The organism is Kribbella jejuensis (assembly GCF_006715085.1).
Classification (GTDB): domain Bacteria; phylum Actinomycetota; class Actinomycetes; order Propionibacteriales; family Kribbellaceae; genus Kribbella; species Kribbella jejuensis.
In genome coordinates, this window is record NZ_VFMM01000002.1 from 902,030 (window position 1) to 1,012,128 (window position 110,099).

At 68.8% G+C, this 110,099-nt stretch carries 127 protein-coding genes, 1 tRNA gene and 1 pseudogene (2 of these 129 running past the window's edge); 68 read left to right on the forward strand and 61 right to left on the reverse strand.

Translation table 11 applies throughout. The features are described 5' to 3' along the window. Both FB475_RS24250 and FB475_RS24255 read left to right on the forward strand, forming a co-directional pair. A protein-coding gene (locus FB475_RS24250) for a WD40 repeat domain-containing protein (protein ID WP_141858864.1) crosses the window boundary here: on the forward strand, positions 1-683 show its 3' portion. Its footprint begins 862 nt before the window's first position; the window shows 683 of its 1,545 coding nt (coding positions 863-1,545); its start codon lies beyond the left edge, outside the window; the stop codon is at positions 681-683. Between the two features lie 14 nt (positions 684-697). Next, on the forward strand, positions 698-1,459 hold the full coding sequence (locus FB475_RS24255; protein WP_141858865.1) for a sulfite exporter TauE/SafE family protein: 762 nt from the start codon (positions 698-700) through the stop codon (positions 1,457-1,459). Here the strand turns inward: FB475_RS24255 and FB475_RS24260 are convergent. Further along, positions 1,456-2,454, reverse strand: a complete 999-nt coding sequence (locus FB475_RS24260; protein WP_141858866.1) for a YdcF family protein — start codon at positions 2,452-2,454, stop codon at positions 1,456-1,458. The two genes, FB475_RS24255 and FB475_RS24260, sit on opposite strands and share 4 nt — an antisense overlap. A gap of 108 nt (positions 2,455-2,562) precedes the next feature. Between FB475_RS24260 and FB475_RS24265 the strand changes: the two genes are divergently transcribed. After that, positions 2,563-3,789 (forward strand): D-arabinono-1,4-lactone oxidase, encoded by a 1,227-nt coding sequence (locus FB475_RS24265; RefSeq protein ID WP_141858867.1) that lies wholly within the window; start codon positions 2,563-2,565, stop codon positions 3,787-3,789. Between the two features lie 7 nt (positions 3,790-3,796). Here the strand turns inward: FB475_RS24265 and FB475_RS24270 are convergent, their stop codons facing one another. Further along, the gene (locus tag FB475_RS24270; protein ID WP_141858868.1) at positions 3,797-4,258 is read right to left on the reverse strand and encodes a MarR family winged helix-turn-helix transcriptional regulator; all 462 of its coding nucleotides are present in this window, start codon (positions 4,256-4,258) and stop codon (positions 3,797-3,799) included. Continuing rightward, complete coding sequence (locus FB475_RS24275; RefSeq protein WP_238332463.1) at positions 4,255-5,544, reverse strand: nicotinate phosphoribosyltransferase; 1,290 nt, start codon at positions 5,542-5,544, stop codon at positions 4,255-4,257. The genes FB475_RS24270 and FB475_RS24275 overlap by 4 nt, the downstream gene beginning before the upstream one ends. 94 nt (positions 5,545-5,638) lie before the next feature. Here FB475_RS24275 and clpS point away from each other — a divergent pair, with 94 nt between their 5' ends. From clpS to FB475_RS24305, 6 genes are all read left to right on the forward strand, one after another. Then, entirely contained in the window at positions 5,639-5,926 is a 288-nt protein-coding gene (gene clpS, locus FB475_RS24280; RefSeq protein WP_141858870.1) for an ATP-dependent Clp protease adapter ClpS, read from the forward strand. Then, the gene (locus FB475_RS24285; protein WP_141858871.1) at positions 5,923-6,477 is read left to right on the forward strand and encodes a DUF2017 domain-containing protein; all 555 of its coding nucleotides are present in this window, start codon (positions 5,923-5,925) and stop codon (positions 6,475-6,477) included. The genes clpS and FB475_RS24285 overlap by 4 nt, the downstream gene beginning before the upstream one ends. Positions 6,478-6,493: 16 nt before the next feature. Beyond that, a complete protein-coding gene (locus tag FB475_RS24290; protein WP_141858872.1) occupies positions 6,494-7,471 on the forward strand; it encodes an aldo/keto reductase in 978 nt (325 codons plus the stop codon). A 71-nt stretch (positions 7,472-7,542) separates the two neighbouring features. After that, positions 7,543-8,001 (forward strand): M67 family metallopeptidase, encoded by a 459-nt coding sequence (locus tag FB475_RS24295; protein ID WP_141858873.1) that lies wholly within the window; start codon positions 7,543-7,545, stop codon positions 7,999-8,001. 1 nt (position 8,002) lies between these two features. Beyond that, on the forward strand, positions 8,003-8,296 hold the full coding sequence (locus FB475_RS24300) for a MoaD/ThiS family protein (RefSeq protein ID WP_141858874.1): 294 nt from the start codon (positions 8,003-8,005) through the stop codon (positions 8,294-8,296). Next, the gene (locus tag FB475_RS24305) at positions 8,296-9,243 is read left to right on the forward strand and encodes a PLP-dependent cysteine synthase family protein (RefSeq protein WP_141858875.1); all 948 of its coding nucleotides are present in this window, start codon (positions 8,296-8,298) and stop codon (positions 9,241-9,243) included. The genes FB475_RS24300 and FB475_RS24305 overlap by 1 nt, the downstream gene beginning before the upstream one ends. A 6-nt stretch (positions 9,244-9,249) precedes the next feature. Here the strand turns inward: FB475_RS24305 and FB475_RS24310 are convergent, their stop codons facing one another. Continuing rightward, the gene (locus tag FB475_RS24310) at positions 9,250-9,570 is read right to left on the reverse strand and encodes a hypothetical protein (protein ID WP_141858876.1); all 321 of its coding nucleotides are present in this window, start codon (positions 9,568-9,570) and stop codon (positions 9,250-9,252) included. 168 nt (positions 9,571-9,738) lie between these two features. Between FB475_RS24310 and murI the strand changes: the two genes are divergently transcribed. The 5 genes from murI (at position 9,739) to FB475_RS24335 (ending at position 14,007) form a co-directional block, all read left to right on the forward strand. After that, entirely contained in the window at positions 9,739-10,542 is an 804-nt protein-coding gene (gene murI / locus FB475_RS24315; protein WP_141858877.1) for a glutamate racemase, read from the forward strand. A gap of 84 nt (positions 10,543-10,626) precedes the next feature. Then, positions 10,627-11,373, forward strand: a complete 747-nt coding sequence (locus tag FB475_RS24320; protein ID WP_141858878.1) for an MBL fold metallo-hydrolase — start codon at positions 10,627-10,629, stop codon at positions 11,371-11,373. A gap of 35 nt (positions 11,374-11,408) precedes the next feature. Next, positions 11,409-11,972, forward strand: coding sequence for an alpha/beta fold hydrolase (locus tag FB475_RS24325; protein ID WP_141858879.1), 564 nt, complete (start codon positions 11,409-11,411; stop codon positions 11,970-11,972). Continuing rightward, positions 11,921-13,417: a DHA2 family efflux MFS transporter permease subunit gene (locus tag FB475_RS24330; protein WP_141858880.1), complete on the forward strand. Its 1,497-nt coding sequence runs from the start codon at positions 11,921-11,923 to the stop codon at positions 13,415-13,417. Before FB475_RS24325 ends, FB475_RS24330 begins: the two co-directional genes overlap by 52 nt. Next, positions 13,414-14,007, forward strand: coding sequence for an acyl-CoA-like ligand-binding transcription factor (locus FB475_RS24335; protein WP_141858881.1), 594 nt, complete (start codon positions 13,414-13,416; stop codon positions 14,005-14,007). The genes FB475_RS24330 and FB475_RS24335 overlap by 4 nt, the downstream gene beginning before the upstream one ends. On the opposite strand, the gene FB475_RS24340 is transcribed toward FB475_RS24335, so the two are convergent. Continuing rightward, positions 13,995-14,813 (reverse strand): SAM hydroxide adenosyltransferase, encoded by an 819-nt coding sequence (locus FB475_RS24340; protein ID WP_141858882.1) that lies wholly within the window; start codon positions 14,811-14,813, stop codon positions 13,995-13,997. The two genes, FB475_RS24335 and FB475_RS24340, sit on opposite strands and share 13 nt — an antisense overlap. A gap of 173 nt (positions 14,814-14,986) precedes the next feature. Then, on the reverse strand, positions 14,987-16,159 hold the full coding sequence (locus FB475_RS24345) for a Gfo/Idh/MocA family protein (RefSeq protein WP_141858883.1): 1,173 nt from the start codon (positions 16,157-16,159) through the stop codon (positions 14,987-14,989). Between the two features lie 146 nt (positions 16,160-16,305). Between FB475_RS24345 and FB475_RS24350 the strand changes: the two genes are divergently transcribed. The 4 genes from FB475_RS24350 to FB475_RS24365 are packed head-to-tail and all read left to right on the forward strand — an operon-like array spanning position 16,306 to position 19,091. Continuing rightward, the gene (locus FB475_RS24350) at positions 16,306-17,166 is read left to right on the forward strand and encodes an SGNH/GDSL hydrolase family protein (RefSeq protein ID WP_141858884.1); all 861 of its coding nucleotides are present in this window, start codon (positions 16,306-16,308) and stop codon (positions 17,164-17,166) included. Positions 17,167-17,176: 10 nt separating this feature from the next. Then, positions 17,177-17,893 (forward strand): ribonuclease PH, encoded by a 717-nt coding sequence (gene rph, locus FB475_RS24355; RefSeq protein WP_141858885.1) that lies wholly within the window; start codon positions 17,177-17,179, stop codon positions 17,891-17,893. Next, a complete protein-coding gene (gene rdgB, locus FB475_RS24360) occupies positions 17,890-18,495 on the forward strand; it encodes an RdgB/HAM1 family non-canonical purine NTP pyrophosphatase (protein WP_141858886.1) in 606 nt (201 codons plus the stop codon). Before rph ends, rdgB begins: the two co-directional genes overlap by 4 nt. Before the next feature lie 2 nt (positions 18,496-18,497). Then, positions 18,498-19,091 carry a hypothetical protein gene (locus tag FB475_RS24365; protein WP_141858887.1) on the forward strand — a complete coding sequence of 198 codons (594 nt, stop codon included), beginning with the start codon at positions 18,498-18,500 and terminating at the stop codon, positions 19,089-19,091. Here the strand turns inward: FB475_RS24365 and FB475_RS24370 are convergent. Both FB475_RS24370 and FB475_RS24375 read right to left on the reverse strand, forming a co-directional pair. Then, positions 19,078-19,644 (reverse strand): transcriptional regulator, encoded by a 567-nt coding sequence (locus FB475_RS24370; protein ID WP_141858888.1) that lies wholly within the window; start codon positions 19,642-19,644, stop codon positions 19,078-19,080. The genes FB475_RS24365 and FB475_RS24370 overlap by 14 nt on opposite strands. Continuing rightward, positions 19,644-20,021 (reverse strand): DNA-binding protein, encoded by a 378-nt coding sequence (locus tag FB475_RS24375; protein WP_141858889.1) that lies wholly within the window; start codon positions 20,019-20,021, stop codon positions 19,644-19,646. Before FB475_RS24375 ends, FB475_RS24370 begins: the two co-directional genes overlap by 1 nt. A 72-nt stretch (positions 20,022-20,093) precedes the next feature. Here FB475_RS24375 and FB475_RS24380 point away from each other — a divergent pair, with 72 nt between their 5' ends. Beyond that, on the forward strand, positions 20,094-21,392 hold the full coding sequence (locus FB475_RS24380; RefSeq protein WP_141858890.1) for a PEP/pyruvate-binding domain-containing protein: 1,299 nt from the start codon (positions 20,094-20,096) through the stop codon (positions 21,390-21,392). Here the strand turns inward: FB475_RS24380 and FB475_RS36900 are convergent. Beyond that, positions 21,370-21,537, reverse strand: a complete 168-nt coding sequence (locus tag FB475_RS36900; RefSeq protein ID WP_185759411.1) for a hypothetical protein — start codon at positions 21,535-21,537, stop codon at positions 21,370-21,372. The genes FB475_RS24380 and FB475_RS36900 overlap by 23 nt on opposite strands. 120 nt (positions 21,538-21,657) lie before the next feature. On the opposite strand from FB475_RS36900, the gene FB475_RS24385 reads away from it, so the two are divergent. Together FB475_RS24385 and FB475_RS24390 are read left to right on the forward strand one after the other, a co-directional pair. Beyond that, a complete protein-coding gene (locus FB475_RS24385) occupies positions 21,658-22,254 on the forward strand; it encodes a hypothetical protein (protein WP_141858891.1) in 597 nt (198 codons plus the stop codon). Positions 22,255-22,284: 30 nt separating this feature from the next. Then, positions 22,285-22,602, forward strand: coding sequence for a hypothetical protein (locus FB475_RS24390; RefSeq protein WP_141858892.1), 318 nt, complete (start codon positions 22,285-22,287; stop codon positions 22,600-22,602). Between the two features lie 35 nt (positions 22,603-22,637). On the opposite strand, the gene FB475_RS24395 is transcribed toward FB475_RS24390, so the two are convergent. The 8 genes and pseudogenes from FB475_RS24395 to bcp all read right to left on the reverse strand — a co-directional run bounded on the left by FB475_RS24395 (position 22,638) and on the right by bcp (position 28,331). Further along, a complete protein-coding gene (locus tag FB475_RS24395; protein WP_141858893.1) occupies positions 22,638-24,209 on the reverse strand; it encodes a DUF222 domain-containing protein in 1,572 nt (523 codons plus the stop codon). 8 nt (positions 24,210-24,217) lie between these two features. Then, a complete protein-coding gene (locus FB475_RS37770) occupies positions 24,218-24,856 on the reverse strand; it encodes an NAD(P)/FAD-dependent oxidoreductase (RefSeq protein WP_238332380.1) in 639 nt (212 codons plus the stop codon). Further along, a complete protein-coding gene (locus FB475_RS37775; protein ID WP_238332381.1) occupies positions 24,853-25,179 on the reverse strand; it encodes a lysine N(6)-hydroxylase/L-ornithine N(5)-oxygenase family protein in 327 nt (108 codons plus the stop codon). Before FB475_RS37775 ends, FB475_RS37770 begins: the two co-directional genes overlap by 4 nt. A gap of 90 nt (positions 25,180-25,269) precedes the next feature. Beyond that, positions 25,270-25,470, reverse strand: a complete 201-nt coding sequence (locus tag FB475_RS38420) for a hypothetical protein (protein WP_238332382.1) — start codon at positions 25,468-25,470, stop codon at positions 25,270-25,272. An 18-nt stretch (positions 25,471-25,488) separates the two neighbouring features. Next, a pseudogene (locus tag FB475_RS38425) lies at positions 25,489-25,587 on the reverse strand (NAD(P)-binding protein); the annotation flags it as partial. 164 nt (positions 25,588-25,751) lie between these two features. Continuing rightward, positions 25,752-25,832: transfer RNA gene (locus FB475_RS24405), tRNA-Leu, on the reverse strand. Positions 25,833-25,884: 52 nt separating this feature from the next. Further along, entirely contained in the window at positions 25,885-27,516 is a 1,632-nt protein-coding gene (locus FB475_RS24410) for a substrate-binding domain-containing protein (RefSeq protein WP_238332383.1), read from the reverse strand. A gap of 347 nt (positions 27,517-27,863) precedes the next feature. Next, positions 27,864-28,331, reverse strand: a complete 468-nt coding sequence (bcp, locus tag FB475_RS24415) for a thioredoxin-dependent thiol peroxidase (protein WP_141858895.1) — start codon at positions 28,329-28,331, stop codon at positions 27,864-27,866. 88 nt (positions 28,332-28,419) lie between these two features. Here bcp and FB475_RS24420 point away from each other — a divergent pair, with 88 nt between their 5' ends. The 3 genes from FB475_RS24420 to FB475_RS24430 all read left to right on the forward strand — a co-directional run bounded on the left by FB475_RS24420 (position 28,420) and on the right by FB475_RS24430 (position 30,153). After that, entirely contained in the window at positions 28,420-29,463 is a 1,044-nt protein-coding gene (locus FB475_RS24420; RefSeq protein ID WP_141858896.1) for a glucose 1-dehydrogenase, read from the forward strand. 91 nt (positions 29,464-29,554) lie between these two features. Beyond that, positions 29,555-29,818 (forward strand): DUF3618 domain-containing protein, encoded by a 264-nt coding sequence (locus FB475_RS24425; RefSeq protein WP_238332384.1) that lies wholly within the window; start codon positions 29,555-29,557, stop codon positions 29,816-29,818. Further along, positions 29,815-30,153, forward strand: a complete 339-nt coding sequence (locus FB475_RS24430) for a GroES family chaperonin (protein WP_185759412.1) — start codon at positions 29,815-29,817, stop codon at positions 30,151-30,153. The genes FB475_RS24425 and FB475_RS24430 overlap by 4 nt, the downstream gene beginning before the upstream one ends. Here FB475_RS24430 and FB475_RS24435 read toward each other — a convergent pair. Continuing rightward, positions 30,144-31,208, reverse strand: coding sequence for an FAD-dependent oxidoreductase (locus FB475_RS24435; protein WP_141858898.1), 1,065 nt, complete (start codon positions 31,206-31,208; stop codon positions 30,144-30,146). The two genes, FB475_RS24430 and FB475_RS24435, sit on opposite strands and share 10 nt — an antisense overlap. Before the next feature lie 83 nt (positions 31,209-31,291). Here FB475_RS24435 and dapC point away from each other — a divergent pair, with 83 nt between their 5' ends. The 3 genes from dapC (at position 31,292) to FB475_RS24450 (ending at position 34,500) form a co-directional block, all read left to right on the forward strand. Beyond that, positions 31,292-32,392: a succinyldiaminopimelate transaminase gene (gene dapC, locus FB475_RS24440; protein WP_185759466.1), complete on the forward strand. Its 1,101-nt coding sequence runs from the start codon at positions 31,292-31,294 to the stop codon at positions 32,390-32,392. Positions 32,393-32,560: 168 nt separating this feature from the next. Continuing rightward, positions 32,561-33,727: a M15 family metallopeptidase gene (locus FB475_RS24445; RefSeq protein WP_272952095.1), complete on the forward strand. Its 1,167-nt coding sequence runs from the start codon at positions 32,561-32,563 to the stop codon at positions 33,725-33,727. A 128-nt stretch (positions 33,728-33,855) separates the two neighbouring features. Continuing rightward, positions 33,856-34,500 (forward strand): hypothetical protein, encoded by a 645-nt coding sequence (locus tag FB475_RS24450; RefSeq protein ID WP_141858901.1) that lies wholly within the window; start codon positions 33,856-33,858, stop codon positions 34,498-34,500. Here FB475_RS24450 and FB475_RS24455 read toward each other — a convergent pair. Further along, a complete protein-coding gene (locus tag FB475_RS24455) occupies positions 34,490-35,476 on the reverse strand; it encodes an alpha/beta fold hydrolase (RefSeq protein WP_141858902.1) in 987 nt (328 codons plus the stop codon). The genes FB475_RS24450 and FB475_RS24455 overlap by 11 nt on opposite strands. Positions 35,477-35,615: 139 nt before the next feature. Between FB475_RS24455 and FB475_RS24460 the strand changes: the two genes are divergently transcribed. The 3 genes from FB475_RS24460 to FB475_RS24470 are packed head-to-tail and all read left to right on the forward strand — an operon-like array spanning position 35,616 to position 38,785. Continuing rightward, the gene (locus FB475_RS24460) at positions 35,616-36,770 is read left to right on the forward strand and encodes an amino acid deaminase/aldolase (protein ID WP_141858903.1); all 1,155 of its coding nucleotides are present in this window, start codon (positions 35,616-35,618) and stop codon (positions 36,768-36,770) included. Next, on the forward strand, positions 36,767-38,068 hold the full coding sequence (locus tag FB475_RS24465) for a D-arabinono-1,4-lactone oxidase (protein ID WP_141858904.1): 1,302 nt from the start codon (positions 36,767-36,769) through the stop codon (positions 38,066-38,068). The genes FB475_RS24460 and FB475_RS24465 overlap by 4 nt, the downstream gene beginning before the upstream one ends. A gap of 9 nt (positions 38,069-38,077) precedes the next feature. Next, entirely contained in the window at positions 38,078-38,785 is a 708-nt protein-coding gene (locus tag FB475_RS24470; RefSeq protein ID WP_141858905.1) for a PIG-L deacetylase family protein, read from the forward strand. Here FB475_RS24470 and FB475_RS24475 read toward each other — a convergent pair. The 4 genes from FB475_RS24475 to FB475_RS24490 form a co-directional block, all read right to left on the reverse strand. Then, complete coding sequence (locus tag FB475_RS24475; RefSeq protein ID WP_141858906.1) at positions 38,775-39,188, reverse strand: hypothetical protein; 414 nt, start codon at positions 39,186-39,188, stop codon at positions 38,775-38,777. The genes FB475_RS24470 and FB475_RS24475 overlap by 11 nt on opposite strands. A gap of 46 nt (positions 39,189-39,234) precedes the next feature. Continuing rightward, positions 39,235-40,164, reverse strand: a complete 930-nt coding sequence (locus FB475_RS24480; RefSeq protein WP_141858907.1) for an alpha/beta fold hydrolase — start codon at positions 40,162-40,164, stop codon at positions 39,235-39,237. A 28-nt stretch (positions 40,165-40,192) separates the two neighbouring features. Beyond that, positions 40,193-40,729 carry a DUF6817 domain-containing protein gene (locus FB475_RS24485; protein WP_141858908.1) on the reverse strand — a complete coding sequence of 179 codons (537 nt, stop codon included), beginning with the start codon at positions 40,727-40,729 and terminating at the stop codon, positions 40,193-40,195. 95 nt (positions 40,730-40,824) lie between these two features. Next, a complete protein-coding gene (locus FB475_RS24490; protein ID WP_185759413.1) occupies positions 40,825-41,724 on the reverse strand; it encodes a LysR family transcriptional regulator in 900 nt (299 codons plus the stop codon). 88 nt (positions 41,725-41,812) lie between these two features. Between FB475_RS24490 and FB475_RS24495 the strand changes: the two genes are divergently transcribed. Then, on the forward strand, positions 41,813-42,553 hold the full coding sequence (locus tag FB475_RS24495; protein WP_141858910.1) for an SDR family oxidoreductase: 741 nt from the start codon (positions 41,813-41,815) through the stop codon (positions 42,551-42,553). 32 nt (positions 42,554-42,585) lie between these two features. Next, entirely contained in the window at positions 42,586-43,599 is a 1,014-nt protein-coding gene (locus FB475_RS24500) for an alcohol dehydrogenase catalytic domain-containing protein (RefSeq protein ID WP_202878484.1), read from the forward strand. Between the two features lie 121 nt (positions 43,600-43,720). Here FB475_RS24500 and FB475_RS24505 read toward each other — a convergent pair whose 3' ends face one another. Next, complete coding sequence (locus FB475_RS24505) at positions 43,721-44,119, reverse strand: DUF6319 family protein (protein WP_141858911.1); 399 nt, start codon at positions 44,117-44,119, stop codon at positions 43,721-43,723. A gap of 39 nt (positions 44,120-44,158) precedes the next feature. Beyond that, positions 44,159-44,776 carry a TetR/AcrR family transcriptional regulator gene (locus tag FB475_RS24510; protein ID WP_141858912.1) on the reverse strand — a complete coding sequence of 206 codons (618 nt, stop codon included), beginning with the start codon at positions 44,774-44,776 and terminating at the stop codon, positions 44,159-44,161. Between the two features lie 70 nt (positions 44,777-44,846). Between FB475_RS24510 and FB475_RS24515 the strand changes: the two genes are divergently transcribed. Then, entirely contained in the window at positions 44,847-45,224 is a 378-nt protein-coding gene (locus tag FB475_RS24515) for a nuclear transport factor 2 family protein (RefSeq protein WP_202878485.1), read from the forward strand. Beyond that, positions 45,224-46,591, forward strand: a complete 1,368-nt coding sequence (locus FB475_RS24520) for an MFS transporter (protein WP_141858914.1) — start codon at positions 45,224-45,226, stop codon at positions 46,589-46,591. The genes FB475_RS24515 and FB475_RS24520 overlap by 1 nt, the downstream gene beginning before the upstream one ends. Here the strand turns inward: FB475_RS24520 and gndA are convergent. Further along, entirely contained in the window at positions 46,549-47,988 is a 1,440-nt protein-coding gene (gene gndA / locus FB475_RS24525; protein ID WP_141858915.1) for an NADP-dependent phosphogluconate dehydrogenase, read from the reverse strand. The genes FB475_RS24520 and gndA overlap by 43 nt on opposite strands. A 101-nt stretch (positions 47,989-48,089) precedes the next feature. Here gndA and FB475_RS24530 point away from each other — a divergent pair, with 101 nt between their 5' ends. Continuing rightward, positions 48,090-48,614 carry an isochorismatase family protein gene (locus FB475_RS24530; protein WP_141858916.1) on the forward strand — a complete coding sequence of 175 codons (525 nt, stop codon included), beginning with the start codon at positions 48,090-48,092 and terminating at the stop codon, positions 48,612-48,614. Here the strand turns inward: FB475_RS24530 and FB475_RS24535 are convergent. Next, a complete protein-coding gene (locus FB475_RS24535; protein ID WP_141858917.1) occupies positions 48,603-49,424 on the reverse strand; it encodes an NAD(P)H-binding protein in 822 nt (273 codons plus the stop codon). The genes FB475_RS24530 and FB475_RS24535 overlap by 12 nt on opposite strands. A 28-nt stretch (positions 49,425-49,452) precedes the next feature. Continuing rightward, a complete protein-coding gene (tyrS, locus tag FB475_RS24540; RefSeq protein WP_141858918.1) occupies positions 49,453-50,634 on the reverse strand; it encodes a tyrosine--tRNA ligase in 1,182 nt (393 codons plus the stop codon). A 213-nt stretch (positions 50,635-50,847) separates the two neighbouring features. Here tyrS and idi point away from each other — a divergent pair, with 213 nt between their 5' ends. Beyond that, entirely contained in the window at positions 50,848-51,405 is a 558-nt protein-coding gene (gene idi / locus FB475_RS24545; RefSeq protein ID WP_141858919.1) for an isopentenyl-diphosphate Delta-isomerase, read from the forward strand. On the opposite strand, the gene FB475_RS24550 is transcribed toward idi, so the two are convergent. Further along, complete coding sequence (locus tag FB475_RS24550) at positions 51,382-52,251, reverse strand: NAD(P)/FAD-dependent oxidoreductase (protein WP_185759414.1); 870 nt, start codon at positions 52,249-52,251, stop codon at positions 51,382-51,384. The two genes, idi and FB475_RS24550, sit on opposite strands and share 24 nt — an antisense overlap. An 80-nt stretch (positions 52,252-52,331) precedes the next feature. Here FB475_RS24550 and FB475_RS24555 point away from each other — a divergent pair, with 80 nt between their 5' ends. After that, entirely contained in the window at positions 52,332-53,240 is a 909-nt protein-coding gene (locus FB475_RS24555; protein ID WP_141858921.1) for a GNAT family N-acetyltransferase, read from the forward strand. Here the strand turns inward: FB475_RS24555 and FB475_RS24560 are convergent. The 6 genes from FB475_RS24560 to FB475_RS24585 form a co-directional block, all read right to left on the reverse strand. Further along, positions 53,205-54,194, reverse strand: coding sequence for a 2-dehydropantoate 2-reductase (locus FB475_RS24560; protein ID WP_141858922.1), 990 nt, complete (start codon positions 54,192-54,194; stop codon positions 53,205-53,207). The two genes, FB475_RS24555 and FB475_RS24560, sit on opposite strands and share 36 nt — an antisense overlap. Before the next feature lie 80 nt (positions 54,195-54,274). Further along, positions 54,275-55,234, reverse strand: a complete 960-nt coding sequence (locus tag FB475_RS24565; RefSeq protein ID WP_141858923.1) for an ABC transporter permease — start codon at positions 55,232-55,234, stop codon at positions 54,275-54,277. Between the two features lie 2 nt (positions 55,235-55,236). Next, positions 55,237-56,163 carry an ABC transporter permease gene (locus tag FB475_RS24570; protein ID WP_141858924.1) on the reverse strand — a complete coding sequence of 309 codons (927 nt, stop codon included), beginning with the start codon at positions 56,161-56,163 and terminating at the stop codon, positions 55,237-55,239. Continuing rightward, entirely contained in the window at positions 56,160-57,176 is a 1,017-nt protein-coding gene (locus FB475_RS24575; RefSeq protein ID WP_238332386.1) for an ABC transporter ATP-binding protein, read from the reverse strand. Before FB475_RS24575 ends, FB475_RS24570 begins: the two co-directional genes overlap by 4 nt. Next, positions 57,173-58,150 carry an ABC transporter ATP-binding protein gene (locus FB475_RS24580; RefSeq protein ID WP_141858925.1) on the reverse strand — a complete coding sequence of 326 codons (978 nt, stop codon included), beginning with the start codon at positions 58,148-58,150 and terminating at the stop codon, positions 57,173-57,175. Before FB475_RS24580 ends, FB475_RS24575 begins: the two co-directional genes overlap by 4 nt. A 4-nt stretch (positions 58,151-58,154) precedes the next feature. Further along, positions 58,155-59,948 (reverse strand): ABC transporter substrate-binding protein, encoded by a 1,794-nt coding sequence (locus FB475_RS24585; RefSeq protein WP_141858926.1) that lies wholly within the window; start codon positions 59,946-59,948, stop codon positions 58,155-58,157. Positions 59,949-60,114: 166 nt separating this feature from the next. Between FB475_RS24585 and FB475_RS24590 the strand changes: the two genes are divergently transcribed. The 8 genes from FB475_RS24590 to FB475_RS24625 all read left to right on the forward strand — a co-directional run bounded on the left by FB475_RS24590 (position 60,115) and on the right by FB475_RS24625 (position 67,785). Next, entirely contained in the window at positions 60,115-60,798 is a 684-nt protein-coding gene (locus FB475_RS24590) for a response regulator transcription factor (RefSeq protein WP_141858927.1), read from the forward strand. A 2-nt stretch (positions 60,799-60,800) separates the two neighbouring features. Continuing rightward, the gene (locus tag FB475_RS24595) at positions 60,801-62,210 is read left to right on the forward strand and encodes a HAMP domain-containing sensor histidine kinase (protein ID WP_141858928.1); all 1,410 of its coding nucleotides are present in this window, start codon (positions 60,801-60,803) and stop codon (positions 62,208-62,210) included. A gap of 116 nt (positions 62,211-62,326) precedes the next feature. After that, the gene (locus FB475_RS24600; protein ID WP_141858929.1) at positions 62,327-63,925 is read left to right on the forward strand and encodes an ABC-F family ATP-binding cassette domain-containing protein; all 1,599 of its coding nucleotides are present in this window, start codon (positions 62,327-62,329) and stop codon (positions 63,923-63,925) included. A 129-nt stretch (positions 63,926-64,054) separates the two neighbouring features. Next, on the forward strand, positions 64,055-64,537 hold the full coding sequence (locus FB475_RS24605; protein WP_141858930.1) for a hypothetical protein: 483 nt from the start codon (positions 64,055-64,057) through the stop codon (positions 64,535-64,537). A gap of 7 nt (positions 64,538-64,544) precedes the next feature. After that, positions 64,545-65,699 carry a sensor histidine kinase gene (locus tag FB475_RS24610; RefSeq protein WP_238332387.1) on the forward strand — a complete coding sequence of 385 codons (1,155 nt, stop codon included), beginning with the start codon at positions 64,545-64,547 and terminating at the stop codon, positions 65,697-65,699. Next, entirely contained in the window at positions 65,696-66,328 is a 633-nt protein-coding gene (locus FB475_RS24615) for a response regulator (RefSeq protein WP_141858931.1), read from the forward strand. Before FB475_RS24610 ends, FB475_RS24615 begins: the two co-directional genes overlap by 4 nt. 42 nt (positions 66,329-66,370) lie before the next feature. Beyond that, positions 66,371-66,772, forward strand: a complete 402-nt coding sequence (locus tag FB475_RS24620; RefSeq protein ID WP_141858932.1) for an ArsR/SmtB family transcription factor — start codon at positions 66,371-66,373, stop codon at positions 66,770-66,772. Further along, complete coding sequence (locus tag FB475_RS24625) at positions 66,769-67,785, forward strand: cation diffusion facilitator family transporter (protein WP_141858933.1); 1,017 nt, start codon at positions 66,769-66,771, stop codon at positions 67,783-67,785. Before FB475_RS24620 ends, FB475_RS24625 begins: the two co-directional genes overlap by 4 nt. On the opposite strand, the gene FB475_RS24630 is transcribed toward FB475_RS24625, so the two are convergent. Further along, complete coding sequence (locus FB475_RS24630; protein WP_141859739.1) at positions 67,739-68,251, reverse strand: GNAT family N-acetyltransferase; 513 nt, start codon at positions 68,249-68,251, stop codon at positions 67,739-67,741. The genes FB475_RS24625 and FB475_RS24630 overlap by 47 nt on opposite strands. A 75-nt stretch (positions 68,252-68,326) precedes the next feature. Here FB475_RS24630 and FB475_RS24635 point away from each other — a divergent pair, with 75 nt between their 5' ends. Then, on the forward strand, positions 68,327-68,602 hold the full coding sequence (locus FB475_RS24635; RefSeq protein WP_141858934.1) for a DUF1905 domain-containing protein: 276 nt from the start codon (positions 68,327-68,329) through the stop codon (positions 68,600-68,602). On the opposite strand, the gene FB475_RS24640 is transcribed toward FB475_RS24635, so the two are convergent. From FB475_RS24640 to FB475_RS24665, 6 genes are read right to left on the reverse strand one after another with little or no spacing between them, the layout of a single operon-like run. Further along, on the reverse strand, positions 68,571-70,772 hold the full coding sequence (locus FB475_RS24640) for a glycoside hydrolase family 31 protein (protein ID WP_141858935.1): 2,202 nt from the start codon (positions 70,770-70,772) through the stop codon (positions 68,571-68,573). The two genes, FB475_RS24635 and FB475_RS24640, sit on opposite strands and share 32 nt — an antisense overlap. 1 nt (position 70,773) lies before the next feature. Continuing rightward, positions 70,774-71,853: a glycoside hydrolase family 15 protein gene (locus tag FB475_RS24645; RefSeq protein WP_238332388.1), complete on the reverse strand. Its 1,080-nt coding sequence runs from the start codon at positions 71,851-71,853 to the stop codon at positions 70,774-70,776. Positions 71,854-71,870: 17 nt separating this feature from the next. Beyond that, positions 71,871-73,130 (reverse strand): ABC transporter substrate-binding protein, encoded by a 1,260-nt coding sequence (locus FB475_RS24650; RefSeq protein WP_141858937.1) that lies wholly within the window; start codon positions 73,128-73,130, stop codon positions 71,871-71,873. A 12-nt stretch (positions 73,131-73,142) separates the two neighbouring features. After that, on the reverse strand, positions 73,143-73,946 hold the full coding sequence (locus FB475_RS24655; protein ID WP_141858938.1) for a carbohydrate ABC transporter permease: 804 nt from the start codon (positions 73,944-73,946) through the stop codon (positions 73,143-73,145). After that, positions 73,939-74,877, reverse strand: a complete 939-nt coding sequence (locus tag FB475_RS24660) for a carbohydrate ABC transporter permease (RefSeq protein ID WP_238332389.1) — start codon at positions 74,875-74,877, stop codon at positions 73,939-73,941. Before FB475_RS24660 ends, FB475_RS24655 begins: the two co-directional genes overlap by 8 nt. Next, positions 74,874-76,073, reverse strand: a complete 1,200-nt coding sequence (locus tag FB475_RS24665; protein WP_238332390.1) for an ROK family transcriptional regulator — start codon at positions 76,071-76,073, stop codon at positions 74,874-74,876. The genes FB475_RS24660 and FB475_RS24665 overlap by 4 nt, the downstream gene beginning before the upstream one ends. A gap of 282 nt (positions 76,074-76,355) precedes the next feature. Between FB475_RS24665 and FB475_RS24670 the strand changes: the two genes are divergently transcribed. Further along, complete coding sequence (locus tag FB475_RS24670) at positions 76,356-76,655, forward strand: hypothetical protein (RefSeq protein WP_238332391.1); 300 nt, start codon at positions 76,356-76,358, stop codon at positions 76,653-76,655. 28 nt (positions 76,656-76,683) lie between these two features. After that, the gene (locus tag FB475_RS24675) at positions 76,684-77,805 is read left to right on the forward strand and encodes an epoxide hydrolase family protein (RefSeq protein WP_141858941.1); all 1,122 of its coding nucleotides are present in this window, start codon (positions 76,684-76,686) and stop codon (positions 77,803-77,805) included. On the opposite strand, the gene FB475_RS24680 is transcribed toward FB475_RS24675, so the two are convergent. Continuing rightward, entirely contained in the window at positions 77,795-78,745 is a 951-nt protein-coding gene (locus FB475_RS24680) for a quinone oxidoreductase family protein (protein ID WP_141858942.1), read from the reverse strand. The genes FB475_RS24675 and FB475_RS24680 overlap by 11 nt on opposite strands. Before the next feature lie 42 nt (positions 78,746-78,787). Between FB475_RS24680 and FB475_RS24685 the strand changes: the two genes are divergently transcribed. Continuing rightward, entirely contained in the window at positions 78,788-79,414 is a 627-nt protein-coding gene (locus FB475_RS24685) for a DUF2461 domain-containing protein (RefSeq protein WP_141858943.1), read from the forward strand. A 21-nt stretch (positions 79,415-79,435) separates the two neighbouring features. Here FB475_RS24685 and FB475_RS24690 read toward each other — a convergent pair whose 3' ends face one another. Then, on the reverse strand, positions 79,436-80,311 hold the full coding sequence (locus FB475_RS24690; RefSeq protein WP_141858944.1) for a helix-turn-helix domain-containing protein: 876 nt from the start codon (positions 80,309-80,311) through the stop codon (positions 79,436-79,438). A 444-nt stretch (positions 80,312-80,755) separates the two neighbouring features. Between FB475_RS24690 and FB475_RS24695 the strand changes: the two genes are divergently transcribed. Continuing rightward, a complete protein-coding gene (locus FB475_RS24695; protein ID WP_141858945.1) occupies positions 80,756-80,950 on the forward strand; it encodes a hypothetical protein in 195 nt (64 codons plus the stop codon). Beyond that, positions 80,947-81,165, forward strand: a complete 219-nt coding sequence (locus FB475_RS24700; protein ID WP_238332392.1) for a hypothetical protein — start codon at positions 80,947-80,949, stop codon at positions 81,163-81,165. The genes FB475_RS24695 and FB475_RS24700 overlap by 4 nt, the downstream gene beginning before the upstream one ends. Before the next feature lie 225 nt (positions 81,166-81,390). Here FB475_RS24700 and FB475_RS24705 read toward each other — a convergent pair whose 3' ends face one another. Continuing rightward, positions 81,391-81,624, reverse strand: coding sequence for a DUF397 domain-containing protein (locus FB475_RS24705; RefSeq protein ID WP_141858946.1), 234 nt, complete (start codon positions 81,622-81,624; stop codon positions 81,391-81,393). 281 nt (positions 81,625-81,905) lie between these two features. On the opposite strand from FB475_RS24705, the gene FB475_RS24710 reads away from it, so the two are divergent. From FB475_RS24710 to FB475_RS24720, 3 genes are all read left to right on the forward strand, one after another. After that, positions 81,906-82,727 carry a SigB/SigF/SigG family RNA polymerase sigma factor gene (locus FB475_RS24710; protein WP_238332393.1) on the forward strand — a complete coding sequence of 274 codons (822 nt, stop codon included), beginning with the start codon at positions 81,906-81,908 and terminating at the stop codon, positions 82,725-82,727. A 199-nt stretch (positions 82,728-82,926) separates the two neighbouring features. Continuing rightward, positions 82,927-83,679, forward strand: coding sequence for a hypothetical protein (locus FB475_RS24715; RefSeq protein WP_141858947.1), 753 nt, complete (start codon positions 82,927-82,929; stop codon positions 83,677-83,679). Between the two features lie 90 nt (positions 83,680-83,769). Continuing rightward, the gene (locus FB475_RS24720; protein WP_238332394.1) at positions 83,770-84,873 is read left to right on the forward strand and encodes an NAD(P)/FAD-dependent oxidoreductase; all 1,104 of its coding nucleotides are present in this window, start codon (positions 83,770-83,772) and stop codon (positions 84,871-84,873) included. Here FB475_RS24720 and FB475_RS38190 read toward each other — a convergent pair. Next, a complete protein-coding gene (locus FB475_RS38190; protein ID WP_272952096.1) occupies positions 84,817-85,656 on the reverse strand; it encodes a GbsR/MarR family transcriptional regulator in 840 nt (279 codons plus the stop codon). The genes FB475_RS24720 and FB475_RS38190 overlap by 57 nt on opposite strands. Before the next feature lie 153 nt (positions 85,657-85,809). Between FB475_RS38190 and FB475_RS24730 the strand changes: the two genes are divergently transcribed. The 5 genes from FB475_RS24730 to FB475_RS24750 all read left to right on the forward strand — a co-directional run bounded on the left by FB475_RS24730 (position 85,810) and on the right by FB475_RS24750 (position 89,934). Next, positions 85,810-86,658: an ABC transporter ATP-binding protein gene (locus FB475_RS24730; RefSeq protein WP_141858949.1), complete on the forward strand. Its 849-nt coding sequence runs from the start codon at positions 85,810-85,812 to the stop codon at positions 86,656-86,658. Beyond that, positions 86,655-87,479, forward strand: a complete 825-nt coding sequence (locus FB475_RS24735) for an ABC transporter permease (RefSeq protein WP_141858950.1) — start codon at positions 86,655-86,657, stop codon at positions 87,477-87,479. Before FB475_RS24730 ends, FB475_RS24735 begins: the two co-directional genes overlap by 4 nt. 7 nt (positions 87,480-87,486) lie before the next feature. Beyond that, positions 87,487-88,554, forward strand: a complete 1,068-nt coding sequence (locus FB475_RS24740) for a zinc-dependent alcohol dehydrogenase family protein (RefSeq protein WP_238332395.1) — start codon at positions 87,487-87,489, stop codon at positions 88,552-88,554. Positions 88,555-88,808: 254 nt separating this feature from the next. Next, positions 88,809-89,072 carry a hypothetical protein gene (locus FB475_RS24745; protein WP_185759415.1) on the forward strand — a complete coding sequence of 88 codons (264 nt, stop codon included), beginning with the start codon at positions 88,809-88,811 and terminating at the stop codon, positions 89,070-89,072. Between the two features lie 43 nt (positions 89,073-89,115). Then, on the forward strand, positions 89,116-89,934 hold the full coding sequence (locus FB475_RS24750; RefSeq protein ID WP_141858951.1) for a MerR family transcriptional regulator: 819 nt from the start codon (positions 89,116-89,118) through the stop codon (positions 89,932-89,934). Here FB475_RS24750 and FB475_RS24755 read toward each other — a convergent pair. Then, the gene (locus tag FB475_RS24755; RefSeq protein WP_141858952.1) at positions 89,918-91,429 is read right to left on the reverse strand and encodes an alpha-N-arabinofuranosidase; all 1,512 of its coding nucleotides are present in this window, start codon (positions 91,427-91,429) and stop codon (positions 89,918-89,920) included. The genes FB475_RS24750 and FB475_RS24755 overlap by 17 nt on opposite strands. A 31-nt stretch (positions 91,430-91,460) precedes the next feature. Here FB475_RS24755 and FB475_RS24760 point away from each other — a divergent pair, with 31 nt between their 5' ends. After that, positions 91,461-92,486 (forward strand): LacI family DNA-binding transcriptional regulator, encoded by a 1,026-nt coding sequence (locus FB475_RS24760; protein WP_202878486.1) that lies wholly within the window; start codon positions 91,461-91,463, stop codon positions 92,484-92,486. Positions 92,487-92,663: 177 nt separating this feature from the next. Here FB475_RS24760 and FB475_RS24765 read toward each other — a convergent pair whose 3' ends face one another. Further along, positions 92,664-93,641 (reverse strand): aldo/keto reductase, encoded by a 978-nt coding sequence (locus FB475_RS24765; RefSeq protein WP_141858953.1) that lies wholly within the window; start codon positions 93,639-93,641, stop codon positions 92,664-92,666. Between the two features lie 169 nt (positions 93,642-93,810). Between FB475_RS24765 and FB475_RS24770 the strand changes: the two genes are divergently transcribed. Genes FB475_RS24770 through FB475_RS24780 form a run of 3 tightly spaced genes read left to right on the forward strand, consistent with a single transcriptional unit; the run spans position 93,811 to position 96,720 of the window. Beyond that, complete coding sequence (locus tag FB475_RS24770; protein ID WP_141858954.1) at positions 93,811-94,995, forward strand: MFS transporter; 1,185 nt, start codon at positions 93,811-93,813, stop codon at positions 94,993-94,995. A gap of 19 nt (positions 94,996-95,014) precedes the next feature. Next, positions 95,015-95,491: a MarR family winged helix-turn-helix transcriptional regulator gene (locus FB475_RS24775; RefSeq protein WP_202878487.1), complete on the forward strand. Its 477-nt coding sequence runs from the start codon at positions 95,015-95,017 to the stop codon at positions 95,489-95,491. Beyond that, positions 95,488-96,720, forward strand: coding sequence for an MFS transporter (locus FB475_RS24780; RefSeq protein WP_141858955.1), 1,233 nt, complete (start codon positions 95,488-95,490; stop codon positions 96,718-96,720). Before FB475_RS24775 ends, FB475_RS24780 begins: the two co-directional genes overlap by 4 nt. On the opposite strand, the gene FB475_RS24785 is transcribed toward FB475_RS24780, so the two are convergent. The 5 genes from FB475_RS24785 to FB475_RS24805 form a co-directional block, all read right to left on the reverse strand. Further along, positions 96,682-97,620 carry a formylglycine-generating enzyme family protein gene (locus FB475_RS24785; protein WP_141858956.1) on the reverse strand — a complete coding sequence of 313 codons (939 nt, stop codon included), beginning with the start codon at positions 97,618-97,620 and terminating at the stop codon, positions 96,682-96,684. The genes FB475_RS24780 and FB475_RS24785 overlap by 39 nt on opposite strands. Positions 97,621-97,685: 65 nt before the next feature. Beyond that, positions 97,686-98,030 carry a type II toxin-antitoxin system PemK/MazF family toxin gene (locus tag FB475_RS24790; protein WP_141858957.1) on the reverse strand — a complete coding sequence of 115 codons (345 nt, stop codon included), beginning with the start codon at positions 98,028-98,030 and terminating at the stop codon, positions 97,686-97,688. Further along, the gene (locus FB475_RS24795) at positions 98,023-98,262 is read right to left on the reverse strand and encodes a hypothetical protein (protein WP_141858958.1); all 240 of its coding nucleotides are present in this window, start codon (positions 98,260-98,262) and stop codon (positions 98,023-98,025) included. Before FB475_RS24795 ends, FB475_RS24790 begins: the two co-directional genes overlap by 8 nt. Positions 98,263-98,318: 56 nt before the next feature. Further along, positions 98,319-99,182: an LLM class flavin-dependent oxidoreductase gene (locus tag FB475_RS24800; RefSeq protein ID WP_141858959.1), complete on the reverse strand. Its 864-nt coding sequence runs from the start codon at positions 99,180-99,182 to the stop codon at positions 98,319-98,321. A 2-nt stretch (positions 99,183-99,184) separates the two neighbouring features. After that, positions 99,185-99,613, reverse strand: coding sequence for a GNAT family N-acetyltransferase (locus tag FB475_RS24805; RefSeq protein WP_141858960.1), 429 nt, complete (start codon positions 99,611-99,613; stop codon positions 99,185-99,187). Between the two features lie 44 nt (positions 99,614-99,657). Between FB475_RS24805 and FB475_RS24810 the strand changes: the two genes are divergently transcribed. After that, on the forward strand, positions 99,658-100,278 hold the full coding sequence (locus FB475_RS24810) for an SGNH/GDSL hydrolase family protein (RefSeq protein WP_141858961.1): 621 nt from the start codon (positions 99,658-99,660) through the stop codon (positions 100,276-100,278). Here the strand turns inward: FB475_RS24810 and FB475_RS24815 are convergent. From FB475_RS24815 to FB475_RS24830, 4 genes are all read right to left on the reverse strand, one after another. Then, on the reverse strand, positions 100,271-100,978 hold the full coding sequence (locus FB475_RS24815; RefSeq protein ID WP_141858962.1) for a 2OG-Fe(II) oxygenase: 708 nt from the start codon (positions 100,976-100,978) through the stop codon (positions 100,271-100,273). The genes FB475_RS24810 and FB475_RS24815 overlap by 8 nt on opposite strands. Then, positions 100,975-101,826, reverse strand: a complete 852-nt coding sequence (locus FB475_RS24820) for a Gfo/Idh/MocA family protein (protein ID WP_141858963.1) — start codon at positions 101,824-101,826, stop codon at positions 100,975-100,977. The genes FB475_RS24815 and FB475_RS24820 overlap by 4 nt, the downstream gene beginning before the upstream one ends. Further along, positions 101,826-102,836 (reverse strand): Gfo/Idh/MocA family protein, encoded by a 1,011-nt coding sequence (locus FB475_RS24825; protein WP_141858964.1) that lies wholly within the window; start codon positions 102,834-102,836, stop codon positions 101,826-101,828. The genes FB475_RS24820 and FB475_RS24825 overlap by 1 nt, the downstream gene beginning before the upstream one ends. Positions 102,837-102,972: 136 nt before the next feature. Then, positions 102,973-103,491: a dihydrofolate reductase family protein gene (locus tag FB475_RS24830; protein ID WP_141858965.1), complete on the reverse strand. Its 519-nt coding sequence runs from the start codon at positions 103,489-103,491 to the stop codon at positions 102,973-102,975. Positions 103,492-103,566: 75 nt separating this feature from the next. Here FB475_RS24830 and FB475_RS24835 point away from each other — a divergent pair, with 75 nt between their 5' ends. From FB475_RS24835 to FB475_RS24845, 3 genes are read left to right on the forward strand one after another with little or no spacing between them, the layout of a single operon-like run. Beyond that, positions 103,567-104,427: a LysR family transcriptional regulator gene (locus tag FB475_RS24835; RefSeq protein ID WP_141858966.1), complete on the forward strand. Its 861-nt coding sequence runs from the start codon at positions 103,567-103,569 to the stop codon at positions 104,425-104,427. A gap of 34 nt (positions 104,428-104,461) precedes the next feature. Next, positions 104,462-105,211, forward strand: coding sequence for a hypothetical protein (locus FB475_RS24840; protein ID WP_141858967.1), 750 nt, complete (start codon positions 104,462-104,464; stop codon positions 105,209-105,211). A gap of 10 nt (positions 105,212-105,221) precedes the next feature. Further along, a complete protein-coding gene (locus tag FB475_RS24845) occupies positions 105,222-106,679 on the forward strand; it encodes a peptide MFS transporter (RefSeq protein ID WP_141858968.1) in 1,458 nt (485 codons plus the stop codon). Here FB475_RS24845 and FB475_RS24850 read toward each other — a convergent pair. Genes FB475_RS24850 through FB475_RS24860 form a run of 3 tightly spaced genes read right to left on the reverse strand, consistent with a single transcriptional unit; the run spans position 106,660 to position 108,649 of the window. Then, on the reverse strand, positions 106,660-107,544 hold the full coding sequence (locus FB475_RS24850) for an alpha/beta hydrolase (RefSeq protein ID WP_141858969.1): 885 nt from the start codon (positions 107,542-107,544) through the stop codon (positions 106,660-106,662). The genes FB475_RS24845 and FB475_RS24850 overlap by 20 nt on opposite strands. Next, the gene (locus tag FB475_RS24855; RefSeq protein WP_141858970.1) at positions 107,541-108,068 is read right to left on the reverse strand and encodes a hypothetical protein; all 528 of its coding nucleotides are present in this window, start codon (positions 108,066-108,068) and stop codon (positions 107,541-107,543) included. The genes FB475_RS24850 and FB475_RS24855 overlap by 4 nt, the downstream gene beginning before the upstream one ends. Positions 108,069-108,121: 53 nt before the next feature. Beyond that, positions 108,122-108,649 (reverse strand): CGNR zinc finger domain-containing protein, encoded by a 528-nt coding sequence (locus FB475_RS24860; RefSeq protein ID WP_141858971.1) that lies wholly within the window; start codon positions 108,647-108,649, stop codon positions 108,122-108,124. Between the two features lie 53 nt (positions 108,650-108,702). Between FB475_RS24860 and FB475_RS24865 the strand changes: the two genes are divergently transcribed. Beyond that, positions 108,703-109,620 carry a 2-dehydropantoate 2-reductase gene (locus FB475_RS24865; protein WP_141858972.1) on the forward strand — a complete coding sequence of 306 codons (918 nt, stop codon included), beginning with the start codon at positions 108,703-108,705 and terminating at the stop codon, positions 109,618-109,620. 78 nt (positions 109,621-109,698) lie between these two features. On the opposite strand, the gene FB475_RS24870 is transcribed toward FB475_RS24865, so the two are convergent. Then, positions 109,699-110,099, reverse strand: the 3' portion of a protein-coding gene (locus tag FB475_RS24870; RefSeq protein WP_141858973.1) for a hypothetical protein. It continues 214 nt past the right edge of the window; only the last 401 of its 615 coding nucleotides appear in the window; its start codon lies beyond the right edge, outside the window — the gene reads right to left on this strand; the stop codon is at positions 109,699-109,701.

Consider the following 110,099-nt stretch of genomic DNA (forward strand, 5'->3'; position numbering starts at 1 on the left):
CCAACGCCGGCTCCGGTGTCGGCTGCTACGACGGTGTGCTCGCCGCCGACGCCCGGACCGGGAAGCTGATCTGGCAGAGCCACTGCCTGGGCGCGACCGAGGCGATCAAGGCGATCGGCAACTGGCTGTACAAGGGCTCGCACGCCCACGACTGCAGCGCCGACGGCGAGTTCCACGACAAGACCGGTATGCACCACCTGCTCGTCTACAGCACGCTCACCGGCAAACTCGGCCCGTGGAACCCGAACACCGACGCCGGCGGTACGACACTGGTCGGCCCGCTGGCGTTCGCGTCCGGGGGCAACGACCTGTGGGCCGGCGGCGACTTCACCCAGGTGAACGGCGTACCGCAGGAAGGGCTGACCCGATTCACCAACGCACCGGGCGGCGCCGCACCGGCCCGGCCCGCGGCGCCGAAGGTGGCGAGCGCACGGCCGAACAAGGTGACGATCGCCTTCAGTCCCGTGCTAGACCGCGACAACATGACGCTCACATACTTCGTCTACCGCGGCAACACCCGGATCGGCACCTGGTCCCGTACGTCGAACTCGTGGACGAAACCGACCGTCACCTCGGTCACCGACGCCGGCCTGACCAGTGGCCAAAAGCTCTCGTACCACGTCGAGGTCAGCGACGGCCGCAACGTCTCCAAGGGCCCGCCAGCCACCGTCAAGGTCCGCTGACAGATAATCGTCGGGTGACGGGTCCCGAGCAGCTGGCGGTTGTGGGTGCGGGGCTCGGGGCGGGGATTCTGACGTCGACGGTCGGCGTCGCGTCGTTGCTGAGTTTCCCGGTGCTGATCGCGTTGGGGATCCCGCCGGTGGTCGCGAACGCGTCGAACACGCTCGGTCTGCTGCCCGGCGCTCTGAGCGGCGTGTTCGGTTACCGGCGCGAGATCCGCGAGGTGCCGCAGCGGCAGGTCATCGTCGTCGTACTGGTCTGCGCCATCGGAGCGATCGGTGGCGCCGCCCTGCTGCTGGCGCTCCCGTCGAAGGTTTTCGCGGCGGCGGCGCCCTGGTTGATCCTCTTCACCTGCCTGGTCGTCGGCGTTCAGCCGTGGATCTCCCGCTGGCTGCGCGCCCGCACCGATCACCCGCACGACCTCCGCCGATCGATGTCCCCGGCAACAATTCTCGGGACGACGTTGACCGGCGTGTACGGCGGGTACTTCGGTGCCGGTGCCGGCGTGATGATGATGGCTGTTCTCGGTCTCGGCCTGGACCTCGAGCTGCGGGTGGTCAACGGGCTGAAGACCCTGGCACTGCTGGCCGCCAACCTGGTCGCCGGCGTCATCTTCCTGTTCATCGCCGACCTCAACCTCCGAGCGGCCGCCCTACTCGCCGCCGGCTCGATCGTCGGCGGCTACGCCGGCGCCCATATCGGCCGCCGCCTCCCCGCGACGTTCCTGCGCATCCTCATCGTCCTGGCAGGCATCACAGCAGCGGTGCTGATGCTCTAGATGTGCTGCGCGACAGCGCCGATGGCGATCACCAGGCAGATGATCCCGTTGAGGTACGGATGGCTCGCCAGCACCGCGACGAACTCACGGATCGTTGCTGTCGGCCAGTAGTACGCGGCGGTGGGCGAGCCGACCACCTGGCCGTTGACCCGGGCCTTGCGGGCGGTCAGGGCGGCGCGGAACGCGTGGAAGTTGTTCGTGACGATCAAGCACCGGTACGACGGAAGCAACTCGACCATCAGGTCGCGGCTGAAGGTCAGGTTCTCCCAGGTGGTCGTGGACTTGTCCTCGCGGATGATCCGGTCGTTCGGTACGCCGCGCTCGACGAGGTACGCCGCCATCGCCTGCGACTCCGGTACGTCCTCTCCAGGCCCCTGGCCGCCCGACGTCACGATCCGCGGTGAGCGTCCGCGGCGAACAGCTCGCTCGTACACCTGCTTCGCCCGGTCGAGCCGGCTCGCCAGCAGCGGCGGCACGCGCGATCCGATCAGCCCCGCCCCGAGGACGACGACGAAGTCGACCTTCCGCGACGACCGGACCCGGCTGTAGACGAACGCGTACACCAGAAAGCACAGGAACAGGAATGACATGTAGGTGAGTACGCCGAGCAGCACCGACCGGACCGCGGCCAGCGGCTCCCATCCGATCTGCTGCACGAGCACGCTGAAGATCACGAACCCGATGATCCCGAGCCCGACCAGCAGCGAGAGCAGGTTTGAAAGCCGCCGGCGTTCGCGGCGCAGCATCGTGACGCCGTTGATCACCAGGAACACCGCGAGGACGCCGATCGCCACCGGGATCGCGATCACGATCACCCACACCAGCGCGACCGCGACCGGTCTGCTCACGGTCTCGACCGTGAAGATCACGCCGAGCCCCGCGAACATCAGCGCCAGGACCAGGAAGATCCCGTTCTTGAACATCCGCCGGTCGCGCAGGAAGCTGACGCCGAAGATCAGGAACCAGAAGGCGGCGATACCGAACGAGATGACCATCGGGCGCCATCAAACCATGCTCCGTCGCCCAGCCGGTGGAGGCTCGGGTGGTGGCCGGTGGATGGACGGCCTGAGGCCGATTCGGCGCCGGTGTGCGAGGCTGCGGGAATGACGACGAACTGGGCCGGAAACGTCGAGTTCGCGAGTGAGCTGCAGCGGCCACGCACGGTCGGGGAACTGCAGGAACTCGTGGCGCGATCCGAGAAGCTGCGCGTGCTCGGCACCGGGCATTCCTTCAACCGCATCGCCGATACGACCGGGACGCTGGCCAGCGTGCAGGACCTGCCGCAGCTGATCGAGGTCGGGCAGGGCGGCGTGACCGTGTCGGCCGGGACAAGGTACGGCGAGGTCACCGCCGCGCTGCAGGCGCACGGCCTCGCGCTGCACAACCTCGGGTCGCTGCCGCACATCTCGGTCGCCGGGGCCTGCGCGACCGGTACGCACGGTTCTGGCGACACGAACGGCCCGCTCGCGGACGCGGTCAGCGCGATCACGTTCGTGAACGCCGACGGCGAGCTGGTCACGCTGGCCCGCGACGACGCCGACTTCGCGGGGTCGGTCGTCTCGCTCGGCGCGCTCGGGGTGACGGTCAGCCTCACGCTCGACGTCCAGCCGTCGTACCAAATCAGCCAGGTCGTGTACGACGCGTTGCCGGTGGGCCGGCTGCAGTCGGACTTCGCGGACGTGATGGGCAGCGCGTACAGCGTGAGCGCGTTCACCGACTGGGTGGACCCGGACGTGATGGTGTGGCGCAAACGCCGCGAGCTGACCGAGCCCGACCAGGAGTGGCTCGGCGCGCGGCTCGCGGACGGTGCGCGGCACCCGATCAAGGTGATGCCGGCCGACTACGCGACCCAGCAGGGCGGCGTGCCCGGCCCGTGGAACGAGCGGCTCCCGCACTTCCGGCTCGAGTTCACGCCGAGCAACGGCGACGAGCTGCAGTCGGAGTTCTTCGTACCGCGGGAGCGGGCGGCCGAGGCGGTCGACGTACTGCGGACGCTCGGCAAGCGGTTCGCGCCGGTGATCCAGGTGTCCGAGGTCCGGACGATCGCCGCCGACGACCTGTGGCTGAGCCCGAGCCAGGGCCGCGACACGGTCGCCCTGCACTTCACCTGGATCCAGGACGAGGCAGCCGTCCGGCCGGTCGTCGCCGAGCTGGAGGAGGCGCTCGCCCCGCTGGACGCCCGCCCGCACTGGGGCAAGGTGTTCGCGGCCGACGCGGCCACGCTCGCGGAGCGCTACCCGAAGGTGAAGGACTTCATCGCGCTCGCGGCGAAGTACGACCCGGCCGGCAAGTTCCGCAACGAGTACCTGGACACGTTCCTGCCGCGCTAGAGCTGAGTTAGAGCTGATGCACGTCCTCGAGGGTCGAGGTGATCTTCCAGAGCAGGTTGCGGACGATCCGGCGGTCCTCGGGGGACAGGTTCGCGAGCGCGCGGCGGCCGGCCCGGTCGTAGACCTCCTGGACGGTGTGGGCGAGTTCGACGCCGCGGTCGGTCAGCTCGATGCCGACCTGCCGCGCGTCGGTCGCGCTCTTCACCCGCCGGACCAAGCCCGCCGCCTCCATCCGCTGGGTGGTCTTGGTCGCCGTCGGCACCTCGACGTCGAGCACCTTCGCGAGCCTTGCCACCGGCAACGATCCGTGGTGCAGCAGCTTCGCGAGCACGAGCTCCTGGCCGGTGTGCAGCTCGGTACCGGCCAGCTCCTCGGCCACCGCCTTCCGCGACGCCCGTTCGGCGAACCGCAGCGCGATCAGTACGTCGGCCTCGTCAGCCGGCGCATCGGGCGACCAGTCCTCGCTCACGTATGACTCCGCGGGAGGAACGGGTTGCGCGCGTCGTAGTCACCGACGTACTCGGTCGGGATCGCGGGTTCGCCGCGGCTCAGCTGGCTGGCGTAGCGAGGGAGCTCGTCGCGAACCTTTTGGTGATGGGCCTGCGACTCGGCGGGCGTCGTCCGGCCGATGATCTTGCCGCCCTCGACCAGCGGCTTCAGCAGCACCCGGTCGTCACCGTCGTCGACCGGCTGATCGCCGACGCCGATCAGTTCGAGTTCCGCGACTCCGTCCGGGGTCCTGCGGCGCAGCGCCCACTTTCGCCCGCCGATCGAGATCTTGTCCGGGCTCTTCTTCGCCACCGGTACCAGTGCGCCGCTCGCGTCCTCGCGGGCGACCAGCTTGTACACGAACCCGCAGGTCGGGTAGCCGGAGCCGGTGACCAGCGACGTACCGACGCCGTAGCCGTCGACGGGCGCGGGAGCGAGCGCGGCGATCTGGAACTCGTCCAGGTCGCTGGTGACGATGATCCGGGTCTTGCTCGCGCCCAGCGTGTCGAGCTGCTCGCGGACCTGCCCGGCCAGCGACGGCAGGTCGCCGGAGTCGAGTCGGACCGCGCCCAGTTCCGGGCCGGTCAGCTCGATCGCGGCGCGGACCGCCTCCGCGACGTCGTAGGTGTCGACGAGCAGCGTCGTACCCTTCCCGAGCGCGTCGACCTGGGAGCGAAACGCGTCCTGCTCGCGGTCGTGCAGCAGCGTGAACGAGTGCGCCGCCGTACCGGTGCTGGGGATGCCGTAGCGGCGGGCCGCCTCCAGGTTCGAGGTGGCGCCGAAGCCGGCGATGTACGCCGCCAGCGCCGAGGCGACCGCGGCCTCCTCGTGGGTCCGCCGGGAACCCATCTCGATACAGGGCCGCCCACCGGCCCACCAGGTCATCCGGGACGCCGCCGACGCGACCGCGGAATCGTGGTTCAGGATCGACAAGAAAACGGTTTCCAGCAGCACCGCCTCGGCGAACGACGACTCCACCACGAGCACCGGCGAGCCCGGGAAGAAGATCTCGCCGTCGGCGTAACCGGAGATGTCACCGGTGAACCGGTAGTCGGCCAGCCAGTCCCGGGTAGCCTGGTCGACGATGCCACGATCGGCCAGGAAGGCGATCGTCTGCTCGTCGAACCGGAACTGCTCGAGCGCGTCCAGCAGCCGGTTGACACCGGCGACCACGCCGTAGCGCCGGCCGTCGGGCAGCCGGCGGGCGAACAGCTCGAACACCGAGCGGCGCTCCGCCGTGCCGTCGGCCAGGGCGGCCTGCAGCATGGTCAGCTCGTAATGGTCGGTCAACAGGGCCGTCGAGTGGGTCACAGGTGCAGCCTATTGCGAGACGGGAACCGATGATGGAGAGAATGGACAGGTGAGCACCGCACCGAGCGAGCTGGAGAGCCCCGAGGTCGACGAGGCGATCGAGCTGAGCCCACCCTGGGTGACGATCGTCTGGAACGACCCGGTCAACCTGATGGACTACGTCACCTTCGTCTTCCAGACGTACTTCGGCTACTCCAAGCAGAAGGCGGAGAAGCTGATGATGCAGGTGCACTCCGAGGGCAAGTCGGCGGTGTCGAACGGCAACCGGGAAGCGATGGAACGCGACGTGGAAGCGATGCACTCCTACGGCCTGTGGGCCACCTGCGAGAAGTCGTGACGCGGTTCCGCAAGCGCCGTAAGACCGTCGTGGTCAGTTTCGCCGAGCACGAGGCCGACATCCTGGCGAACCTGCTCCGGAACCTGGTCGAGCTGCTGTACGACGGACTGCCGCCGCGCACCACCGCGTCCGCGGACCCGCTCGAGGCGCTGCTCAGCGACACCGACGGGCCGACCTCGCCGCCCGAGGACGTCGTACTGCAGCGCTTGCTGCCGGACGCGTACAAGCAGGACGACATGGCCTCGGCGGAGTTCCGCCGGTTCACCGAGCGGGGGCTGCGCGAGGGGAAGGTCTCCGACGCCAAGCGGGTGCTGTCCGCGCTGGAGGAGTCCGGCGCCGACGAGATCGCGCTGGAACCGGACGAGCAGCTGTCCTGGTTGCGCGCGCTGAACGACCTGCGGCTGGCGATCGGGACGCGCCTCGACATCAAGGACGAGGACGACTACGCCATCTGGGAGAAGCTCGACGAGGACGACCCGCGGCGGCTGACCTACGACCTGTACGACTGGCTCGGGTACCTGCAGTCCGCCCTCCTGCACAACATGCGCTGACCGTAGGGTTGGCCGCATGGAGATGCGGCGGCTCGGGCGGACCGGGCGGGATGTTGGTGTGGTCGGGCTCGGGGCATGGCAGCTCGGGGCGGACTGGGGTTCGGTGGACGAGAGCGACGCGCTCGCCGTACTGCGGGCTGCGATCGAGGGCGGCGTGACGTTCATCGACACCGCGGACGTGTACGGCGACGGGCGGTCGGAACGGCTCGTCGGCCAGGTACTCAAGTCGTACGACGGGCTGACCGTGGCGACCAAGATGGGTCGCCGAGTGGATCAGGTGCCGGAGAACTACACGGCAGAGAACTTCCGCGCCTGGAACGACCGCTCCCGGCAGAACCTCGGCGTGGACACGATCGACCTGGTGCAGCTGCACTGCCCGCCGACGCCGGTCTACTCCAACGACGCGGTCTTCGACGCGCTCGACGCGATGGTCGACGAGGGCCGGATCGCGGCGTACGGCGTCAGCGTCGAGACCTGCGCCGAGGCGCTGACCGCGATCGCCCGCCCGAACGTGGCGACGGTCCAGATCATCCTGAACGCCTTCCGTCTGAAGCCTCTCGACGAGGTCCTGCCCGCCGCGCGGGAAGCCGGCGTGGGCATCATCGCCCGCGTCCCGCTGGCCAGCGGCCTGCTGTCGGGCAAGTACGACGAACACACCACGTTCGGCCCCGACGACCACCGAACGTACAACCGTCACGGCGAGGCTTTCGACGTCGGCGAGACGTTCTCCGGCGTACCGTTCGAGACCGGCCTGGAAGCCGTCCGCCGCCTGATGCCCTGGCTCCCGGCCGGCACCACGATGGCCCAGTTCGCCCTCCGCTGGATCCTCGACCAGCCCGGCGTCTCGGTCGTGATCCCGGGCGCCCGCAATCCCCAGCAGGTGGCCGGCAACGTGTCCGCCGCCGACCTCGATCCGTTGACGCCTGACCGCCTGGACGCTGTCCGACAGACGTACGACGAGCTGATCAGGCCGGAGATCCACGACCGCTGGTAACGCACTGTCCGCATTGTGGACCGACTCCGTGGTTGGCGGGGCGGCGCGCCCCGCGCCCGTACCGTGGAGGCGTGCTGGTGATTGAGAAGGCGACGTACGACGCGATCGTGGCGCATGCCCGGAAGGACCATCCGGACGAGGCGTGCGGGGTCGTGGCGGGCCCTGAGGGTAGCGACCGGGCGACCCGGTTCGTCCCGATGCTGAACGCTGCCATGTCGCCGACGTTCTACGAGTTCGACTCGGGTGACCTGCTCCGGCTCTACAAGGAGATGGACGAGCGCGACGAGGAGCCGGTGGTGATCTACCACTCGCACACCGCCACCGAGGCGTACCCGTCGCGGACCGACATCAACCTCGCCCAGGAGCCGGGCGCGCACTACGTGCTGGTGTCGACGCGCGACGGCGCGCACGACCCGGCGTACGACGGGCCGGTCGAGTTCCGCTCGTACCGGATCGTCGGCGGCGAGGTCACGGAAGAAGAAGTACGCGTGGTGGGTTCCTATACAGAAACACTCGAAGGAGAAGACTGAGATGGCGATCGAGCTGCGCGTGCCGACGATCCTGCGCACCTACACCGGCGGCGCGAAGGCGGTCACCGGCGACGGTGCGGACCTGGCCGCGTTCATCGACGACGTGAACGGCAACCACCCGGGCCTGAAGGAGCGGATCGTCGAGGGCGACCCCGAAGAACTGCGCCGGTTCGTCAACGTCTACGTGAACGACGAGGACGTCCGGTTCACCGGCGGCCTGAAGACCGAGGTCAAGGACGGCGACGTCGTCGTCGTACTGCCCGCGGTCGCGGGTGGCTCGGTAAGCGTCGTCTGATGCGTTTCGACAGCCTGCTCGACTCGGTCGGCGGTACGCCGCTGGTCGGGCTGCCCAAGCTGTCGCCGTCGGCCGACGTCCGGCTCTGGGCGAAGCTCGAGGACCACAACCCGACCGGTTCGATCAAGGACCGGGCGGCGTTGCGGATGCTCCTCGACGCCGAGAAGGACGGCCGGCTGCGGCCCGGCAACACGATCCTCGAGCCGACGTCGGGCAACACCGGCATCTCGCTGGCGATGGCGGCCAAGCTCCGCGGCTACCGGATGGTCTGCGTGATGCCGGAGAACACCTCCGAGGAGCGCCGGCAGATCCTGCGGATGTGGGGCGTCGAGATCATCTCGTCGCCGGCCGCGGGTGGGTCCAACGAAGCGGTCCGGGTCGCCAAGCAGGTCGCGGAGGACCACCCGGACTGGGTGATGCTCTACCAGTACGGCAACCCGTCGAACGCGCGCGCCCACTACGACGGCACCGCGCGCGAGATCCTCGAGGACCTCCCCTCGGTGACGCACTTCGTTGCCGGGCTCGGCACCACCGGCACGCTGATGGGCGCCGGGCGGTTCTTCCGCGAGCACAAGCCGGACGTTCGCATTGTCGCCGCCGAACCGCGGTACGGCGAACTCGTCTACGGCCTGCGCAACCTCGACGAGGGCTTCGTCCCCGAGCTGTACGACGCGACGTTGATCGACGCGCGCTTCTCGGTCGGGCCGCGCGACGCGGTCCGCCGGGTGCGCGAACTGCTCGACAACGAGGGCATCTTCGCCGGCATCTCCACCGGCGCGATCCTGCACGCGGCACTCGGCCAGGCGGCCAAATGTGTCCGCGAAGGCGAGCCGGCCGACATCGCGTTCGTGGTCGCGGACGGTGGCTGGAAATACCTGTCCACCGGCGCCTACGAAGGCACGATCGACGAGGCGGAAGACCGTCTCGAAGGTCAATTGTGGGCTTAAGGCAACTTACGGTTCCTTGAACAGGACCCGGCGGCCGAGTCGGGGGTGGACGCCGCGTCCCTTGCAGCTGTTGCAGGGGCGCTGGGCGTAGCTGAAGAGGCTGCCGTGGTGCCGGCCGGCACCTTTGCACCTGTTGCACTTGGCATTCGGGTGCAGCGACAGCGAGACGACGTACAGTGCGACGATCGCCATCAGCAGCAACAGCAGCAGACCGGTCGGCCCGATGGACGACGCGATGCTCGCGGCTGTGCTGTTGTTCGGCTCCGGTTGCGGAGTTGGTGCGGGGGTGGCGACGAGCGCCACCGCGAGGTGATGCGTCAGCTCCATGGCATCACGAGGGGCGGTCCAGCAAACATCGCTCCAGAGTGGCCTGCATCACGCGAAAACGCAATTCCATAACGTAAAGATGTGGACAACCCCGGCGTGTCGTTGCCGTCGCTCAGGTAAGCCTCCACTTCGGATCTGCCCGCAGGCGGACCCGTATAAGCTCTTCCCGTGGCTGACGCACCGGTGGGGATCTTCGACTCAGGCTTCGGCGGACTCACGGTCGCCCGCGCGGTGCTCGACCAGTTGCCGCACGAACCGATCCTGTATCTCGGCGACACCGCCCGCCAGCCGTACGGTCCGAAGCCGATCGCCGAGGTCCGCGAGTACGCGCTGGAGTCCCTGGACCATCTCGTCGAGGCCGGCGTGAAGATGCTCGTGATCGCCTGCAACTCGGCGAGTGCCGCGATGCTGCGGGACGCCCGCGAGCGGTACGACGTACCTGTCGTCGAGGTGATCCTGCCGGCCGCCCGGCGGGCCGTCGCAGCGACCCGGAACCAGCGCGTCGGCGTGATCTGCACGCGGGCGACCGCGCAATCGCTTGCCTATGAGGACGGTTTCGCGGCCGCGCCGCAGGTCGAGCTGTTCACCCGCGCGTGCCCGAAGTTCGTCGACTTCGTCGAGTCGGGCGTGACGTCCGGTCCGGAGCTGCTCGAGGCCGCGCACGAATACCTGGACCCGCTGGTCGAGGCGGGCGTCGACACGTTGATCCTCGGCTGCACGCACTACCCGTTGCTCACCGGCGTGATCTCGTACGTGATGGGCGACAACGTCACGCTGGTCAGCAGCGCGGAGGAGTGCGCCAAGGACGTGTACTCCGTGCTCACCAAGGCCGACCTGTTGCGCCCCGACAACCTGCCGGCGCCGGAGCACCGCTTCGTCACCACCGGCAACCCGGCCGAGTTCGCCGCGATCGGCTCCCGCTTCCTGGGCCCGGCCCTGGCGAATGTGGACCAGTTCGCCTGGGTCCGCTGAACCTGTGACGCAGGTCGCACCGGACCGTTGTCCAGGGCACCGGTCGTCCTGCGCGGTGCTGGACTCGCCGGTAATGTTCGAAGTATGAAGCTCACCGTGATCGGTTGCTCCGGGTCGGTTCCCGGGCCGGACTCGGCCGCCTCGAGCTATCTGGTCACGGCCGACGGGTTCAACCTGGTGCTGGACCTCGGCAGTGGTGCGCTCGGTTCGCTCCAACGGCATCTCGCGGTGCCGGAGATCGGCGCGATCGGCCTGTCCCATCTGCATCCGGACCACTGCATGGATCTGTGCGGGCTGTACGTCGCGGCGCGGTACGCGCCCGGCGCGCCGATCCCGCGGATCCCCGTCTTCGGTCCGCCCGGGACGGCCGAGCGGATGGCGCTCGCGTACGACCTGCCGCTGGATCCCGGGATGGAGGAGGAGCTGGAATTCCATACCTGGCAGGACGTTCAGCAGATCGGGCCGTTCACGATCCGCACCGCGGCGATGATCCACCCGGTACCGGCGTACGCGATCCGCGTTGAGCACGGAAACACCTCGCTCGTCTACACCGGCGACACCGGCCCGAACGACGCGCTGATCCAGCTCGCCCGCGGCGCCGACGTACTGCTGTCCGAGGCCGCGCTCCCGGACAACGACCCGCACAATCCGGTCGACCTGCACCTGACCCCCTCCGACGCCGGCGAACACGCGAAGAAGGCCGGCGTGAAACGGCTCGTCATCACCCACGTCCCACCCTGGTACGACCGCGTCACCCAGGCCGAAAACGCCCGCCGCACTTTCCCCGGTCCCGTCGAAATCGCCACCCCCCATGCCGTTTACGACATCTGACGGCGTGCCGCTCCGGCCCGTCGGAGTTGCAGTCCATGGAACGGTCCGCGCAGGACATCGACGAGCTGCGCGCGCACTTCGGTCATGAGCGGATCGTCGTCCTCGGGCACTCGTTCGGCGCCTCGCTGGCGATGACGTACGCCGCGTCGTACGGCGATCACGTCGCCGGCGTCGTGTACCTCGATGGCGTCGGTGTCGGCGACTGGCGGACGGCGTACCACGAGGAACGGGCGCGCCGGATCACGCCCCACCAGGACGCCCGCCTGGAGGACCTGACGGGCCGGCCACGGACGCGGGCCGAGGAGATCGAGTTCCGTGCGCTGTCGTGGTTCACCGACCATGCGGACCGCGAGCGTGCGATGGAGTGGGCGTACGCGAGCGCTTCCGTCGACCTGCCGATCAACTTCGCGGCCAACCGTGCGCTGGGGGCCGTCGGGCGTGCGAGCGACGAGGAGTTGAAGGCGAGCGCGGCGACGATCCGCAGTAGACAAATCCTGATTCTGAGATCTACTCTCAAATTTGAGTTGATCTCAGAAAGGCGTTTGTCATGCTGGATCCACGGCGGTGGTGGGCTCTGGGGGCGATGTCGGTCAGCCTGATCGTGATCGGGCTGGATCTGACGGTGCTGAACGTCGCGTTGCCGACGCTGGCGACCGATCTGAAGGCGTCGACGAGTCAGCTGCAGTGGTTCGCGAACGCGTACACGCTGGTGCTCGCCTCGCTGCTGTTGCCGGCCGGGCTGCTCGGGGACCGGTTCGGGCCGAAGCGGCTGATGCTCGGCGCACTGGTGGTCTTCGGGCTGGCATCGGCTGCGTGTGCGTTCGCGCAGACGCCGGGGCAGTTGATCGCGGCCCGCGCCGCGCTGGGGATCGGATCGGCGTTCCTGATCCCGCTGTCGATGTCGCTGCTGAACATCCTGTTCGCGCCCGAGGAACGGCAGCGGGCGATGACGATCTGGCTGATGGCGAACTCGATCGGCATCCCGCTCGGCCCGGTGCTCGGCGGCTGGTTGCTCGATCACTACCGCTGGGGTTCGGTCTTCCTGATCAACCTGCCACTGGTCGCGATCGGACTCGTCGCCGTCGCGCTGCTGATCCCGAGGACGGCCGGCCACCGGTCGCGGCGGATCGACGGACCGGGGATCCTGCTGACCGCGGCCGGGCTGGTCGCGTTGACGTACGGGTTCATTGCGGCGGGGGAGCACGGATGGGGCTCGGCATGGACGCTTGGCGGGATCGCGGGCGGTCTGCTGTTCCTGGTCGCGTTCTGGGCGTGGGCCCGGCGTACGGCGGACCCGTTGATCGAGCTGTCCTTGTTCCGGTCGGCGGGGTTCACCTGGGGCACGGTGCTCGCGACGCTGGCGTCGTTCGCGCTGGTGGGATTGCTGTTCGTCCTGCCGCAACTGTTCCAGGCCGTGCAGGGCGCGGACGCGTTCCAGGCCGGGCTGCGGTTGCTGCCGATCATCGGCGGCATGCTGCTCGGCGCGAAGATCGCGGAGCGGCTGGTCGAGAAGGCCGGTACGCGCGTGTCGGTCGTGATCGGATTCGGGCTGATGCTCGCCGGGCTAGTACTCGGCGCGTTCACGAAGGTCGACGACGGGTACGGATTCACCGCGATCTGGGTCAGCTTGGTCGGAGTCAGCATCGGGTTCACGTTGCCGCCGATGAACGGGCTCGCGCTCGCGGCGCTACCGCTGGACCGGAGCGGTTCGGGGTCCGCGCTGATCCAGGCCTGCCGGCAGGTCGGCGGCACGCTCGGTGTCGCGATCCTCGGTACGGTGCTGAATGCGGCCTACCGCAGTCACCTCGACGTGACCGGACTCCCGCCGGCGGCTGCGCACGTCGCGCGGGACAGTGCCTCCGCCGCGATCGCACTCGGTTCGCCGGGGCTGGCCCGGTCCGCTCGCGCCGCGTTCGTCGACGGGATGGACGTCACGCTCTGGGCGTGCAGCGGGCTCGCGGTCGTGTCGATCGTGCTCGCGCTGGCATTCCTGCCACGCCGTACCGACGCGGTCCCGCGGGAAGCAGTCACAATCGACCTATGAGCGGTTTGCGCGAACGGAAGAAGGCGAAGACCCGGGCGGCGATCCAGGAGCACGCGCTGCGCCTGTTCCGGGACCAGGGGTACGCCGAGACGACGGTCCAGGAGATCGCCGCCGCCGCCGAGGTCTCGCCGGCCACCTTCTTCCGGTACTTCCCGACCAAGGAGGACACGATCGTCTTCGACCGCCTGGATCCGTTGATGATCGAGCTCTTCCGCGGTCAACCGGCCGGCCTGCACCCGACCGAGGCGCTGCGGGCCGCGATCCGGCAGAGCCTGGACGTGCTGAGCGAGGACGAATGGGCGCTGGAGTCGCAGCGGCAGCGGCTCGTGATGAGCGTGCCGGAGCTGCGGGCCCGGATGCTCGACCAGCTGTACAGCGGCATCGATCTGCTCGCCGAGCTCGCCGCCGAGCGCACCGGCCGCTCCGCCGACGACTTCGCGGTCCGCGCCTGGGCGGGCGCGGTCGTCGGCGTGGTGATGGCGACGTACCAGTTCCTGGCCCTGGACGCGCCGCTCGCGGAGTACCTGAAGACGATGGACCAGGCCTTCGACGAGTTGGCCAAGCTCTCGTTGGAGCCTCACGCCACTTGAGCGCTGACGGGTTCCAGTACCGTGTCGCCGGGCCGGAGCCCGAACGCGGCAGCCGCCGAGCCGCCGCGGATCACCAGTTCGGTGAAGTTGTTGCCGGAGCTGCCCGGCACCAGGCCAGGGGTGTTGCGGGGGACGGCGGTCAGGTGCGGGTAGCAGGTCACGTCCACGATCGTCGTACTGCCGTCATCGTTGCGCTGGGCAACGGGTAGCGAGCGGCCGGGGATCAGGTCGAGACGCCGGTCGAGCTTGCAGTTGCCGAAGTTGTCGACGTGCGCGACCACCGGCTCTGCGTCGACCGGTTGAGGTACGGCGGTCTCCGTGGACGGGACGCTGCGGCCGTCGGCGACCCATTTCGCCAGCAGGGGCAGGTACCACAGGCTGCGGAACTGCGTACCGGCGATCTTCTCGACGTCGGCCGGGTCGAACCCGGCGGCGGAGACCGCCTCGCGGATGTCGGTCACGTGGACGTTCTGGATGCCGAGCTCACGCCGTACCAGGGAAAGCACGCGGGCGTTGAAGGTGCTGGCTATCAGGTGCTTGCCGTACCAGAAGAAGCAGAACGGTACGCCGTTCGGCCAGACGCCGTCGCGCGGCGCGATGTTCACCAGCGTGATGGTCGGATGGCCTTCCTCGCCGAGCAGCGCCAGCGACTCCAGGCAATCGAGCAGGGTGAGCGCGGCGAACGATTCCGGATCGGGTCCGTCGGCCGCGACGATCGTCGGGGACTGGCCGAAGAGCGCGCCGATCCGGATGCTGAGTCTGGCGCGGGCGTTACCGTCGTGGCAGTCGGTGATGTACGTGATCATGTGGCACTCCAGGTGGTTGCAGCTGTCTCGGTCTCGAAAACGAAAGAGGCCCCCGACATCGGGGGCCTCTCGCTGCAAGCACATGTGCCTACGCCGCTGAAGTCCTCCCGCATCGAGGGCTCAGCATTCGCATCGCGGCGTACCTGGTCACGTCCAAGAGAGTAGCACTACCCTCAGCGTGTCTGCCCGTTGTCGAAGTACGCGACCAGGGCCGGGTCGAGCGCCGGGATGTCCTGCGGTACGCCGTTCGCGCGCAGCGACTGGGTCGCCGCGTAACCGGCCGCGACCGCGGCGCGGGCCGCGATCGGGGACGTCAGCGTCGCGCCGCCGTCGCGGACGAACTTCACGAACTCGGCCACCAGGTGCGGGTCGGCACCGCCGTGGTTCTCGGTGTCGCCCTCGATCTCGACGACCAGGTCGGCGTCCTCGCGGTACCCGGAGCGGCGGCTGTTCCACACCTTCACCACCCCGCCCGGCCCGTCACCGAAGTTCTCCAGCCGGCCGTGGGTGCCGATCACCGTGTAGTTGCGCCAGTAATCCGGCGTGTAGTGGCACTGCTCGTAGGTGAGGAAGACGCCGTTGTCGAGCAGCAGGTTCGCCATCGACAGGTCCTCGACATCCATCACCGGCGCCAGGCCCTTCTGCTCCAGCGGCGGCCAGTTGTCGTTCGACACGAAATCCTTGAAGCGCTGACCGGAGCGGTCCTGCCGGTCGGTGATCCCGCCGTACAGCGTGAGCGCACCCATCGCGTTGGTCCGGACCGTGTAGCCGCCGGCCAGCCAGTGCATCACATCGATGTCGTGGGCACCCTTCTGCAGCAGCAGACCGGTGGTCCGGCGGCGGTCGGCGTGCCAGTCCTTGAAGTAGAAGTCGCCGCCGTGGCCGACGAAGTGCCGGCACCAGATAGCCTTCACGTCGCCGATCGTGCCGTCCTGGATCAGCTTGCGCATCGTCAGGACGACGGGCATGTGGCGCATGTTGTGGCCGACGTACAGCCGGGCACCCGAGTCGTACGCGGCCTGCAGCACCCGGTCGCAGCCCTCGGTGGTGATCGCGAGCGGTTTCTCGACGAAGACGTTCACGCCGGCCTGGAGGAAGTCGATCGCCGGGTCCTCGTGCAGGTCGTCCGGCGTGGTCAGGAAGACGCCGTCCAACTTCTGGTCGAGCAGGTCGGTGTGGTCGGCGTACGCGGTCGCCTCCGGGTACTGCTCGAGGGCCGCGTCGCGCTGCGGTGCGGACGGATCGGCCAGGGCCACGACCGCGGAGCCCTCGCCGGGACGGTGCGCGTACTGCGCGATACGGCTGCGGGCGCCGAGGCCCACGACGCCAAACCGGAGATCAGTCATACCAGGCAACTCCTGCACATAGTTGTTTGCAACAGCGTAACTCCGAGCAATTCTGGCAATCAATCACCCATCCTCCAGGTGGAATTGGGTTGCCCGTCATCCGCCGCACATCGGGGTATCGCTCCGTGCCGTCACCATGGCGGAATGTGAGCCTCCACTACGTGGCACTGGGGGACTCGACCACCGTAGGGGTCGGGGACCCGCTGAACGGCAGCAGTACGACCGACCTGTCCGGTGCCGGAGCGCGCCCGGGCGAGGGGTGGCGGGGCTGGGCCTCGCTGCTCGCCGACTCCCTGGCCAGCTCCCACCGTGTGACGTTCTCCAACGTCGCGACCAGCGGCGCCACCGTGCCGATCGTCGCGACCGAACAGCTCCCGTTGACCGGCGAGGGCCCGATCGACCTCGCCTCGTTGATCGTCGGCGTCAACGACACGCTCCGGTCGACGTTCGATGCGGGCCGGATCCGCGAACACCTGCAGCTCTGCGCGGAGCAGTTGACGGCACGTGGCGCGGTGCTGCTGACCGTCCGATTCCACGACCACGGCAAGGTGTTCGGTTTGCCACGCTGGCTGCGGCGGCCGCTGTGGCAGCGGATCGAGCAGGTCAACGCCGCGTTCGACGAGGTGCACGCGCGGTACGGCGGGATCCGGCTGGACATGGCCGACTACCCCGAGGTGTACCGGCGGGACTTCTGGAGCATCGACCGGCTGCATCCGGGGGAGCGTGGGCACCGCAGGCTGGCCCGCGCGTTCGCCGACGAACTGGCGGTCCGGGGCGTGCCGATCGACGTACGTCCGGAGGTGGACTGCGCGTACCGATCGCCGAGCCGGTGGGCGGACACGGTCTGGCTGGTGCGTGAGGGCGTGCCCTGGGCCGGCCGCCGGGCCGGCGACCTGGTGCCGTGGGCGGCCCGCATGGCGCTCACCCAGTTCACGCCGCTGCGCCGGCCCTCCACGATCACCCTTCCGGCCTCGTCCAATGCGGAGGTCCAGCGCTTGGAGGCATAGGGTCTGATGCATGGCCCGTATCGATGGACGTACAGCTGACCAGCTCCGACCGGTGACCGTGACCAGGAACTGGCTCGACCACGCCGAGGGTTCGGTGCTGGTCGAGTTCGGGCGGACCCGGGTGCTGTGTGCGGCGAGCGTCACCGAGGGCGTGCCGCGCTGGCGCAAGGGCTCCGGCCTCGGCTGGGTCAGCGCGGAGTACTCGATGCTCCCGCGGGCCACCAACACCCGGTCGGACCGCGAGTCGGTGAAGGGCAAGATCGGTGGCCGTACCCACGAGATCTCCCGGCTGATCGGCCGGTCGCTGCGGGCCGTGATCGACTACAAGGCGCTCGGCGAGAACACCATCCTGCTCGACTGCGACGTACTGCAGGCCGACGGCGGCACCCGGACCGCCGCGATCACCGGCGCGTACGTCGCACTCGTGGACGCGGTGTCCTGGCTGCGCGAGCGGAAGCTGCTGAAGAGCGAGCCGCTGACCGGATCGGTGTCCGCGGTGTCGGTCGGGATCATCGACGGTACGCCGATGCTCGACCTCTGCTACGAAGAGGACGTCCGGGCCGAGACCGATATGAACCTGGTGATCACCGGCGACGGGAAGTTCATCGAGGTCCAGGGAACCGCCGAGGGTGCGCCGTTCGACCGCGCCGAGCTGGACAGCCTGCTTTCGTTGGGTATCTCGGGCTGTGCCGAGTTGGCCAAGCTGCAGCAGGAGGCGCTGGCGTGACCCGCGTACTGCTCGCGTCGAACAACAAGAAGAAGCTCGAGGAGCTGCGGCGGATCCTGACGCCGATCGTGCCCGGGATCGAGGTGCTCGGGCTCGGCGACGTACCGCCGTACCCGGAACCGGCCGAGACCGAGCCGACCTTCGAGGGGAATGCGCTGCTCAAGGCGCACGCCGCGCTGGAGGCGACCGGACTGCCGTCGATCGCCGACGACAGCGGCATCTGCGTCGACGCGCTGAACGGGATGCCGGGGGTGCTGTCGGCGCGCTGGTCGGGTCCGGCGAAGGACAACCACGCCAACAACCTGCTCTTGCTCGGTCAGTTGGAGGACGTGCCGGACGAGCGGCGCGGGGCGTCGTTCGTGGCGGCGGTAGCGTTCGTCCGGCCGGACGGGCCGGACGAGCTGGTCCTCGGGGAGATGCGCGGGTCGGTGATCCGGGAGCTGCGCGGCACCGGCGGATTCGGGTACGACGTACTGTTCCAGGCCGAGGGGTACGACCGGACGACGGCCGAGCTGTCGGTCGAGGAGAAGGACGCGATCAGCCACCGGGGCAAGGCGCTGCGCGCGCTGGCCCCGATCGTCGCGAAGGCGTTGGGGAGTTAGAGATGTTGTTCGCGGGTTCAGATCGCGACGGGGTCGCGTCCGGGAAGATCACCGTCGCCTATCGGCGGTGGGCCGAGCCGCGGGTCGTCGAGGGCCGTGTGTACCGGACGAACGCGGGGCGGATCGAGATCGACAGCATCCGGCAGGTGAATCCGGAGCTGATCGCCGACACCGACGCCGACCTGGCGCTGGCCGACCGGCAGAACGCCCGGGACGTCCGGCGGCGGCTGCGGGGCGACGAGTCGTTGCCGACGTTCCTGATCCGCTTCCATCTGGTCGAAGGGCCGGACCCGCGCGACGAGCTGGCCACCCAGACGTCACTGTCCGAGGCCGAGCTCGCCGACCTGCAGGAACGCCTGGACCGGTTCGACCAGCTCAGCAACCACGGGCCCTGGACCTTGCAGACCCTGCAGCTGATCGAGACCACACCGGCTGTCCGCGCTGCGGAGCTGGCCGCGTCGGTCGGGCGGGAGACCGCGCCGTTCAAGCTCGACGTACGGAAGTTGAAGAACCTTGGGCTGACCTACAGTCTTGAGGTCGGGTACCGGATCACGCCGCGGGGTGCGGCGTACCTGGACGCGACTAGGAGCGAGTGAGGCCGAGCGTCGCGATCAGGTCCTCGTGCAGCTCGAACCAGACGCGATGGCAGGAGTCGACGTCGCTCCGGTCCACCCATTTGTGCTCGAGCGCGTTCGAGAACCGCACGTCGTACCCCTTGAACCGGTGCGGCAGCTTGGCGTTGATCGGGCCGAGCGCCTTGGCCAGTGCTTTGAGCTCATGCAGTACGCCGGCGTCCCAGGCGGGATCGTCGTGATCGTTGGCCGCCAGCGGATCGTGGGCGGTCGGTTTCAGTTGCCAGTCGGTGCAGGCCTGCTGCAGAAGGGCATTCAGCGGCAGAAACTCGTCGTACACCTCCTGCACGATCTCTTGTCCGCCCTCTGACTTGAGCAGGCGCTCGTTCTCCGCGCGGCCTTCGTCCGTGAGTGACCAGCCGGACGTGCCGGCGAAACTGCTGTACGTCGTCCACCCGCGCGCCTCGGCCTGTCTCAGCGCGGCTTTCGTCTCCTCCGGGTTGAGGCTGAACCGCTTCGCGACCGCCGGGGTATCGGCGAACCCGAGCAGCCGCACCGCGTGCAGCACGAGCAACATCACGACACCCCGTCCTGCCGCGCCGCGAGCCGGTTGAACCGCTGCTGACAAGCCTGCGGCGAGCTGAACCCCATCGCCTCCGCCATCTCCGCCCAGGTCAGCCCCGAACTCCTTGCCATGAACAACAACCCCGCCTCGACCTCGTCCACCTCGGCACGTGCTGCCGGCAACAAAGCCAACGCCGCCAGCAGCTCCTCCGCGGTCAACTCGGAGGCTCGCCAGGCCGCGAACTGCGTGAAATCCACCGCCGACAAGGGAATCGGCGCCGGCCGCCACGGTCGTCGTGGCAACTGCTTCGCGCCCTTCGCCAGCAACCGTTCCCGAGCGTCCCGCTCCCGCTCCGCCTGCTCCTGATCCGCATCATGCTTTCGCCGCATCGTTCTACGGTCCACCATCAACAAACCGTTGTCAACGTTCTGTTGTCAACGTTTCGTTGATAAGCTGTCTCGATGCTGATCCCTTTGGTCGCAGCCACCTCGGCCACCTGCGGCCACAAAGCCTCCGCCTTGGCCGCCCTACTCCAGGCAGGCCTCCCGGTTCCCGACGGTGTCGTGATCCCGTTCTCGGCGGCTTCGGGTGCGCGGCCTGGTGGGGTCGAGGTGGATGAACTCCGGCGGTGGTTGGTGGAGATGGGCGACCCGGTGGTTGCTGTTCGGTCGTCGGCTTCGGACGAGGACGGCGGAGGAGTCTCGGCGGCAGGGCGGTACGACAGCTTTCTCGGCGTGCAGGGTCTCGATGCTGTCGTCGACGCCGTACGAGCGTGTCGGGCTTCGCTGTGGTCCGCGCGCGCGACCGCGTACCGCAAGGCACCTGGCGAACCCTCAATGGCGGTGATCGTCCAGCTGCAGGTCGACGCGGACGTATCCGGCGTGATGTTCACGCCGACGAGCCCCAGCGCCCCGACCCTGATCGAGTCTTCCTGGGGACTAGGCCCGACCGTCGTAGAAGGCCGCCAAACCCCCGACCGCTACCAGGTCCTGGGCGACACCGTCACCAGCACCATCGCCGACAAGCCCACGTCGCTGACGGTCACCGGCCCAACCCCGGTCCCCACCGCCAAACGCCGCACCCCAACCCTCACCACCGCAACCGCCCACCACCTCGCCGCCTTGGCCCACCAAACAGCCACCCTCTTCGGCACCCCCCAAGACATCGAATGGGCCATCGCCGACACCAAAACCTGGCTCCTACAATCCCGCCCCATCACAGCCCACCCCCCAACCCCCACCAAACCACCGAACGTGCACGCCGTGACCTCTTCCACCCCGACCGCACCACCCACCTGCCCCGCACCCCCGCAACCACCCACCGTCCCAGCGGCCGCCACGCTGACGAAGCCCCCGCAAACGCCCACCGGCCCCTGGGCGGCCGGCACGCTCACCGAGCCCCCGCAGGCACCCACCGGCTCCCGCGCCGCCGTGCTCACCGGCATCTCCGCCAGCCAGGGCACCGCGACCGGCCCGGCTCGGATCGTCCGTGGTCCGGCCGACTTCCTCGACGTCCACCCAGGCGACATCCTCGTCTGCCCCCACACGGACCCGGCCTGGACTCCACTCCTGGCCATCGCAGCCGGCGTCATCACCGAGTCCGGCGGCGTCCTCTCGCACGCCGCCATCGTCGCCCGCGAACAATCCATCCCAGCCGTAGTAGCCGTCCCGCAAGCCACCACCCGAATCCCCGCCGGCGCCCACATCACCCTCAACGGCACCACCGGCGCCGTACACGTCAAGCGCGCCGAACAAACCTGAGATACACCGCGAGAAACACCAGCACGATCCCCACGTTCACGAACAACCGCGGCCAGAACTCGTGCCGAAAGAACAACAGATCGACAGCGACCACGACCCCCACCATCGCAGCCACCAAGAGACCGGCACCAGCCTGTCTTCCCATACCTCCGAGCGTACTCCGCTCAAACGCGTGCGGATTTCGGTCTAGGCAGCAAGCACTACTTAGCGTTACTGTCGTGCGTGGATCCCGAGGGGGGCTCGGGGACCGGGGGAGGGAATCACCATGTCTCAGCAGTATCCGCAGTACACGAACGGTCCGGGTCAGCAGTTCCAGCCCGGCCAAGGGCCCGGTCCGAGTCCGCAGTTCAATGCGCCATTCGATCCGCAGTACCCGCAGCCGCAACCGCCGCCGAGGAAGCCGCGGCGCTGGGTGCCGTGGGTTGTTGCTGCCGGCACCTTCCTGCTCGGACTGATTATCGGTACGGCAGGCCACAACGACAATGGATCACCGTCCGCCAGTGCCGGAGCGCCGCAACCGACCGTCACGAAGACGGTCCCCGGACCGGCCGGAGCCACCGTCGCCGGGCCGACTGTCACGCAGACCGTGCCCGGGCCGGTCAGGACCGTGACGGCACCGCCGCCCGGTCCGAAGGCGGCGATCACCGAGGATGGCGTGTTCCTGGTCGGCACCGATATCAAGCCAGGCACCTACCGCAACGGCAACGAAGGCGACTGCTACTGGGCCCGACTCAACAGCACCAACGGCGACTTCGACGCCATCATCGCGAACGGCAACGGCGGCAACCAGGTGATCACCATCAAGAAGACCGACAAAGCCTTCGAAACCCGCCGCTGCGGCTCCTGGACAAAGATCAGCTGACGGTACCTCGAGCCGAGTGAGGGGAGAACAATGTCGAGTTCGATGGCAGCAGGCGCCCGGGTCGCGCTGGCGATCGGGGTGATCAAGTGGGTGTTGATCGCAGTGGCGATCATTGCGGCCGGTATGGCCATCTTGCTTCCACTCCTGGATCCCACGACCGACTACACCCTTGCGGTGGGAATCGCATCCGCTGTCGGATGCCTGGTGTGGATCCTGTTCATCTGGGTGCTGTTCGGCTGGTTCGAGCACACCCTGACCGCGCTGGTCACCATCGCACGGAACACCACACCACAGTTTCCCGTGACGTACGACGTACCACCGGCGTCGTACGACCAGCCGCGAAGCTGACGGCGGTGACCACAGCGACACTCATCGCGGCCACTTCATGATCCGGCCGGTGGTTGGGGTCTGCCGCCATCGGTTCGGCGGTGTGGGCATGGGTGCGTGCCGGTGTGGTCGACGTGGAAGCGGAATCCGTGGGGGCTGGTCCATTCGATCGCTCCGCCGGGCAGGCGTCTGTTACGCCATCCGCCGAAGGTCTTGGCGCGATGGTGGAGTCGTCCTTGCGGTATGAGGTTGTCGACGCTGGTCTGCCTCGGTCGATCTGGTGGACCGGGCTGGGCGTGGTCGTACGGCGTGATGTGGTCCTGATCCATCGAGGCGGTGGCCTCCGCCCCGCTGTACGGGAACATGTCGACGGGATGCCGGAGCCGTACACGTTCGCGGATCCGATCCGGGATCTCGTAGCTGTGGACGCTGACCTGGTCCTGGAGGTCGATGACCGGTTTGACAACGACCTGCTCGTGGCCGAGGAGCTCGGTCAACTGGCTGGCGAGCAGGGGGCCGAGTTCCTCGACTCGAAGCACGCCGGTGCCCGTGGCGAGGGTCTTGTCGGTCAGGTGCACGTACAGCGTGTGCCGCCCGCGCCGCCCTGAACCCGTGCCGGATCCGTTGCTGTAGGCATCTTGCTTGATGGCGGCCAGCCTCGCCTGCAGTGTGGCTGCCAGTGCGAGACGAGTGAACCGCTCGCCGTCATGCTCCTCGCCCGCATCCTCAGACACGGCACCTTGCTCCGGGTCCGGCATTGGTCGCATCGGATCGGCGGCCTGAGTTGGTCCTACCGGTTCGGCGGTGGGGTGTGCCGGTTGGGACTGTTGCCTGCGGGCCTCGTGTCGGGCGAGGTAACGGGCTACTTCGAGGAGGTTGTGAGCGGCTTCGGGGTCTGCGATCCAGCCGATCGCCTTGGCACGGCGCTGATTCAGGGAGTCGGTGTCGCCGAGGAGGTTCAACGCGCGGGCGAGTTCGTCGATGGTGGCATCGAACCGGATCACGTCGCCGGTCGCCGCTCGGACCCAGATCCGCTTTGTGCCGTGATCGTCACTCGGGTCGGAGTGGGTGACGAACACACCGCGCTGCTTGGCCGCAGCCTCAGCGTCGGCCTGTGCCTTCTCGGGATCGGCCTGCCACACCGCGGCGGTGACGATCTTCTTCAACGCGCCCTGGGTCACGGTGTTCACGATGCCGGCGACGCGGCGGTCGACGATGGCGGCCGCCTCGGGCGACAGTGACAGGCAGGCACGGGCGATACTGCGTGCCTTCCAGGACAACGCCGAGCCGTTGAGGACCGCGGCCCACACGCGCGGCAAGCGGTGGCGCAGCGCAAGGGCTTCGCCGATGAGCGACGAGGCTGCGCCACTGGACATACCGAGCACGGCACCGAGCTCGATCGGGGCGAACTCAGCCACGCCGGGACAGCCTTCACCGCCGTACACCTGCAGACGTTCGTAGCCGGGCAGCGGTCCGCCGTGGTCCGATTCGACCACCGCGTTCCGGTCGGCGAACGCCAACGCGGCGCGTAGGACGCCGACCGCGGCACGTTCTTGCTCCTGGACGTACTCGGCCGCCACGGCGAGCAGTGCCGTGGTGTCGAGGTCATCCAAGTCGCAATCGAACATGTGCTCGATTATAGTGTGACGAAATGGTCACGGGCAAATCGGAGATGAGCCCAGATCCCTTGAAGACAAGAGGAATCGGCGTACGGTTGGTCAGCCGCAGCAGCTGGACGGTTTTGATCGTGTCGTGCTCGATGACGGTCGGCAGTCCGCCTGTGAGCCCGGCCGCCAGGCCTCGGTCTGCGGAGATTTCGACGGCTTGCGGGGTCGGTTCCGCAGCCGGCGCCGGTTTCGTGCGCGTTGTCGCCGGGATCACCGAGCGCCGACAGGGCCGATCCGCCGGAGACGAGGTTGGACGAGCAGATGGCGGTCTGGGGAAGGTTGAGTTGGACGGTTCGCGCGGCTTCCCAGTTGCCGGCCAGGGCTGCGACGACGGAGCGGCTTGTTCGGGTCGATGAGCGGTGCGAGGGCGCGGGTGGATCCAAGGAGTACCGCGGGTGGGCGCTGATCGAGCGAATCGGGTCCAGGTCGAGGCGCAGTTCGGAGACAATCTCGTGGTCGGGACGGAAGCCGGTGGAGTTGACCACGGTGTCGGCGATGACGGTTCGCTCGTCGGACGTGAGTAGGACGCGGCCGTTGGTCATGCCAATGGATTCGATCGGGAAGGAGCTGATCAGTTCGACGCGCGCCGACTGTACGAGATCCTTCAACCGTGAGCCGAGCGCGCCGAGGGCCGGCCTTTCCTCGGCGTCACCGCCTCCGTAGGTGCGGGCCAGTTGGTACCGCGCACCACCCACACGATCTCGGTACCGGGGTTCCTCATCGGCGAGCGGCCGAGGTCGAGCAGCGTTGTCGCGGCGGAGTGGCCGGCGCCGATGACCGCCGTAGGGCGGCCCGCATAGCGTCCCCGGTCCGTGCCGAATACGTCGGCCAGCGCGTGTGCGACACCGTCCGCGGCGAGTTCGTTGCGCGCGGGGATGCCGGAATCACCGAGGACGTTCGGCTTGCGCGACGTACCGGAGGCGTCGATCACTGCGGACGCCAGCAGCTCGGTCCCGTTGGCGAGCCGAATGAGGAACGCCGCGTTCCCGCGGCCCGCAGTACGGCGGCGGTCGAACCCGAACTACGTCACCGCGGCGACGACGTGCGCCTGGTACCGGATGCGGTCGTTCAATTGCGGGGTCTTGGTCAGTGGCGACAGGTCGGAGTCGATGAGTTCGCCGGTCGGGAGTCCGGCGAGGTCGGGTTCGGTCCAGCTGGTCCGTTCGAGCAGCCGGCGGCCCGCAGTGTCGATGTCGTAGCGCCACGGGCTGAACAGCCGCACGTGCCGCCATTCCTCGATTGCGGCCGCGACAGTCGGCCCGGATTCGAGTACGGCGAAGTCCAGCCCTCGGTCCGCGAGGTGTGCGGCTGCCGCGAGGCCGACCGGGCCCGCGCCGATGACGACGACCGGCGCCGCTGTGCTGCCGCCCTCGACGAGAGGCGGGAGCCGCTGAAGGCGCGGCGGTGGTTCAAGGCACTCGCCGAACCGAACCGGCTGCGGCTCTTCTCGATGATCACCTCGACCGGCGACTGCGCCGGACCGCCGGCAACTAGTGAAAGTTGTGCCAGAGGCGGGAGTTGAACCCGCACGCCCGGGGGCGCCGGCACCTAAAGCCGGTGTGTCTGCCGTTCCACCACTCTGGCTGAGGAGGGCGGTGCCTCCCCTAGGAAGTACATCTTAGGGGAGGCGCGTCGGTCAGCGGTTCTGGAGGGCGTCGATGAAGACGCTCTTCAGGTCGGTCGGGTTCTTGGCGACGTACGCCTGGCCGCCGGTGGCCTGGGCGAGGGCGCTGAGTTCGTCGGCGTTCGTGTCGGGGCCGATGCCGAGCGCGATGATGCGGACCGGACGTGCCGGGTCCTGCTGCGCCTGGAGGGTCTGGACGGCCTGGGCGAGGGTGGGGCTGCCGGGGTCGTCGTTCTTGCCGTCCGTGAACAGCAGGATGGTGTTCACAGCGTTCGACTTGTACTGCCTGCGGACCGCCTGCATCGCGGCGATCGCGGTGTCGTACAGGCCGGTGCCGCCGCCGACGATCGGCTTCTGGGCGCTCAACTGGCCGACGATCTTCGCGCGCTGGTTCTTCGACAGCGGGGCGATCGGCACCAGCGGCCGGTAGTCGGCGTCGTCGGTCCCGATCTTGGTCGAGAACGTCCACAGCCCCATCTCGGCGTTGTCCGGGAACAGGTTCAGGCCGCTCGCGGCGGCTTCCACAGTGAGCTGCCAGCGGGTCTTGGTGCCGACCTTCTCCGCCATCGAGCCGGATACGTCGATGACCGCCAGCGAGTGCGCGGACAGCGACAGCCGGGTCCAGTTCTGCAGGGCGGTGTTGATGGCGTCGTTCGTCGGCTTGGTCAGCTGGGTGATGTTGCCGACGCCGCGGCCGCCGCTCAGCGGGCTGAGCTGGGTGTCCCGGAAGCCGGCGTCGTCCCGGGCCTGCGATGCGGTGTCGGTGAGCAGTTCGGAAGCCAGCGCCTGCGCGGCGTTGGTCGCCTGCTCGGCGTCCGACTTCGCGGTGACGACGATCGGGTAGTCCAGGAACAGCGTGCCGGTGGCCGGCTGGATCGCCCTGAGCTGCGCCTCCGGGTGCGCTTCCTGGTACTTCACGAAACTCTGCTCGGACGCCGGTACGACCATCTTGCTGCCGTCCTGGTCCGCCCGGCCGAACAGGGCGTTGACATCCGTGTACGGCTTGGCCAGCGACCCGAGGTGCTGCGCGAGCGGTACGACGACCTGCGACACCTGGTTGTCCGACGCCGAGGTCTTCTGCCGCTCCATCTGCAGGGCGAGCAGCGTGAGCGCGCCGGGGGAGGTGTTCAGCGGATCGAGCAGTGCCGGTTCGGTGGCGCCGAGGACGCGCAGCCAGGCGGAGGTGTCGGCGAAGTTCTCGTTCCGGCTGACCAGGACCAGTGGTGACGTGGCGACCGAGGCGACCGCGACGGTCGGCACAGTCTGCCCGTCGTCGGCCTGGGCCACCCACAGCGAAGAGTCCGGCACCCAGAGGTCGGGGCGGTTGTCGCTGCCGTGCGCCACGTCCCGCGCGACCTGCGCGGACGGTGCCGAGCTGATGGTGACCTGGTAGCAAGGGTTGCCGTCCTTGCCGCCCTTGGCAGCCAGCGACTTGGCGGCGGCCTCGAGTGGGCCCTGCATCTCGGGAGTGGTGGACAGGCTGACCTGGACGGGGTCGGAGCAGCCCTTGCTGCCACCGAGGAACCCGTCGGCCCCGGACTGCGATCCGAACGAGCGGACCACGAACACGGCGCCCAGCGTGACTACCAAGATCCCGACCGCGGTGATGTACACCGAGCGACGGTTGTTGTTACTTCGCGTCACCGCAGAGGAATGTTTTCCCATCGCGGCAGGTCCCTCCCTCCCAGATGCTGCCAGAGGCTGACTGCGCGCGCAGATTACCCGGTTTCCGCACGTCACGGCGAAGACCGGGAACGGTCGTGACACACCCGTCGCTGAACCGGAACCGTCTCCGGAGTACGGCTCTTTCGCAGGAATGCTTAAAAAGTCACCCTGCGTGCCCGGTCCGCTCCGGTCCGGTGAGATGTTGCTGTGATCCAAATCACAGCGCCACTTTGCTCAAACGACCGTTCCATGGACCAGAGCCATGAAACGGTCGAAGGTTTCCCTCCGGTAACCCCTGAAAGGAGGTGCCTTTTCACAGCCGACAACTACAGTCCCAGGTCGCGGCGAAGCTTGGCGACGTGGCCGGTGGCCTTCACGTTGTACTGCGCGACCGCGACCTTCCCGTCCGGGTCGACGACGAACGTGGACCGGATCACGCCGGTCACCTTCTTGCCGTACATGGTCTTCTCGCCGAACGCGCCGTACGCCGTCAGCACCTCCTTGTCCGGGTCGCTGAGCAGCGGGAACGTCACGCCGTCGCGCTCGCGGAACTTCGCCAGCTTGGCCGGCTTGTCCGGGGAGATGCCGAGCACCGTGTACCCGGCGGCCTGCAGCGAGTCCAGCGAGTCGCGGAAGTCGCAGGCCTGCTTGGTGCAGCCGGGCGTCATCGCGGCCGGGTAGAAGTAGACGATCACGTTCTTGCCGCGGAGGTCGGCCAGCGCCACGTCGTTGCCATCGGCATCGGGCAGGGTGAAGTCGGGTGCGGTGTCACCGACGGACAGACGATCGGACATGAAGGACCCTCCACGAATCGATGGAACTGCCGCAATCGTACGGGCAACCCGTTCGAACCAGTGGAGCTGATCCGGTTAGCCTGAGCCGATGCGGGCCATGACAGTCACGCCGGGCAAGCCCGACTCGGCGGTAGTAGGCAACGTGCCGGAGCCCTCGGTCGCCGACGGGTCGATCCTCGTGGAGGGCTTGTTCACAGGGATCTGCGGGACGGACATCGAGTTGGTCTCGGGAGCGTTCGACAGCGGTCGTCGCGGTTCTGACACCCTCGTCATCGGGCACGAGTCGCTCGGACGCGTGCTGGAAGCCCCTGCCGGCTCGGGCTTCGCAGGCGGAGACCTGGTGGCCGGGGTGGTACGACGGCCCGACCCCGTGCCCTGCCCGGCGTGTGCCCGTGGCGAGTGGGACTTCTGCCGCAACGGCCGGTACACCGAGCGCGGCATCAAGGAGATCGACGGGTACGGCGCTGAGCGCTGGCGGGTCGACCCGTACTTCGCCGTACCCGTGCCGCCCGCTCTGGGTGAGCTCGGCGTACTCGTGGAGCCGGCCAGCATCCTCACGAAGGCGTGGGAGCAGGTGGACCGCGTCGGTGCACGTTCCTGGTACGCGCCCCAGCATGTGCTCGTGACGGGTGCCGGTCCGATCGGTCTACTGGCCGCACTGATCGCACGGCAGCGCGGGTACGACGTACACGTCCTGGACCGGGTCGACGACGGGCCGAAGCCGGAGCTCGTACGGGAGCTCGGCGCGACCTACCTGACGGACCTGCGCCGGTTGGACGTCGTACCCGACGTGGTGATCGAGGCGACCGGTGTCGGGCAGTTGGTGTACGACTGCGCGTCGCTCCTGCCGCCCGCAGGTGTCATGTGCCTGGCGGGGATCCACCCCGGCCCGGCGACTGTCGACGTACAGCTGGACGCCCTGGTACGCCAGCTGGTGGTGCGGAACGCCGCACTGGTTGGCACGGTCAACGCCGGTAAGAGGCACTACGCGGACGCCGTGGACGTGCTGATGACGGCGGACCGGGCGTGGCTGGCGCGGCTCATTACCAGGGCCGTGCCGCTGTCCGAATGGCCTGCCGCGCTGGAGCGGAAACCGGAAGACATCAAGGTGGTCGTGGACTTGCGGGGTTGACCTGCGAGGATGGTGGGGACCAGGGGCAGGCCGGGGCATGCCCTGCAGATGTGCCCCGAAGATTTGCCCCGCCGACGGAAGGGAGCCGACAGTGTCGGACACGAAGGCTCGGACCGCCGAGCAGATCGAGGCGGATATCGCCGCCACCCGGTTGCGGCTGGCCTCCACTGTGGACGAGCTGGTCGACCGGGCGAACCCGAAGAACGTGCTCGAGCGCCAGGTCGAGCAGGCCAAGTCGCAGGTGTTCGACGAGCACGGTCAGCTGCGGACCCAGAAGATCGCCGCGGTCGCCGGTGCGGTCGTGGGCGTGATCGGCGTGCTGCTGGTGATCCGCCGGCTGGTGGGTCGCCGGTGACGCCACGCAAGCGGCTGTCCGACGACAAGCTCCCGATCCGGATGCTGCACGACCGGGTCCTGGTGTCCCTCGAGCAGGAGGGCGAGCGCAAGTCGTCGGCCGGCATCCTGATCCCCGCCACCGCCCAGATGGGCCGCCGCCTGGCCTGGGCGAAGGTGGTCGCGATCGGCGCCAACGTCCGGACCGTCGAGGTCGACGACCGGGTGCTGTTCGACCCGGAGGACCGTGCCGAGGTCGAGGTCCGCGGCGACGACTACATCCTGCTCCGCGAGCGGGACCTGCACGCGGTGGCCGCCGGCCGCCTCGAGGACGGGCAGACCGGCCTCTACCTCTGAAACCTGAACCGGTCCGGGGCGCCGGCCGCGCCGGTGACCAGGTCGCGGACGAACGCCCCGACCAGCGGGACGAACTTGAAGCCCTGCCCGGAGAACCCGGCGGCGACCGTGATCGGCCCGGCGCGGTCGATGACGAAGTCGGCCGTCGGTGTGTTGTCGTACAGGCAGCTGATCGCGGTGGATCGGGTCGGGTCGAGCCCTGGGTACCACTCCTCGACGTACCGCAGCAGGCTGGCGTCCCGCGTAGGCTCCGGCTGGAAGTCACGCGTGTCGGGGTCCACCACGGGCCCCGTCCCGTGCAGCCCGACCTTGACGCCGGACCCCGGTTCGTAGAGCCCGTAGCTGGTCGGACCGTGGTGTACGAAGCTCGGCCACACGAGCTCGTCCGACAGCGGTGCGAAGAACCGCGGCTGCTCCTGTGTCACGGTGAACGGCGGCAACGACACCAGCCCGTCCACCAGCTTCGGTGTCCACGGCCCAGCCGCCACCACTACGTGCTGAGCCCGGACAGCACCGCCCGGTACGTCGAGCTCGACCAGACCGTCACGGGTCCGAAGAGCGCGCACCGGCGACTGCACGCGGAACTCGACGCCGGCGCCACCTGCAACGACCTGTAGGGCGTGCACGGCACGGTCGGCGTACAAGCGACCGGACCGCGGCTGGAAGAGCACCGGCGTCTCGAACCGGAAGCCCGGCCACCGTTCAGCCGCCTCAGCAGCCGGCAGCACCGACCCTGTTGCCGCATGCAACGTCCGGAAAACGTCGACCGCTGTGTCACTCATCCCGTGGTCGATCCCACCGGTCTCCTCGAGCAAGGTCCCGCCGGACTCGTCCTCGAGTTGTCGCCACAACGGCCGCGCCCGCTCGGTCAGCGCAGCGATCTCCGCGTCGTCCACAGCAGCCCGGTAGAGCCGGGTGGCGCCGTGCGAGCCGCCGCGCTCGTGGCCGAGCGTGAACTGCTCCAGTACGACGACCTCACGCCCCGCGGCGGCCAGCGCCCACGCGGCCGCCGAGCCCATCGCCCCGGCCCCCACCACTGCAACGTCGTACGTCATCCAGCCCCCTTCTCTGGCGCTGATCGTACTGATGTGGACAGCGGATCTCAGCCGCTGAGCAGGTGGGGGAGAATGGCCGGGTGATCTTCGAGACCTCCAGCCGGTTGCCAGACTTCCCGTGGGACAAGCTCGCCCCGTTCAAGCAGAAGGCGGCCGAGCATCCCGACGGCATCGTCGACCTGTCCGTCGGCAGTCCGGTCGACCCGGTCCCCGACCTGGTCAAGAAGGCACTGGCCGAGGCCGCGAACGCCCCGGAGTACCCGACCACCATCGGCACGTCGGCAGCGCGGCAGGCCGCGGTGGACTGGATGGAGCGGCGGCTCGGCGTGACCGGCGTCGACCCGAAGACCGGCGTACTGCCCGTGATCGGCACCAAGGAGTTGATCATGCTGCTGCCGACGCTGCTCGGCGTCGGCGCGGGCGACACGGTGCTGATCCCGGACCTCGCCTACCCGACGTACGAGGCGGGCGCGGCGCTCGCCCGGGCGACCAGCGTGCCGGTGCCGGACCCGACGGCGTACGACGGACCGGTGCGGATCGCGTACCTGAACTCGCCGCGCAACCCGTCCGGTGAGATCACTCCGGTGGCCGACCTGCGGCGTGCAGTCGAGTGGGCGCGGGCGAACGACGTACTCCTGGTCAGCGACGAGTGCTACACCGAGTTCGGCTGGGACGAGAAGCCGGTGTCCGTGCTACACCCGGACGTGTCCGGCGGAAGCCACGACAACCTGCTCGCGGTGCACTCGCTGTCCAAGCGCTCCAATCTGGCCGGGTACCGCGGTGGCTTCGTCGCAGGTGACCCGACGGTCGTGCACGAGCTCCTCGCGGTGCGCAAGCACGCCGGCCTGATGGTGCCGTCCCCGATCCAGGCGGCAATGGCCGCGGCGTTCGCGGACGACGTGCACGTCGACGAGCAGCGTGCGCGCTACCTGCGTCGCCATGCGGTACTGCGGGACGCGCTGACCGCTGCGGGCTGGGAGATCACCCTGTCGAACGGCGGGTTGTACCTGTGGGCGTCGCATCCGTCGTACGACGCGTACGGTTCGGTCGGCGCTCTGGCGGACCGGGGGATCCTGGTCGCGCCCGGCGCGTTCTACGGCACCGCCGGCGAGCGGCACGTCCGGGTGGCGCTGACCGGGACCGACGAGCGCATCGACGCCGCGGCGAAACGCCTGCACGAATAGAAACTTCGCAGCTGCCTGTGACCTCTCCCGGGTGTGACTGCCTCTTAAAGGGGTAGTTGATGTCCAGGGAGGGGAGGGCGTATGCGGCTGCATCTGCTCGGGGTCGTGGCGGTACTGCTGGCGGGGGTCACACCGACACCCTCGCCAACACCTTCTCCAACTCCCGCTGTGGTGACCCCTACCCCTCCCCCCACCCCGACGCTCGCCTGGTCGATCTCCCTCGATCAGCCGGCCGCGTCCTGGGAGGACAAGCCGACCGTGTTCACCGGCAAGATCAGCCGGCCGATCACCGGCTCGTACATCACGCTCTGGCAGCGCGTGCCCGGCGCCTGGGTGCTCCGCGGCTCCACCAGGACCACGACCGGCGGCGCCTACAAGTTCAGCTACGTCTCGCCGTCCACCGGCACCTGGGCGTTCCGCACGATGATCGGGGTCAAGGCCGAGACCGCGCTCGCGATCTCCGACTACCGGACCGTGCCGATCCAGGACCGCAAGATCGTCGTCAACACCCCGGCCGCCTGGTACGCGACCCTGACCGGCGTCTCGGTCTCCGGCAAGATGGTGCCGGCCGAGCCGGGCAAGGAACTCGCGCTGCAGCAGTACCTCGGCAGCGGCAAATGGGGCCTGCTCAACGTCACCACGATGGATGCCGCAGGCAACTTCCGGTTCCGGATCCCCGACGACCTGCCGACAACGAAGACCGTACGGGTGCTGACCCGCGGCGTCGCCCAGGCCGCGATGGAGTACTCCGCGAACGCGACGATCGTGATCAAGGCGGCCCTCAATCCCAAGGTGTACGCCGTCTCCGCCGCCATGGTGCCGCACACGTACCGAGCCGGCTGCCCGGTAGCGCCCGCCTCCCTGCGCCTGCTGCAGCTGAACTACTGGGGCTTCGACGGCCGCGTGCATCGCGGCGAGCTGATCCTCCGCGACGCCGCGGTGGCGAAGATGATCACGGTCTGGACGTCGACGTTCGCGTCCAGGTTCCCGATCCGGCAGATGCGCCGGGTGGACGTGTACGGCGGCAGCGACGTGAAGTCGATGGCCGCGGACAACACCTCCGCGTTCAACTGCCGCCGCGTCACCGGCGACCCGTACTCGTTGTCGCCGCACTCGTACGGGTGGGCGATCGACATCAACACCGTCGAGAACCCGTACCTGGCCGCGAACGGTGTCTGGTACCCGTCGAACGGGCTGGCGTACCGCAACCGCTCGCTGGTGCGGCCGGGCATGCTGTTCGCGAGCAGTGTCGCCACGAAGGCACTGGTGGCGCAGGGCTACTTCTGGGGCGCACGCTGGGCGAAGCCCGACTACCAGCACTTCGAGCCCAAGTGAAAGGCGTAGCAGTCGTGTGCGCGCTGGCCGCAGTCCTGGCAGGCTGCAGCTCCAAGTCCGCGGCCGACCAACCGCCCCCGACCCCCACACCGCCCACTTCAGTGATTCCCAGCACCGTCAGCGGCACGGTGCCCGTGCCCACCAACACGCTGCCCACGAGTGAGTCGACAAACGCAGCCATCCCACCCCAGGTCCCCGAGCAAGCAACGGCCCCACCGCCGGCCGACGCCGGTCCACTGACCGCCCGCAACCTCCCCGCGCCGGACAAGCTCGGACCGGGCTGGAAGACCTACACCGACCCAGGCGGCGCAGAGGCCGGTTTCATCGGCAACAACACCTGGACCCGCCGCCGCGACCCGCACCAGGCGTCGTACGAAGCCCTGCCATCAGGCTGCTCCGGCCAACCAGTCAAAGGTGCCCTGCCAGTCCCCGCCTACGCCCTGACCGGGACCTACCGCACCAGAGACGCCCTACCCGCCACAGCTCTGTTGCTCCGCTTCAAAGACGCCGCCAAAGCCCAGGCCTACTACGCCGGCTACCAAACCCGCATGCAAGCGTGCGGCACCGACGGCGACCTGGCTGTCAAACAGCTCTGGGCCACCACCAAAGCAGCCACCGCAGTACGTTCGTACGCCTCAGCGGAGTCCTATGTCGACGTCTCAGTGGTGAAGGGCGCGACAGTCGCCCTCCTCGCGACGACCTCGGCAACCCCGCAGCAACAGTCCGCCTGGGCCCACACCGCGGCAACAGCCCTGGAGGAGGTCATCGACTGACGTCCACCACAGCCTGCGCGAACTCCCGCGGTGCCTCCTGCGGCACGTTGTGCCCCACGTCGAACGTCCGGTGCTGATACCGCCCGACGAAGTGATCCCGGTACGACGACCCGTCGCCCGCCGGCGTGAACGGGTCGTACCGGCCGTCGATCGTGATCGTCGGCACCGCGATCTTCGGCGTCTTCTGCAGCACCTCCTCCAACGCCGCGTACTCGGGCTCCGCCGGGATCAGGCTCTGCCGCCAGCGGTAGTTGCCGATCACGATCGCCTCGTAGTCCGGGTTGTCGAACGCCGCGGCGGTCCGGGCGTACGTCGCCGCGCTGTACTTCCACGTCGGCGAGTTGAACTTCCAGATGAACTCGCCGATCTCCTTCTTGTACTGGTGCAGCCCCAGCACCCCGCGCTCGGTCGCGAAGTAGTACTGGTACCACCAGGCGTTCTCGGCCGCGGGCGGCAACGGCTTCTTGTTGAACTCCAGGTTCGTGATCAGGTACCCGGTGACGGAGACGAGCGCCCGCACGCGCTCAGGCCACAGCGCCGCGATGATGTCGGCAGTACGCGAGCCCCAGTCGTAGCCGGCCAGTACCGCGCGCTCGATGTGCAGCGCGTCCATCAGCGCGAGGATGTCGAGCGCGAACGCCGCCTGGTCCACATTGCGCGGCGTCGAGGCCGACCGGAACGTCGTACTGCCGTGACCGCGGAAGTAGGGCACCACGACCCGGTAGCCGCGGCGCGCGAGTAGAGGGGCGACCTGCTCGTAGCTGTGGATGTCGTACGGGAAACCGTGCAGCAGCAGGACCGGGATGCCGTGTGACGGGCCGAGCTCGACGTACCCGACGTTGAGAACGCCCGCATCGATCTGCCGGACCGGGCCGAACGGAAGCTTCGCCGTGGCGGCCGCCGCGCCGGTGAGGAACGGGGTGGTGAGGGCGGCGGCGCCGGTCGTCTTGAGGAGCGTTCGGCGGCTGATGTTCATGAGAGACCTTTCGTCGGTGGGTTCGCGATCAGCCTCGCCCGGGGGCACCCCGGGTCGCGCCCGTCAGACTCCCTGGTGGCAGGACCCCGGGGGACATATGTGTATTACCTTTCAGTATTTTGTGTCCTACACTCCGGTTATGGGTGATTTCGACCGGTATGCCCGGCTCACCGCGGGGCTCGACGCGCCGTACGCGGTGATCGATCTCGCCGCGTTCCGCCGGAACGCCGACGACCTGGTCCGGCGCGCCGCCGGTACGCCGATCCGGATCGCCTCGAAGTCGGTCCGTTGCCGCCCGCTGATCGCCGCCGCGCTCGAACGGCCCGGGTTCCACGGCGTGATGAGCTACGCGCTGCCCGAGGCGCTCTGGCTGGCCCGGAACGGAACCGACGACATCCTGCTCGGCTACCCGACCACGCACCGCACGGCGCTCCGCGAACTGTCCGAGGACCCCGAGGCGGCGTCCCGGATCACGCTGATGATCGACTCGCCGGAACACCTCGGATTCATCCGGGCCGCCGCGACCGGCCCGGCCCGGATCCAGGTCTGCCTCGACGTCGACGCCTCGCTGCGGATCTTCGGCCAGCACCTCGGCGTCCGACGGTCCCCGCTGCGGACCCCCGCCGAGGTCGCGACGCTCGCCCGGACCGTCGCCGCGGACGACAGGTTCGAACTGACCGGCGTGATGTTCTACGAGGCACAGATCGCCGGCCTGCCCGACACCTCACCCGCCGTCCGCTGGGTCAAGCGCCGCTCGGCGGCCGAGCTCGCGGACCGCCGCGGCGCGGTCGTCGACGCGGTGAAGCAGGTTGCACCGCTGCGGATCGTGAACAGCGGCGGCACCGGCAGCCTCGAGGTCAGCAGCGCGGACCCGGTCGTCACCGAGGTCACCGCGGGCTCCGGCCTCTACGGCCCGACCCTGTTCGACAAGTACGACGTCTTCCAGCCGGAGCACGCGATGGCGTACGCGCTGGACGTCGTACGGCGGCCCGCGCCGCGGATCGCCACGCTGTTCGGCGGCGGGTACGTCGCCTCCGGTCCGGCGAAGAAGTCGCGGCTTCCGTCGCCGGCTCACCCGCAAGGGCTCACGCTGCTCGGCACCGAAGGCGCCGGCGAGGTGCAGACTCCGGTACAAGGACGATCGGCCGAGCGGCTGGAAATCGGCGCCAGGGTGTGGATGCGGTACGCCAAGGCAGGCGAGATGCTGGAGCGGTTCGACGTCCTGTACGCCGTCGACGGCGAGGACGTCCATGAGCTCAGGACGTACCGGGGCGAAGGGAAGAACTTCGGATGAGCACCTGGCGGAACTGGTCCGGCACCGAATCGGCGACCGGCGTCGAAGCCCTGCGACCAGGCTCCGTCGACGAGCTCGCCGCGGCGGTGAAGACTGCCGCCGAGCAGGGCAAGAAGCTCAAGCCGGTCGGCTCCGGCCACTCGTTCACCGGCTGCTCGGTCCCGACCGAAGCGATGATCCAACTCGACGGACTCTCCTCGATCATCCACGCGGACCGCGAGTCCGGGCGGGTGACGGTCGGCGCCGGTACGGGCCTGCGGAAGCTGAACGCGGGCCTCGCGGCGTTCGACCTGGCGATGGCGAACCTCGGCGACATCGACAAGCAGACGATCTCCGGCGCGATCTCCACCGGCACCCACGGCACCGGCGCGAAGCTCGGCGGTCTGGCCACCCAGATCGTCGGGCTCGACCTGGTCACGGCGGACGGCTCGGTCCTGCACTGTTCCGCCGAGGAGAATCCGGACGTGTTCGCCGCGGCCCGGATCTCGGTCGGCGCGCTCGGCGTGATCAGCTCGCTCACCCTGCAATGCGTACCGGCGTTCCTGCTCCGCGCGCAGGAGATGCCGATGCCGCTCGGCGAGGTCCTGGACGACTTCGATGAGTTTGCCGATGGCAACGATCACTTCGAGTTCTACTGGTTCCCGCACACCGGCCTGGCACTCACCAAGCGGAACAACCGGGTCGGCGCGGGCGTGCCGGCGGCTCCGGTCGGCCGGGTTCGTGGCTGGATCGACGACGAGCTGCTGTCGAACAAGGTGTTCGAGCTGACCAACCGGCTCGGAGTACGCCGGCCCGCGCTGGTGCCGCGGATCAACCAGCTCGCCTCGCGCGCGTTGTCGGCCCGCCATTACGTCGATGCGTCGTACAAGGTGTTCTGCTCCGAGCGCAACGTGGTGTTCCGCGAGTCGGAGTACGCCGTACCGCGCGAGCACGTGGTGGACGTTGTTCGCCGCCTGAGGCAGTGGATCGATGCTTCGAATGAGCGGATCCCGTTCCCGATCGAGGTCCGGGTGGCCGCGGCGGACGACATCTGGCTGTCGACCGCGTTCGGCCGAGAGACCGCGTACGTCGCGATCCACCAGTACCACCGGCTGCCGCACGACCCGTACTTCCGCGCCTTCGAGAACATCGTCGCCGACTACGACGGCCGTCCGCACTGGGGCAAGCTGCACACCCTTACCGCCGACGACCTGCGCACCCGGTACCCGCGGTTCGACGACTTCCTCGCGGTCCGGGACCGCCTCGATCCGCAACGAACGTTCGAAAACCCCTACACCCGCCAGGTCTTCGGCAGCTAGCGTGCGGGCATGGGACTCGAACCGCTGACCGAGGATTGGCACAAGGCGCTCGCGATCGTCGCGCACCCGGACGACCTGGAATGGGGATCCGCGGCGGCGATCGCCCGCTGGACCGGGCAGGGCAAGCAGGTCGTCTACTGCCTGCTGACCTCCGGCGAAGCCGGTATCGACGGTGTCGACCCGGCCGAGTGCGGCCCGCTCCGGGAGGCCGAGCAGATCGAGTCGTCCCGGATCGTCGGCGTCTCGGCGGTCGAGTTCCTCGGCCAGCCCGACGGCACGATCGAGTACGGCGTACCGCTGCGCCGCGTGATCACGGCCGCGATCCGCCGGCACCAGCCGGAGATCGTGATCACGAACAACTTCCGCGACACCTGGGACGGCGACGTCGTGCTCAACCAGGCCGACCACATCAACACCGGCCGCGCGACGCTGGACGCCGTCCGGGACGCCGCGAACCGGTGGATCTTCCCGGACGCCGGTGAGCAGTGGGCCGGGGTCCGCCAGGTCTGGGCGGCCGGCTCACCGAACTCGCGGCACGGCGTGGACACGACCGAGACCTTCGAGCTCGGGTTGCGCTCCCTCGAGGCGCACCGCGCCTACATCGACGGGCTGAACCGGGAGTTCGATCCGGAGGAGTTCCTCGAGGGCGCCGCCCGTCCGGCCGGCACGCTGCTCGGAACGAAGTACGGCGCCCGGTTCGAGGTCTTCAGTCTGTGAGCGGCCGGTAGGCCTGCAGGTGTGGCGGGGTCGGCTTCGGGCGGCGTGGCTCGCGGTCGCCCGCGGTGCCCGGGCCGGGCGGGTTGTTCGGGCCGGCCCAGGACCGGACCAGCGCGCGGCCGCCTTTGCGCGTCAGCCGGTGCAGGTCGATCTGCATCACCTGACGGGCCGGGATGCCGAGCTGGGCCAGGCTGCGGTTGGCCATCTCACAGGCCGCGTCGTGCTTGCGCGGCGACAGCTTCTGCTGCATGACGATCGCGATCGAACCGTCCGGCAGGTCCTCGACCCGCTGGAACCGCATCCCCTTGTCCAGCGACCAGGAATGCAGGGCCAGGTCGATGTAGTCGGCGTTGGAGAGTCGCCGATCGGGCTTCGCGCGCGCAACCACTTCGTATCGGGCCATGTACCGATCATCCGTCGAGGTTCGGCGGAATTCCAGGAATCTGCGATCAGCGAAGTGCGTCGATCGCGGCCGCGACCGCCGCCGGGCTCGAGATCAGCGTCAGGTGGTTGGCGTTCGGGATCAGCGTCGGCGCAGGTGCGCCGATCCGGGTGGCGGTCGCGGTCGCGTCGCCGCCGTCGGTGTCGAGAGCGCCGAAAACGACCCTTTTCGGCAGCTTGAGGTCCTTCAGCTCGGACAGCCGGTCCGGTGTCACCGCGGGGATGCCGTGCGCGGTCATCTGCCAGATCGCCTTCTCGGCGCCTGGCTGCCGGAACGGGCGGGTCCACGCGTCGACATCCATCTGCGGGCAGTCGGGCGAGCAGGCGCTGTTGTAGATCTTCTTCAGCAGCCACCCCTGGTCGAGCACCAGCCGGAACAGCGACGTCCGGTACGGCGGGATGACCAGCCAGCGCGGCGGACCGGCGTTCCCGCCCGGCAGCGGCAGCCCGTCGCCGTCGAGGAACATGATCCCGCCCATTCGGCCCGGCGCCTCCAGTGTCGCCTCGGCCGCCACGCCGGCGCCGAGCGAGTGCCCGACCAGGATCGGCCGCGGCTCACCGGGACCGCCGAGGTGCATCGCGTCCAGGAAGCCGAGCAGCTGCGCCGCGAGATGCTCGATCGTGTACGGCGCCTTGCGTTCGGAGTACCCGTAGCCGGTGATGTCGTACGCGTACACGCGGTGGTTCTTCGCCAGCAGCGGGACCAGCCGCGACGACGTGTCGACGGATTCCGCGGCGCCGTGCACGAGAACGACGGGTGTGCCCGACGTGCCCCAGGTGTCGTAGCGGGTGTTGATGCCGCCGGCGTCGACGTACTTCAGACCGGGTGGCGGGGTCGCGGTCGCGTTGGTGGCGAGGTTGTAGCCGAACGAGGCCGCGGTCACGATCAGCCAGAGCCCGAGGAGTCCCACGAACCCGCGCCACAGGAACCGTTTCACGACTCCTAGTTTTGCAGCCCTCTGGTTTCTACAGCCCGACGATCCGGCCGGCTTCGGTGAGGACCGCGGGGGAGGCGAGTGACTGCCAGCGGGGGAGTTGTTCCTGGAGGAACGGGCGCAGCTGCACGGCCCGCTCCGCGTCGTTGTCGAGGACGTCGAGCTCGTTCACGATCGTCAGGTCGACGAAGTCGCGCAGTTCGGCGGCGCCGAGCTCCTCCGACGTGCCGGTGAACCGGTCGGTGACCGTGCGGTGCTCGGCGAGGTCACGCCAGGTCGTCTCCCGGTCGCACGCGCCGTACCGGTAGACGATCGCCTCGGTGTCGGTGCCGATCACGGACTCCAGCACCGGACGCTCGGTCTGCCAGTCGAACAGGTGGGTCGGGAAGCCGTCCGTGCCGTACGCCGCGTGCGCGAGCCCGGCCAGTACCAGCGTGTCGGAGGCGCCGAGCGAACCGAGGCGCTTGGCGACCCGGTGCAGGTGGACGTACAGGCTGCCGCCCGCATGGTCGATCTCGTCGGCGCCGCGGACCAGCAGCAGCGAACCCAGGTCCTCGAAAGTGCTCATCTGACCCCTTCTCACCAGGAGCGGCCAAACCCGCAGGTCACCCACGGTAAGGCCTGGCCCTAGCCGCTGCCCACCACTTCGGCGTGCCGTTCCGGTCACACCGCGGTGAGGGTCCGGCGGGTCTCCTCGACGAGCAGCGGCAGCATCGGGTGCACGGTGTGCTTCGGCCAGATCAGCGCCAGTACGTTCGGCTCCGCGTCCACCAGCGGGAGCCAGGTCAGCCGCGGGTGCGCGAAGTAGGTGACGGTGGACGCCGGGGCGATCCAGCAGCCGTGGCCGGCCGCCACCAGATGCAGGCATTCCTCCGGTGTCCGCGCCTGCGGACCGAAGTGCGCGCGGGTTCCGTCCGGGCGCGGGTCGATGAACCAGAAGTCGACCACGGCCGGCGGCATCCCGTCGCGTGGTCCGACCACCGGTACATCGGCCAGATCCGCGATGGACAGGGACGTCCGCGACTCCAACCGATGACCTGGCGGCAGCGCGACCCAGCGGTCCTCGGGTAGCAGCGGGTGGATCGTGAACCGCGGGTCGTCGCCGATCGGCAGCCACAGGAACGCGGCATCCGCCCGGCCCGAGATCAACGCGTCGATCTCGTCCGGCAGCGTGTGCGATGAGATCGGTCGCAGCTCCAGGTCCGGCGCCCTCTCCCGGAGCGCGGCCTCGACCGCGGGCATGAAGTGCGCCGTGCTCTGGGCCTTGAACGCGATCCGCAACGGATCCGGCCGCCCGGTCGCGGCCAGCCGCGCCTCGGCGACCATCGTCCGCGCCGACGACAGCAGCGCCGCACCCTGCTTGAGGACCACTTGGCCGGCCGCGGTCAGTTCGATACCGGTCGGGCGGCGTTCGAGCAGCGGCGCACCGACGACCCGCTCGAGCTGGCGGATCTGCCCACTGACCGCCTGCTGGGTCAGGTTCAGGGTGCGGGCGGCGCGGGTCATGCTGCCCTCCGCGGCGACGGCGTCGAGCGCCTGCAGCAGCCGCAAGCTCAGATCCACAGCTCTCATCGTGCCACAACGATCGGTTGTGCCCTCGCCAGCAAATCTCTGTTTCCGCTCGGCACCCGGCGCGCAGGACGATCGAGGCATGGCAGAAACCAGAACCGCGCTCGTCACCGGTTCGTCGAAGGGTCTGGGCCGGGCGATCCTGCTCCGGCTCGCCGCCGCGGGAACGAACGTCGTCGTCAACTACTCGCGCGACAAGGCCGCCGCCGACGAGGTGCTGGACGCCGCGAAGGCGTTCGGGGTCCGGGCGATCGCGGTCGCGGCCGACGTCTCCGAGGTCGACGGCATCCAGCGCTTGTACGACGCGACGTTCGAGGAGTTCGGCCGGCTCGACATCGTGGTCGCGAACGCCGGGATGGAGAAGGTGAACGTCCCGGTCGCGGACGTCACCGAGGAGGACTTCGACCTGCTGTTCCGGGTCAACACCAAGGGCCCGTACTTCGTCCTGCGCGAGGCGGCTCGGCGGATCGCCGACGGCGGCCGGATCATTACGATCTCGTCGAACACCACGACGGTTCCGCAGTTGGGCGTCGGGTTGTACGGCACCAGCAAGGTCGCGACCGGGTACCTCGCGCGGGTGCTGGCGCTCGAACTCGGGCCGCGCGGGATCACCGTGAACACGATCGTCCCGGGCCCGATCGACGGTGCGGGGATCTTCACCGATCCGGCCAACGACGCGTACAAGCAGAGCTTGGTCGCGATGGTGCCGATCGGCCGGTTGGGGACGACCGAGGACGTCGCGGGGATCGCGGCCTTCCTCGCGAGCGACGCCGCCGGGCTGATCACCGGGCAGCAGATCGTCGCCGACGGCGGCATGCACTGAACTTTTCGTTGTTCCGAGTGCGAGGGAGAACTATGTCTGGAACCATGCGTGCGGCCCAGGTACAGCAGGCGGGCGGCCCGTTCGTCGTCACCGACGTCCCGATCCCGGAGCCGGGCGCCGGGCAGATCCGCGTCAAGGTTCATGCCTGCGGGATCTGTGGCGGCGACGCGATTCCGCGGAACGCGTTGTTCGGTACGAGGCTGCCGCGGATCCCGGGGCACGAGATCGCCGGTGTCGTGGACGCGGTCGGCGACGGCGTGACGGTCTGGGAGGTCGGCCAGCGGGTCGGTGTCGGCTGGTCCGGTGGCGTCGACTTCACCTGCGAGTTCTGCCGGCGCGGTGATTTCACCAACTGTGTGAACCGGACGATCGTCGGGACGTCGTACGACGGTGGGTACGCCGAGTACATGGTGGCTCCGCAGGACGCGGTGGCGAGGATCCCGGAGGGGCTCAGCTTCGAGGAGGCGGCGCCGTTGATGTGTGGCGGGATCACCGCGTTCAACGCGTTGCGGCACGCCCATGCCGGTCCTGGTGACACGGTCGCGGTGCAGGGCGTCGGTGGGGTCGGGCATCTGGCGATCCAGTTCGCCGACAAGTTCGGCTTCCGGACCGTGGCGATCAACCGCGGGCGGGACAAGGAGAAGCTCGCCCGGCAACTCGGGGCGGACGAGTACATCGACAGCACCGAAGGTGACGCCGGCGAGGCGTTGAAAGAGCTCGGTGGTGCGGCCGTGATCCTGGCGACCGTGTCCCGCGCCGAACTGCAGAGCGACCTGGTCAAGGGCCTGCGGCCGAACGGTCAGCTGATCGTGCTCGAAGGCGGCGACCCGATCCAGGTCACCGGCCACGCCCTCGCCGACGGCCGGCTCTCGGTGTCCGGGTGGTATTCCGGGGTGGCCCAGGACTCCGAGGACACACTGAACTTCGCCGTGCTGAAGAACATCCGGCCGATCATCGAGACCTACCCCCTCGAACAAGCCGAAGAAGCGTGGCAACACCAGCCCAAGGCGAATCTGCGCGTCGTCCTCAAAACCCAACCCGAATAAGTGTTTCCAGGACCCGTCCGCAACCACCTCACACGGTTGCGGACGGGTCCTGCATTTCCTACCCCGTGGTCATCAGGGAAGGTGACCACCACGGGGAGCCTCTGTCGGGAGTGGCTCGAGGTCAGTCCAGGTCGGCGAGGGCCCTCTTGGCGGCTTCCAGCTCGGCCTCGAGGGCGGCGACCTTGGCGGCCTGCTGGGCGCGGGCCTCCTCGATCACCTCGTCGATCGGGGTGGACAGGTCCTCGTGCAGCTCCTTGGCGGCGCGGGACACCGCGGCCGCGGCGACGGCCAGGTCGCGGGCCAGGTACGTCGTGCCCTGCTTGAGCTCGGCGCGCCACTCGCCGTCGGCCGTCCCGGTGACGGTCAGCGTCAGCTCGAGGGTCTTGGTCTTCTTGCCGGCCGCCTTCTTCGCCGGAGCCTTCTTCGGCTTGGGTGCCTCCGGGACGTCGGCGACCTGGGGCACGTCGGGAGTGTCGGTGAGGCCGGACGGCGCTTCTACTGCAAAGGTGTCTACAGTCATCGTTGCGGCGATCTCCTTCTGACTGATGCGGGACCGCTATTAGAACATATGTTCGACTGATACGCCAACCAGCTTGCGCAGGAAGCGATCGACCTGCTCCTCCAGCGGCGGCAACGAGGCCTCGGGCTCGTTGATCCGGATCGACACCGCCCCGTGCACCGCCGAGCGCAGATCGAGCGCCACCGCCGCCGCGTCGTCGGCCGGCGCGAGCCCGGCGTCCATGCACGCCTGCACCGCGGCGATCGCGCGCACCGACAACTCCTCCTTGAAGACCAGCTCCATCCGCCGGTTGAGCGTGCTCTCGTGCAGCACCTTGTAGAGCCCGGCGTAGTCACGCGTCCAGCTCCCGAGGAACAGCAGTCGCGCGCGTAGCCGCCGTACCGGATTGTCGCCGGCGTTGTCCTCGGCCTGATCCAGATTGCGCAGCAGGTCGGCGGTGCTCTGCTCGAGCGCCGCGAACACCAGTTCGTCCCGGTCGGCGAAGTGGATGTACACCGAGGTTGCCGCGATCCCGACCTCGCGGGCGACCGCGCGCAACGACAGCGCCTCGTCGTCGCCGAGCTCGTTCAGCATCCGCACGGCCGCGTCGATGATCTCCCGGCGCAGCAGCTCACCCTGCCCACGCCGGTTCCGGCTCCGCGTCGTCGCTCCGTCCATACCGCCGATTGTATTGCAACGCACGTTGCCTTACAGTCGTAGCACTACAGCTGTTCACTTAAGGATGATGATGAGCGAACGCAACAAGCAGACGGTCCTCGACTTCTACGAGCTGGGCCTGAACCAGAAGGACTTCCACGCGGCCGCCAAGCTGATCGGCGATCGCTACGTGCAGCACAACCCGCGGATCGCCGACGGCATCGAGGGCTTCGAGGCGTTCATCGCCACGCTCCGCGCGGACTTCCCGGACCTGAAAGCCGAGGTCAAGCAGCTGTTCGCCGACGGCGACCACGTGATCGCCCACGTCTACGGCGTGCGGGTTCCGGGCCAGCCGGGGACCGCGATCGTCGACATCTTCCGGCTGGACGAGGCCGGCCGGATCGTCGAGCACTGGGACGTGATGCAGCCGGTGCCGGAGACGTCCGCCAACTCCAACGGGATGTTCTGATGACCGCTACCGAGGAACACCTCGACATCCGGCGGTGGTGGGCGTTGGGGGCGGTGGCGGCCGCGCAGTTGATGGTCGGGATCGATCTGACGATCGTGAACATCGCGTTGCCGTCGATGCAGCGGGACCTGGGCATGTCGGATCCGGCCCGGCAGTGGGTGATCACGCTGTTCGCACTCGGGTACGGCGGTTTCCTGCTGCTCGGCGGGCGGATGAGTGACCTGATCGGGCGCCGGCGGGCGCTCCTGATCGGGCTGACCGGTTTCGCCCTGGCCTCGGCACTCGGTGGGGCCGCGACCGGACCGTGGATGCTGCTGACGGGGCGGGGGCTGCAGGGCGTCTTCGGTGCACTGCTGACCCCAGCCGTCCTCGCGACGCTCGCCGCGTCGTTCCCGCTACCCGCCGAGCGCGGCAAGGCGTTCGGGATCTACGGCGCCGCGATGGGCAGCGCGTCCGGCATCGGCGTCCTGGCCGGCGGTGTGCTCACGCAGTACCTGGACTGGCGGTGGTCGATGTTCGTGAACCTCCCCATCGCCGCACTGGCTGCCGCAGGCATCCTGTACGCCGTCCGCCCGGCTCAGCGCACCAGCGGGGTGCGGGTGGATGTACTGGGAGCGCTACTGGCGACCGGGGGCCTGATGGCGGTCGTGTTGGGGTTCGCCCGCGCCGAGTCGGACGGCTGGGGCGCGCCGGTCACGTACGCGTCGCTAGGCGCAGGCGTCGTGCTCCTGGCAGCGTTCTTGACTGTGCAGGCTCGGATGCGTAACCCCCTGTTGCCGCTGAGAGTCCTGCGCGACCCTAGGCGCGGCGGCTCGTACCTGGCTGTGTTCAGCCTGGCGATCGGCATCTTCGCCGCCTTGTTCTTCCTGACGTTCTACCTGCAGACCGTCCGCCACTACTCGCCGATCCGGACCGGGCTGAGCTTCCTGCCGTTCACAGTCGGCCTGATGGTCGGCGTCCGCGCTGTGAGCCGATTGCTCGCCAAAGCCCAGGTGAGAGTGCTCATCTGTCCGGGACTGCTCACTGTCGCGGCAGGGCTCGCCCTGCTCGGTGTCGTGCGGCCGGACAGCAGCTACTGGCTGCACGTGATGCCAGTGTTCCTGCTTGTCGGTCTTGGGGCGGGCTGGGTGCTGGTGACAGCGAACAGCACAGCTACCCTCGGCGCCGGCCAGGACAGTGCGGTGGCCGGCGCCATGGTGATGACCTCGCAACAGGTAGGTGCATCACTGGGCACTGCGTTGCTCAGCACCGTTGCGGCCGGCCACGGGTTCGACGTGGCCAGCCGCGGAGCCGCGGGCTTCCTGTGTGTTGCTGCGGTCGTTGTCTACTGGGTGCTCTCGGAGCGGTCGCCCGACCACTCCAGGTGATAGCTGCCCTCGCGGTCGACGCGCTTGTACGTGTGCGCGCCGAACAGGTCGCGCAGACCCTGGATCAGCGCGGCCGGCAGGCGCTCCGCCCGAAGACCGTCGTAGTACGAGAGGGCAGCTGAGAACCCAGGAGCCGGTACGCCGACAGTCGCGGCGGTCGCGACGACCCGGCGCCACGCCTCCTGGCCGCTGCCGACCGCGTCCCGGAAGTAGTCGTCGACCAGCAGCGACGGCAGGTCCGGGTTGCGGTCGTACGCCTCCTTGATCCGGTCCAGGAACCGGGCCCGGATGATGCAGCCGCCGCGCCAGATGGTCGCCATCGCGCCGAGGTCGATGTTCCAGTCGTACTCGTCGCTGGCGGCCCGGATCGCGTCGAAGCCCTGCGCGTACGCGACCAGCTTCGACGAGTACAGCGCGTGCCGCACGTCGTCGATGAACTGGTCCCGGTCGACCTCGGCCTTCACGTCGCCCGGCCCGGGCAGCACGCCGGCGGCCGCTTCCCGCCGTACGACGTCACCCGACAGCGACCGCGCGAACACGGCCTCGGCCATCCCGCTGACCGGGATGCCGAGGTCGAGCGCGGACTGGACCGTCCAGCGGCCGGTGCCCTTCTGCTCGGCCTGGTCGAGGACGACGTCCACGAACGGGCCGCCCGTGGTCGGGTCGGTCTGGCTGAGCACCTCGGCGGTGATCTCGATCAGGAACGACTCCAGGTCGCCGGTGTTCCAGTCCCGGAACACGTCCGCGAGCTCGGCCGGGGACAGCCCAAGCACGTGCCGGAGCAGGTCGTACGCCTCCGCGATCAGTTGCATGTCGGCGTACTCGATGCCGTTGTGCAGCATCTTCACGAAGTGGCCGGCGCCGTCCGGGCCGACGTGCACGCAGCACGGCTCGCCGTTCACGTGCGCGGAGATCTTGGTCAGCATCGGCTCGAGCGCCGCGTACGACTCGGAGGAGCCGCCGGGCATGATGCTCGGGCCGTTCAGTGCGCCCTCCTCGCCGCCGGAGACGCCGGAGCCGACGAAGTGCAGCCCCTTCTCCTTCAGCGCGGCCTCGCGGCGCCGGGTGTCCAGGAAGTGCGCGTTGCCGGCGTCGACGACGATGTCGCCCTCGTCCAGCAGCGGCACCAGTTCGTCGATGACGGCGTCGGTCGGCTCGCCGGCCTTCACCATGATGATGATCTTGCGCGGCTGCTCCAGCGACTCGACGAACCCGGCCAGGTCGGTGGACGGGACGAACTCGCCCTCGGAACCGAACTCCGCGACCAGCGAGTCGGTCCGCGCCTGGGAACGGTTGTGCAGGGCGACCCGGAACCCGTTGCGCGCGAGGTTCCGGGCCAGGTTGCGGCCCATCACCGCAAGGCCGGTGACACCGATCTGGGCTTTGTCAGCGCTCATCGAATCTCCTGCAAGTCTGAAGTTGTGTGCGGGGTCCAGTCTGCCTGAGGCCTTCTCGACACGATCGACCGGTGTTGACCCCTGGACCTTAAGCTCACCTCGTGAATCCTTTGGAAGGACGCCGTACCGCCCTCGTCCTGATCGACCTGATGTCCCGGATCGTCGCGTTGCAGACCGCTCCGTCGAGTGGTCCCGACGTCCTGGAACGATCCGTGGCAGCCGCGGCAGCCACCCGGGCCGCGGGCGGCCTCGTGGTCAACGTCCGGGTGGAACGCCCGGGCGTCGACGTACAACCCGAAGGCAGCGGCTTCGCGCGCGGCGCCGAGCCGCAGCCCGGTGACCTGGAGATCGTCAAGCGGACGATCGGCGCCTTCGGCCGGACGGAACTCGACGCCGAGCTCCGGTCCCGCGGCATCGCGAACGTCGTCCTGGCCGGTATCGCGACGAACTTCGGCGTCGAGTCTACCGGCCGCGCAGCCTCGGACCTCGGCTACGAAACCTTCTTCCTCACCGACGCGATGACGGGCCTCGACGGCGACGCGCACTCGTTCGCGACGACGTACGTCTTCCCACGAGTAGGCACCGTGTGCACCACCGCCGACTACCTGGAGGCGCTAGCCGAATAAGGCACGGTTCTCCTGGACCCAGGTCTGCAGGGTGCGGGCCGGCCGGCCGGTGACGTCGGCGACTGTGGTGTTCACCGACGTCTCGTCGATGGTGCCGTCGCCGAAGAAGGACTCGATCGCGGCGGCGTACGGCTCCGGCATCGACGCGTACAGCGCGGCGTGGGTCTCCGCGCGGCTCATCGGGTACGCCGTGAGCTTCCGCCCGAGCGCCTCCGCGAGGATCGCGACCTGCTCGACCGGCGTCAGCGCCACCGGCCCGGTGAGTCGCAGTACCTCGCTGTCCTGCTCGCCCTGGAGCGCCCGAACGGCGACGTCCGCGATGTCGCGCGGGTGGATCGTCGACACCGCTACGTCGGGAAACTGGACGCGTACCTCGTCGCCGGCCCGGAGCTGGTCGCGCCACCGCAGCGTGTTCGACATGAACGAGTTCGGCCGCAGGAAGGTCCACGCCAGACCGGACGCCCGAACCGCTTCCTCGGTGGCGTGGTGGTACGCCGCGACCGCGTTCGTCGGCTCGCCGTCGAGCGAACTGCTGGACAGTACGACGACCTTCCGCACGCCGGCCCGGACCGCGTTGGCGAGCAGTTCGTCCAGCCGGTCGTAACCGCTCAGCAGGAAGATCCCGCTGACGCCCGCCAACGCGTCGACGAACGTGTCCGGCCGGTTGAGATCGCCGTACGCCGGCTCGATCCCGGCAGGTAGCTCGGTCGCGGCCCGGACCAGCGCCCGACCCGGGATGCCTTGTTCCGCCAGTGATTGCACCACCGCGCCGCCGGCGTTCCCGGTCGCGCCGGTAATCAGGATCGTCACCGCTCAACCCTGACATACCAGAGGCGCACTAGACGCGCACTCGGTGCCAGGTCCGCGCGCCCGACTTCAGCACGACCCCACCGCCCACCGAGATCACAGCGGCCGGATCCTCCACCCGTACGCCGTCGACCGCCACCGCACCTTGCCGCAGCAGCCGCCGCAACTCCGAATTGCTCGCGGAAGGATGCGCGACCCGCAACAACTCGAGCACGACCATTCGCTCCTGCCCGACGACGAGCTCCGGCAGCTCCGCCGGCCCGGTCCGCTCCGTGAAGGTACGCCGGAACGCCTCCAGCTCCGCCTTCGCCGTCCCCGCGCCGTGGTACCGCGTGACCACCGCCGCAGCGAGCCGCAACTTCGCATCCCGTGCCGCCGGACCGGTCGCGGCCGCGAGCGCGGCCACTGTCTCGAGTGGCAGTTCCGTGTACACCCGCGCGTACGCCTCGACCAGCGAGTCCGGAATGCTCATCAGCTTGCCGAACTTGTCCCGCGGGCTGTCGGTCAGCCCGATGTAGTTGTTCAGCGACTTCGACTGTTTCGCCCGGCCGTCGATCCCCGGCGTGATCGTGGTCGTGATCACGGCCTGCGGCGGCGCTCCGAGCCGCTGCTGGAAGTGCCGGCCGAGCTGCTCGTTGAACAGCTGGTCCGAACCCACAATGGTCAGATCGCTCTGCATCGCGAAGCTGTCGTAGCCCTGCAACACCGGGTACACCAGCTCGTGGAGGGCGATCTCGCGCCCGGCCGCGACCCGATCACGGAACATGTCGCGCGCCATCAGTTGCGCGTGCGTGACCTGTGCGAACAGGCTGAGCAGCTCCGCGACCGGCATCGCGTCGTACCACTCGGAGTTCCGCCGTACCTCGAACACCTCAGGGTCGGTCCGCAAGACCAGCGACACCTGCGACAGGAACGAGGCCGCGTTCGCGTCGATCTGCGCGGGGGACAGGACCGGCCGGGTCTCCGAGCGCCCGGTCGGGTCGCCGACCCGGGTGGTCAGGTCGCCGAGCAGGAACACCACCCGGTGCCCGAGGTCCTGCAGTTGGCGCATCATCCACAGGTTGACCGCGTGCCCGAGATGCAGGTCCGGCGCCGTGCAGTCCACGCCGTACTTGATCCGCAACGGCCGGCCGGACTCCAGTCGTTCGCGCAGATCCTCCGCACCGACGATCAGCTCGGTGGTCCGTCGCAATCGGTCGATCACAGCATTCATCGGGTTCCTCTCAGGGCGAGGCACCCGGTACCAGTGCCTCCGGCAAACGGAAAGAGGCAGGAACCGGACGGGTTCCTGCCTCGGAGGCTCTGGGTGCAGCGACGACTAGCGGACGGCTCCTCCCAGAGCCGGTCGATACGTCACGCGCTGCTTGATCACACCGTGAGGCTAGCAGGCACCCGGCAGCGACGGAACCGGATTAGGCTCGACCCTGTGATCGACGAGCGGGTGGTACTGGTGGACGACAGCGGGCGCGCGATCGGGACCGAGGCGAAGGCCACGGTGCACCATGTGGCGACGCCGCTGCACCTGGCGTTCTCCAGCTACGTCGTCGACGCGGACGGGCGGGTGCTGCTGACCCAGCGCGCCCTCGACAAGGTCACCTGGCCCGGCGTCTGGACCAATAGTTGCTGCGGGCACCCACTTCCGGGCGAGCCGGTCGAGCAGGCGGTACGCCGAAGGCTCGCCGACGAACTGGGCATCGTCGTCGACGCGGTCGACCTGGTGCTCCCGGAGTTCCGGTACCGCGCGGAGATGCCGACCGGCATCGTCGAGAACGAGCTCTGCCCGGTCTACCGGGCCTGGTGGACCGGCGACCCGACGCCGAACCCGGCCGAGGTCGCCGACTACCGCTGGGCGACCTGGGCCGAGGTGCACGATCAGCCCGGCCTCTCGCCGTGGTGCGTCCTGCAACTGGACGAGCTCCCCGCCGAGCCGGTCGACTGGCCGATCGCGGACCCGGCCCGGCTACCAGCCGCCGCCCAAATCTGACTCCAGCAGATCCCCGTGCACGGCCACAGCCACGGTGGACGCATGCCCGGCCGCCCCGATCGCGAGCAGCGTCGGCGCGGCCGTCGTACCGACCGCGTACACCCCAGGAACCGTCGTACGCCCGCCCTCGTCCACCACGACCGCACCATCGGTCACCTGGCATCCGAGCCGCTCGGCCAGATCGCTCTGCTGGTGCTGCCGCACCACCACGAACACCCGCCACGCCGCCAACGACTCGCCGCCGACGAACCGCACCCCTGAGGCAACGGCGGCGACTCGCTCGGTTCGCACCTTGACGCCGGCCACCGTGAGCCGATCCAGTTGCGTACCGGTCAGCGCATCGCCGTCCGTGCACAGCACCACGTCGTCGCTCCACCGGCTCAACAACAACGCCCGCGCCACCGACCGATCCGGCGCGCCCCGCAACCCCAACTGCACGAGCGGCTGATCCCGCACCTCCCACCCGTGGCAGTGCGGGCACGCCACCACCGACTGCCCCCACCCGTCGGCAACACCAGGTACGTCGGGCAACTCGTCCCACAGCCCCGTCGCCAGTACGACGGCCCGCACGCGAACCCCGTCCACCACGAACCCGTCGTCCTCGAAGCTCACGTCCTCGACGCGGTGGTCCCGCACCTCGACGCCGTACTCCGCCACCTGCTGCCGCCCACGAGCGAGCAACTCGTCCGGCGACACCTCGAGCGCACCCAGGTAGTTGTGGACATGCGACGCCGCCCGGTTCCGCGCCCGTCCGTCGTCGAACAGCAGTACCTGCCGGCGCGCCCGCCCCAACGTCAGCGCCGCCTGCAGCCCAGCCACACTTCCACCGATCACCGCGACATCCATGCCGCCATCATACGAGACCACTGGTCTCATATTTTGAAATTGATTGGCCGTCGCAGATCCCGGAACTGCCTAATGACTGGGTGATCCGGATCAGGCCCGTCGAGACCGTGGCCGACTACGAGGCCTGGCGCCAGGTCCGCCTCGCCGTCCTGCCGTACGAGCGCGCGCCGAGCGTCGCCGAACTCCGGAAGGCCGAAACGCCGCAGCGGCTGCTGGTGCTGGCCGAGCTCGACGGCGAAGTCGTCGCGCACGGAAACTCCGACCGCTCGAACGAGGCCGACCGGGCCTCGGTGATCGCCCGGGTCCGCCCCGAGGCCCGCCGCCGGGGCGTCGGCACCGCGCTGCTCCGGGTGCTCACCGAGCATGCCGAGCAGCAGGGCTTCACGATCGCCGGCTGTTCGATCGACGACGACGGTTCGCTCGCGTTCGCGAAGCGGTTCGGGTTCACCGAGTTCCTCCGCCAGGTGGAACAGGTCCGCCGGATCGCCGACGAGCCCTGGCCGGTCGTGCCGCCCGAGTACGAGGTGATCCCGGTCGCGGACCGCCCCGAGCTGTGGGCCGTGGCCTACGAGCAGGTCGCGATCCCGACGCTGCCCGATCTCGACACGACGTCGCCGATGCAGGTGACGCCGGAGGAGTGGGCGACCGAGTGGATCAACGACCCGACGTCGATGTTCCTGGCGGTGGTCGGCGACGAGGTGATCGGCGTCGCGGGGCTGTGGCTCGACACCGACAAGCCCGAGCGTGCTGAGGTCGGCTACACCGCTGTCCGTCCGGACTGGCGCGGCAAGGGTGTGGCGTCGACGCTCAAGCGGACGAGCATGGCGTGGGCGGCCGAGCACGGCATCACCGAGATCTACACGTGGACCCAAGAGGGCAACGAGAACATGCGGCAGCTGAACGAGCACCTCGGTTTCACGTACCGGACGGTGAGCGTCAACGTCCGCGCGAACCTACCGCTGCAGTTCCCGGAGCAGCTCGGCTCCTGACCAGGAGCGCCGATCGGTCTCGGCCGCCCGGATCAGGTCCACCAGCTTACGGTTGACCGGTGCGTCGCGGCCGAGCGACTCAGCCAGCCGGACGACCTCGCCGTTCAGGTAGTCGATCTCGGTCGGCCGTCCCGCCTCCAGGTCCTCCCACATCGAGGTCCGGGCGTGCGGGTCGACCGCCAGCACCTTGCCCGCGAGACGGCGGAACAGGAAGTCGGGCAACCGCAGTACCGAAGGAAAGCGGTGCATCGGTACGGCGAGCAGCTGCGCCGGACGGATCCCGGCCGCGTCGAGCAGCCCGAGTGCCTCGGCCTGTGCGGCGGCCAGGCAGCGCCGGTACGCGCGCTGGGACAGCTCGTCCCGCAGCGGTAGATCGGACAGCGCGTTGATCGGGTTGTTCAGGTTCAGCAGGAGTTTCGACCACTGCACCGGCACGATGTCGTCGTGCTGTGTCAGCGGCAGACCCGCCTGCTCGAAGGCACCGACGTACGGCGCCAGCGCGGCATCCTGTTGTACGTCGAGCTTTCCCGCAGTGCCCTGGTGGAACGCGCCGCCGCCGCGGTTGAGCACGTTGAACGGGACCATCCCGGTCACCACGACCTGCTCGGTCAGCCGCTCCCGGAGTACGTCGGCGTTCCGAAGACCGTTCTGGAAGCTCACCACGACCGCACCCGGCTTGAGCACCGACGCCAGCTCGTCGGCCGCGACCGCCGTCGCTGCCGACTTCACCGTCACCAGGATGAGGTCCGCGCCGGCGGCCCCGGTCGGTGTCGTCTCGAACCGGACGTCGTCCACCCGGAGGTCCGCGCCGAGATAGTCGGTCAGCCGCAGCCCGTGCGCCGCCACCTCGGAGGCCGTCCGGGCGCGGCCGACGAACGTCACCGGCGTACCCGTAGCTGCCAGCCGGCCGCCGACGTAGCAGCCGACCCCACCCGCACCGTAGACGGCGATCATGAGGACAAACGTACCGAAGGACGGGAAGCATCCCGTCCTTCGGCCAACCAGAGGGAAACCCGACCAAGGACCCCTGGAAGTCAGTGCAGCCGTACGCGGGGATCGAGGACGGCGTACGCGATGTCGACCAGGATGTTCGCCACCACCACCGCCGCCGAGGCGAACAGGACGATGCCGATGATCACCGGCAGGTCCTGCTGGTTGATCGCGACGACCGCGGTCTGCCCCAGCCCCGGCAGGCTGAACACGGTCTCGGTCACCACCACACCTCCGATCAGCTGACCGAGGTCGATACCGAACTGCGTCACGACCGGCGTCAGCGCACTGCGCAGGCCGTGCACGTAGATCACCCGGCCTTCGCGAATACCCTTCGACCGGGCGGTCCGGATGTAGTCCTCACCGAGTACGTCGAGCATCGAACCGCGGGTCAACCGGGTATACGTTGCCGCCAGCAACAACGCCAGCGCGACCCAGGGCAGCACCAGATGCTGGAACCACGCCCCGACACCCGCGGTGAGCGGCGAGTACCCACCGGCCGGGAACCAGTTGAAGCCTGCCAGCGTGAGCCGGAAGTACAGGAAGTACAACAGCAGCAGGCCGAGCAGGAACGACGGGAACGAGTAGAAGAACAGCGAGAACAACGTCAGCCCACGGTCCGCGAATGACCGCGGGTGGGTCGCCGAGACGACGCCGTTGAAGACGCCGAGCAGCAACCAGAGGACGGCCGCGCCGAGCGACAGCGACACCGTGATCGGCAACGCCTGCCCGATGATCGTTGTCACCGGCACCTGGTGGTAGTAGTCGTACCCGAGGTTCCCCTTCAGCGCGTTGCCGAGGAAGTGCAGATACTGTTTCCAGACCGGCAGATCCAGGCCCAGCCGGTGCTTGATCAACGCGATCGTCTCCGGCGTACCCTGCCGGCCCGCGAGCGTCTGTGCGACGTTGCTCGGCGCGACGAAGAACAGCAGGAACACCGAGATGCTGATCAGCCACAGCACGAGCAGCCCGTGGCCGATCCGTCGTAACAGGAACATACCCATGATCAGGTCCGATCCGCGCGGGGGTCGAAGGCGTCCCGGACCCCGTCACCGAACAGGTTGAAGGCGAGCGTGGTGATCAACAGCGCCAGACCCGGGAACAGGATGAACCACCAGGCGGTCGTGTAGTAGTTCTGCGACTCGCTGATCATCCCGCCCCAGTCGGCCGTTGGCGGCGGCAGGCCGAGCCCGAGGAACGACAGTGTCGCCTGGGTGACGATCACGACCGGGATCAGCAACGTGGTGTAGACGATCACCGGCGCGATCACGTTCGGCAGCACGTCGACGTACATGATCCGGCCGTCGCCGGCGCCGAGCGAACGGGCTGCCTCGACGTACTCGCGCTCGCGGATCGACAGCACCTGACCGCGGACGATCCGGGCCACCGAGGCCCAGCTGAAGAACCCGATCACCAGCACCGTGACGGTCAGGCTCGGGCCGGTCACCGACACCAGCGCGATCGCGACGAGCAGGAACGGCACCGACAGCACGACGTCGATCAGCCGGGCCAGGATCGTGTCGACGATCCCGCCGAGGAACCCCGCGGCCAGCCCCAGGACGACGCCGATCGCGACCGTGATCGCGGTCGCGATCACGCCGACGAGCAGCGAGATCCGGGCGCCGTACGCGATCCGGACCAGGATGTCCCGGCCGAGGTCGTCGGTCCCGAGCCAGAACGTGCCGTTCGGTCCGCGCGGCAACCCGTCCGGGGTGAGCCCGATGTCGCGGTACTGCTCGTTCGGCGGATGCCCGGTGATCGAGGCGAACAGCGGTGCCAGGATCGCCATCAGCACGATCAGCAGGATCACGACGAGCGAGATCATCGCGACCTTGTCCCGGCGCAGCCGCCGCATCGCGAGCGAGAACGGGCTGCGGCCTTCGATGACCTTGGGCTCGTCGACGACGTCGACGAGCTCGATGGCAGTGGTCATGATGCCTTCAAGTCAGGAACTGCGGTGGACAGGTCCTCGCCCACCGTCAACGGGTAGAAACAGGCGGTGCGGTGCGCGGGCGTGTCGTCCAGCACCGGTTCCAGCGGCGGTTCTTCGGCTGCGCAGTCGAGTCGCGCCTTCGGGCACCGCGTGTGGAACCTGCACCCCTCCGGCGGGTTCGTCGCGGCCGGGATGTCGCCACCGAGGATGATCTGTTCGCGGCTGTCGGCGGTGTCCGGGTCGGCCACCGGCAGCGCGGACAACAACGCCCGGGTGTACGGATGCCGGGTCATCCCGAACAACTGGTCGGTCGGCGCCAGTTCGACGATCTTGCCCAGGTACATCACCGCGATCCGGTCGCTGACATGCCGGACCACGGACAGGTCGTGGGTGATGAAGACGTAGGTCAGGTTCAGCTCCTGCTGCAGATCCGACAGCAGGTTGATGATCTGCGCCTGAATCGAGACGTCCAGCGCCGACACCGGCTCGTCGCAGATCACCAGCTTCGGCCGCAGCGCGAGCGCCCGGGCCACCCCGATCCGTTGCCGCTGGCCACCGGAGAACTCGGCCGGGAACCTGTTGTAGTGCTCGGGGTTCAGCCCGACCAGCTCCATCAGTTCCTGCACCTTCTTCTTCCGTTCGTTGCCCGAGGCAATGTTGTGGATGGCGAACGGGTCACCGATGATCGAGCCGACCCGGCGGCGCGGGTTGAGCGAGCCATACGGGTCCTGGAAGATCACCTGGACGTCGCGGCGCAACGGCCGCATCGCCTTGCGGGACAGCTTGGTGATCTCCTGGCCCTCGAACCACACCGAGCCCGACGTCACGTCGTACAGATGGGCCATACACCGTGCCAGCGTGGACTTCCCGCAGCCGGTCTCGCCGACCAGCCCGAGGGTCTCGCCTCTGTGCACCTCGAGCGAGACACCGGCAACGGCCTGCACCACCTCCTTCGAATGAGTAGGGAATTCCTTACGGACGTCGTCGACCTTGAGCAGTACTTCGTCGTTCACGATGCGACCGCCTCGTTCACGTTGTGGGGGAGCCAGCAGGCGGACTGGTGGCGCGGATCGCCGCCCACGTTGAGCAGCGGTGGTGTCTCCGAGCACTTCTCGAACACGTGGGGGCAGCGGGTCGCGAACGGACAGCCCTTCGGCAGGTTGATCAGGCTGGGCGGCGTCCCCGGGATCGGGGTCAGCCGGTCGCCGCTGCGCGCGGGCAGCGAGGCCAGCAGACCTTGCGTGTACGGGTGGTGGTTGCGGTAGAAGATGTCCCGGCGCGGAGCGCGTTCCATCACGGCGCCGGCGTACATCACCACCACCTCGTCGGCCATCTCGGCCACCACCCCGAGATCGTGGGTGATCAGGATGATCGCGGTACCGAACTGCTCCTGCAGCCGGCGCATCACGTTCAGCACCTGGGCCTGCACGGTCACGTCGAGCGCGGTCGTCGGCTCGTCCGCGATCAGCAGCGCCGGGTCCAGCGCCATCGCCATCGCGATCATCACCCGTTGCCGCATCCCGCCGGAGAACTGGTGCGGATAGTCGTCGATCCGCTCCGCCGCCCGGGGGATGCCGACCAGCGTGAGCAGTTCGGCGGCCCGCTTCCGGGCCGCCTGCTTGCTGATCTCCAGGTCGTGCGCACGGATCATCTCGACGATCTGCCAGCCGATCCGGTACTGCGGGTGCAGGCTCGACAACGGGTCCTGGAAGATCATCCCGATCCGGGCGCCGCGCAGCCCGCGCAGCGTCCGTTCGTCCGCGGTGATCAGGTCGGTGCCGTCGAAGAACGCCGTACCGGACACCTTGGCGCCGCGGGTGAGCCCGGTGATGGTCTGGGTGGAGACGCTCTTCCCGGATCCGGACTCGCCCACCACGGCGAGCGTCTGGCCGGCTTCCACGTCGTACGACAACCCCCGGACGGCATGGACGGTGCCGTCCGGAGTGTCGAAGGAGACCCTGAGGTCCCTTACTTCCAGCAGTGCCATGAGGTCAGCCCTGCTTGTCCTTGTCGAGCCACACGTTCGTCGGATCGAAGTTCTGCATCGCCGGTACGTAGTTCGCGTTGTGCACCTGCGCTGCGTGGTAGTTCGGGTTCTTCGGGTTGGTGAGCGGGAAGAACGGCGCGTCGGTCATCACCTGCGCGTCGGCCTTCGCCCACAGATCGGCCGCTTGGTCCTGACTGGTCGCACTGGCCGCCTGGTTGATCAGGGCGTTGGTGGCCGGGTTGTTGTACAGGCCGAAGTTGCTGCCGATCGGCGGGAACGACGGCTCACCGGAGAACAGCGGGTTGAAGAACGACAGGGCCGCGTTGCCGTACCAGTCGGCGCCCCAGCCGGCCAGCGACAGGTCCCAGACGCCACGGTGCGCGACGCTCGGCACCTGGAGGTACTTCACGTAGAAGTCCGCGTTCGGCGACGGTACGCCGGTGACCGTGACGCCGGCCTTCGACAGGTCCTGCTGGATCGTCTGGAAGGTCTTGCTGCTGCCCTCGGAGGCGTTGCGGTACAGGAACTTCAGCGTCAGGTGCGGGAAGCCCGCCTCGGCGAGCAACTGCTTGGCCTTGTCGACGTTGTACGGATACGGGTCGTTCTTCTTCGAGCCGACGATGTTGTCCGGCAGTACCTGCGTCAGCGGCGGGTTGATCGTCGGGCCACCGAGCACCTGCAGGATGTGGTCGCGGTTGATCGCGTAGCTGAGCGCCTGCCGCACCTTCACGTTGGCGAGCGCCTTGTTGTTGTTCGGCGACACCGTGTTGAAGATGACGTACGGGTTGCTGGACGCGGTCAGGCCGAGGTTCAGCTTCGGGTCCTTCTTGGCGATCAGCGCCGGCAGCTGGGACGGCGGCGGTCCGGCGTCGAACTCCATGTCCGCGGTCGGGGTGCCGGTCTGCAGCTGCTGCTGGATCGAGTCCTGGCTGACCGTCTCGTTCACCACGATCTTGTCGACGTACGCCTTGCGGACCGGGTCGGAGGCAGCGTCCCAGGCCGGGTTGCGCGAGTACGTGATCGACTTCGTCGGTACCCACGAGTCGACCTTGTACGGGCCGTCGGACGGGAAGTGGTTACCGAGCTCGGTGCTGGCCGGGAGGTAGTTGAGCGACTCGACCGGCGCCGGCGAGAAGGCCGGCAGCGTCAGCATGTCGACGAAGTACGTGGCCGGCTTGGTGAGGTGGAACACGACCGTGCCGGCGTCCTGGGCGACCACGCCCGGCAGCGGCGTCTTGTCGATGTACGCCTTGATCCCGGCGACCGTCTTCGGCGCCTTGCCGAAGCCGTCGCAGAACGTCTGGTACCCCTCGATCAGGCTCGCGAAGTCCGGAATACCGCCGAACGGCTGGACCGGGTTGCAGGTCCGCTTCACGCCGAGGACCATGTCGGCCGCGGTCACCGGCCGGGCCGGCGAGGTGTTCCACTTCGCGCCCGGGCGGATCTTGATCGTGTAGGTCTTCCCGTCGGCGCTGATCCCGCCGTTGGCAGCGGTCGGGGTGTCCGTGGCCAGGTCGGCCACCGGCTTGGTGTTGTCGCTACCCGGATCGGCCGGATAGGTGAACAGCTGGCGGCTCCACATCCGCAGGTTCAGGTACCCGATCGAGTAATAGCTGACGTTGGGGTCCATGTAGTCGACGTCGCCGGTCCCGAGCATGTTCAGGGTGCCGCCGGTGACCGGGCTGCCGGCGTTGTTGCCGCTGGATCCGGACGGGTTGTTCCCGCCATTGCTGCAAGCCGCGAGCGCGATGCTCGCCACGGCGGCAAGGGATAGTGCCGCCAGCCGTCTTCTGGCCATTGGTCCTCCTCCGGGACTCGTTACGGCCGAAGCTAGGACCTCCGGAGCGGGCCGGATCCACGGTCACCGAACCGTCAAACAGATGTCACCCACGCCCCGCGCGAACATGTCGGATTCATGACAACCGTTACCGGCGCTTCCGTGCGGAGTGCGCGACACTGGACCCGTGGCACACAGCCTGTTGCTGGTCGACGACGAACCGCGGATCCGGCGGGTACTGCGGCTTGCGCTCGAGGACGAGGGGTACGAGGTCGCCGAGGCGGCCAACGGGTACGACGCCCTCGCCGCGCTGCGCCGGCAGCCGCCGGACGTGGTGCTGCTGGACCTGATGCTGCCGGACCGGGACGGTTTCGCGGTCTGCCGGGAGATCCGCCGCGCCAGCGACGTACCGGTGATCATGGTGACCGCCCGGACCGACAGCCACGACGTGGTCGCCGGGTTGGAGGCCGGCGCCGACGACTACGTGACGAAGCCGCTTGTTGCCAAGGAGTTGTCGGCCCGGATCCGCGCGCTGCTGCGCCGGGTCGAGCCAGGGAACGCCCGGCAAGCCGCGCTGCTCGAGGTCGGCGACCTGCGGATCGACGTACCGGGGGCCGAGGTGACCCGGGACGGCCAGACGCTGCCGCTGACCCGCACCGAGTTCAAGCTGCTCGCCGAACTGGCCGGTGCCGAGGGCAAGGTGCTGAGCCGCGAGCAGTTGCTGTCCAAGGTCTGGGGCTACGGGTACTTCGGTGACAGCCGGATCGTCGACGTGCACGTCCGCCGGCTGCGGCTCAAGATCGAACGCGACCCGGCCAGCCCGAAGCACCTTGTCACCGCCCGCGGCCTGGGCTACCGACTGGTGAGCTGACCTTGCTGGGACGAGTCACCCTCCGCGGCCGGGTGATGCTGGCCTACGGACTGCTGGCCTTCGGTCTGTCCGCCGTACTGGCGATGGTCACCTGGGGCGTGGTCTCGCAGTACCTGACCGAACAGCGCGAGCAGTCCGCGAAGTTCGTCACCGAGGACAACGCGGCGGCGCTCCGTTTCGGGCTGTACGGCCCGCCGAAACCGTGCCAGCCGGCCCGCGAACACGTGGAGTGCCCGACGCCGACGCTGCAGGACGGCGTCACCCCGATGGAGGTCTTGAACAGCCTGCCGTCCACTGACGCCGCGGCGTCGATGCTCTACCTCGACAACCACTGGTACGCGCTGACCGGGCAGCCGTCCGACCTGCCGCCGGACATGATCCAGGCTGCGGTCGCGGGGACGGCCTCGCAGCGCCGGATCCAGGTCGGCGGGCAACCGGTGCTGGCGGTCGCCGTACCTATGGGGATCAAGGGCGACGCGTTCTTCGAATGGCATCCGCTGGGCGCGCTGGACGAGACGCTGCGGACACTGAAGTACACGCTGATCGCGGCGGCGGTCGCGACCACGCTGATCGGCCTCGCGGTCGGCCGGCTGGCCAGTACGGTCGCACTCCGGCCGCTGGCCGAACTGGCCGGGGTCGCGGACGCGGTGGCCCGCGGCAAGCTCGACGCCCGGCTGCCGGCCGAGAACGACAAGGACCTCGGCGGCCTGGCCCGGTCGTTCAACCAGACCGCGGCGGACCTGGAACGCCGGGTCGCCGCGGACGCCCGGTTCGCCGGTGACGTCAGCCACGAACTGCGGACGCCGTTGATGACGATGCTGAACTCGATGCAGCTGATCCAGAACCACCGCGACGAACTGCCGGACGCGGTCCGCGAGCCGGTCGAGCTGCTCGGCGACGACCTGGACCGGTTCCGGCGGCTGGTGATCGACCTGCTGGAGATCTCCCGCGACGACGGCGGCGACCGGGGCAGCCGGGAGATCGTCCGGATCGCCGACCTGGTCCGCGCCGCGGCCGACGCTGCCGCCGGCCGCGAGGTCACCGAGGTCGAGCACGAGGCCGAGGGCCTCACACTGCAGGCGGACAAGCGACGGCTTGAGCGCGTGGTCGCGAACCTGGTCGAGAACGCCGAGGACCACGCGGGCGGTTGCAAGGGCGTCGGGGTCCGGACCGGCGGCCTCGGTGTGGTGATCACCGTCGACGACGCCGGTCCCGGGATCGCGGTCGAGGACCGGGCCCGGATCTTCGAACGCTTCGGCCGTGGTGAGACCTCCGGCCGCGGCCGCGGGGTCGGGCTCGGGCTGGCGATCGTCGCCCGGCACGTCCAGTGGCACCACGGCACCATCCACGTGACCGAGCGCCCCGGCGGCGGCGCGCGGTTCGTGATCGAGCTGCCCGCGAAAACCAGCTGACGGCGGTTGCCCGCCCCGGTTACCTTGGGCCCATGGCTACTTGCCTCTGTGTCTAGCCGGCGCACTCACTCCCACAGGTGAAGTGCGTCCACTAGTATTCACGGAGAGTAACCATCATGATCACCGTTCGCGGTGTTGATATTCGCGTCGCCGCCCAGCTGCTGCTGGCCGACCTCTCGTTCACCGTCGGTCCGGGCGACCGCGTCGGGCTCGTCGGCCGCAACGGCGCCGGCAAGACCACGCTGCTGAAGACCCTGGCCGGTGAGGCCCGGCCGGCGGCCGGGCAGATCACCGTCACCGGCTCGATCGGCTACCTGCCGCAGGATCCCCGCGCGGCGGATCCCGCGGTCACAGTCACCGACCGGATCCTGTCCGCCCGCGGCCTCGACGACGCGGTACGGCGGTTGCGCGCGGCCGAGACCGCCATGAGTACGGCCACGGGTTCGGCGCAGGAGCGCGCAATGGCGGCGTACACCCGTGCCGAGGCGGCGTTTCAGGCAGGCGGCGGGTACGCGGCCGAGGCGGAGGCGGCCAGGCTCGCGGCAGGCGTGGGCCTGCCCAATCGTTGCCTGGAGCAGCCGATCGGGGAGCTGTCCGGCGGGCAGCGTCGCCGGGTCGAACTGGCCCGGATCCTGTTCGCGCAGCACGACACGCTGCTGCTCGACGAGCCGACCAACCACCTGGACGCCGACTCGGTGCTCTGGCTGCGGCAGTTCCTGCTGTCCTACCCCGGCGGCCTGATCGTGATCAGCCACGACCGGGAGTTGCTCAAGGCAACGGTCAACCGGGTGTTCCACCTCGACCCGCAGCGGTTGACGATCGACGTCCACAACACCGGCTGGACGAAGTACCAGGAGCAGCTGCAGCTGGACGAGCGCCGCCGACAGCGCGAGCGTGCGGTCGCCGAACGCAAGGCCGCGGTGCTGCACGCCCAGGCGGCGAAGATGCAGGCAGGCGCGACCACCGCTGTCGCGGCCCGGAACATGGCCCGGCGCGCGGACAAGTTGCTGTCCGACCTCGAGCCGGTCCGCCGGGCGTCCCGGGTCGCGAAGATCCGGCTCCCGGCACCGGCGCCGTCCGGTCGTACGCCGCTGTCCGCGGTCGGGCTGAAGAAGTCGTACGGCGCCCTGCAGGTGCTGAACGGCGTCGATCTGGCCGTCGATCGCGGCAGCCGGGTCGTCATCCTCGGGCTGAACGGTGCCGGCAAGACCACGCTGCTCCGGCTGCTCGCGGGGCGCGAACAGCCCGACGCCGGGCGCGTCGTACCCGGCCACGGTCTGCGGCTCGGGTACTTCGCCCAGGAACACGACACGCTCGACCTGGCCGGGACGGTTCGGCAGAACCTGGCTGCGGTCGCGCCCGGTCTGACCGACGGCGAGGTGCGGAACGTCCTCGGGTCGTTCCTGTTCAGCGGCGACGACGTGGACAAGCCTGCCGGTGTCCTGTCCGGCGGCGAGAAGACCCGCCTGGCACTGGCCGGACTGGTCCATTCCAGCGCGAACGTGCTGTTGCTGGACGAGCCGACCAACAACCTGGACCCGGCATCGCGGGACGAGGTGCTCGGGGCGGTCGGCAGCTACCCCGGCGCGATCGTGATGGTCACCCACGACGAGGGTGCGATCGAGTCGCTCCGTCCGGACCGGGTGCTGATCCTGCCCGACGCCACCGAGGACCTCTGGTCCGACGACTACCTGGACCTGGTCTCACTGGCCTGAGAGGGTGCAGCTCAACCCTGGGGTTGAGGCCCGGGATCCACCCGGGTCTCACCTGCGGGCTGACGTCCCGGACGCCGGATCCGAGGAGTGTTGTGACCAACAAGAACACTCCTCGAAAGGAACAGGACAATGTCGGCCGTCATCGGAATCCTGATTGGTGTAGTAGTACTGGTGCGGGTCATCAGCCGGCAGGTGACCGGCTCGCTGGTCACGCCGAAGTCGCTGTTCCTGATGCCCTTGATCCTGCTGGGGTTCGGCGCCCTGTCGCTGGCCTCGGTCCTGCACCTCGCGACCACCGGCGAGCTCGCGTTCCTGGTCCTCGAAGGTGCCGTCCTGATCGGCCTCGGTGTCGCCCGCGGCGCGAGCGTCCGGCTGACCGCCACCGACCAGGGGCCGTTCCAGAAGGGTACCGCCGCGACCCTGGTGCTGTGGCTGCTGACCATCGCCTTCCGGATCGGTACGTCGATCGCGGCCGCGGCGCTCTGGCCGCACAGCATCGTCGGCCAGGCGTCGATCGCGTTGACGGTCGGCCTGACGATCGGTGCGCAGAGCGCGATGGTCTACCGCCGCTCGCTGACGATGGACGCACCGTTGGCCACCCAGCGGGCATGATGTGAGCATGAGTTGGACGCTGTCGGGCCAGGTACGGGACTCTTCCGTGCCTGGCCTGCTGCTTCGTGCGGTCCCCGGGCTGATCACGATCCTCTCGGTGGTGGTGGCCGCTCGCGGTCACGACGTCCAGCGGCTGCCGTACTGGGCGGTCGTCGTCCTCGGCGTCATGGTTGTGCTCGGCAACTTTTCGCTGTTCGGCTTGCGGTACGGCGCGCCGCCGGGGCGCGCCGGCTACGGGCTGCTGCTGTTCACCGCCGCCGGATGCGCGCTCTGGTACGCGTTGCCCGCCAGCGCGATGATCGTGATCCCGTTCTGGGCCAGCCGCGCCGCGGTCCGGTACTTCCGGGCCCAGCCGGTGGAGTGGATGGTCGTTGCGATCAGCATCGCCGGGGCGAGCGTGCCGCTGTACGTGACGACGCGGTCGGTCCCGGCCGCCTTGGGTGCCGCGTTCGGGGTGGTCGCGCTGACGCTCGCGGCGATCAACCGGCGGTCGCGAGAGCAGCAGTTGGAGGAACTCGAGGTCTCGCTGGCCCGCAAGCAGGCGGCGATCGAGGAGCACGAGCGGGCCGCGGCACTGGCCGAGCGGGCGCGGATCGCCCGGGACGTGCACGACGTACTCGCGCATTCGCTGGCCGGGTTGTCGCTGAGCCTGCAAGGAGCCCGGCTGATGCTGGTCCGCGACGGTGCGTCACCGGAGGCGATCGAGCAGGTGACGCGGGCGCAGGGGCTGGCCGCGGACGGGCTCGCCGAGGCGCGGCGGGCGGTGGCGGCGCTGCGGGAGGACGCGGTTCCCGACGTACGGGCGCTCGGCGATCTGGTCACGGCGTACCGGTTGGAGAGTGGGGCGGCGGCTTCGTTCGAGGTGGACGGGGTGGAGCGGGAATTGCCGGCCGAGGTGCTGAGCACGTTGTACCGGACGGTGCAGGAGTCGCTGGCGAACATCCGCAAGCATGCGCCGGGAGCGCCGGTGCGGGTGCGGTTGTCGTACGGGCCGCCGGTCGGATTGACGGTGGAGGACGAGCAGGACAAGCGCCCCGAGCGGGCGGCGCCCGGCGGATACGGCCTGCTCGGGATGCGCGAACGTGCCGACCTGGTCGGCGGATCACTGGAGGCCGGCCCGACATCCACGGGCTGGCGGGTCGAACTGAAGGTGCCGGCGTGAATGTGCGAGTAGTGGTCGCGGATGACCAGACGGTGGTACGGGACGGGCTGGTCACGTTGCTCAAGTTGCTGCCCGGGATCGACGTGGTCGCGGCCGCGTCCGACGGCCGGGAAGCTGTCGCGCTGGTGGCCGAGCACGATCCGGACGTCCTGCTGGTGGATCTGCGGATGCCGACGATGGACGGCGTCGAGGCGACCCGGCTCGTCCGCACGGATCACCCGCGGACCGAGGTCGTCGTACTGACCACGTACAGCGACGACGACTCCGTGCTCTCGGCACTCCGCGCCGGCGCCCGCGGCTTCCTCACCAAGGACGCCGACGCCGAATCCATCGGCCGGGCCCTCGAAGCGGCCGCCAACGGCCAGTCCATCCTCGACGCGGACGTCCAACGCCGCCTGATCGAAGGCACCACCGCGAAACCCGTGGCGGTGACCGACTCAGGCCTGACTCCCCGAGAACTGGAAGTACTCCGCCTGATCGCCGAAGGCCTGTCCAACACCGAGATCGCCCGCCACCTGGTGGTCAGCGAGGCAACGGTCAAGACCCACATCAACCACCTTTTCGCCAAGGCCAACCTCCGCGACCGAGCCCAGGCCGTCGCCTACGCCTACCGCCTGGGACTCGCCTGACACACGTTGCCGGTTCACCGGGTGATGGACTACGGTGAATATATGAAGAGTTCTGCAGATGTGCAGGGTGACTCGTGCAGTGTGCGATTGGTGGACCCGGAGCGGGTGGCGAGCGTCAATGCCAGAATGCCGGGGGAGACCGACATCGTCGACACGGCCGACGTGTTCGGGCTGCTCGGGGATCCTCGCCGGTTGAAGCTGCTCGTGGCGCTGCTGGACGGGGAGCTGTGCGTCTGCGATCTGGCCGCGATCACCGGGCTGAGCGAGTCCGCGACGTCGCACGCGCTCCGGCTGCTGCGCGCGCACCGGGTGGTCGCCGTCCGGCGGGACGGGCGGAACGCCTTCTACCGGCTCGACGACGCGCACGTGCGCATGCTGCTGGATCTCGCCGTCGCGCACACCGAGCACACCGACGCCATCCATCCCGAAAGGTCGCGCGCATGAGCGCCGGACACGGAGCTGCCGACGTCACCGCCGACGGCGCGGGTCACGGTCACGGACACGGTCACGCGGTGAGCGTCGACGCGGACCGGAAGCTGCTGAGTGGCGCGCTCGCGCTGATCGTCGGCTTCATGATCGCCGAGGTGATCGTCGGACTCGCGGCCGGTTCGCTGGCCCTCGTCACCGACGCCGCGCACATGCTCACCGACGCGATCGCGATCGCCCTGGCTCTGCTCGCGATCCGGCTCGCCGCGAAACCCCCGCGCGGCGGGTTCACCTACGGCTTCAAGCGGGTCGAGATCCTCTCCGCCCAGGCGAACGGCATCACCCTGCTGCTGCTCGCGGTCTACTTCGTGTACGAGGCGGTCAACCGGCTGATCCATCCGCCGGAGGTCAAGGGCGCGCTCGTCCTGATCACGGGTCTGGTCGGCATCGTGGTGAACCTGCTCGCGACCTGGCTGATCAGCAAGGCGAACCGTTCGAGCCTGAATGTCGAGGGCGCGTTCCAGCACATCCTGAACGACCTGTTCGCGTTCATCGCCACCGCGCTCGCCGGTCTCGTCGTACTGCTCACCGGTTTCACCCGCGCGGACGCGATCGCGGCGTTCGTGGTCGCCGTACTGATGCTGAAGGCGGGGATCGGACTGGTCCGTGAGTCCGGCCGGATCTTCCTCGAGGCGGCGCCGACCGCGATCGACCCGCAGGCGCTCGGCGCCGAACTGTGCGCGCTCGACGGCGTCGTCGAGGTGCACGACCTGCACGTCTGGCAGATCACGTCGGGCGAGCCGGCCGCCTCCGCGCACGTACTGGTCGCCGAGGGGCTGGACTGCCACCAGATCCGGATCCGGATCGAGCAGGTGCTTGCCGAGCGCCACCACCTGACGCACTCCACCCTCCAGGTCGACCACGCCTCCGAGGGCCGGGTCGAGGAGCACTGCAGTGACGCCCACGGGGAGGTGCACCGGTCGGTTACAACCGTTGCGCCAGGACCTGACCCAACCAGTCCGGCTCATTGAGCCGCGGTACGGCGAATTCGGTCTCCCGGGTGAAGCCCTGGCGCTCGTAGTACCGGACGAGCGCCTGGTCACCGCCCGCGAAGCAGTCGACGCGCAGCAGCCGTACCCCGCTCTCGCGGGCGAGTTCGCGCGCGTGGTCGAGCAGCGCCCCGCCGAGGTTCTGTCCGGCGGAAGCGCGGTCGGTGACGAGCAGCCGTACGTACAGCTCGGGCTCGGCCGCCGGCGGTACGTATTCGAGCGCGGTGCCCACCGCGAGCGCCCCGACGACCCGGCCCCCGACCGTCCCGACCCACAGCTCGCCGTCGGCGGCGAAGCGGGTGATCTGCTCGACGCGGCGCGGGCTCGTCGAGTGCGGGGTCGTACCCCACTGATCGGTCCGCCCGCGGGCGACCAGCCATTCGGTCGCCCCGTCCAGCAACCCCAGCACCGCCGGCACGTCGTCCAGCCCGCCGCGCCGGATCGTCATCTGCACAATTCCAGCATAGGGATGTCGAAATGCCGATCCTGGTCTCTACCTATGGGGTGTAGAGAGGAGCTCACCATGAGCAAGCTGGACAAGACATTCACCGCACCGCTGCAGAAGAGCGCCGCGAAGGGAGGCTGGACCTACGTACAGATGCCAGGTTCTGCCGAGTACTTCGGCACCCGCGGCCTGGTCAAGGTCCGTGGCACCATGGACGGCCACCCGTTCGAGAGCTCGTTCATGGCACTCGGCGACGGCACCCACAAACTCCCCGTCAAGGCCGCCCTCCAGACCCTGATCGGCAAACAACCAGGCGACAACATCACCGTCCACCTGGAAGAACGCCTCGGCTGAGGTTCACCCCGGGCACCTGGGAGTACACCGGGACGATCTCGAGCGGGACTTCCCGGGTGACGAGTCCGGCGGGCACCGGCTCGCCGGTCCAGGCGTCGTACCAGGTGCCGTCCGGCAGGTACGTCGTCCACGTGCGGGCGCCGGGCTCCAGGACCGGGTTCACCAGGAGATCGTCACCCAGCTGGTACTGGTACGGGTGGTTCCAGATCTCCGGATCGCCCGCGTGGTCGAAGAACAGCGGCCGGAGCAGCGGGCGGTCGGTGGTGATCGTCCGCGCGGCCTGCGCGGACAGGTACGGGACGAGTTGCTCGCGGAGTACGGCGTACGCGCGGAAGATCGGGACGACCCGGTCGTCGCCGGTGGTCTCCGCGACGTGCCATGGCGTCCGGTCGCGGAGCGGAAGCTGGTGGTGGTTGAACTCCGAGTGATACTGCATGATCGGCAGGAATGTCGACGCCGCGGTCGCTCGTAGGTAGAGCTCCGCGTCCGGAACGGGTCCGGAGAAGCCTGCCAGGTCCCAGCCCCAGTACACGATCCCGCAGGAGGCCGCGGTCAGCCCGGCGGTGATGGACGAACGGAACGCCTTCCAGGTGGAGTCCTCGTCACCGGCCCAGAAGATGCCGTGCGCCTGCGATCCGGTGAAACCCGCCCGTGAGAACGTCACCGGAGCCTTGCCGGCGCTGCGCAGCAGGTCGCCGAACGCGCGGGCGTAGTGCACCGGGAACAGGTTGTTGCCCTCGTCCCCGCGCCGGCCGTCGGCGTACCGGAGGTCGTGGCCCCAGGCATGTTCACCGCCGTCGGTCTTGAAGCCGTCGACGTCGAAGTCCTCGACGAGGTACCGCCGCTTCTCGGTCCACCAGTCGCGGGTGCGCTGCACGGACAGGTCGGGCATCAGCGCCTTCGGGAACCACCAGCCGCGGTTGTGGTACGCCGTACCGTCCGCCTCCCGTACCGCGTGGCCCTCGCGCACCATCGCGTCGGCGTCCGCGGCGACCTGTCCGGTGTCGAACTCGCTCTTCTGCAGCGGGATCTGCCAGAGGATGACCTTGATGCCGCGGTCGTGCAGCTCGTCGATCATCGCCTTCGGGTCCGGCCAGGCGCCGTCGGGCGGATAGCTGAAGTCGGCCGCCTTGTGGGCGCTGCCGTCGGGCGTCACGTCGTACTGGGCGTCCCGCCAGATCGTGATGCCTTCCTCGTCGCTCCAGGCCTCGATCACCACCGTGCCGACCGGGATGTCGAGGTCGCGGTGCATGTTCATCCGCGACATCACCAGGTCCTGGGTGTTCCATTCGTTGCCGGAGGCCCACAACCGGAACACCCAGTCCGGTAGTTCCTCGGCCCGGCCGACCTCGTCCAGGAACGCGGTCAGCACCTCGTGCGGGGAGCCCTCGTAGATGCCTAGATCAACGACCGGTTCGTCGCCGAGGGCAACTTCCACGGTCAGGCCGGTGTCGTCGGAGCTGAACCAGGTGCGGCGGGACGTCCGTACGTGGAAGCCCCAGCCGCCGTTCACCACGTGGGCGAACGGCATCGGCAGGTAGGTCCGGCCGTGCACGCCCTGCGCCTTGTACTGCTCGAACACGACCGCGTCGAGCCGCTTGCCCCGCTGATCGAGCTGGTCGTACCGCTCGCCGAACCCCACCAAGTGGTCACCCGGCTGCAACGGAAGCACGAACCGCGCCCGGTGCACGCCGTCCGCCGATACCAACCACTCCACGTCCCGCACCCGCTCACCCCCACGCCGCACCTCACCCGCATCCCGCACCCACTGTGCAGGCGATACCTCGAACCACTCGCTCGTCCCCACCAACTCCCCGGCTGTGTAGGCGTGGAAGCGGTAGCGGACCGGCTTGGTGACCGGTGGGGTGAGGACCGACCAGCCGCCGTCGGCGCCGAGGGACTTTGCCTGGGCTTCGCTCAGGTGACCTTCGCCGCCTGCCAGCGCCGCGGCGTCGGCGCCGCCGTCTGTGGTCGGCGCCAAGTGCAGTAGGGCGCCGCCGGAGGACGTGTGTTCCGCCGGGTCCCACTCGCACACGACGGACGTGACCTCGGAGGAGGAGGCGACCACGCCCAGGCGGACCGGTTCGCCGACGAGGGGGAGGACCGGGACGCGCTGGTCGGGGGAGGTCGCGTAGGGGTGCTCGATGCCGTACGGGCGATGGGTGATCATGTCAGGCCTTTGCGGTCAGGATGCCGAGTTCGTCGGCGAGGATCAGGTACATGCCGTGCGACCACAGCAGGGGAGTCGCGACCGGGCCCCAGCGGGCGATCCATTCATCGCGGGAACCGGGGTGCAGCAGATGGAGCGGGACCTGTTCGGGCAGGTCGCCGTCCGGGGTCGCCTGGCCGGCGATCCAGCGGAGATGCCGCCACGCGCCGGCCGTGTCCCCGGCAACTGCCAGGTTCCACCCGAGCAGCGCGGACAACAGCAACCACTGACCACCGCCGTAGAACACATCGGCCGTGAACCGATGCACCCCACCGTCGACGTCGAGTTCCCGCGCGACCGCCGCCAGGGTCGCCGCGGCCGCGTCGCCGGACACCAGCCCGAACGGTACGACGCAGGCCGGCAGCGCACCGTCGACCGCCGACGTGCCGAGCCACTTCGTCAGGTGACCGTCATACATGCCCTCGGCAACAACCAGCGAACGGATCCGCTCGGCAACATCGAGTACGTCGACCGAGGTGTACGGCGCGACCGCGACCAGCCCACCGTGGATCGCGCCGAGTGTGGCCACATGCCGCTGCTCGACGTGCTCCTCCCACCAGTCGTAACAGGGCCGGTCCCAGAACGTGACCAGGTAGTCGACCGCGACGTCGATCCCACCGCGCCACTGCTCGAGATCAAGCCCGTGCCGGCCGGCGTGCGTGACCACCGACCACAACCAGGTCCCGTACCCGTCGGTCTGGAAGTCCCACCACGGATCCGACCCGTCACCACCGTCGAACGTGAACCGCGTCGGCAACATCGCCGCATCCTCCGGCCGTTCGCCGCGCGCCACCGCGGCGACCAGTTCGTCCACCTGCCCCCGCCGCCCGCGCAACACCCGGTCCGCCCACCCGTGAAACCGATCCGCCGACGCCACATCCCCGTACCGCGAAACCCCTTCCGCGGTGAACGCCCCATCCCGCAACCACGCGTACCCCTGGTACGCCGAGAAGGTAGGCGCGGCCGGATAAGCCCCACCGATGTCCTGGTTCCGGGCGATGACTGCGTGGCTGTACTCGGCCAGCGCACGCAGCCGTGTCACGTCGATTCCCGCGCCGATCACTTCTTCAGCAGACCGTTCACCTTGGACTGGGCGTCGGCCAGTGCCTTCTCGACCGTCTTACGACCGGCCGCTGCGGACGTGAGTTCTTGGGTGACCGCGTCCTGCATCTCCTGCTGGCGCTCGATCACCGGCGGGAGAACCGGCTGCTCCAGCGCGGTGAACACGGCCTTCCGGTTGGCCGGCTTCGGCTGGTCGAGATACGCCTTGAGCTTCGACTCGTCCGCGACCGGCGGCAGCTCCCATGAGGACGCCAACCGCGTCTTGGTGGTCTCATCGGAGGACGAGAGGTACGTGATCCACTTCTGCGCCGCGTCCGCGTTCTTCGAGGCCGCGTTCACCACGAGCCCGTTCGCGAACATCGCCGACGCCTTCTTCGTGTTCCCGGGCTCCACGACCACATCCCAGTCGAACTTCGCACCGGACAGCACCGAGAACATCCAGATCCCGGTGTGCCACATCGCGAGCTTCCCCGACGTGAACAGCTTCGAGTCGAAGTCCGGCGTACCGGCTCCGTCGGCCTCGGTGGGCATCGTCTTGCCGACCTTGTCGATCAGGAACTTCGCCGCCTCGACCCCCTGCGGCGAGTTGAACGTCGCCGCGGTCCGGTCCGCGTTCAGGAACTCGCCACCGTTCTGCGCGAGCACCTTGTAGAACTCGTTGTACGACACCGGCTGGTAGTCGCCCCAGACCTTCGCCCCCTTGTTCGTCAGCTTGACGGCCGCGGCCTGCTCGTCCTTCCAGGTCCAGTCGGCCGTCGGCGTCGCGACCCCGGCCTGCTTGAACAGCGCCTTGTTGTAGAACAGCACGACGTTCGAGAACGACTCCGGTACGCCGTACTGCTTCCCGCCGTTGGTGAACGCGTCGAACAGCGTCTTCTTGTACACCGAGGAGTCGACGTTCTTCAGCTCGGCCAGCGAGCCGTTGCTCGCGTAGGTGACGAAGTTCTCGTAGTTCAGCTCAAAGGCGTCGGCGGCCGTACCACCGGCAACGGCCGTCTGCAGCTTCGTGAAGTAGTCGGCGTACGGCACGGTCTCGACCTGCACCGTGATGTCCGGGTTGGCCGCCTGGAAGGCGTTGACGATCGTGGTCAGATCCTTCTCGTGGCCGCCGTTCGCGGAGAAGTTCATGTACCGCACGGTGGTCTTGCCGTCCGGCGCGGCGGCCTGCTTGGTCGCGGACCCCTGTCCGCACGCGGTGAGCGCGAGCGCGGCGGTCAGGACTGCTGCCGCTGCGGCCGCGAACTTCGATGAACGCATGTGGTTCCCCTCCTACTTGATACCGGTGTGTGCGACACCGGCGATGATGTGGCGCTGCGCGAGCAGGTAGACGACGGCGATCGGCACGATCGAGACCACGGAGCCCGCCATCACGACGTCCCACTGGGTGGTGAACCGGCCCTGCAGCGTGGACAGGCCGAGCGGCAGCGTCATGAACTCCGGCGACCGGATCACGACCAGCGGCCAGAGGAAGCTGTTCCAGCTGCCCATGAACGCGAACACCGCGACGGTCGCGAGCGCCGGCCGGATCAGCGGCAGCACGATCGTGGTGAAGATCCGCAGGTGCCCGGCGCCGTCGATGGTGGCCGCTTCGTCGAGTTCGGCCGGTACGGCGGTGACCGCCTGCCGGAGCAGGAACACGCCGAACGCGGACGCGATCGTCGGCGCGAGCAGAGCGAAGTACGTGTCCTGCAGGTTCAGTGTCTTCATCTCGATGAACAGCGGTACGACGAGCACCTGCAGCGGCACCATCAAGGTGGCCAGGTAGCAGCCGAAGATCACGTTCTTCAACGGGAAGTGCAGCCGGGCGAACCCGTACGCCGCCATCGACGACGTGACCAGCTGGAACAGCGTCGAGGCGATTGCGATCAGCAACGAGTTCGTCAGGATGCGCCAGATCGGCATCGCGTCCAGCAACGTCCGGTACGCGTCCAGCGTCGGATTGTGGACGATCAGCTTCGGACCGTCGGCGAGCGATCCTTCCGGGGTGATCGACGTGATCACGGTCCACAGGAACGGGAAGAGCATGATCGCGGCGCCGGCCACGACCCCGGCGTACAGCAGGAACCTACGCATAGTGCACCCACTTCCGCTGGCCGCGGATCTGGACCACCGTGATCAGCAGGATCACGGCGAACAGGATCCAGGACAGAGCGGACGCCTCACCGGCGCGGCCGTACCGGAACGTCAGGTCGTAGATGTGCCCGACCACCACCTGGCTGCTGCCCGACGGACCGCCGCCGGTCATCACGTACACCTGGTCGAACACCTGGAAACCGTTGATCAGCGAGATCACCACGACGAAGAATGTCGACGGCGACAGCAGCGGCAACGTGATCCGCCAGAACCGCTGCCACCCGCTCGCTCCGTCGACCAGAGCTGCCTCGTAGACGTCCGACGGGATCGCCTGCAACCCGGCGAGCAGGATGACCATCACGAACCCGAGGTCCTTCCAGGCCGAGGACAGGATCACCGCGGGCAGTGCCCAGTGCGGATCCGTCCACCAGCCGGGCCCGGGCAGACCGATTGCCTCCAGCACCTTGTTGACCAGGCCGTTGGCGGGATTGAGCAACCATTTCCACACCAGCGCGACGACGACCCAGCTCGTCACCACAGGCAGGAAGTACGTCGCCCGCAGGAAGGCACGGCCCTTGAGCCGCTGGTTCAGGACGAGCGCGAGACCGAGACCGCCGGCGTACACCAACGGGAGATAACCGGCGACGTAGATCAGCGTGTGCAGGAAAACCTGTCGCGTCGTCGGGTCGGTCAGCAGGTTGCTGTAGTTGCCGAGCCCGACCCACTTCATCGGCGAGATCAGGTTCCACTTGTGCAGGCTGACCCAGAGGCTCGACACCATCGGGACCAGCGTGAACGCGACCAGCGGGATCGCGCTGGGCAGCAGGAAGAACAGCACCCAGCCGAGCTTCTTCCAACCGGCCGATCGCGGCCGCGAACCTGCTCGCGGAGGATGCTCGGTCCGCGGCCGGGTGAGCGTGGGCGTACTCACGACGCCCCCAACCGGGCGCGGACCAGCCGGCTCTGCTCGCCACCGTTTCCGGCCGAGTCGAAGGGGGACCCGAGGACCAGGGACGCCGCGCCGCGGGCCCACTGGTCCTCCGTCCACGGCTCAACCACCACGGGCAGCCCTTGACGGGCCGGAAGCAACGACCGCCGGAAGGACGGCTCGAACCCGGGCTGCCAGAACTCCCAGCCGTCGACTCCTTCACCCAGCAGTACGACGACCTCCGGGTCGACCGTGTGGATCACGCCGGCCAGGGCGCGACCGAGCAGTTCGCCGGCCTCGGCGTACACCGCTCGCGCCGTACCGTCCCCGCTGGTTGCTGCGCGCAACAGTCCGGCCAGGGTGCCGCGGGTCCCGACGATGCCGCGTTCGCGGGCCGTCCGGAGCAGCCCGTCGGCGCCGATGTAGGCCTCGAGGCAGCCGGTCGAGCCGCAGGTGCAGGGCGGCTGCTCGGCTTGCGTTGTCCAGACCGGGATGTGACCGATCTCGCCGGCGCCGCCGTTCGCACCGCGGTAGATCGCGCCGTCGACGACGATGCCGCAGCCGATCCCGCGCCCGATCGTGACGACGAGGTAGGAGGAGTACTCGCGGCCGATCCCGTACAGCCGCTCGGCGGCCGCCAGCGTGTTCACGTCGTTGTCGACGAGGACCGGCGTACCGACGGCGTGCCGCAGGATCGGCCCGACTTGCGCGGCGCGCCAGCCGAGTGTCGGCGCGTCGACGATCCCGGACGCCTGCGAGTCGACCGATCCCGGTACGCCGACACCGACGCCGAGCAGCCGGCCGTCGAGCCCGGCGATCTCGGCGGTCAGAATCCGGCCGAGCTGGTCCAGCGCGTCGGCCGCACTCGGGTCGAAGTCGTGCGCATCGCTCGACCGGACCGTGCCGTCGAGCTCGACCGAGACGACCGCGACATGGTCCGCGGTCACCTTCGCGCCGAGGGCAACGCCCGTGCGGGCGACCAGGCCGAGCAGCCGGGCCGGCCGGCCGCCGTTCGACGGGACCGACTCGAGCTCCTCGACGACGCCGCGGGCGATCAGGTCCTTGGTCACCTGGGTGACGGTCGCCGGGCTGAGACCAAGGCTGCGCGCGATCGCTGTCCGCGCGGTCGGGCCACGGGTGCCCAGCAACGCGACGATCCCGGACGGAACCAGGTCGCCGCGGGGACTCTGACCACTCACCGAACCACTTCCTTCAGTACTAAATTTAGTCAGAAAGTAAGCCGCGTGAGGACCGGTGTCAAGAGGCCGTGGGGCGGCGAATTCCAAGTGGAAGTGACTGTCATTTGATCTGAGATCACCGTCACAAGGGGTCATGTTCTGAGTAAGGACTCTGTGAAGAATCGTTGCTGACCGGGTACACGGGTGGGGATGACCGCGGGCCGGACCGTACCGTCGGTTCTGGGTGGTCCGACGAAGAGGAGTGAACGAAGTGCTACGGGGCTCATGGTGCATGCCGTTGGTGTGCCCAACGCAGGGCTGTGCCTGGCGGTGACGGCGCTGAACAAGGTGCTCGGCGCGGCCGGGGTGGTGTTGCTGGTGGCCGGCGCGCTGCTCGGGTTCCACTCGGTCTCGGCGGGCGGTGCGAACTGCGGCTCGGCGTTCCGGCCGGCCGGGGGGATCACGCCGATGGCCTGCGACAACGCGCTGAGCGGCGCGAGCACGCTGACCACGATCGTGATCGTCGCCGGCGTGCTCTGCCTGATCGCCGCCGTCGCGGTCAAGGTGCTGCACGATCGCGGCCAGGAAAAAGCCGTCGCCTGACGTCCGAGGTCGTGTCAGGGTTGCCTGGATGACGATCGAACCGTTCCGGCTGGACGTGCCGGAGAGCGAGCTGGACGACCTGCGGCAGCGGCTGGACCTCGTGCGCTGGCCGTCGGAACTACCCGATGCCGGTTGGTCCCGCGGCGTACCGCTCGACTACCTGCAGGACCTGGTCGCGTACTGGCGGAACGGGTACGACTGGCGGGCTTGTGAAGCGCGCTTGAACAAGTGGCCGCAGTACACAACCGTCATCGACGGCGCGACCGTGCACTTCGCGCACATCCCATCCACGTCGCCGGATGCGCTCCCGCTCGTGATCACCCACGGCTGGCCCGGTTCGATCGTGGAGTTCACGGACCTCGTCCCGTTGCTGAGCGACTTCCACCTGATCCTGCCGACGATTCCGGGCTTCACGTTGTCGGGCCCGACGCGGGAAGCCGGGTGGGAGTTCAAGCGGGTCGCGCGCGCGTGGACCGAACTGGTGACGCGGCTCGGGTACCAGCGGTACGGCGTACAGGGCGGGGACTGGGGCGCCGCGATCTCGCGCGAGGTCGGGCGGATCGACCCGGGGCGCGTGGCCGGCGTACATCTCAATTTGATCCCGGGAGCGGGCGCCACGTCGGAGCCGACGGCTGCCGAGCTCGCCGGGTTGGACGCCGACGAGCAGGAACGGACCTGGGCGTCGTGGCGGCGGCAGCAGTCGTTCGCCGCGGAGCAGCAGGGGTACGCCGATCTGCAGTCCACCCGGCCGCAGACGCTCGCGTACGCGTTGACCGACTCGCCGGTCGGGCAGTTGGCGTGGATCGCGGAGAAGTTCGCGACCTGGTCGGACGCGCCGATCGACCGGGACCTGCTGCTCACGAACGTGATGCTGTTCTGGCTGACCCGGACCGGGGGATCGGCCGGCGCGATCTATTACGAGCGCGCGCACGCGCCGTACTGGGGTCAGCCGCCCGAGCCGTCGCGGACACCGACCGCGCTGCTCGACCTCGCGCACGAGAACTTCATCCCGCTGCGGCACAAGGTCGAGCACACCGACAACATCGTCCGCTGGACGTCGCACGATGACGGCGGGCATTTCGCGGCGCTCGAGGTACCGGACGTGCTCGCCGCTGATATCCGCGCGTTCTTCAGCGCCCTTACGGCTTGAGGATCAGCTTGCCGGTCGTGCGGCGGGCGAGCAGGTCCTCGTGCGAACGGCGGGCCTCTTCGAGCGGGTACTCCGCGCCGACCAGTGGGCGGAGTTGGCCGCGGGCGGTCAGGTCGAGCATCGCGGCGAGCGGTTCGGCGTACTTGCCGGGCAGATCCATCGCCGGGACCAGCCAGAAGCCGGCGACCGAAAGGTTGCGCTGGGCAAGCGCACTCGGATCGACCGGCGGCCGGCCCTCGCGACCGGCGTTGCCGTAGTTCACCAGCCGGCCGAAGTCGCGGAGGCAGTCGAGGCCGGCCTGCGTGGCCGCGCCGCCGGTGGGATCGAGGACGACGTCGACGCCGCCGCCGGACGCCGACCGTACGCGATCGACGTACCCGTCGAGGTCGTTGTCGATGGCAACGTCCGCGCCGAGTTCGAGGGCGAGCTCACGCTTCGCGGGGGTGGACGCGGCCGCGATCACCTGGCCGGCGCCGAAGTGCTTCGCGAGCTGGATCGCGAGCGAGCCGACACCGCCCGCGGCCGCGTTCACCAGTACGGAGTCGCTGCACTCGAGCCGGGCGCTCTTGCGCAGTACGTGCCAGGCGGTCAGTCCTTGGATGAGCAGCGCGAGCGCCTGCCCGTCGGAGACTTCCTCGGGTACGTCGACCGCGCGGTGCTTCGGCGCGACGGCGTACTCGGCGTACCCACCGCCGGTCTCGAAGACGGGGGAGAGGACGCGGCGGCCGTTCGGCGTCCGGCCGACGATCTCGACGCCCGGGACGAACGGGAGTGTGACGCCACCGCGGTAGGAGCCGTCGGTGCGGTGCGTGTCGGCGAAGTTGACGCCCGCGGCGGTGACCTGGACGAGCAGTTGGTCGTCTGTGGCAACGGGCGGGTCGAGCTCGGCCGGTACGAGTACTTCGGGGCCGCCGAACTCGGTGACCTGGATCGCGCGCATATGGGTTCCTGTCCGATCTGCCGGGCGAACTATCGTTGTCGCATGAGTTTTACCGGTTTTCCGGCGGCGGCGCTGGACTTCTACGACGATCTCGAAATGGACAACACCAAGAGCTTCTGGACGGCGCACAAGCACGTCTACGAGGAGTCGGTCCGCGGCCCGATGGCCGAGTTGACCGCCGAGCTCGAGGAGGAGTTCGGCCCGGCGAAGCTCTTCCGCCCGTACCGCGACGTCCGCTTCGCGAAGGACAAGACGCCGTACAAGACCCACCAGGGCGCGTACGTCGCGGTCGCGCCGTCGACGGGCTGGTACGTACAGATCGCCGCACCGGGCGTCCGCGTCGGCGCCGGCTTCTACGACGCCACCGCCGACCGCCTGGCCCGCCTCCGCACCGCCATCGACGACAACCGCCGTGGCACCCAACTACAGAAGATCCTCGCCGAACTGGAGAAAGCCGGCTGGACCATCGGCGGCGACAAACTCAAAACAACCCCCCGCGGCTACGACGCCGACCACCCCCGCATCGACCTCCTCCGCCACAAGTCCCTCAGCGTCGGCAAGAACTACGGCTTCGCCCCCGTCATCCACACCCCCGCCCTCCTCCCCCAAATCCGCACCGACTGGCAAGCCACCAAACCCCTCATAACCTGGCTGACCGACAACAGCTGAACAGCCCCCGCGCGCTTCCGGTCAGGCTTCGAAGTCTTTGCGGATTTCGAGGAGGATGTCGCGGGTCTTGTTGGGTTGGGGTGCTGCGACGCAGAGGGATTCCATGGCGGCTGTGTACTGGTCCAGCTCTTCGAGCTTGTCCAGGTACAGGGCGCTGGTGAGGTGCTCGATGTAGACGGTGTCGGGAAGGTCGCTGTCCGGGAAGCGGAGGATGCTGAACGAGCCGCCGGCGGCTGCGTGGCCGCCGATCGACAGTGGTACGATCTGGAGGGTCACGTTCGGCATGTGCGACACCTCCATCAGGTGGTTCAGCTGGTCGACGATGACCTTCGTGCCGCCGATCGGGCGGCGCAGGGCGGCCTCGTCGATGACGGCCCAGACGCGGACCGGGTCCGATGCGCGGGTCAGCACCTCCTGGCGGTTGACCCGCAGGCTGATCCTGCGCTCGACCTCCTCGGCCGGGATCAGGCCGCGGCCGAGCTGGATGACGGCGCGGATGTACTCCTGTGTCTGGAGCAGACCCGGGATGAACTGCAGCTCGTAGATACGGATCAGCTGCGCGGACGCCTCGAGGTCCAGGTAGGAGTGGAACCAGCTGGGCAGCACGTCGCCGAAGCGGTGCCACCAGCCGGGGTTGTTCGCCTCCCGGGCGAGAGCAAGCAGCCGCTCGCGCTCCTCGTCGTCGTCCAGGCCGTAGAGCTTGAGCAGGTCGGCGACGTCGCGTTCCTTCAGGCCGACACGACCCAGCTCCATCCGGCTGATCTTGGACTCCGACGAACGGATCTCCCACCCCGCGTCCGACCGGCTGATGCCGGCCGCCACCCGCATCCGGCGAAGGTGCCCTCCGAGAATGATCCGCAGCGTGGTCGGCCCGCTTTGCGCGCCCGACTCCGTCACACCCACCTCCCAGCGGCCCCAGCGATCGTCATCAACCTCACCCGCAGGTGCACATCATCGCACGCGGCGACGCTGATCTACCGAAGTTCTGACAAAACAGCGGCGAATCCGGAGCGCTGATCACGGAGGGTAAGCCTAGCCGACGCAGCTCCGGATCAGTTTGTCAGTACATGTAAGCATGCCAGAACGGTGTCGAACGCCGTTCGGCAGGCTCGATCGCGCCGGTTTCAGGCGGAGAGAGGGGCAAAGTGGTCTCGAAATGGAAAACGTGCGGATGCACGTGCATCGGGCGCTTGCATTCGCCGCGTGCCGACGCCATGATTACTTCATGCACAGAAGGTGAGCTGGCTCTCGCGAAACGTGACATCGCGTGAACCGGCAGGCCGGTCCTACAGAGCGCGCCGACGGCCCCCGTCGGCTTGACTGGTTGGGGAACCCGAGTCGATGAACGACGACGACAGTGAGGTTGTGGAGCAGACCGCCACGATGTCCGGCGGCCGCGCGCCAGAGGAGCTCACCGAGCGGGAGATCCAGGATCTGGTCGCGCGTTGCCCCGAGCAACAGCGCTGGGCCTTCGAGGGCTGGTTGCGCGGTGTCCGCCAACTCGACGGCGACCCGATCGTGAGCCTGGCCCCATGACCACCGACAGACCCACAGGAGGACGGAAGATGGTGCGGATCTGGCTGGGCGACCACCTGATCGCCGAGTACGTCGCCGAGCCGGACCGCGCCTCGCGGTACCAGCGGGTGATGACCCCGAAGTTCACCGGATTGCGAATCACCGTTGACAATGCGGCCACCGGTAAGGCTTCGGAGCTGCCGAGCGAACAGCTCTGGCCGCTGACCGTCCAGTAGTCCGAACCTGCCCCTCAGGCACGCCCGGGCCGACTCTCGCCGGAGAGTCGGCCCGGGCGTTTCCATGTGCCCGTACGACGTCCCTCCGGCGGCCGGCGGCTCTGTAGGTACGACACCCGTACCGCCGCAGCGCAGACACCAGAAAGGGCCCCTTCGTCACTCGCCTGGCGAAGGGGCCCTTGCTTCGGTACTACTGAGTATTTCTGTGTACTGCTCTTCTGATGCTCAGACGAGGTAGTCGAACTCGCCGTCCTGGACGCCACCGAGGAACGCCTCGATCTCGGCCTTGGTGAACACCAGTGCCGGACCGCTCGTGAAGCGCGAGTTGCGCACCGCGACGCCACCGTCCGGCAGCTTCGCGACCTCGACGCAGTTGCCCGACGGGCCGCTGCGCTGGCTCTTCTTCCAGCTCAACTCGAGGTTCGAGTCGCCTGGCATGCCGTTGTAGATCTCTGTCATTTGTCTGCACCTTCCATATGCCGCTGCAGATGCACGTGCATTTGGCCTTGCATCTGCATCGTACACACTTTTGGCTCCTGTGTCCGCACCCTTACTTGTTGTGATCACGTCGCGGTCAAACGACTGTTTCTGTCACGGAGACGGTCGCGATGCGTGACTCTTTCCGGACCTTGGACCGGATGTGCATGAGATGCGCTCAGCTGGGTACGGTTCTCCTTGCAGGCATGACCGTGGTTCAGCGAAGTGCCACGCCGTGACGAGACAGTCGCGAGGTCATACCAATGGTCACGAGCATCATGGAACGGGCTTCGGCCCACAGCGGCGCCCCCACTGATCGGGCCGCCCGCGAACGCGCTACCCGGGAACTCATGGAACGCCGGGCAGCAAGCAGCTCCGAAGAAGAGCGGCAGGAACTTCTCGAACAGGTCGTCGAACTGAACCTGGAGATGGCCAAGGGCATCGCGCGCCGCTTCCGCGGCCGGGGCGCCGAGGCCGACGACCTGGAACAGGTCGCGTACCTGGGACTGGTGAAGGCGGCCCATCACTACCGGCTGGAGGCGGACACCCCGTTCATCGGGTTCGCCATCCCGACCATCCGGGGCGAGGTCAAGCGGTACTTCCGCGACTGCGCCTGGACGGTCCGGATCCCACGCCGGCTGCAGGAGATGCAAGGAACGATCGCGAACAAGCTCCCAGAGCTTGAACAGGAGCTGAACCGCGAACCGACACCGGCCGAGCTGGCCGAATACCTCGAGGTCGAGGTCACCGAGGTCGAGCAGGCGCTGGCAGCCAAGGGCTGCTTCAACGTGCTGTCGCTGGACCGCCCCGCCGAGGCCGACGCCGAGCTGACGCTGGCCGACGTGGTCGCGGACGACGACGACGCGACGATCGATCAACTGGAAACAGTGGAGATGCTGGAGCCGGTACTCGCGGACCTCGGGGACCGCGACCGGCGCATCCTGCAGCTCCGCTTCGTCGAAGGCTGGACCCAGTCCGAGATCGGCGAGGACATCGGGGTCAGCCAGATGCAGGTCTCCCGGGTCCTTCGCCGGATTCTCGACGACCTTCGCGAAAAACTGGCACCCGAACAGGTAGCCGCCTAGCCGGCCTGATCAGCGGCCGGGGTGCTCTGGTGCAAGACAGTCGCCAGGCACCCCGGGCCGTTGGGCCGCGATGATCAAGGCTGATCCCTCAAACCTGCTCCGAAGCCTCACCTCGACAAAACTCAGCGACTCGCTGGTTGCCGGATCTCACTCCGGTGCGGGGGAGCGGCACAATAAGGGTGGACGAGGGGATGAGTCGTTGCTGTTGGCCTTGCGGATGCTCAAGACCGTGCCCGCGGACGCGGTCGCGGTGCTGCGTGCTTATCCACCGATGGTGGTGTGTTTCGCAGCTGCGTTGACCGGGACGGCGCTCGTGTTCGACGTCTTCTATCTGGTCGCGAGTCCGGGGCTGACGTTGGAGCTTGTCTATACAGTGCCCGTGCTTGCGGGCCTGATCGCCGGATTGGTTGCCGCGGCCGACGATGTCGGGCTCGAACGGCGCGTGTTGATGCGCACTGTCGGCGTGGCCGTTGCCTTCGGCATCACCAATGCGATCGTGGTCGCGATGATCGCCGCGATGACCCGCACCGACCCGTCGAACTGGGCGGCCGGTGGTCAGTCGGTCCTGTTCGCGGCCTGCACCGTGTTCGCCGTCGCGCTCTCGATCGTTGCCTGCCGCAAACTGATCGATGCACTGGGCATCGAGCTCAGCACCCGGCTCCCGCAGCGCCGTCCACCGCGCAGTCCGCTGGCGGCCGCCGCGGTCGCCGCGCCGCGCCCGCGCGTGAGTAAAGAAGCAGCCGCCCGGGTGGAGCCTGCACCACCACCCCCGCCCGTGGTAGAGCCTGACGAGGAAACCATCCCGCTCTTCGTCCCGCCGCCGCCCAGGATCGTCGACCTCGACGAGGCCCGGCCGGTCGCGCCGACCGGCCCCGTCACGCCCCACATCTCGAGGTCCCGCCGCACAACCTCCCGCCGCCCCAACAAACCAGGCCGCCGCCCCGGCACCTGAACCGACCCCTCTGTTGGCCCCGGTGGGTGTGAACATCGGGTAGCCGGGACGGGGGAGCGGGAGCCACCTCTAGCTGGGAGACTGTCGCCCGTGTGGGATCTGATTGTGGTGGGGGCCGGGCCGGCAGGAGCTTCGGCGGCGTTGGGCGCGTTGGCGGCTGACCCGAGTTTGTCGGTGTTGATGGTAGACCGGCACGAGTTTCCGCGGGACAAGGCGTGTGGCGACGGGATCGCTCCGCACGTACTCGATCTGCTTGCCGGTGTCGGCGTGACCGGCATCCTGGACGACTGGACCCCGGTCCGGCGGTTCGTGCTGACCCGGGGTGCGGTCGGCGTGGATCGGCAGATGGCGCGCCCGAACTGGGTGGTACCGCGGACGGTGTTCGATCATCGGCTCGTCGAGGCGGCACAGGCGGCAGGGGCGCACTTCATCCGCCGGCGGGTCCGCGGTCTCGCCGTCCGGAGCGGGTACGTCGACGTGGACGAGCTCGACGCACGGTTCGTCGTCGGCGCCGACGGTGCGCATTCCGTCGTACGGCGTGAACTCGGCGCGAAACCCGGTCCGGTCGCGCTGGCGATCCGCGGCTACGCCCCGACACCACCGGCCCGCGCCGCGAGCCAGGTGATTGCCTACGGCCCCGGCAGGCAACCGTCGTACGCGTGGTCCTTCGACCGCGGCGACGGCTGGTCCAACGTCGGGTACGGCGAACTCCTCGCCGGCACCCGCCCCACTCGCTCCGAGCTCCTCGAGAACCTGGAGACCCTGCTCCCCGGTGCGACCGAGGGCGGCGAATCGTGGTGGGGTCACCACCTCCCGCTCGCCGGCTGGAGGTGGCGCCCGCAGCGCGGACCAGTACTGCTCGCGGGCGACGCGGCCGGCCTGATCAACCCGATGACCGGCGAAGGCATCTACTACGCGGTCGCCACCGGCCTGCTCGCCGGCCGCTCGATCGCCGACGCGCTGCGCGCCGGATCCACCGACGCCGGTACGCCGTACCGTCGCCGTACGTCCCGCCTGCTCCGCCGGCACCTCCGCGACACCGCACTCGTCGCGCAGCTGAGCCGCTCCGACAAGATCCTCGACGCCGGTATCCGCGCCGCCGCCGACAACCAGCGGATCTTCGACGACCTGGTCGAACTAGGCCTCGCCGACGGCGGTCTCACCCGCCGCATGCTCAGCACGATCCTGCCCTGAGTTCTTCACCGCGTAGTCCAGGACGTCGGCCACCCGTGAGACCGGCCAACCGAGCGTGCGGGCGACTGCGCGAATGTCCACAGTCGAGGAGACAACAGCAAGCACCGCCAGGCAGTCCTGGAAGCCGCTGCCACCCGACATCTCCTCGCTGAGCCGCTCGAAGAACTCCGCCATGTGCATCAGCCGCTCGCCCGCGGGCGTGTCCGGCCCGAGCAGCTCGATCCCCTCCGCCGCGGTCTGCGCCCAGTTGTGGTTGGTCCGCGCGCTCACCTCCCACGCCTTGAGCCAGACGTCGTCGGCGATGACGTAATGCTGCAGGCGGCGGACCGGATCGGGCTCGCGGTGCACCATCCCGACGCGTTCGAGGTACCCGATCGCCTTCGAGATCGACGCCGGGCTGACCCGCAACTCCCGGACGAGCTCGGCCGCGGTCAGCGTGCGCGAGTCCGACGTGTACAACAACGCGAGCACCCGCGACGCCATCCGCGGCAACCCACCGTCGACCATCATCGCCGCGAACCGCTCTACATAGTCCCGCCGCGGATCGACCGGTCGTACGTCGGCCGACGCGGAGGCCGTACGCCGACGACGCGCGCGTGACGCGGTCGCGTAGTGCGCGTGATCCGCCCGGTACCCACCCGCGCCGCCGTTCCGCGCGACCTCCCGGCTGATCGTCGACGTCGGCCGCTGCAGTTGCCGGGCGATCTCGGCGTACCCGAGCCCGCCGGCCAGCCCGGCCGCGATGTCGACCCGCTCCTGGTGACTCAACCTGCCGCCGGGCATCGAATCCTCCACGCATTCATCGCCAGCTCATTGCAACGAATTGCATTCTTCAACATCCTCATTGCACAGAGTGCCATGTTTTAAAGGGACAAACGACATCAAAGATCGCAAGCTTGATTGCCAATACAGTGAACGCAATCTAGCTTCGGCGGCATGGTGATGACAGTGGACGGTCTGCGGATGCGGTACGGCGACACCGAGGTCCTGCATGACGTGAGCTTCGACGCGCGGCCTGGTGAGGTGCTTGCCCTGCTCGGCCCGAACGGTGCGGGCAAGAGCACCACGATCGAGATCCTGGAAGGATTCCGGCTCCGCTCGGCCGGTCACGTCGACGTACTCGGCGTCGACCCGGCGACGGCCGACGAAGGCTGGCGCGCGCGGATCGGGATCGTGCTGCAGTCGTGGCGCGACCACGGCAACTGGCGCGTCCGCGAGCTTCTCCACCATCTCGGCTCGTACTACACGCCGTACCGCCAGCCCTGGCCCGCCGCCGAACTGCTCGCCGCCGTCGGACTCACCGACCGCGCGGAGCAGAAGATCAAGACGCTGTCCGGCGGTCAGCGCCGCCGCCTCGACGTCGCGATCGGGATCGTTGGCCGCCCCGACGTACTGTTCCTCGACGAGCCGACCACCGGCTTCGACCCGGAGGCGCGGTCGGAGTTCCACGAGCTGGTACGCGGACTCGCCGCGGAGCAAGGTACGACGATCCTGCTCACCACCCACGACCTCGACGAGGCGAGCAAACTCGCGCACCGCATCCTGGTCCTGGCCGCGGGCCGGATCATCGCGTCCGGTACCACCGCCCAGCTGACCGAGGTGATCGCGGGCCAGGACGAAGTGCGCTGGACCGTCGACGGCCGGCCCTTCCGCACGTCGACCCCGGACGGTACGGCGTTCGTCCGCGAGTTGTTCCGGACGTACGGCGATGCGCTCGGCGAACTCGAAGTACGCCGGGCCTCTCTCGAAGACACGTACCTCGCACTCGTCCGGGAGCAGGCGTGAAACGCGGGTGGCAGCGCGGGCTGATCGAACTGCGGCAGTCCTTCACGAACGGCCCGGAGCTGTTCAGCCACTTCCTCTGGCCGGTGCTCATGCTGGTCGCGCTGTTCTTCCTCCGGCATCGCGACTTCGGGTCGAGCGGGCTGCTGCTCGGCGCGCTCGCCCTACCGAGCATCCTCGGCATGAACGCGGCGATGGGCATGGTCAGCATGAGCCAGCAACTGACCGCCGACCGCGAGGACGGGACGCTGCTCCGCGCCAAGGCCATACCAAACGGTATGGTCTGCTACCTCGTCGGCAAAGTGGTCTCGGTCGCGGGCGGGCTGCTCGTGGATCTGCTGATCTTGCTCGTTCCGGGTTTGTTGCTGGTGGACGGGCTGGCGGTCGGATCGGCGCACTGGTTCACGCTGGTGTGGGTGCTGCTGCTCGGTCTGGTCGCGACGCTGCCGATCGGGGCGATCCTCGGGTCGGTGTTCACGTCGGCGCGTTCGCAGGGGTTGATCCAGCTGCCGATGCTCGGGGTGATCGCGATCTCCGGCATCTTCTACCCGCTCACGGCACTGCCCGGCTGGCTCGCGTTCATCGGCCAGCTCACGCCGGTGTACTGGATGGGCCTCGGCATGCGGTCCGCGCTGCTTCCTCCTGAGGCGGTCGCGGTAGAGGTCGGCCACTCCTGGCGGCACCTGGAAACAGCCGGCGTGCTGAGCCTGTGGGCGATCGCCGGCCTTCTCCTCGCACCCGTCGTACTCCGCCGAATGGCCCGCCGCGAATCCGGCTCCAAGATCGCCGAACGCCGCGAACGCGCCCTCCAACGCATCGCATGATGGACCCATGGACGACATGCAGGCGTGGGCAGTCGCTCGACCAGGTCCCATCGACGACGGTCCGCTACAGCTGGTACGCCGGCCTGTCCCTGAACCGGGCCCCGGCGAACTCCTGCTGGAAGTCGAAGCCTGCGGCATCTGCCGCACCGACCTGCACCTGACCGAAGGCGACCTCACCCCGAAGCGCCCCGGCGTAGTCCCCGGGCACCAGGCGGTGGGCACTGTCGTCGCCGTCGGCGCGGAACCGGCTGCCGGTGTGGGACCGGCTGCCGGTGTGGGACCGGCTGGCGGCGTGGGATCGGCTCGGTTCGCGGTGGGGGACCGGGTGGGGGTTGCTTGGTTGCGAGGGACCTGCGGGGTTTGTGAGTTCTGCCGGGCTGGAGCCGAGAACCTTTGTCCGCGGTCGGCCTACACCGGGTGGGACGCCGACGGCGGGTTTGCGGAGTACGCCGTGGTGCCTGACGCGTATGCGTACCGGCTGCCGGGGGACCGGTCGGCTGTGGAGCTTGCGCCGTTCCTGTGTGCGGGGATCATCGGGTACCGGGCTCTGCTGCGGGCGAATCTGCCGCCGGGCGGCCGGCTGGGGATCTACGGGTTCGGGTCCAGTGCACACCTGACCGCGCAACTCGCCACGGCTCAGGGCGCCGAGCTGTTCGTGATGACCCGTGGTGAACGGAACCGCGCGCTCGCTCGTGAGCTCGGAGCGACGTTCGTCGGCGCGACCACGGACCCTCCGCCGGCCGGGCTCGACGCGGCGATCGTGTTCGCCCCGGCGGGCGACGTGGTGCCGTCGGCGCTCGAGGCGACCAAGCCCGGCGGTACGGTCGTGGTGGCCGGCATCTACCTGTCCGACGTACCGGCGCTGAGCTACGAGCGGCACCTCTTCCACGAGCGTGATCTGCGCAGCGTCACCTCGAACACCCGGCGCGACGGCGAGGAACTGTTCCGCCTGGTCGGCAGGCTGCCGGTGATCCCACACACCACGGTCGTCCCGTTCGGTGCCGTCGACCAGGCGCTCGCCGACCTCGCCCATGGCCGCGCGAGCGGCTCCCTGGTGGCAGTCCTCGACGACTGAAGTACCAGTCCTCGGAGTACCGGTCCGCGGTGACTGAACCGCTCCGTGCGGGCATGCGTTAGAAGTGGGTGAAGATTCCACAAAGCCGTCGCGCGGGTCTTCAGCGAGCAGTGCTAGCTAAGTTAGATTTGATCAAATCTTACCGAGCTGCGCCTGATCTGATGCCTGGGAGTGAACGTGCGGATGTGGGGTCTGACCCAGCCCTCGTGGTCGGTCCGCGTCGTGCGCCCGCAGGGATCCGGAGAGGGCGGCCGGTGCTGAGCAGGATCCTCGGCGCGGTAGGTACGGTCCTGCTCGTCGTCGGGGTGGTGCTCGCCGTTCGCCCGGTGCACGCCGGTGGTGACAACTGCGGTTCGGTGTTCCGCCCCGGCGAGGGCATCACGCCGATGCAGTGCGACGCCCGCCTGAACAGCCGTGGCACGCTGGTCGCCGGATTCGGCGTCGGCGGCCTCGCGCTCGGCATCACCGCGATCACGCTGACCGCGATCCGCGACCGCCGTACCCGCGTCACCTCCTGAAGCCTCTTGACCTTGACACTGTGTCAAGGCGGAAGGTGGCTGCATGTTCACCATCGGGGACTTCGCCGCCTTCGGGCAGGTGTCGGCGCGGATGCTGCGGCACTACGACGCGCTCGGGCTGCTCCGGCCGGCGGTTGTCGACGAGGCGACCGGCTACCGGTACTACTCGGCCGACCAGTTCAGCCGCCTCAACCGGATCGTCGCGCTCAAGGACCTCGGCTTCAGCCTCCAGCAGATCGGCGAGATCGTCGAGATGAAGCTGTCCGCGGAGGAGCTGCGCGGCATGCTCCGGCTTCGGCAGGCGCAGCTCGAGGACGAGCTGGCCCGGAGTGCGGCCCGGTTGACCAGCGTCGAGGCGAGGCTCCGGCTCATCGAGAGAGAAGGGCACATGCCGACCGACGACGTGGTACTGAAGCACATCACCCCGATCCGGGTCGCGGAGCTGTCCGCGATCGCACCGAGCTACGACGGCGATGACGTCGGCCCGGTCATCCAGGCACTGTTCGGGCAACTGTTCGACCGGCTCGGCGAGGCCGGCGTGATGCCGTCCGGCTCACCGATCGCGTACTACGAGGACGCCTCCGACGACACGATCCGCGTCCACGGGGCGGTTCCCGTGGACGGCGAGATCGGTGCCGACGTGGACGCGCGAGAGCTGCCCGAGCTGCCGCAGGCTGCGACCATCGTCCATCAGGGCGACATGACGGAGGCCGATCGCAGCATGCAGACACTGGCCCGGTGGATCGAGGACAACGGCTACCGCAGCCACGGGTACGCGCGCGAGGTCACGCTGCAATTCGACCCCCAGAACCCGAAGAACTGGGTGCACGAGTTCCAGATCCAGGTCACAAAACCAGACTGACCGTTGCGAACGAGTGTGGCGGCAACGTCACCTTCAGCCCGCGCGGCTCCGGTTCCACCGTCAGCGGGACCGGAGCCACCGCGTCCGGATCGGCGACCGTGTTGTACGCCTGGGGTTTCGATGCCGTCAGCAACCGTGCGGACGACTCCCAGGACGACGCGCCACGAAGATCCAGTACGACGTCCAGTCCGGACGACGGATCGAGGTTGCTCAGCGACACCAGCGCCCGGCCGTCCTTCACCGACGCCGACGCCGACACGAGCTCCATCGCCGTACCGTCGAGATCGTAGGTGCGACCCTCAACCACGTGCACCGGCAGCGCGGCCGCGTCGTGGTGCCCCTTGTTCATCTCGAACACGTGGTACGTCGGGGTCCGCACCAGACCGCCCTCGTCGTCGGTGAGCAGCATCGCCTGCAGCACGTTGACGGTCTGCGCGATGTTCGCCATCACCAGCCGCTCCGAGTGCCGGTGGAACACGTCGAAGTGCACGCTCGCCACCAGTGCGTCGCGCATCGCGTTCTGCTGGTACAGGAAGCCTGGGTTCGTCCCCGGCTCGACGTCCCACCACGTACCCCACTCGTCCAGCACCAGACCGATCTTGCGCTCCGGGTCGTAGGCGTCCATCAGCGCCGAGTGCGCGCGGATCACCCGCTCGACGTCCTGCGCCTTCGCCAGTGTCCGGTAGTAGTCGTCCAGATCGAACGACGTCGCGCTGCCCTTGTGCTCCCAGGACCCCGCGATCGTGTAGTAGTGGAACGAGATCGCCTGGAAGAGATTCTTCGGGTCCCGCCCGCAGCCCAGGCAGCTGACCGCCTTCAGCAGCGCCTCGGTCCAGGCCAGGTTGTCGTCCGACGCGCCGGCCGCGATCCGGTACAGCTTGTTGTCACCGTGGTCTTTCAGGTACGTCGCGTACTGCCGTGCGAGGTCGGCGTACGCCTCGGCCCGCATGTTCCCGCCGCAACCCCAGGTCTCGTTGCCGATGCCCCAGAACGGCACCTTCCACGGCTCGTCCCGCCCGTTCGCCTTACGCTGCCGCACCATCGGGCTGTCGCCGTCGCGGGTCAGGTACTCGACCCACTCGCTCATCTCCCGTACGGTCCCGCTGCCGACGTTCCCGTTCACGTACGGCGCGGCGCCGAGCAGCTCGCACAACGCCATGAACTCGTGGGTGCCGAAGTGGTTGTTCTCCTCGACGTTGCCCCAGTGCGTGTTCACCATCGCCGGCCGGTCCGCCTTCGGCCCGATGCCGTCCTTCCAGTGGTACTCGTCCGCGAAACAACCACCCGGCCAGCGCAGGTTCGGGATCTCCAGCGCCCGCAGTGCCTCGACCACATCGAGCCGGATGCCGCCTTCGTTCGGAATGGCGGAGTCCTCGCCGACGTAGAACCCGCCGTAGATACACCGCCCCAGATGCTCCGCGAAGTGCCCGTACAGATGCTTGCTGATGGTCGGTCCGGGGACGTCGAGGTCGACGACGATCCGTGCTTCAGGCATTGAGCCCTCCTGGTTCTTTACAGTTGTCGGCATGGCGAAGCCGTCCGGTGTGGTGACGATGGCGGATGTGGCGCGGTCCGCGGGAGTTTCCACGATGACCGTGTCGAACGTGATCAACGGCCGGCCGCGGGTCGGCGCGGCCACCCGGGAACGCGTGCTCGCCGCGATCAGCGACCTGGGCTACCAGGTCAACCTGGCCGCCCGGCACCTGCGCGCCGGCCGCACCGGCGTGGTCGGCCTCGCGGTCCCCGAGCTGGAACGGCCGTACTTCGCTCAGCTCGCCGGCCGGCTCGCGGACCGGTTCGAGGCGCACGGGCTCCGGATCGTGATGGAACGCACCGGCGCCAGCCGCGAGGGCGAGCTGGACGCGGTCGCGTTCTCCCGGCTGCGGATGTACGACGGCCTGATCCTCAGCGTGGTCGACATCGACCCGGCCGAGCTGGGCCAGCTCCGCACCGACGCGCCGGTGGTGATGATCGGCGAACGGGCGCTGCCGTCCCGGTTCGACCACGTGATGATGGACAACGTCGACGGCGCCCGGCAGGCGACCGCGCACCTGCTCGCGACCGGTGCCCGGCGGATCGCGATGCTCGGCGGCGATCTCGTGGGTTCGGCGACCATGCCGGCCCTGCGCGCGCAGGGGTACGCGCTCGCGCACGCCGAGGCAGGCGTACCCGTCGACCCGGAGCTGAACGTGCGCACCAGGTTCGGTCTGCGGGACGGCTACCAGGCGATCCGATCGCTGCTGGAGCAGGGGAGCGAGTTCGACGCAGTGTTCGCGCTGACCGACGTGGTCGCGATGGGCGCGCTCCGGGCGCTCGCCGACGCCGGGCTGCGGGTGCCGGGCGACGTCCAGGTGGTCGGATTCGACGACATCGACGAGGCGGCGTACCTGGTCCCCGCGCTGTCCACGGTCAACCCCGGACACGAGGAGCTGGCCGACCTGATCACCGCCCTGCTGACCGCGCAGATCACCGGCGGCCCGACCGGCGACCCGCAGGAAGTGGTCGTACCGGCCCGGCTGATCCAGCGCGGCACCACCACACCGCTCGACTGACACCTCGACCTGCCTCGCACCCGGAACACGATCTCGTCGCGGATAGGTATATCGATAAACACCAGGCCGGCACAAGAGGCTAGGTGGACCGCCGGCACTCACCAACCTCGTCCGGGAGCGGCGGCTGAGCGCGCGGCTCGCCGCGTTCTGCCGGGTTGGTGAGTGCCGGGCGTCCGCTCACTCCGCCAGGAGCGAGGCGATCTCGGTCAGCTGTTCCTGCTCGAGCGGGCCGTGGGTCATCGCCGCGGCGTTCTGCTCGGCCTGTTCCACGGTGCGGAAACCGGGGATCGGCACGGTCCGCGGGCTTCGCGCCCACAGCCAGCCGAGCGCGCCCTGCGCGAGCGTCCGCCCGTCCGACTCGAGAATCTCGCGAATCGCCGCGACCTTCTCCCACCACTCCGGCGCCGGGACGCCGCCGTCGCTGAAGTACCGCAGCCACGCGGGCGGCAGCGTGCGGATGTCCGCGCCGGTCGCGGGCTTGCTCGCATCGCGGCGGCCGAGGATGCCCATCCCGAGCGGTGTCCGGTTGATGCTGGCCAGATCCTCGCGCTCGCACAGCGCGAAGAACTCCGGCGCGTCGTGCAGCACGCTCGCCTCGTGCTGCACCGCTGCGCAGTGCTTGCCCTGTGCGAACAGTTCGGCGCTGTGCACGGTGTCGGTGCTCCACGCATACGCGCGGATGAGCCCCTCGCGGACCAGTTCCTCGCAGGCTTCGCGCAACGGCAGCGCGATCTCGTCGGTGGTGTCGAAGTGCAGCTGATAGAGGTCGATGTAGTCAGTGCCGAGGCGGTCGAGCGACGCCCGGACGGCCTTGTGGACGTACTCCGGGGTGGTGTCCTGGTGGTACATGACCCGGGTCGACTCGTCGAACGTGTTGCCCCACTTGGTCGCGATCACGACCTGGTCGCGGATGCCCTCGAGCGCCTGGCCGAGGACGCGTTCGCTGTGGCCGGCACCGTACACGTCCGCGGTGTCGAAGAACGTGACACCGAGCTCGACCGCCCGGCGGATCGCCCGGACCGACTCCTGGTCGTCGACCTCACCCCAGCCCAACGGTTCACCGGCCGGATTGCTGAACGGTCCTCCGATCGCCCAGCACCCGAACCCGACCGGACTGACCTCGATTCCTGAACGTCCCAACGTGCGCATCTCCATGCCCACGAGCCAACCAGCCCGGCGATCATCCGTCCAATGAATCTTGTGCGCACAGTTGATGCACTCAGTGCATAAGACGGAACCTTCCTGGCTCACCCCGCAGGAAACCTCCCCATCCTTCAGCTGATCACTGCCACGAACTGTCAGGTTTCGCTGTGAGGCTTGTCGGGTGACTTCACGGACCCGGTTGCTGCTGCCCGCAGCCTTCATCACGTCCCTCGGCAACAACATCCAGCTGCTCGGCGCGGCCCTGCTGCTGGTCCGCGCGCACGGGTCGATGCTCGACGTCGGGTGGCTGTTCATCGCGGTCGCAGTCCCACAGGCGGCGCTCTCGCCGTACTTCGGTCGCCTCGCCGACCGCTTCGACCGCCGCCGCCTCTGGGTCGGGTGCGACGCTGTGAGCGCGGTCGCCGCCCTCGCCCTACCGATCGGCCTCGCGCTAGGTGGACCCCAGCAACCGCTCGTCTACCTCACCAACTTCGTCCTGGCCGTCATCGCCGCCCTGTTCACCCCCGCCAGCGCGGCCCTCATCCGCGAACGCGTCCCCACGGACCAGCTCCGTCCTTTCAACGCTCACTACGAAATAGCCCTCCAATCCGGCATGCTCCTGTCCGCCGCAGCCGGCGGCCTGGCCCTCCAACACTTCGGCCCCCAACCCCTCTTCACCTTCAACGCCTGCACCTTCGCCCTTTCCGCTGTCTTCGTCGCCGCAGTAGGCAAGACAGGTACCAAGAAGTTGCCGGAAGCAAGTACGCCGGAGCGCCGGCTGGTGAGCGGCCTGCCGTTGGTGCCGCTCGCCGTACTGTTCGGCCAGGGGCTTGTGGTGGTTACTGTGTTCAACGCGTTGATGCCTGTGCTGGTGGTGGGGGAATGGGGTCGGTCGGCTGGGGTCCTTGGCGTGACCGACGCCCTGGGCGGGGTCGGGTTCCTGCTGGCGGCTGCGGTTTACCGGCGGTCGGCGCAGTGGTTCGGTGATCTGCGGCTGGCGGTAGGTGGGTTCATGATCTGCAGCGCGCTCCTGGCCCTCCAGCCGCTCTTCGGCGTACCAGTGCTGATGGGTCTCGTACTCCTCGGCGCCTTCCTCTTCGGCCAGTCCCGGATCGCCACCCGCTCCCTGTTGATGACGTCGGTGGACGAGTCCCGAGTCGGCCACGCCTTCGGGATCGCGAACGGCTACGGCCTCGCCGCCACCGTCGTCGTGATGCTGATCGCGTCGATCGTCACCGGCCACACCGACACCCGCTTCGGCTTCGCCACCCTTGCCGTCATCAGCCTGCTCTCCGCTGTCGCGGCCGCCACCGCGATCGTCCACCGGAACCGAGCTCGGGAGCCAAAAATAACAGCACTTATATAAGTGCTGTTATGATCGGCGGATGGAAGATCCCACCGAGCAGAGTTTGTGGGGGCCGGTGCACGAGTTGCTGGCCCGGATGGATGGCGAGATCGGGCGGATCTACACCGACCGGGAGATCAAGGGCCTGAAGCCGACGTACGTACGTGAGCTGCTCCAACTGCACCTCAAGGGCCCGATGACGATCACCGAGCTGGCCGAGGCGACCGGGCGCACGCATTCGGCGCTGAGCCAGAAGGTGTCCGCGATGCGCACAGCCGGCCTGGTCCGGACCGTCCCGGGTGCGGACGCGCGCAGCAAGCACGTCACGCTCACCGCGAAGTCGAAGAAGCTCGTCGAGCTGCTGGCCGCCGAGTGGCGCGCGACCGAGGCGGCGCTCGCGGAGCTCGAGGCCGAGCTGCCGTACCCGATGACCCAGGTGGTCCGCGACGTCGAGAAAGCCCTTGCGAAGAAGAGCTTCCACGACCGGATCGTGGAGAAGTTGGGGAAGCAGCAGTGAAGAAGGCGCTCATCGACCTCGGCCCGCTCCGGGTCCGGACGTACCGGCGGTTGTGGATCGGCCAGGTGCTGTCCGGGTTCGGCGGCCAGCTGACCTTCGTCGCGGTGATGTTCCAGGTCTGGGACCAGACCTCGAGCCCGGCATGGACCGGTGCGGTGGGGCTCGCGCAGGCGTTGCCGCTGATCGCGCTCGGCCTGTTCGCGGGTACTCTCGTCGACCGGCTGGAGCGCCGCCGGATCTACCTGGTCACGACGATCGGGCAGTGGCTGGTCGCGACCGTGATGGCGAGCCAGTTGCTCTTCGGCCGGGTTCCGGTCGGCGTGCTGCTCGCATTGATCGCCGTACAGGCATCGTTCGGGGCCACCGCCGGACCGGTCGCCCGGACCGTACTCCCCAAGCTGCTCTCGCGGGATCAATTGGCCGCCGGGATCGCGCTCAACCGGATCGGGTTCCAGGGCGCGATGCTGCTCGGCCCCGCGCTCGGCGGCGTGATCATCGGTGCGTGGGGTGTCGGTGTCTGCTACCTCGTCGACGCCGTCAGTTTCCTGGCAGCGCTGTACGGCGTACTCGGCCTGCCGCGGATGCAGATCGAAACCACCGCGAAGCCGGGGTTGCGCGGCGTCTGGGACGGGCTGCAGTTCATCGCCGTGACCCCGGTGATCCGCGGCGCACTGATCACCGACCTCGCGGCGACCGTGTTGTCGATGCCGATCAGCCTCTTCCCGGTGATCAACGCGGAGCGGTTCGGCAACAACCCGCGGACGCTGGGATTGTTCCTGACCGCGATCGCCGTCGGCGGGGTCGTCGCGTCACTGTTCTCCGGGTCGTTCACACGGCTGCCGCGCCACGGGCTGGTGATGTTGTGCGGGTCGGCCGGTTGGGGGATCGCCCTGCTGTTGTTCGCGTTCTCGCCGGCGCCGTGGCTGGCGTTGGCGTGTCTCGCGGTCGCCGGTGCAGCGGACACGGTCGCTGTCGTGTCCCGCAGTACGATCGTCCAGCTGCACACGCCGTCGGAGTTGCTCGGCCGGGTCAGTGCGGCCGAGCAGATCGTCGGCCAGGCGGGACCGGACCTCGGCAACCTCCGGGGCGGCGTCGTCGCCCAGCTGACGTCACCGGTCGCCTCGCTGGCGTCGGGCGCGTTGTTGTGTGTGGCGGCCGTTGCGGCGGTGGCTGCGACTACGCCGGGCTTGTCACAGCGCGACGGTGCGGAAGCCGGCGTTGCCCATTGACGACTCCGGCGTGTTCGACGAGCGCGCGGCGTTGCGGTAGCGGTTGCAGTAGGAGTCGTGGCAGAGGTACGAACCGCCGCGCATCACCCGCGCCGCACCGAGCGACGGTCCCGTCGGGTTCGCGGCGGGGGAGAACTTGTAGTACCGCGGGCCGAACCAGTCGCCGCACCACTCCCAGATGTTCCCGACCATCTGCCACAGACCGTATCCGTTGGGTTCGAACGTCCGCACCGGCGCGGTGGTGAGGTACCCGTCCTCCTCGGTGTTCGTCCTCGGGAACTCGCCCTGCCAGATGTTGCACCGCCATTGCCCGTCCGGACCGATCAGCTCGTCACCCCACGGGTACCGCTTGCCGTCCAGCCCGCCGCGCGCGGCGTACTCCCACTCGGCCTCGGTCGGCAGCCGCCGCCCGGCCCACTTGCAGTACGCCGTCGCGTCGTTCCAGCTGACGTGGACGACCGGATGGTCGTCGAGCCCGTCGAGGTCGGACCGCGAGCCGCCCGGATGCCGCCAGTCCGCACCGCGCACCCCGGCCCACCACGGCGTACCGGAGGCCGGCCCCATCACCTCGTCCGACTCAGCCGCCAGCGCAAGATGAAACACCGCCGAGTACCCGAACGTCTCGGCCTCGGTCCGATACCCGGTCGACTCCACAAATCGCGCAAAGTCCGCATTGGTCACGCTGGTCGCATCAATCCTGAACCCCGCCACCTCGACCTCATGCACCGGCGTCTCACCATCACCAACGTTCCCGTCCCCAAGCCCATTACCCATAGCAAACCGCCCACCCCCCAACACGACCTGCTCGACCCGATGCTCCCCCCGCCCGGCAGGCACGACTGGAGGCGCCGCATCCCCATCTCGAGAAGGCGCACAACACGACAGCTGCTCGTCGGCCATAACCGCAGCCTAGGTTCAGTGCCGGAACACCTCGACAGGCAGCTCACCTGACTGAGATCCATGCTTCAGTGGAGATCCAGGAAGTCCCGCAGCCACTGGTCGATTTCGTCGAGGCAGCCCGTATCGATCTGACCTGCCGACCGGCTGACTCGTTCACGGCTGATGGTGCGGGGTTGCTCGGTGAGAGCCCAGCTGGGCTTGCGCAGCTTGAGGCCGGCGCCGCTGAGCCGGACGTGATGGGGCCAGCCACGGTCCTTCGTCGTCACCGGGAGGACGATCGCCAGGTCCGGGACAGCGTCCAGGTAGTCGTTCGCGGCGAGGATGACGGCCGGCCGTTCGCCGAACTGCTCACGCCCACGAGTCGGGTTGAAGTCGACCCACACCACGGCGCCGCGGCGCAGTTCACGCATCAGCCAGACCGTCCTCGCTCGCCTCGTCCCATGCCGCGGTCAGCTCGTCGTAGTCGCTGTCGCGGCCGCTGTCCGCATAGGCCCGGCGCACGGCGGCGAACCGCTGGTGCCGGGCATGCTCCTCCGTCACCCGCTGCAGAAACTCCGCAGCAGTCAGCCCTTCGGCGCGTGCGGACCGCATGATCGTGTCGCGCACATGCTTCGGCACCTTGAGGGAGGTCATCTCGGACATACCGACGAGAGTACCAACCTACTACCAGACAGGGATACCTTTCGGCATACCTTCCGCTATCCCAGCCTCGGTGGGCCTTGGTTGATGCGGTGGAGGACGGGGTCCAGGCGGTAGAAGTCGGGGCCGGTGATCAGTTGGCGTTCGTCCCACCAGGTGGCGCCTGCTTCGGCGAGGGGCTCGATCAGGGGGCGCGGGTCCTCGGACGGGCTGATTCCGCCGACGATGACGTCGTACGGCGTGGTTCGGTCGGCGCGCTGGTTGTTGAGGAACGTGATCAGCTCGCGGACTTCCTCGACCGCCGGCGCCTGGCCGTGGTTGGCGCCGGCGAACAGTGGTACGGCGCCGTCCCAGCGGGCGGCGCGGCGCATCGGGGCCTTGCGCGGCCAGTAGCCGGCGATCCACACCGGCGGGCGCGGGCGCTGAACCGTTGCCGGCAGCAACTCCACGCCGTCGGCGCGGTAGTGCTTGCCTTGGTGGTTCACCCGTTCGCCGGACCAGTACGCGGCCATCAGGTCGAGGCCCTCGTCGAGCCGTTCGGCCAGCACCCGAGGATCGGTCTCGTCGCCGAAGCTGCCGAACTCGTCGGCGATCGGTCCGCCCAGCCCGGCGCCGAAGATCACCCGGCCGCCGCTGAGCGAGTCCAGCGTCGCGACCTGCCGCGCGAGCTGCTCAGGTCGCCGCCGCGCGACCGGCGTGACGAGCGGACCGAGCTTGATCCGGGACGTCGCCAGCGCGGCCGCGGTCATCAGCATCCACGGATCACCGAACGGCTGCCCGCGCCGCTGCTCCTTGCTGTGCACGACGTGATCCCAGAAGAACAGCCCGTCCCACCCGGCCTCCTCGGCGGCGCGAGCCACTCGAGCGACCGTATGAGCATCGGCGAAGTCCCCGAAGTTCGGAATGTTGACAGAGAAACGCATGCTCACAACCGTAGTTCGACGAACGGAATCGTGTCGCCCGGCAGCAGGTACGTCTCGACCTCGACGAACCCGCGCGCCGTCGCGAACCGCAGCCCGTCGACGTTGCTGCTCAGGATGTGCGTCTCGATCCGGTCCGCGAACTCCAGCCCGCGGCGCAAGCAGTGCTCGTAGATCGCCGTACCGAAACCCCGACCCCGGTACGCCGGAAGCAGCCGGGCGATCACCACCGCCGCAGCGGTCTCCTCCGACGGCGGGCGGACCGTTGAGCAGCCGACCAGTACGTCGTCGTCGTACGCGACCTCGAGGACGTTCCGCGTGGATCGCTCGCGGATCTCGTCGACCGACAGCGGTGCCGTCGGGATGATCTCGTTGTGCACCCGCTGCCAGTCCAGCAACGTCGCGTCGTCCTCGACCTGAACAATCCGCAACATCCGGACAGTCAAACAGATCCAGCTGTGGCGGTAGCGTTCGGGACGTGCGCATCCTCTACGTCGGTAACAGCTTCACGTCGCGGAACAACCTGCCCGGGCTGATCAAGGGGCTGGCCGGCGCGCGCGGAATCGAGGTCGAGCACAAACTGATCTCGGCCGGTGGCGCCTCACTGCGGCAGCACTTGAACGCGGGCAAGGCGCTCGAGGCGATCGCGAGCGGCGGCTTCGACACCGTCGTACTGCAGGAGCAGAGCACGCTGCCGATCAAGAGCCCGGACCGCTTCCGGGACAGCGTTCGCGACTTCGACGCGGCGATCTCCGCTGCCGGTCTGCGCACGGTTCTGTACCAGACCTGGGCGCGGCGCAACGCCCCGGAGACGCAGAAGGCGCTCACCGACGCGTACGGCGCGGCCGCGCTGGAGCTCGGTGCGACGCTGGTCCCGGTCGGCATGGTCTGGGAGCGGTTCCTCGCCACCCACGACGAGCCCGCGCTGCACGACGCCGACAACAGCCACCCGGCGCTGGCCGGCAGCTACCTCGCCGCCTGTGTGTTCCTGATCGCGCTGTTCGAGGAGGACCCGGTCGGCATCGACGTTCCCGTCAAGGGCCTCGACACCGCCGGCCTCCTCCAACAGGCCGCGTGGGACATCTGCAGCTCTATGTAGCGTCGTGGAAGACCAGCCCGAGGGTATGACGCTGACCCGAGCGGATCGCGGAGACACCATGCCGCACCGGAGCGGCCGACCACCCGCGGGCCGAGCGGACCGGCCGGTCGCGGGTCGTGAAGACAAGCCCGTGCCCGTGCGGGATGAGAGTCGACGTACCGCGGGACTGGGCGCGTGGACGTTGCTCCACCAGCAGGAACTCGCCGCCGGTGTGGTCGATGCCCGGCTCGTTCAGGTTGATCACGACCTGCAGCGGGAACACCTTGTCGCCGTACAGATCCCGATGCAGTGCGTTCCAGTCGCCGGCGTACCGGAGCAGGATCGGGGTCGGCCGTGTCTGCCCCGCGCGGTGGCAGATCTCCAGCCATTCGTCGAGCGTGTCCGGCCACTCGGCCTCCCGGCCGAGCTTGGCGTACCAGTCCCGGGCGATCGGCAGCAGCCGCGGGTAGAGCGCGTGCCGGAGCGCGTCGATCGGCTCCGGGAACGGCGCGGCGAAGTACTTGTACTGTCCTTCGCCGAACCGGTGCCGTGCCATGTCGATCGTGGCCCGAAACCGGCGCGTGTCGTCGTACATCCCGGCGATCGACGCCGCCTCGCCCGGCGTCAGCAGTTGCGGCAGGAGCGCACAGCCGAGGTCGTTCACCTCCGCCGTGACGCTCTCCCAGTCGGCTCCGGCGACTCGTCGTTCGTACTTGTTCATACCTCCTGAACGGCCTGGCGCAGGATCGTGTGAGTCTGCTCCAGCACGGTGATCGGCGCGAGCATCGTCGCGTCGTCGAGTGGCTGCTCGCGGGTCGCGAGCATGCGGAGGAAGACCTTCAGGCCCGGTACGACGTACTCCGAGTCGAGCCGTACGTCGCTGCTCACGAGCCCGGTGCGCCCGACGAGCTCGGCGTGGAACGGTACCCGGCCGGACTCTGCGGGCTTCACCAGCTGCAATGTGACGAGAACACCGTCGCACCGGTAGCGCACGACGACCGTCGATCCGACGCGCTCGACCTCGACCGGACCGGGCTCGCCGGGTGCCAGACGTCGCGCGAGGTCGGCGGCGTGGATGCCGTAGAAGAAGATGCCGCTGTACTCGCTGTCCGGATCCGCCGGGCCGGTGATCGTGATCGCCTGCAGCTCCTCGGGTGAGTTTCTCGCGAGCGTGTCCGCGTCGGCGACCCAGCGGACCGCGGAGTACGACGTGACCGGCGCACCACCGCGCTTCGCGGCGTCCAGGATCGCCTGCGCGTCCGCCGTACTCGCCGCCAGCGGCTTGTCCACCCAGACCGGTACGCCGGCCTCGAGGAACGGTACGGCGTACTCGCGATGCAGTGCGCCGTCGCGGTTCGTCACGATCAGCGCGTCGACGTCGCCGAGAAGCTCGACCGCGGTCGGGACGATCCTGGTGATCCGGCCCGCGGCGGCGAGCCGGTGGTTCCGCTCGTCATCCGCGCCGACCAGAGCGACGACGCGCGTGTCGCCGGCGATCTGCTGGGCGTTGAGGTGCCGGATGATCTCGTCGGCGTGACTGTTCTCGGTACCGACCAGGGCGATCCGCATCAGTCCTCCAGGTCGACCGGTCGCCCGGTACGCGCGGACTCGTACACGGCCAGCACGGTGGCCAGCGAACGACGTCCGGCCTGCAGTGTGATCGTGGGCGGGCGGCCTTCGCGGACGGCGGCGATGAAGTCGCGGTACTGCGCGAGGTGCGCCAGCTCGATCTCGCCCCAGTCCGCGGGACCTGTCAGCGTGGGCGGCTCGGGCGCCTCGCCGTTCGCGGACGCGAAGTACGCCAGCGCGTCGTCGTCGAGGACCGCCGTACCTTCGTCGCCATGGATCGTCAGCCGCACCGGGCGGCCCGGGTACGCCGCCGTACTCGCGAGCAGGAGCCCGATCGCGCCGCTCTCGAAGACGATCGACGCGCCGGCGAGGTCCTCGACCTCAATGCCTTCGTGCGCGAGCCGGCCGGTCTGCGCGCTGACCTGAACCGGGCGCCCGAGCATCCAGACGAGCAGGTCGAGCGCGTGGATGCCCTGGTTCATGAGTGCGCCGCCGCCGTCCACGGCCAGCGTGCCGCGCCAGTCGTCGCCGTCGTAGTACGACTGCGGACGGAAGAACGCGGACTCCGCGATACCTGAGGTGACCCGGCCGAGCGCGCCGGTGTCGATCGCCGCGCGAATCTGCGCCACCGGCGGCTGGAATCTCCGCTGGCTGATCACCGACACGGTCAGCCCGGTCGCCTGCTGGGCCACAATCAAGCGGTCCGCGGCCTCGAGCGTGATGTCGACAGGCTTCTCGACGATCACGTTCTTGCCGGCTTCCAGGGCTTCGATCGCAGCGTCCGCATGCAATGCGCTGGGCAAGCAGATCCCCACCGCGTCGAGCTCCTCCGCGGCGTAGGCATCGGCCGCCGACGCATACGGTTTCGCGCCGTACTGCTCGGACAGCGTCCCGGCGCGCTCGAGATCCTGGTCGACCACCGCGACCAGAGTGGCGTCGTCACCAAGCGCATCGATGAGACGAGCATGCACGGTCCCGATCGCCCCGGCACCGATCACAGCAAACCGCATGAGACCCCTCTTCACTCGGTGGTGACGTCCGGTTCGTTGCCCGCAGCAAGCGCCTGCAACGCCCGGCTCAGCAGAGATGACATGTCATGCCCAGGAGTCCATCATGCAACCGCTTGCCCTGCAACCGTCTCGCTGATCAGCGGACGACTGCGAAGCGGAAGTTCAGACCGTCGGAGGTGAGGACTTTCAGCGTCGTCGGCGAGACGCCAGGACTGTCGTAGTAGCGAACCCCTTCACCAAGCAGCACCGGGGCGATGTGTAAGACGATCTCGTCGACCAGTCCGGCCTCGAGAGCGAGCCGTGGTACGGCGCCTCCGGTGACCACCAGGTCCTTCGAACCGGCTGCCTTCAGACCGTCAGCCACCACCTCGCGGATGTCGCCGGACACGTACGTGAACTCCGGCACCACCTTGGACGCCGGGTCTTTGCGCGTGTAGATCAGGATCGGCCCGCTCCACGTCCCGCCGTACGGACGGTTCTCGCCCATCACGTCGACCAGCCGCCCACCGCACAGGAACGCCCCGCACCGCGCGATCACCTCCGCGCCCAACCCCGACGACACTCCACCTTCACCGAGGAACATCCACCCCACCCCGTCGTCGCGGTCCCCGATGAAGCCGTCCAGGGACATCGTCATGTGCCAGATCACGCTCATGACCACCAGCCTGCGCCACGCGGATCCATGCGTCTAATGCCAATCCGGAGCGAAACACATAGATAGCATCGATACATGCTCGATCTCGTCCGACTGCGCGTCCTGGCGGCAGTCGCAGCGCACGGCTCGGTCACGGCCGCTGCCGAGGCGCTGCACTACACCCAGCCCACCGTCAGCCACCACCTCGCTCGGCTGGAGGCCGCGACCGGCGCGAAGCTCGTCCGGAAGTATGGCCGCGGCATCCGGCTCACCCCTGAGGGCGAGATGCTCGCCCGGCGCGCCGCGGAGATCGTCGGCCGGGTCGACGCCGCCGACGCCGAACTCGCCGCGGTCGTCGGCCTGCGGGCCGGCCGGGTCCGGGTCGGCGCGTTCAGCTCGGCGCTCAGCGAACTCGTCCCGCCCGCCGCCAAAGAGTTGCGCCGCGACCACCCGAACCTCGAACTCGAACTCACCGACGTCCATCCACGGGTTGCTGTCGAGCAGCTGAGGGCCGGCGAGCTCGACCTCGCGATCGTCTTCGGGTACGACGAGGAGTCCCCCGACGACGGCATCCGCTACACGTATCTGCGCGACGACCCGATCCACCTGTTGAGCCGGCGTACCGGACAGACCCTCGCCGACCACCGGGATTCCGACTGGATCGCAGGCTGCGTGAACTGCCGCCGCGACCTGCTGGAGCACTGCGCGACGGCCGGCTTCACCCCACGGATCGCGTTCACCAGCGACGATATCGTCGTCCAGCAAGCCTTCGTCCGCGCCGGGCTCGGCGTCACCACCATGCCCGGCCTGGCACTCCGCGCCCACCGCATCGCGGGCGTCCGCACCACCGAACTGCCCATCGTCCGGCGCATCCAGCTGGCCGTCTACGGCGACCCGCCCGACCCGCCGGCCACGAGAGCCTTCATAGAAACCCTGAAACGAGTAACACTTGGGTAGGAGTCGTCGGAGTCTCCGGTTGGAGGACCGGGTGATGGGGCACTTGGTGAGCATGGTGAACGTCGGATTGCGCTACGAGCGGATCTGGCGGGCGGCCGTGGGTCTGCTTGCCACGATCGGTGTGCTCACAGCGCTGGTATTCATCTCGCCGGCGACGAATCTCGCCGCATTTCTGGTCGCCGCGCTCACCATGGGCGCGGTCTGCCTGAGTATTGGCTTAGGGCGTGACCTGCCGAACGCCGACCTGCTCCGCGTCGTACCGCGCGGCGCCGTGCTCGGTGGGCTGTGCGTCCTCGCGGTCTGCGGGTACGCCGCCGCCGTCGGCGCGCGGACCGTGGCGCTGCTGCTGCTGGTCGTCGGCGTCTCGCCGCCGGTGGTCGACTGGCTTCGCTCGGGCCGCCCACCACGACCAGTACGGCCGGTGCGACCCGCGCACCCGCTGCGTCGCTCCTCGCTCCACCGGGCCCGTCGGACCGTGAAGAAGAAGTTGCCGAAGGCACCCGTACTGCAGCAGGACCTGCCGATGCCGAAGTACCTGACCGCGGTGGTCCGCAGCGTCTGCGAGTTGAGCGACGAGGAGCTGTGCCTGGCCTGGCGCCGCAGCTTCACCCAGCTCCAGCGCACCGCCGGCGCCGACCGTCGGCAGGCGATGATCGACGTACGCCGCGCCTACCTCGACGAACTCGAACGCCGCCACCCCGACTCGTTCGCCGCCTGGCTGGCCTCCAACCCTCGCGCGGCCGGCGATCCCGCCAAGTTCTTCACTCACCGAGCAGACCACTAGGAGAGATTCTGTGAGCGGTACGGAGACGACCCGGACCGACCGCACGTTCTTCGGGCATCCGCCGGTGCTCGCCAACCTCTTCGGGGTTGAACTCTGGGAACGATTCTCGTTCTACGGCATGCAGGGCATCCTGCTGATCTACCTGTACTACTCCGCTGACCGCGGCGGCCTCGGCATCGACGAGGGGACGGCGACCAGCATCGTCGGCGCGTACGGCGGTCTCGTCTACCTGTCGACGATCCTCGGCGGCTGGCTCGCCGACCGGCTGCTCGGCGCCGAACGCACACTGTTCTACAGCGCGATCGTGGTGATGGCGGGTCACATCGCGTTGGCCCTGATCCCCGGCCTCGGCGGGGTCGCGGTCGGTCTGGTGCTGATCGGGTTCGGCAGCGGCGGGGTGAAGGCGAACGCGACCTCGCTCGTCGGAACGCTGTACGACGAGCACGACGAACGGCGCGACGGCGGGTTCTCGTTGTTCTACCTGGGCATCAACCTCGGTGCACTGGTCGGACCACTGCTCACCGGACTGTTGCAGAAGAACGTCGGGTTCCACTACGGATTCGGTCTGGCCGCGGCCGGCATGTTCCTGGGCATCGTGCAGTACGGCATCGGGCGCCGCCGGCTCGGCGAGGCGGCACGTGAGGTCCCGAACCCGCTGCCGCCCGCCGCGTTGCGTCGTACCGGTCTGATCGCCGCTGCGGTGCTCGTCGTCGTTGTCGTACTGCTCATCTCGGGCGTGCTGCCGGCCTCCCGGTATGCGACCGCGGTCGCGGTCCTGAGCGCGATCGCGGCAATCATCTACTTCGCGGTGATTCTGACCAGCAGCCGGCTGACCGACATCGAGCGACGGCGGGTGCAGGCCTTCATCCCACTGTTCATCGCGAGTGCGGCGTTCTGGTCGTTGTACCAGCAGCAGTTCACGGTCGTGACGATCTACTCGGATCAGCGGCTGGACCGGAACATCTTCGGCTGGCAGATGCCGGTGTCGTTCGTCCAGTCGATCAACCCGGTGATGATCATCGTGCTGTCCGGCGTGTTCGCCGCGCTGTGGACAAAGCTCGGCCCGCGCCAGCCGTCGACGCCGATCAAGTTCAGTGCCGGGCTGGCCGTGATGGGGATCGCGTTCCTGCTCTTCCTCACGATGGCCGGCGGCGGTCCGAACAGCGCCCCGCTGCTCGGCCTCGCCGGCATCCTGCTGGTGTTCACGATCGCCGAACTACTGCTCTCGCCGGTCGGCCTGTCGTTGTCGACCAAGCTCGCTCCGGAGGCGTTCCGCACCCAGATGGTTGCCTTGTTCTTCCTGTCGGTGGCGCTGGGTACGGCGATGTCCGGTGTACTGGCCAAGCTCTACAGCCCGCACCACGAGGGCGCGTACTTCGGCATCATCGGCGGGGTCGCGCTGGTCCTGGGCGGCCTGCTGGCAGTGTCGGCGCGGCCGATCCGGCGGCTCATGAGCGGCGTGCACTGAACGCGGTCTGCAGGTCCGCGGCGATCAGCTCGACCGCGTGGCGTCCTGCCGACAGGACTGCCGGGAAGTTGAGGAAGGCGTGCATCGTGTCGGCGTACTCGACCAGCTCCACGGGTACGCCGTCATGCTCGAGGCGAGCGCTGTACGCGAGCGCGTCGTCGCGTAGCTCGTCCCGCTGAGCCGCGAGCAGCAGGGTCGGTGGGAGACCAATGAGGGTCGAGGCGTGGAGTGGTACGGCGCCTGGCGGGATGTCGCGCGTGCCGAAGTACCACTCGTGCCAGTCGGCGCTCGGGTGCAGGTCGAGGACCGGGTAGCAGAGGATCTGGCGGTCGGGGAGCGGTACGCCGTTGTCGCGGGCGAGCAGGCATGCGCCGGCCGCAAGTGCACCGCCGGCGCTTTGTCCGCCGACGGCGATCCTGCCGTCGCCGTTCAGGTGGTCGGGGATCCATTGGAGCGTGTCGTAGACGTCCTGGAGCCCTGCTGGGCAAGGATTTTCGGGCGCCAGGCGATAGTTGAGTGAGACAACGGTGACGTTGCCTTCGGCAGCTATCCGGGACGTCGCGTACTCGATGTCGCGCAGATCCCCGCCGACGAACCCGCCGCCGTGCAGCCAGAGCAGCACCGGTCTGGGACGGGTCGAATGCCGGTAGACGCGGGCCTGCAGCGTTCGCCCGGGAAGGTCGATCTCGATGTCTTCGGTGGAGACGCGTGGGTCGCGTTCGCCGGCGATCGCCGGGTCCGGCAGGTCCTCGCGGTCGAGGAGGAGTGCCTGGTAGGGGTCGAGGTCGGGGTTGGCCGGCAGATCCGCGAGGTGCTTGAGCAGCGCGTCGGTCTCCGGGCCGAACTGTGGATCGTCGACGATCATGCGATCACCGGCTGCAGATGCCGAGCCGCGTGCGCGTACAGAACCCCGTCCGGCGTCGTCGACACGTACTCCGCCAACGCACCGATCCCGCCGTCGAACCCGCCACCGGTCGAAGGGTCGGCCCAGGCTGCTTCGTCGTACTCGAGGATTTCGGCGATCAGGGCGGCGCCGACGTTGTGGAAGCGGTGCAGCACGAGTTCCGAGGGGATCCGGCGGCCGGCTTCGACGCCGCCGTGGTTGAGAGCGCTGCCGATCTCGGCGGTCTCCCAGCGCGGGTCGAGGCTCCAGTGCAGCCGGCCGGCCCGGGCGTCGCGCAGTACGGCAAGCGTGATCTCGTCCCACATCAGCACGTGCGCGACCAGGTCGTGCAGCGAGTCGCAGAAGTGCCCGAGCGGTCCGTCGTGCACGTCGTACGGAGTCCGGAGTTCTTCTTCGGTCTTGCCCTCGAGCCGGCTGAGCAGCAGTTCCTGGTCGCGGCGGATCATCCCGGCCGCCTGCGCCGGGGTCGTCGTCGGTGTACGCATGCCGACAATCAACCAGCCGGCGATCCGCGCGGCCGGTGGATTGCGCGAAGTGCTCAATCCACCGCGCGGTACGTCGACATCTTGGCGCGGGCGCCGCAGGTGTTCATCGAGCACCACCGTCGGCGCCCGGGCCGACTCGTGTCGACGAACAGCAGTGAGCAGTCGTCGGAGGCGCAGGCCCGGATCCGGTCCGCGTACGGCCCGGTCAGCAGCTCGATCGCGTCCCTCGCCAACGTGCTGAGCAGATCGGTCGCGTCGAGGGGTGCAGGCTCCAGACCGAGCTCAGGCGTGAGACGCGGGCCGGGGAGCCGGCGGCTGCTCCAGCGGTTGACCACGCCGACGTCTGCCGTGACCGCCGTACCGGTGAACAACCTGTACAGCGCCTCGCGCAGTTCGATCGCCGTCCCGCGCACGGCGGGGGTGACCGCCGGCGCCTCCTTGGTCAGGCCGGACTCCTCGAACCATCGGGCGAGGTCGTCGGTCTCCGGGATCCGCTCGAAGGGCGTCTGTTCCCGCTTGCCGAGCGTCGCCGTGAAGTCGACCGACGAGCGGCCGCCGACCCAGGTGAACTCCGTCCGCATGGGGATAGTCTATCATCGTGTTACCAGTTAAACCGGTAACGGAGGAGTTGAGCGTGAAGATCGGGATCGTCGGCGCAGGCGGTGTGGGTGGGTACTTCGGCGCACGGCTGGCGGCGGCCGGGGAGGACGTCGCGTTCGTGGCGCGAGGCAAGCACCTCGAGGCGATCACCTCGGACGGGCTCGTCGTCCACAGCCCGGAGGGCGATCTGCAGTTGCCGGTCCAGGCGACCGACGATCCGGCTCAGATCGGCGTGGTCGACTACGTGCTGCTGTGCGTGAAGACCTGGCAGCTGCCCGAGGTGATCGAGTCGATCCGCCCGCTCGTCGGCCCGCAGACCGCGATCGTCACGGTGCAGAACGGCGTTGAGGCGCCGGACCAGGTCGCGCAGGTCTACGGGCAGGACGCCGTCCTGCCGGGGGCCGCCGAGGTGATCGCGTACGTCGAGAGTCCCGGAGTGATCCGGCATCTCGGCAGCGGGAAGCTCAACTTCGGCGAGTGGGGCAACGGGACGACGCCGCGGGTGGAGCGGCTGCGGGACGTGTTCGTCGGCGCCGGGCTGCAGGCCACGATCCCGGAGGACATCTGGGTGGCGCTGTGGACGAAGTTCCTGTCGGTGGTTCCGACGGGCGGGTTGGGTACGGCGACCGGTGCCGGGTACGGCGTACTCCGCAAGCAGCCGGCCACGCGCCAGTTGCTCACCGAGGCGACCTCCGAGATCCGCGATCTCGCGCGGGCCCGCGGCGTCCAGCTCGCTGCGGATGTTGTCGACCGGACGCTCGACTGGATCGACCAGCTTCCGCCGGACGGGACCACGTCCCTGCAACGCGACCTGATCGCCGGCCGCCCGTCGGAGCTCGACGCGTGGACCGGAGCCGTCGTCCGCCTCGGCCGCGAGTCCCGCGTCCCGACGCCGATCAACACCCTCCTGTTCGAACTCGCCTCCGCCCGAGTGCTTGCCACCAGCAACTAGCCCCGCCGGAACGGGATCGCCGCCGCAACCCACCTCCACCCCGGTGTGGTGGCCGGGGTGGCTGGCGGTTCTGCATGGTCAGTGGTCGATGTGGGCGTGGAGGCGGGTGTCGGGGGTGGGCTGACGGTCGCGGGTGAGGACCGCCGCGAACAGTGCGCACAGGGTGATGCCGTAGATCGCCACGCCGAGGGGGAGTGCGCTTGTCATGCTGAGGCCGATCATCACCACAGCCCACACGCCGGCGACCAGGGCGGCGTACCGCTGCCACCCGGTCCACGAACGCAGTACGACGACCCCGGCGATCAGCAACCCGACGGCCGTGAGGGCGACACCCAGCCCGAAGAACGCGCCGACCACCTGCGGACCGGTGTCACTCAACCGCTGGTCGGCGATCGGAATCGACGCCAGCTCCGCCAGGAACAACACCAACGTCCCACCGCCGGCAATCCCCGCCCCGACCCGACCGGCCCGCCGCGGTA

Coding starts and splice junctions, on each gene's coding strand:
- FB475_RS24260 (WP_141858866.1), bottom strand. CDS start 2,454: ATGGTCATCTCGTTCGGTATCGCCGCCTTCTGGTTCCTGATCTTCGGC.
- FB475_RS24265 (WP_141858867.1), top strand. CDS start 2,563: ATGACGACGAACTGGGCCGGAAACGTCGAGTTCGCGAGTGAGCTGCAG.
- FB475_RS24275 (WP_238332463.1), bottom strand. CDS start 5,544: ATGCTGCAGGCCGCCCTGGCCGACGGCACGGCGGAGCGCCGCTCGGTG.
- FB475_RS24290 (WP_141858872.1), top strand. CDS start 6,494: ATGGAGATGCGGCGGCTCGGGCGGACCGGGCGGGATGTTGGTGTGGTC.
- FB475_RS24300 (WP_141858874.1), top strand. CDS start 8,003: ATGGCGATCGAGCTGCGCGTGCCGACGATCCTGCGCACCTACACCGGC.
- FB475_RS24305 (WP_141858875.1), top strand. CDS start 8,296: ATGCGTTTCGACAGCCTGCTCGACTCGGTCGGCGGTACGCCGCTGGTC.
- FB475_RS24310 (WP_141858876.1), bottom strand. CDS start 9,570: ATGGAGCTGACGCATCACCTCGCGGTGGCGCTCGTCGCCACCCCCGCA.
- FB475_RS24320 (WP_141858878.1), top strand. CDS start 10,627: ATGAAGCTCACCGTGATCGGTTGCTCCGGGTCGGTTCCCGGGCCGGAC.
- FB475_RS24325 (WP_141858879.1), top strand. CDS start 11,409: ATGGAACGGTCCGCGCAGGACATCGACGAGCTGCGCGCGCACTTCGGT.
- FB475_RS24330 (WP_141858880.1), top strand. CDS start 11,921: ATGCTGGATCCACGGCGGTGGTGGGCTCTGGGGGCGATGTCGGTCAGC.
- FB475_RS24335 (WP_141858881.1), top strand. CDS start 13,414: ATGAGCGGTTTGCGCGAACGGAAGAAGGCGAAGACCCGGGCGGCGATC.
- FB475_RS24340 (WP_141858882.1), bottom strand. CDS start 14,813: ATGATCACGTACATCACCGACTGCCACGACGGTAACGCCCGCGCCAGA.
- FB475_RS24345 (WP_141858883.1), bottom strand. CDS start 16,159: ATGACTGATCTCCGGTTTGGCGTCGTGGGCCTCGGCGCCCGCAGCCGT.
- rph (WP_141858885.1), top strand. CDS start 17,177: ATGGCCCGTATCGATGGACGTACAGCTGACCAGCTCCGACCGGTGACC.
- FB475_RS24365 (WP_141858887.1), top strand. CDS start 18,498: ATGTTGTTCGCGGGTTCAGATCGCGACGGGGTCGCGTCCGGGAAGATC.
- FB475_RS24370 (WP_141858888.1), bottom strand. CDS start 19,644: ATGTTGCTCGTGCTGCACGCGGTGCGGCTGCTCGGGTTCGCCGATACC.
- FB475_RS24375 (WP_141858889.1), bottom strand. CDS start 20,021: ATGCGGCGAAAGCATGATGCGGATCAGGAGCAGGCGGAGCGGGAGCGG.
- FB475_RS24380 (WP_141858890.1), top strand. CDS start 20,094: ATGCTGATCCCTTTGGTCGCAGCCACCTCGGCCACCTGCGGCCACAAA.
- FB475_RS36900 (WP_185759411.1), bottom strand. CDS start 21,537: ATGGGAAGACAGGCTGGTGCCGGTCTCTTGGTGGCTGCGATGGTGGGG.
- FB475_RS24385 (WP_141858891.1), top strand. CDS start 21,658: ATGTCTCAGCAGTATCCGCAGTACACGAACGGTCCGGGTCAGCAGTTC.
- FB475_RS24390 (WP_141858892.1), top strand. CDS start 22,285: ATGTCGAGTTCGATGGCAGCAGGCGCCCGGGTCGCGCTGGCGATCGGG.
- FB475_RS24395 (WP_141858893.1), bottom strand. CDS start 24,209: ATGTTCGATTGCGACTTGGATGACCTCGACACCACGGCACTGCTCGCC.
- bcp (WP_141858895.1), bottom strand. CDS start 28,331: ATGTCCGATCGTCTGTCCGTCGGTGACACCGCACCCGACTTCACCCTG.
- FB475_RS24420 (WP_141858896.1), top strand. CDS start 28,420: ATGCGGGCCATGACAGTCACGCCGGGCAAGCCCGACTCGGCGGTAGTA.
- FB475_RS24435 (WP_141858898.1), bottom strand. CDS start 31,208: ATGACGTACGACGTTGCAGTGGTGGGGGCCGGGGCGATGGGCTCGGCG.
- FB475_RS24455 (WP_141858902.1), bottom strand. CDS start 35,476: ATGAACATCAGCCGCCGAACGCTCCTCAAGACGACCGGCGCCGCCGCC.
- FB475_RS24460 (WP_141858903.1), top strand. CDS start 35,616: ATGGGTGATTTCGACCGGTATGCCCGGCTCACCGCGGGGCTCGACGCG.
- FB475_RS24465 (WP_141858904.1), top strand. CDS start 36,767: ATGAGCACCTGGCGGAACTGGTCCGGCACCGAATCGGCGACCGGCGTC.
- FB475_RS24470 (WP_141858905.1), top strand. CDS start 38,078: ATGGGACTCGAACCGCTGACCGAGGATTGGCACAAGGCGCTCGCGATC.
- FB475_RS24475 (WP_141858906.1), bottom strand. CDS start 39,188: ATGGCCCGATACGAAGTGGTTGCGCGCGCGAAGCCCGATCGGCGACTC.
- FB475_RS24485 (WP_141858908.1), bottom strand. CDS start 40,729: ATGAGCACTTTCGAGGACCTGGGTTCGCTGCTGCTGGTCCGCGGCGCC.
- FB475_RS24495 (WP_141858910.1), top strand. CDS start 41,813: ATGGCAGAAACCAGAACCGCGCTCGTCACCGGTTCGTCGAAGGGTCTG.
- FB475_RS24500 (WP_202878484.1), top strand. CDS start 42,586: ATGTCTGGAACCATGCGTGCGGCCCAGGTACAGCAGGCGGGCGGCCCG.
- FB475_RS24505 (WP_141858911.1), bottom strand. CDS start 44,119: ATGACTGTAGACACCTTTGCAGTAGAAGCGCCGTCCGGCCTCACCGAC.
- FB475_RS24510 (WP_141858912.1), bottom strand. CDS start 44,776: ATGGACGGAGCGACGACGCGGAGCCGGAACCGGCGTGGGCAGGGTGAG.
- FB475_RS24515 (WP_202878485.1), top strand. CDS start 44,847: ATGAGCGAACGCAACAAGCAGACGGTCCTCGACTTCTACGAGCTGGGC.
- FB475_RS24520 (WP_141858914.1), top strand. CDS start 45,224: ATGACCGCTACCGAGGAACACCTCGACATCCGGCGGTGGTGGGCGTTG.
- gndA (WP_141858915.1), bottom strand. CDS start 47,988: ATGAGCGCTGACAAAGCCCAGATCGGTGTCACCGGCCTTGCGGTGATG.
- tyrS (WP_141858918.1), bottom strand. CDS start 50,634: ATGAATGCTGTGATCGACCGATTGCGACGGACCACCGAGCTGATCGTC.
- FB475_RS24550 (WP_185759414.1), bottom strand. CDS start 52,251: ATGGATGTCGCGGTGATCGGTGGAAGTGTGGCTGGGCTGCAGGCGGCG.
- FB475_RS24560 (WP_141858922.1), bottom strand. CDS start 54,194: ATGATCGCCGTCTACGGTGCGGGTGGGGTCGGCTGCTACGTCGGCGGC.
- FB475_RS24565 (WP_141858923.1), bottom strand. CDS start 55,234: ATGGGTATGTTCCTGTTACGACGGATCGGCCACGGGCTGCTCGTGCTG.
- FB475_RS24570 (WP_141858924.1), bottom strand. CDS start 56,163: ATGACCACTGCCATCGAGCTCGTCGACGTCGTCGACGAGCCCAAGGTC.
- FB475_RS24580 (WP_141858925.1), bottom strand. CDS start 58,150: ATGGCACTGCTGGAAGTAAGGGACCTCAGGGTCTCCTTCGACACTCCG.
- FB475_RS24585 (WP_141858926.1), bottom strand. CDS start 59,948: ATGGCCAGAAGACGGCTGGCGGCACTATCCCTTGCCGCCGTGGCGAGC.
- FB475_RS24600 (WP_141858929.1), top strand. CDS start 62,327: ATGATCACCGTTCGCGGTGTTGATATTCGCGTCGCCGCCCAGCTGCTG.
- FB475_RS24605 (WP_141858930.1), top strand. CDS start 64,055: ATGTCGGCCGTCATCGGAATCCTGATTGGTGTAGTAGTACTGGTGCGG.
- FB475_RS24610 (WP_238332387.1), top strand. CDS start 64,545: ATGAGTTGGACGCTGTCGGGCCAGGTACGGGACTCTTCCGTGCCTGGC.
- FB475_RS24620 (WP_141858932.1), top strand. CDS start 66,371: ATGAAGAGTTCTGCAGATGTGCAGGGTGACTCGTGCAGTGTGCGATTG.
- FB475_RS24625 (WP_141858933.1), top strand. CDS start 66,769: ATGAGCGCCGGACACGGAGCTGCCGACGTCACCGCCGACGGCGCGGGT.
- FB475_RS24630 (WP_141859739.1), bottom strand. CDS start 68,251: ATGACGATCCGGCGCGGCGGGCTGGACGACGTGCCGGCGGTGCTGGGG.
- FB475_RS24635 (WP_141858934.1), top strand. CDS start 68,327: ATGAGCAAGCTGGACAAGACATTCACCGCACCGCTGCAGAAGAGCGCC.
- FB475_RS24640 (WP_141858935.1), bottom strand. CDS start 70,772: ATGATCACCCATCGCCCGTACGGCATCGAGCACCCCTACGCGACCTCC.
- FB475_RS24650 (WP_141858937.1), bottom strand. CDS start 73,130: ATGCGTTCATCGAAGTTCGCGGCCGCAGCGGCAGCAGTCCTGACCGCC.
- FB475_RS24655 (WP_141858938.1), bottom strand. CDS start 73,946: ATGCGTAGGTTCCTGCTGTACGCCGGGGTCGTGGCCGGCGCCGCGATC.
- FB475_RS24675 (WP_141858941.1), top strand. CDS start 76,684: ATGACGATCGAACCGTTCCGGCTGGACGTGCCGGAGAGCGAGCTGGAC.
- FB475_RS24680 (WP_141858942.1), bottom strand. CDS start 78,745: ATGCGCGCGATCCAGGTCACCGAGTTCGGCGGCCCCGAAGTACTCGTA.
- FB475_RS24685 (WP_141858943.1), top strand. CDS start 78,788: ATGAGTTTTACCGGTTTTCCGGCGGCGGCGCTGGACTTCTACGACGAT.
- FB475_RS24695 (WP_141858945.1), top strand. CDS start 80,756: ATGAACGACGACGACAGTGAGGTTGTGGAGCAGACCGCCACGATGTCC.
- FB475_RS24700 (WP_238332392.1), top strand. CDS start 80,947: ATGACCACCGACAGACCCACAGGAGGACGGAAGATGGTGCGGATCTGG.
- FB475_RS24705 (WP_141858946.1), bottom strand. CDS start 81,624: ATGACAGAGATCTACAACGGCATGCCAGGCGACTCGAACCTCGAGTTG.
- FB475_RS24710 (WP_238332393.1), top strand. CDS start 81,906: ATGGTCACGAGCATCATGGAACGGGCTTCGGCCCACAGCGGCGCCCCC.
- FB475_RS38190 (WP_272952096.1), bottom strand. CDS start 85,656: ATGCCCGGCGGCAGGTTGAGTCACCAGGAGCGGGTCGACATCGCGGCC.
- FB475_RS24730 (WP_141858949.1), top strand. CDS start 85,810: ATGGTGATGACAGTGGACGGTCTGCGGATGCGGTACGGCGACACCGAG.
- FB475_RS24740 (WP_238332395.1), top strand. CDS start 87,487: ATGGACGACATGCAGGCGTGGGCAGTCGCTCGACCAGGTCCCATCGAC.
- FB475_RS24750 (WP_141858951.1), top strand. CDS start 89,116: ATGTTCACCATCGGGGACTTCGCCGCCTTCGGGCAGGTGTCGGCGCGG.
- FB475_RS24755 (WP_141858952.1), bottom strand. CDS start 91,429: ATGCCTGAAGCACGGATCGTCGTCGACCTCGACGTCCCCGGACCGACC.
- FB475_RS24760 (WP_202878486.1), top strand. CDS start 91,461: ATGGCGAAGCCGTCCGGTGTGGTGACGATGGCGGATGTGGCGCGGTCC.
- FB475_RS24765 (WP_141858953.1), bottom strand. CDS start 93,641: ATGGAGATGCGCACGTTGGGACGTTCAGGAATCGAGGTCAGTCCGGTC.
- FB475_RS24775 (WP_202878487.1), top strand. CDS start 95,015: ATGGAAGATCCCACCGAGCAGAGTTTGTGGGGGCCGGTGCACGAGTTG.
- FB475_RS24785 (WP_141858956.1), bottom strand. CDS start 97,620: ATGGCCGACGAGCAGCTGTCGTGTTGTGCGCCTTCTCGAGATGGGGAT.
- FB475_RS24790 (WP_141858957.1), bottom strand. CDS start 98,030: ATGCGTGAACTGCGCCGCGGCGCCGTGGTGTGGGTCGACTTCAACCCG.
- FB475_RS24795 (WP_141858958.1), bottom strand. CDS start 98,262: ATGTCCGAGATGACCTCCCTCAAGGTGCCGAAGCATGTGCGCGACACG.
- FB475_RS24800 (WP_141858959.1), bottom strand. CDS start 99,182: ATGCGTTTCTCTGTCAACATTCCGAACTTCGGGGACTTCGCCGATGCT.
- FB475_RS24805 (WP_141858960.1), bottom strand. CDS start 99,613: ATGTTGCGGATTGTTCAGGTCGAGGACGACGCGACGTTGCTGGACTGG.
- FB475_RS24815 (WP_141858962.1), bottom strand. CDS start 100,978: ATGAACAAGTACGAACGACGAGTCGCCGGAGCCGACTGGGAGAGCGTC.
- FB475_RS24820 (WP_141858963.1), bottom strand. CDS start 101,826: ATGCGGATCGCCCTGGTCGGTACCGAGAACAGTCACGCCGACGAGATC.
- FB475_RS24825 (WP_141858964.1), bottom strand. CDS start 102,836: ATGCGGTTTGCTGTGATCGGTGCCGGGGCGATCGGGACCGTGCATGCT.
- FB475_RS24830 (WP_141858965.1), bottom strand. CDS start 103,491: ATGAGCGTGATCTGGCACATGACGATGTCCCTGGACGGCTTCATCGGG.
- FB475_RS24835 (WP_141858966.1), top strand. CDS start 103,567: ATGCTCGATCTCGTCCGACTGCGCGTCCTGGCGGCAGTCGCAGCGCAC.
- FB475_RS24840 (WP_141858967.1), top strand. CDS start 104,462: ATGGGGCACTTGGTGAGCATGGTGAACGTCGGATTGCGCTACGAGCGG.
- FB475_RS24850 (WP_141858969.1), bottom strand. CDS start 107,544: ATGATCGTCGACGATCCACAGTTCGGCCCGGAGACCGACGCGCTGCTC.
- FB475_RS24855 (WP_141858970.1), bottom strand. CDS start 108,068: ATGCGTACACCGACGACGACCCCGGCGCAGGCGGCCGGGATGATCCGC.
- FB475_RS24860 (WP_141858971.1), bottom strand. CDS start 108,649: ATGCGGACGGAGTTCACCTGGGTCGGCGGCCGCTCGTCGGTCGACTTC.